This is a genomic window from Pseudomonas sp. PICF6 (assembly GCF_009831705.1).
GTDB classification, from domain to species: Bacteria; Pseudomonadota; Gammaproteobacteria; order Pseudomonadales; family Pseudomonadaceae; genus Aquipseudomonas; species Aquipseudomonas rhizophila.
Window position 1 is genome coordinate 456,662 of the sequence record NZ_WUUD01000016.1, and the last position, 108,366, is coordinate 565,027.

Here is a 108,366-nt window from a genome sequence, read left to right on the forward strand (position 1 = left end):
TGGTTGCCTCTGGCCTTCGGCCTGGACTGGAACCGTCCGCCACGGCAGATGAACGGCACCAGCTTCTTTTACGGCCACAGCTCGCAATGGCGCCACGAGAAGATGAGCATGCACGACGTGCTGTCGCCTCTGGCGGATAAGTCGCAGTTCCCTGAGCATGCCCTGGACTACAACATCCGCGCCGAACGCGCCGGCTGGTTGCCCAGCGCGCCACAATTGAACACCAACCCGCTGAACATTTGCCGCGATGCTGCCGCCGCCGGCATGGACCCGAAAGACTACGTGGTCAAGTCCTGGCAGGACGGCAGCCTGCGGTTTGCCTGCGAACAACCCGACAGCCCGGAAAACTTCCCGCGCAACATGTTCATCTGGCGCTCCAACCTGCTGGGCTCCTCGGGCAAAGGCCACGAGTACATGCTCAAGTACCTGCTGGGCACCAAGAACGGCGTGATGAACGAAGACATCGGCTTTGGTGGCGAATCCAAGCCGACCGAGGCTGAATGGGTCGACAACGGTGCCATCGGCAAACTGGACCTGGTGACCACCCTGGACTTCCGCATGTCCTCGACCTGCGTGTATTCCGACATCGTCTTGCCGACCGCGACCTGGTACGAAAAAGACGACATGAACACCTCGGACATGCACCCGTTCATTCACCCGCTGTCAGCGGCTATCGACCCGGCCTGGGAGTCGCGTTCGGACTGGGAAATCTACAAGGGCATCGCCAAGGCGTTCTCCGCCATGTCGGTCGGGCACCTGGGTGTCGAGAAAGACCTGGTCACCGTGCCGTTGATGCATGACAGCATCGGTGAACTGGCCCAGCCGTTTGGCGGCACTGACTGGAAAAGCGCCGGCGTGGCGCCGCAACCGGGCAAGAACGCACCGAACCTGCAAGTGGTGGAGCGCGATTACCCCAACATCTACAAGCAGTTCACCTCCCTGGGCCCGATGCTGGAGAAACTCGGCAATGGCGGCAAGGGCATCAACTGGAACACCGACGATGAAGTGAAATTCCTCGGTGAGCTCAATCACCATGAGGTCGACGCCGGTATCAGCCAGGGTCGGCCGAAGATCGACAGCGCCATTGATGCGGCCGAAGTGATTCTGTCCCTGGCCCCGGAAACCAACGGCCAGGTGGCCGTCAAGGCCTGGGCGGCCCTGTCGAAATTCACCGGCATCGATCACAGCCACCTGGCGCTGTCCAAGGCCCACGAGGCGATTCGCTTCCGCGACATCCAGGCGCAGCCGCGCAAGATCATTTCCAGCCCGACCTGGTCCGGCCTGGAAGACGATCACGTCAGCTACAACGCCGGCTACACCAACGTTCACGAAGCGATTCCATGGCGCACCATCACCGGCCGCCAGCAGTTTTACCAGGATCACCCGTGGATGCAGGCGTTCGGCGAGCAACTGATGAGTTATCGGCCGCCGGTCAACACCCGCACCATCGAAGGCGTGAAGGGCAAGCGCAGCAATGGCGAGACCGAAATCGTCCTGAACTGGATCACCCCGCACCAGAAGTGGGGCATCCACAGCACCTACAGCGACAACTTGCTGATGCTCACCTTGAGCCGCGGCGGGCCGATCGTCTGGCTCTCGGAAATCGACGCCAAGCGCGCCGGTATCGAGGACAACGACTGGATTGAATGCTTCAACGTCAACGGTGCGCTGACCGCCCGTGCGGTGGTCAGCCAGCGGGTCAAGGAAGGCATGGTGATGATGTACCACGCCCAGGAACGGATCGTGAACGTGCCCGGCTCGGAAACCACCAAGACCCGTGGCGGCCACCACAACTCGGTGACCCGCGTGGTGCTCAAGCCCACTCATATGATCGGTGGCTACGCGCAACAGGCCTACGGTTTCAACTATTACGGCACGGTCGGTTGCAACCGCGACGAGTTCGTCGTGGTGCGCAAGATGTCCAAGGTCGATTGGCTCGACGGTTCCAGTGGCGATGATCTGCCGCGTCCACTGCCAACCGATATCGAGGAGAACTGAGATGAAAATTCGCTCACAAATCGGCATGGTCCTGAACCTGGACAAATGCATCGGCTGTCACACCTGCTCGATTACCTGCAAGAACGTCTGGACCAGCCGCGAAGGCATGGAATACGCCTGGTTCAACAACGTCGAATCCAAGCCTGGCATCGGTTACCCCAAAGAGTGGGAAAACCAGGACAAGTGGAAGGGCGGCTGGATCCGTAACGCCGACGGTTCGATCAACCCACGCATCGGCGGCAAGTTCCGCGTGCTGGCGAACATCTTCGCCAACCCGGACTTGCCGAGCCTGGACGATTACTACGAACCGTTCGACTTCGACTACCAGCACCTGCACACCGCGCCTTTGGGCGAGCATCAGCCCACCGCACGGCCGCGCTCTCTGGTGTCCGGCAAGCGCATGGAGAAAATCGAGTGGGGCCCTAACTGGGAGGAGATCCTTGGCACCGAGTTTGCCAAGCGGCGCAAGGACAAGAACTTCGACCAGATCCAGGCGGACATTTACGGCGAGTACGAAAACACCTTCATGATGTACCTGCCGCGCCTGTGCGAGCACTGCCTGAACCCGGCGTGCGCGGCGTCCTGCCCGAGCGGGGCGATCTACAAGCGCGAGGAGGACGGCATCGTCCTGATTGACCAGGAGAAATGCCGCGGCTGGCGCATGTGCATCAGCGGCTGCCCGTACAAGAAAATCTATTTCAACTGGAAGAGCGGCAAATCGGAGAAATGCATTTTCTGCTACCCGCGCATCGAAGCCGGGATGCCGACGGTTTGCGCTGAAACCTGCGTCGGCCGCATCCGCTACCTCGGGGTGTTGCTGTACGACGCCGACCGCATCAGCGAAGTGGCGAGCACCGCCAACGAGCACGATCTGTATGAGAAGCAACTGGAGATCTTCCTCGACCCGAACGACCCGGCGGTGATTCGCCAGGCCCTGGCCGACGGCGTGCCGCAGTCGGTGATCGACTCGGCGCAACGCTCGCCGGTCTACAAAATGGCCGTGGACTGGAAACTCGCGCTGCCGTTGCACCCGGAATACCGCACCTTGCCAATGGTCTGGTACGTGCCGCCACTGTCGCCGATCCAGAACGCTGCGGCGGCCGGCACCGTGGGCATGAACGGGGTGATCCCGGACGTCGACAGCCTGCGCATTCCGCTGCGCTACCTGGCCAACATGCTCACCGCTGGCGATGAAAAACCGGTCAAGCGCGCCCTCAAGCGCCTGCTGGCGATGCGTGCCTACAAGCGTTCCGAACAGGTGGACGGCGTGCAGGACCTGCAAGTGCTGGCCGATGTCGGCCTGAGCGTGAACCAGGTGGAAGAGATGTACCGCTATCTGGCCATCGCCAACTACGAAGACCGTTTTGTCGTACCAAGCGCCCACCGCGAAGACGCCATGAGCGATGCGTTCGCCGAACGCTCCGGTTGTGGTTTCAGTTTCGGCAGCGGTTGCAGCGGCAGTACCGACACCAACATGTTCGGCGCCAAGAAGGCCAACCGCCGCGACGTCATCAAAACCGTGCAGTTGTGGGAGGAATGAACATGCGCATTCTCAAGGTGATTTCGTTGCTGCTCGATTATCCGACCGAAACCCTGGTGGCCGGTCGCGACGAGCTGGAGCAGGCGATTGTGCAGGCACGGGAAATCAGCCCGAAGCAGCGCGCTGCGCTGTTCGAGTTGCTGGAACTGATCTGTGGCCAGGACCTGATGGACGGCCAGGAGCACTACGGCGCGCTGTTCGGCCGTGGGCGCTCGCTGTCGCTGCTGCTGTTCGAACACGTCCATGGCGAGTCCCGCGACCGGGGCCAGGCCATGGTGGACATGATGGCCCAGTACGAAGAGGCCGGTTTTGCCATCGGCGTGAAGGAACTGCCCGATTACATCCCGCTGTACCTGGAGTTTCTCTCCACCCGCGAAGACATCGAGGCCCGCGAAGGACTGGCCGATGTGGCGCATCTGCTGGCCTTGCTGGCGGCGCGCCTGGAAGAGCGCGAGAGCGCCTACGCCAGTTGTTTCCGGGCCTTGCTGCAAATCGCCGGGGCCGAGCCCCAGGTGGCGGTGGCCGAGTTGCGTGAGCAGGTCAAGGCCGAGCCACGCGACGACTCCCTCGAAGCCCTGGACAGGATCTGGGAAGAGGAAGCGGTGGATTTCATGAAGGCCGAGCAGCAGGACCGTTGCAGTTCGCTGCCGAGTGCGCCGGGCAAGGCCCGGGACGAAAGCGCGGTGCCGTTGCATTGGGTGGATTTTCAGCATGAAGGACGGGCCGCTGCGCCCGCCGGGGAGGTGGGCAATGTCTAAATGGGATCTGTTGATGTTCGGGGTCTACCCCTATGTCGCCTTGGCGATTTGCCTGATCGGCAGTTGGGCGCGGTTTGACCTGTCCCAGTACACCTGGAAGGCCGGCTCCAGCCAGATGCTGAGCAACCGTGGCATGCGCGTGGCGAGCAATCTGTTCCATGTCGGTGTGTTGTTCGTCCTGGCCGGCCACTTTGTCGGCCTGCTGACGCCGGCGGCGATCTATCACCATGTGTTGAGCACTGAGAACAAACAGTTGCTGGCGATGGTGTCCGGCGGGTTCTTTGGGGTGCTGGGTCTGATCGGTCTGGTGATGCTGCTCAACCGGCGGCTGAGCGACCCGCGAGTGCGCGCCACGTCCAGCACGTCGGACATCCTGGTGTTGGTGGTGCTGCTGGTGCAACTGGTGCTGGGCTTGATGACCATTGTGGCGTCCACCGCCCATATGGACGGTTCGGTGATGGTGATGCTGGCCGACTGGGCACAGAACACTGTGCTGTTGCGTCCGGTGGAGGCGGCCGCGGCCATTGCGCCGGTGGGCTTGGTCTACAAGCTTCATGTGGTACTGGGCCTGACCCTGTTCGTGCTGTTCCCGTTCACCCGTCTCGTCCATATCGTCAGTGCGCCGGTCTGGTACCTGGGGCGTCGTTATCAAATCGTGCGGCAGAAGTTCTAAGGAGACGATCATGGCTAGTGGATGCGGATGTGGCGGCGGTAACGGGGGCAGCGGCGGCTGCGGTTCTTCAGCGAAAGCAGCGCCAGTGACCCCGCCGCTCAGCGATATCGAGCCGGCGGGCGCGGTGCAGTTCGAACCGGCCCAGGCCGGGCCGGTGCCAGGTGATGAAGCCCCGGCACAATTGATTGCCAGCAGTGAGCAGGAGTGGCCGATCATCAGCGTCAACGGGGTGTCGATCACCCCCCAGGCGATGGCCCAGGAGCTGCAGTATCACCCGGCTGAGAGCCGCGAGGATGCGGTCTACCAGGCGGCCCGGGCGTTGGTGATCCGGGAGTTGCTTCAGCAACGCATCGCCGAGCTGGGGCTGGCGTTGCAGGTGGGCGCCGGTGAAAACGAAGAGGAGGCGGCCACGCGGTTGTTGCTCGAGCGTGAGGTGCAGGTGCCGCAATGTGATGAGGCGACCTGCCTGCGCTACTACGAAAGCAATCGGGCGCGCTTTCACAGCGCCCCCTTGCTGGCGGTGCGGCACATTCTGCTCGAATGCGCACCGGACGACGCCGAAGCGCGCGACCAGGCTCACGGCCAGGCCGAAACCCTGCTGCAACGCCTGGACGAGTTCCCCGGTAGCTTTGCCGAACTGGCGTTGAACCACTCAGCCTGCCCGTCCAAGGCTCAGGGCGGCTCGCTGGGGCAGATCAGTAAGGGCCAGACCGTGCCCGAACTGGAGCGCCAGTTGTTTGCCTTGCCGGCGGGCCTGGTGGGCAAACCGCTGGAAAGCCGCTACGGCTGGCATGTGATCAGCATCGATCAGCGTGTCGAAGGCCAACCGTTGCCTTATGAGGCGGTGGCGACGGCGATTCGCACCCAGCTGCAACAAGGCGTGTGGCAGAAGGCGCTGGTGCAGTACCTGCAAACCCTGATCGGTGCGGCGGACATTCGCGGCATTCATCTTCAGGGCGCCGACTCGCCGCTGGTGCAGTGAGCACCGGCTCAATCAGGGGACAGACATGAACGCCGTGTTGCAGGACGGATTTGGGCGCCAGATCGACTATCTGCGGATGTCGGTGACCGATCGTTGTGATTTTCGCTGCGTGTATTGCATGGCGAAAAACATGACCTTCCTGCCGCGCCAGCAGGTGTTGACCCTGGAGGAACTGCACCGATTGGCGCGGTTGTTCGTGGGGCTGGGGGTCAAGAAAATCCGCCTGACCGGTGGCGAACCGCTGATCCGTCCGGGCATCGTCGGGTTGTGTCGCGACATCGCGGCATTGCCCGGCCTGCGGGAACTGGTGATGACCAGCAACGGTTCGCAGCTGGGGCGACTGGCCCGGCCGCTGGTCGATGCCGGGGTCAAGCGCATGAACATCAGCCTGGACAGCCTGGATGGCGAGCGCTTTCGGGCGATCACCCGTAACGGCGATCTGGATCAGGTGCTGGCGGGCATTGAAGCGGCGAAGGGCGCAGGGTTTGAGCGGATCAAGCTCAACTGCGTGGTAATGAAAGGGCGCAACTTCGATGAAGTCCCGGCGCTGGTGCAGTACGCCATCGAGCAACGCATCGACATCAGCTTCATCGAGGAAATGCCCTTGGGTGAGGTCGGGCGTTCCCGGGGCGAGTCGTTCTGCTCCAGCGATGAGGTCCGGGCGGTCATTGCCAATCATCACCGGTTGCTCGACAGCACCGAAAACAGCGGCGGCCCGGCGCGTTATGTGCGCCTGGAGCAGCACGCGCAGACCCGGATCGGTTTCATTTCCCCCAATACCCACAACTTTTGCGCCAGTTGCAACCGGGTGCGCATGACCGTTGAAGGGCGGTTGCTGCTGTGCCTGGGACAGGAAGATTCTCTGGACCTGCGCAGTTTGTTGCGGCGCTATCCGCTGGACGATCAACCGCTGATCCAGGCGGTACAACAGGCGCTGCGCGGCAAACCCCTGCGTCACGACTTCAACCCTGGCGGGGAAGTGCAGATTGTGCGGTTCATGAACATGAGTGGTGGGTGAGCCTCAGCGCAGATGTTGAATGGACCGCCGTTATCGCGAGCAGGCTCGCTCCCACAGGGATTTGTGGTGTACGCAGAAAGAGCAGACACCTGAAAACCCATGTGGGAGCGAGCCTGCTCGCGATGGGTTATACCGGTCGACATCTCAAGCGGCTGATCCACCCTCGATTCTTGATATCGATCAATTGCAACCCTCACTTTTGGTCGTACTCTCCACTGCATATTGTGTTTGAAGATTGTTAATTATCTATATGTAGTGTCTGGAGCCAAAATGCAGAGCACGTTGATCTCAGTAGGCTGTAACCGCTTGCACAAGCGCGATGGCAGTGTGGTTGCCTTCGACGCGGACAAGATCCGCCAGGCGCTGATCGCCGCCGGCAAGGCCACCGGCGAATACGCTGAGGGGGAGGCTGAAGGGTTGCTGGAAGCGGTGCTGACGCGATTGGAAGGACAGACGCGCTTGAGCGTCGAGCAGATCCAGGACCGTGTCGAGCGAGTACTGATGGACGCCGGTTTCTTTCTGGCCATGCGTGCCTATATCGTCTACCGCGAGCAACATGGACGCCTGCGCCGGGATCGTCGCACCCTGGTGGAAGTCGCCACCTCGATGAACGAATACCTGGACCGCGAAGACTGGCGCGTGCAGGCCAATGCCAACCAGGGTTACTCCCTCGGTGGGCTGATCCTCAACGTATCGGGCAAGGTCACCGCCAACTATTGGCTCGACGAGGTCTACAGCCAGGCCATCGGCCAAGCGCACCGCGAGGCCGACCTGCATATCCACGACCTGGACATGCTCGCCGGTTACTGCGCCGGCTGGTCGCTGCGCACGCTGCTGCACGAAGGCCTCAATGGGGTGCCGGGACGGGTTGAGGCCGGGCCGCCCAAACATTTGAGCAGCGCCTTGGGGCAGATGGTGAATTTCCTCGGCACGCTGCAAAACGAATGGGCCGGTGCCCAGGCGTTCAGCTCGTTCGACACCTACCTGGCGCCGTATGTGCGCAAGGACAGACTCAGCTATGACGAGGTCCGCCAGTCGTTGCAGGAGTTCATCTACAACCTCAACGTCCCGTCACGCTGGGGTACGCAAACACCTTTTACCAACCTTACGTTCGACTGGGTCTGCCCGGAGGATCTGCGCGAACAGATTCCGGTGATCGGTGGCGAGGAGATGCCGTTCGCCTACGGTGATCTGCAAGTGGAAATGGAATTGATCAATCGCGCCTACATCGAGGTGATGCAGGCCGGTGATGCAAAGGGCCGGGTGTTCACTTTCCCGATCCCGACCTACAACATCACCCATGACTTCCCGTGGGACAGCGAGAACGCCGACCGCTTGTTCGAGATGACCGCCCGCTACGGTCTGCCGTATTTCCAGAACTTCCTCAACTCGGACATGCAACCCAACCAGGTGCGCTCGATGTGCTGCCGCCTGCAACTGGATGTGCGCGAGTTGCTCAAGCGCGGAGGAGGCCTGTTCGGCTCGGCGGAACAGACCGGCTCACTAGGTGTGGTGACGATCAACTGCGCACGCCTGGGCTACCTGTACAAAGGCGATACCAGCGCATTGCTGCAACGCATCGATACGCTGATGGAACTGGCGAAGGAGAGCCTGGAGGTCAAGCGCAAGGTCATCCAGCACCACATGGACGCCGGGCTGTACCCGTACACCAAGCGCTACCTGGGCACCCTGCGTAATCACTTCTCCACCATCGGCGTGAACGGCCTGCACGAAATGCTGCGCAATTTCACCGATGACCAGCAAGGCCTGCATACCGAGCAAGGCCGGGCATTCGCCCTGAAACTGCTGGATCACGTGCGCGCCACGCTGCTGCGCTTTCAGGAAGAAACCGGCCACCTCTACAACCTGGAAGCCACCCCTGCCGAGGGCACCACCTACCGTTTCGCCAAGGAAGACCTCAAGCGTTACCCCGATATCTTGCAGGCCGGCAGCCCGATCGCCCCGTATTACACCAACTCGTCGCAGTTGCCGGTGGGCTTCACCGACGATCCGTTCGAAGCCTTGGAGCTGCAAGACGAACTGCAATGCAAATACACCGGCGGCACCGTGCTGCACCTGTACATGGCCGAGCAGATTTCCTCCACACAGGCCTGCAAGCAGCTGGTGCGCAAGGCCCTGGGACGCTTCCGGCTGCCGTACCTGACCATCACGCCGACGTTTTCCATCTGCCCGGTCCACGGCTACCTGGCCGGCGAACATGAGTTTTGCCCCAAATGCGACGAGGCCTTGCTGTTGCAACAGCAGTTGGCAGGCAGCGTTCACTGATCCGATCCATCGACCGCAAGGAGCTTCATCCATGAACGCATCACAATCTCTTCCGCAGGCACAGCGTCAACGTTGCGAAGTCTGGACCCGCGTGATGGGTTATCACCGTCCGGTGGCGGCCTTCAACCCAGGCAAACAGTCCGAGCATCGCGAACGGGTTCACTTCACTGAAAGCGCGGCCGGGCGTCCATGAGTCGAGCGCTACGGGTTGGGGGCATGGTGCCCCTGACCACCCTCGATTATCCGGGCCAACTGGCTTGCGTACTGTTTTGCCAGGGCTGCGCCTGGCGTTGTCGTTATTGCCACAACCCGCAACTGATCCCGCCGCGCGGCAGCGAAGAGGTGGATTGGTGTCGGGTGTTGGCATTTTTGCAACGTCGCCAGGATCTGCTTGACGCCGTGGTGTTCAGCGGTGGTGAGCCGACCCTGCAGGACGGCCTGGCGCCAGCCATGGAGCAAGTGCGGCAGATGGGTTTTCGCATCGGCCTGCACAGCGCCGGCATCAAACCGGCGGCCTTCGCCAAAGTGGTCGGGCAAGCCGACTGGGTTGGCTTCGACATCAAGGCCTTGCCCGAAGACGCCCTGGACGTGACTCGGGTTCATGGCAGCGGTGCCGCCAACTGGCGCAGCCTCGACTATCTGCTGGCCAGCGGCGTGGATTATGAATGCCGGACCACCGTGCATTGGCATTTGTTCGATCCCGAACGGTTGTTGACCCTGGCTCGCCGCCTGAGCGAGCAGGGCGTCACGCGTTTCGCTGTGCAACTGGTGCGCACGGCCCGGATGCTCGACCCCCATCTTTCCAGTGTTTCGGCACAGGCCTTGCAGCCGGAGTTGTGGGCCGCCATGCGCGAGTTGTTTCCCTCGTTCGTTTTACGCAGTTGACCGTCCCCGGGGATGAACGACCGACAGCGGTTCGGGATCGCCGGGCCGCTCTTTTTTATGGCTTTTTTTATGGTTTTCAAATGCGCTGCCAATCGGCAGGTAGTTGAACAGGGAGCATTTGATATGACCAGACTCACCACTGCCCACCGTATCGTGATCGGTTTTGCCATCGCTCCACTGGCGTTGATCGCCCTGGCGTTATACGCCTTGAACGACCTGGCCACGCTGCGCGACCAGGCGGTGCAAATCGTCAGACAGGATTGGCCGAAGATCGACCCGATCATGGTGATCGCCACGGGTGTGCGCGATAACGCCAGGAACACCCGGGACCTGTTGATCGACAAGAACAACGCGCAGGTCCAGCAATCGATCGACATGACCCGGCAACGTATTACCCAGGCCTTTACCACGCTGGAGCCGCTGTTCGACCAGCCGGAAGGCAAAGCGGCGTATGCGGCACTGAAGAAGCACCGTGAGGCGTACGTGGCCGCGTTCGTTCAGGTGCAGGCGTTGATTCGCCAGGGAGCCACGGACGACGCGATGACGCAACTCAAGCAGGGCGTGATGCCGGCCGAGCTTGAGGTCTACAAAAGCCTGGAAGGGCTGATGGCGATGCAGGGCCGGTTGTTTGTCGAGCGTGAACAGCTGGCCCAGGCGCGCTACAGCGACGCGCGGCGCAACATGCTGACACTGGTGCTGGCCTGCCTGGCCCTGGTCAGTACCGTTGCGGTCCTGGTGACCCGCAGCGTGACCCGTCCGCTGGGTGGCGAGCCCGATGATGCGGCGCGGGTGCTGAGCCAGATTGCCCAAGGCGACTTGACGATCCGCGTGCCGCTGGACGCCGGGAGTGCAAACGACAGCGTAATGAGCAACATGCATGACATGCAGCAGAGCCTCAACAGCATGGTCCGGCACATTGCGGCTTCGGTGGATCGGGTGGCCAGTTCCTCCGAAGAGCTGAGTGCGGTGAGCAGTCAGACCAACAGCACCCTGGAACTGCAAGGCCAGGAAATCGAACAGGCCGCGGCGGCCGTGAACCAGATGACGGCGGCGGTGGACGAAGTGGCGCGCAATGCGGTGAGTACCAGCGAAGCCTCGCGGATATCCGAGCAAACCGCCCAGCGCGGTCGTGAGCAGGTTCAGGAGACCGTTGCTTCGATCAGCGCATTGGCGCTGGGGGTGACGGACTCCTCGGGACGCATCCAGCAGTTGGCAGGCAGGGTCGAGCACATCAGTTCGGTGCTGGACGTGATCCGCGGCATTGCCGATCAAACCAATCTGCTGGCCTTGAACGCCGCCATTGAAGCAGCCCGCGCTGGCGATGCCGGGCGTGGTTTTGCCGTGGTGGCCGACGAAGTCCGGGCACTGGCCCATCGCACCCAGGATTCGACTCGGGAAATCGAGGAGATGATCGGCAACATCCGCCAGGACAGCGAGCACGCCGTGACCGCCATGCAAAGCAACAGCGAACTGGTGCAGACCACTTTGCAAGTGGCCCGCCGCTCCGGCGATGCCCTGGATGAAATCGCCCGTTCGATCTCGCAGATCAACGAGCGCAATCTGATGATCGCCAGCGCCACCGAAGAACAGGCGCTGGTAGCCCGGGAAGTGGACCGTAACCTGGTGGGTATTCGCAACCTGTCCGAACAGGTATTGCTCGGGGCCCGGCATACTGATACTGCCGGTCAGGACCTGGCGCAGATGGCCGGCTCACTGCATGAGACCGTGGCGCGGTTCAAGGTCTAGGCCAGCCCCGCGTCAGATGTTGTCAACCACACAAATCCACCGTGGGAGCAAAGCTTGCTCGCGAGGCGTCTGCACAGCCAACACCGCTCAAACTGACCCACCGCGATCGCGAGCAAGCTTTGCTCCCACAGGGTTTTGCGTCGTTCCAAGGTATCGTGAACGTTAGCGATCCGCTGTGGGAGCAACGCTTGCACTGCGTGTTCACCATCCCCAGAACTGCAACCACCAGCCATAACCCACCAGGCCATTGGCTAATACCAGGCAGGCCATTGCGAGGGGCCGGCGGGTTGCATGTTCCAGGCGCTTGTAGCCCAGCCACAGACTCCAGGCGATTGCCGCGACCAGCAGCGCGGCCCGAGCCGGTTGTACCCAGTAGAGCAACAACCCTTCATAGCGCAGCAGTTTGACGGTGGTGGCCGACAAGCCGAGGAACAACCCTGCACCGCCGAGGGGCGTCAGGGTGATGGCCAAGGGCCAATACTGTGCAGGATCGCCCGAGAGTCTTGCCGCCAGGCGCATCAACAGCAGCAGCGACGTGCCCAACAGCAAGGCACTCATGCCCAGATAAGCGACGATGCAAAAGCCATCGAGCCAACTGAAGCTGTCATTGAGCTGCGGATAGTGGGTCAGCAACCACCAAGGGGCGTTGTCTTGCAATGGCCAGAACAGCTCATGGGCGACCAGCCATTGGGCCAGGCTCTGCTTCATGGCAATGAACCAGGGGCTGACGGTCCACTGAAAAGCCCCCATGGCCAGGCCAATGACGCCGAACAACAACAAGCGCGCGTCCCAAGGCGAAAGGGTGGTTGCGCTCGAGTGAAGGATTTCCTCGTTACTGGAACGGGCTATCAGGCGTACCGCATCGCGCTGGCCGCTGCAGCGACCACAGGCGTGGCAATCGGCGGCACCGCGCATCCGGCGAATGTCCAGCAATGGCGCGCAGTTGGGAGGCGGTCGGCGCGGCGCGGGGTTTTCCAGCCAGCGTTGCTCGTCCACCTGGAAGTGCACCGGTGCCAGGCGAGCAAGCAGGGCGAAGACGCCACTGACTGGACACAGGTAGCGGCACCACACTCGCTTGCCTCGGGCGAACAGCAGGCCAACGATCACCGCTGCGACCGTCGAGCCCCCCAGGATCAACAGCGCCGCCTGGGCATAGTCATAGACGCTGATCAACTGCCCATAGATCGTGGTCAGGCAGAACGCCAGGGTCGGCCAGCCGGCCCAGCGCACCCCGCGTGGCACGCCCAGGCCTTTGCCATACTGGCTGGCCCATTCACTCAAGGCACCTTCAGGACACAGCACGCCACACCAGAGTCGACCGAACAGCACAATCGACAGCAACACGAAAGGCCACCAGATGCCCCAGAACATAAACTGCGCCAGCAGCGTGAGGTTGTCCAACAGCCGAGCCTGGCTGCTGGGCAATGGCAACAGCGCCGGCACCACCAGCAGCACCGCATAGAACAGCACCACCGCCCATTGCACGGCGCGAATGGTTGCGCCGTGGCGCCGCATGCCGTCGCCCAGACGTTGCAGCCAGAGGTTCAAGTCGGACATGGCAGCGTTTGCGCTTTGCGTGGCCGCAGCCAGCCGGCAACCCCCAGCCAGTAGCCGAGCCACACCAACAAGGTCATGGCACTGGGACTGGCTCGATAGCCGGTGAAATCCGCCAGGAAACCGCCCAGGCCATGGCCGTCATCCAATATCGCGCTGCTGTCCCAGAGCGCGTCGCCGATGCCTTGGTAGACCACTTCGGGCCAGTCCATCGCCAGCAACTGACCGCTGATCCGCTCAATGCCGTTGACCAGCAGCGCTGCCCCCAATAACAACAGAATGGTTTCGCTGATGGCAAAGAAACGCGGCCATGAGATGAACCGTCGACTGCCGTGCAGCAAGACGATGGTCAGCAGCGCCAGCAGCAGGCCGGCCACCGCGCCCACGGCGAACAAGCCCAGTGGCGCCCCTTGCAGACGCGCCCCGGCGCCATACAGGAAGACCACGGTTTCACTGCCTTCGCGGCTGACGGCCAGCAGCGCCAACACCATCAGCCCCCATCCACCCTGGCGGCTGAAACGATGGTCGGCGTGACGCGTCAGATCCTGTTTCAACGTCCCGGCGTTTCGGTGCATCCAACCGACCATTTGCACGATCAGCAGACTGGCGACCAGCGCCAACGCCGCCTGGAACCATTCATTGGCCGCGCCGCTCATGGCTTCGCCGGCCAACAGAATCAGACCGGCCAAGATGCCCGACAACAGCAAACCCAGCGCCACGCCAGCCCACACGAACTGCAACAAGCGACCGGCCTGTTGCTGCCGGCTGACCCAGGCCTGGAGTATGCCGATTACCAACAGCGCCTCGACGCTTTCGCGCCAGACAATAAACATGGATTGAGTCATGCAAACACCTCCTGTTCGCCGACTACTGGGCGAGGATGCCGCCCTCGGGCAGTTGCGGGTTGAATTCATCGAAAAACGGATAGTGCCCGGGGCGCAGCGGGTGAATGACGACAAACGTGGTAACGCCGGGCGACAGGACCTTTTCCACCCGCAGGGGCGTGCTCTCGAATTCCGCCGGACCCTGGCCGACGTTTTTCAGCACGATCTTGAAGCGCTGCCCGGCCGGTACTTCCAGCTGCGGCGGGGTGAAATGGCCGTCGCGCATGCTCAACTCGTAAGTAAGCAGTTGGGCATGGGCGATTGAAGGCAACAGCAAGCCGGCCAGCACCCACCCGGCCAGCTGTCGCGCTGTTCGGCTCGTTGAACGACGCATCTTCAATACCCGCCTTTTTTGCCAATCCCGGCGTAGACGAATTCGTAATGCAGTTCACAGCGCTCGAACCACGGTGCCACGCCGGTTTCCTTGTCGGTATGACGGCCGAGGGAGCCATGGCCGCCGGGCGGCAGGACAGTGAAGGTCAATTGGTATTTGCCGGGGCCCAGCAGCTTGACGTTGTCGCCATAGTGCGGCCCGTCATTGGCCACCATGGCGTGGAAGTCGCCCTTGAGCGGGGTGTCGTTGCCTTGTTTTTTCAGTTGGAACGACACGTTGAGGTAGGGCACGAAGCTGCCTTCCTGGAAACCTTGCTGGTTGTCGGCCGTGGCCCTGATATCGGCCTCCAGGTGAACGTCAGACTCGGCGGTTGGGCGCATCATGCCGGCCGGGGCCATTTCGATCGGTTGCAGGTACACCGCGCCGACCTCCAGGCCCGGGCACATTTGCGGTTCGCCAATGGGGTATTCCTTGGCCTGGGACAGAGGGGCGAGAAACAGCAGGGCGAGAGACAGCGGAGCGAGGGTACGCATGGGAAGACTTCCTGAGGACTAAGGGATGGCCGAGTCTAGGAAGCTTTGCTGCGAATAATAATGATTCTTGTCAATTTTCGAGGCATTTAACCCGCCAGGAACGCCGATACCGTCATGCCGGTGGTTCTTGATCGATATCAAGGGCACTTTGGCCCTGACACGCTAGGGTACAGGCACACCCATCGGCTATACGGGGGCGTCATGGCAAAGCCTTTTCCAATCAGTCCGAAACATCCCGAGCGCATTTGCTGGGGCTGCGACCGTTATTGCCCGGCCAGTGCCCTGGCGTGTGGCAACGGTGCGGATCGAACCATGCACCCGGCCGAAATGATCGGGGAGGATTGGTACCTGCATGGTGATTGGGGGGTGGAGTTGGTGGACATTAGCGCCAAGGTCATCGATCCAAGCACCACTCACCCGAAGGAATGAAGTGAACCTGTGGCGAGGGGATTTATCCCCGCTGGGCTGCGCAGCGGCCTTAAGATTTGCGGTCGCTGCGCAACCGAGCGGGGATAAATCCCCTCGCCACATTAACGCCCATTTTCCCGGACAGTGGATCACAACTTCGGCAACTGCCCGATCCGCCCCATCATCTCGGTCACGATCTGCAGGTCCAGAAGAAACTGCTCGACCGTCTTGAACTCGTTGTCGTTATGCCCGGTGTACTTGACGTCGGGCATGGCCAGGCCGAACTGCACGCCGTTGGGCAAGTCATGAACCGAGGTGGCGCCAGCGGAGGTGCCGTACTTGTGCTCCATGCCGAGGTTTTCGCTGGCCACGGCCAACAGTGCCTTGACCCATTCACCGTCCGGGTTGCGATACATCGGCTCATCGATTGAATAATCGAACGCCACGGCGACCTCCGTCTTCTTGCTCCAGGCGGCCAGTTTGTCGGTGATTTCAGCCTTGATCGCTTCCGTCGGCTTGCCCACCGGCACGCGCAGATTGACGGCCAGCTTGAAGGCTTTGTCATCCATGCCGACATACGTCAGGGAAGCGGTCAGCGGCCCCATGAAGGCGTCGGAAAAGCCAATCCCCAGTTTGCTTCCCAGGTAGTCCAGGCCCCAGTTGTCGGCGGCATAGCGGGCGGCATCGGTGATGTGGTTGTGCTTGAGCGCAACCTTGCCCTCGAGGCTGTTGATGAAGTCCAGCATCCTCGCCACCGGGTTGACCCCGGACTCTGGTTCTGAGGAATGGGCGGAGACGCCTGTGAAGGTCAGTTTGACGTCCTTACCGACGACCGCGGTGGTCACCTGGAAGTCGCCGCCATTGCCCTTGGCATACGCGGAAGCGGCTTTTTGCAGCGTCGCGGCCAGTTCAGCAGGCTGATCGCCCACGAAGGTAGCGACCGATGTGGACGGAATCTGATTGGTGGCCAGGCCACCGGTCATCGCCGTGATCTCAGCGCCTTTGCCCTGGGCCGCACGCCGGGCGAAGTTGGCCATGACGGTGCCATAGCCTTTTTCGGCAATCACCACCGGGTAGCCGCCATCCAGCGCCAGGTTGTAGTTGGGGGTTGGGTTGCGCTCGAAGTAATAGGGGATGGCGTCGCCGGTGGTTTCCTCGGTGGTGTCTACCAGCAGTTTGAAATTCCTCGCCAGCGGCAGGTTTTCTTCCTTGATGATCTTCATGGCGTACAGCGCCACGACAATGCCGTTCTTATCATCTTCGGTGCCCCGCCCGTACATGCGGTCGCCCACCAGGGTGACCTTGAACGGATCCAGACGAGTGCCGTCTTTCAATACCCAGTTTTCCGGGGTCACCGGCACGACGTCGGCATGGGCGTGAATGCCCACGACTTCGTCGCCACTGCCATGCAGTGAAATCTCGTAGACGCGGTTGTCGATGTTGCGAAAGTCCAGGTTGAAGGCTAGGGCAAGGCGCTTGATCTTGTCCGCGATCTTGAGGAACTCGGGGTTCTCGTGCTGGGCAACACCGTCCTTGCGAAAGGTCGGGATCGCCACCAGTTCGCGCAGGGTTTCGGTAGCGGCGTTGCCGTATTTCACCCGTGCATAGAGGCCGAGCAGACGATGAATTTCGTTCTGCTGCTCAGCCGTAAGGGGTTTGTTGTCGAGGAACGTGCTGATGGCCGGGCCGAGCTTGGCGGTTTCGGCCAACTCACTCCTGGCCACATTTCCCAGGAACTGCCTGAAGTCGGTGACGGAGGTGTCAGCGAGGGTTTTGACGAGGGACGAACTCTGTTGCGCAGTGATGTTGGCCAAGGCGGGTGGGGTGATCGACGCCAGGCTGGACAGCAGCAAGGTGCTCACGGCCAGGTGCTTGAGGGATAAGTTCATTGGTAGAGGCATTCCTTTGCAGACGGTGGGAAAGAAGTGACTGATTGATGGAACACTCACTTACAACCTAGCACCGAGAAGGACCTGCCGGGAGTTTTGTAATCAACATTAATGCATGCCGATCCATTGCTATCGCGAGCAGGCTCGCTCCCACAAGGGATTAGGGGTGGTCACACGATCTTGTGTCCACTTTGCAATCCCTGTGGGAGCGAGCCTGCTCGCGATAGCTTAATGCGGCGCGCGAGGGATCGTCTTGAGCAGGTCTTCCGGGCTGATGTGACCGACGATGGGCTCCGCGCTGCTGCCCGGCAGCGGCAGGTCGAGGATGTGCCCCTTGATCTTGCCGACCACATGCATCTCGCAGGGTTTGCAGTCGAACTTCAGCGTCAGCACCTCGTCACCATGGATCAACTGCATCGGCGCAACCTTGGTGCGCACGCCGGTGACGCCCTTGGCCTGCTTGGGACAGAGGTTGAACGAGAAACGCAGACAGTGCTTGGTGATCATCACCGGCACTTCACCGGTTTCTTCGTGGGCTTCGAACGCCGCATCGATCAGTTTCACACCGTGGCGATGATAAAAATCCCGGGCCTTCTGGTTGTAGACGTTGGCCAGGAACGACAGGTGCGACTCCGGGTACACCGGCGGAGGATTGGTCTCGGCCTTGCGCCCCCCTCGGGGATGGGCCTCGACACGGGCGGTGGTCAGGGCTTCGATGACTTCGCGGCGCACTGCCTTGAGCTGCGAGTTGGGAATGAAATACGCCTGGGGCGCATCCAGCTCGATGGCGGTGGCGTGGTACTCGGTGGTGCCCAGTTGGCCGAGCAGGTCGTGCAGTTGCTCCAGCGCCTGCTCCGGCTTGTTCGCCAGGCCGAATGGCCCGTCCAGGCTGACGCTGGCGCTGACGCCTTCCTCGCTGGTAGCAGTCAGCTCCAGGCGCTCTTCACGCAGGCGTGCGACCCAGGCAACGCCCACCCGGCGCTCGGCGGAGGTCTTGAGCAGCGCTTGCTGCCAGTTGTGGTCCAGGTTACGACTCAGCGGGTGGTTGGGGCGTAATGTGTGCAACCCTGCCGGCATTTCGTTGGGCTCGACGCGGTAGCGGTAACGCTTCTGGCCGTCTTCCTCGAATTCGCCCTTGGGCTCGGCGATGTTGGCGCGAAAACCCACCACTTCACGCTTGACCAGCACGTTGAGGCCATCGCCGTTGGACAGCGGATCAAAGGTCACGACTTGCAGGTCGCGCTTGCCGACTTTTTCCACCACGCCCACCGGCACGCCGGTAAAGGTCGGGGAATCGAAGGCGCCGATGTCGATCTTGCGCTCGCTGACGAAGTAGTCGGTGCTGCCGCGGTGGAACGTCTTCTCCGGGTCGGGCAGGAAGAAGTGCGCGGTGCGACCGCTGGAGGCGCGGGCCAGGTCCGAACGGTCTTCGAGGACATCGTCCAGGCGCTGGCGGTAGTAGGCGGTGATGTTCTTCACATAGCCCATGTCCTTGTAGCGTCCTTCGATCTTGAACGAACGCACACCGGCTTCGACCAGGGCGCGGATGTTGGCGCTCTGGTTGTTGTCCTTCATCGACAGCAGGTGCTTCTCATAGGCAACCACCCGGCCCTGATCATCCTTGAGGGTGTAGGGCAGGCGACAGGCCTGGGAGCAATCACCACGGTTGGCGCTGCGGCCGTTCTGGGCGTGGGAGATATTGCATTGGCCGGAAAACGCCACGCACAGCGCGCCGTGGATAAAGAACTCGATGGCCGCGTCGGTTTCGTCGGCGATGGCGCGGATTTCCTGCAGGTTCAACTCCCGCGCCAGTACCAGTTGGGAGAAACCGGCCTGATCAAGGAACTTTGCCCGTGCCAGGGTACGGATGTCGGTCTGGGTGCTGGCGTGCAGTTCGATCGGCGGGATGTCCAGTTCCATCACCCCTAGATCCTGGACGATCAAGGCATCGACACCCGCATCGTACAACTGGTGGATCAACTGGCGGGCCGGCTCCAGTTCGTTGTCATGCAGGATGGTGTTGATCGTGGTGAACACCCGGGCGTGGTAGCGATGGGCGAACTCCACCAACCGGGCGATATCACTCACCTCGTTACAGGCGTTGTGACGCGCGCCGAAACTCGGGCCACCGATGTACACGGCGTCAGCGCCATGCAGGATGGCCTCGCGGGCGATGGTCACGTCGCGGGCGGGGCTGAGCAATTCCAGATGATGTTTGGGCAAGGACATTTGTTTTTAGTCAGGCTGATCACGGTCGAAGCGCGCATTGTAGCCGCCAGGCGCCCGGCCGGCACCTGTGGACTTGGATTTGCGCGATATGACCGATATGCGGCTTCGCCCCGTGGGTCATCCCGGCGAAGCATCAGGGCTGCACCAGCGGTTTCTCCCGGTGTTTTTTGCCAGATACAAGAACGCATCAGCGGCCTTGATCAGCATGGCCGGGGTCACGTCCTCGGTGCTTGGCCGGCAGGTGGTGATGCCCGCGCTGGCGGTGACCAGGCCCAAGGGATGGTCGCCGTGTTCGATGTTCAGCGCCCTGATGGACTCCAGAATCTCTTGTGCGATCGTGGCGGCCCCCGCGCTGTGGGTGTCGGGCAGCAAAATGGTGAATTCTTCACCCCCGTAGCGCACCGCCAGGTCGCCGGGCCGTTTGATCGCTTGCTGGATCGCCCCCGCGATCGCGCGCAGACAGTCGTCCCCGGCAGCATGGCCGTATTTGTCGTTGTAGCGTTTGAAGTAATCGACATCAAGCATGATCAAGGCCAAGGAGGCGTGCTGACGCCTGGCCCGGCGAATCTCATCGGCCAATGCAATGTCCAGCCGTCTGCGGTTGCCCAAACCGGTCAGGCTGTCGGTCAGTGCCATGTCCCGCATGGTTTGGTGGGCGCTGCGAATCTGTTTCTCCATGGTCATTCTGTAGCGCAACTGGCTCAACACGATCAGCCCAAAGCCGACGAGTATCACGATCAGGAATATCAGTACGAAGCCGGTCTTGAGCAGATCGTGACGCCAGGGGGTGATGATCGATTCGCGAGACAATCCGGCCTCGACCACCAGCGGATAAGTGGTCAAGGCTCGGTAGCCATAAATGCGTTCAGTGCCGTCGACGACGGCCCTGGCCTCGGCGACGCCCTGATTGGAGTTGGGCAAGTGGTCACGGAAGATCACGCTATTGACCAGGCTCTTGCCGACCACCGAGGCGACGAAGGGCCGCCGGACCAGAATCGTGCCATCTCGCAGGGCCAGGACCAGGGCTCCCTTGTCGTCGATCTTGAAGTCGCCGTAGTAGTCCACGAAATAGCTGACCTTGACCGTTCCCAGCAACACACCGGCGAACGAGCCGTCAGGATTGTTCAAGCGGCGGGAGATGGGGATGATCAGGTCATTGGTGGATCGGCTCCTGATCACTTCGCCGATCCGCACGCTTCGGTCCTCGTGGGTGCGGTGATACTGGAAGTAGTCGCGGTCGGCATTGTTCGCCGAGTCTGGCGTTGTTTGCTTGTCTGTCACTATCCACTGCCCGTCGGGGCCGTAGATAAACAAACCGTGCAACTGCGGCATGATGGCCGACTGTTGCACCAGCAGTTTATGGATGCGCGGGATGTCGATGTTCTGCAGGCCATCGCCTTCCACTCGCTCGCTGAGTGCTGCGGTCACCACGTCCACTTGCCGGATGGTGTCTTCGGCGTGCTGGGCCGTCGCTCGCGCCAGGTTTGTCACCGAATCGCGGGCCGAGGCAAAGGCAGAGCGATAGTCACGCCATGTTCTCCAGCCTTCAACGGCCAGGAACACCATCACCACCACCAGCATGAAAGTGATGGTGAGCCGCAGGGCAGCTCCGGCCCGCGCTACCTGAGGGGGAAAGGATTCGTCAGCACTTTCTTTCTTTAGCTGCGGCCGTTCACGTCCGAGCATTAACATTTCCTTCTACAGCAGCGCGACTGCGCATTATTAGGGCGCAGGCTACCTTATCCGATAACAGGACGTTAGCTGAAGGATTCGAGGCAGGCACAGATCGCCAAAGCACGGGTGGATATAAAAGGCCATAACTCGCAAATCCACTCAAAAAAGCTGTACAAACCATACTTCATGTACAACTATTGAGCGACCTTCGGCAATCCAGTGATGTTTTTTCAATGGCAAGGTCGTTTGCGTTCAAGAAAAGCCTGAGCCGGTTCATGGCCTGCGTTTTGGTGCTTTACGCCAGCCAAGCTCTGTGCGACTGGCGCACGGTACTGCCTGACGCCCGTCTGGTGGGGCAAGCCGATTATTCCTGGTACGGGTTCGATCTCTACCAGGCCAGGTTATGGAGTGCGACCTTGCAACCCAGCCTGGAAACGCCGCTGGCACTTGAGCTGAATTACCGCCGCACGATCAGCAAGCAAACCTTGGTGCAAGCGAGCATCGAGGAGATGCGCCGAATCGCGGGTAAATCCCTGGACCCAGTACAGCTCGACAGCTGGAGCGATGACATGCGGCGGTCCTTCGTCGACGTCAGGCCAGGCAGTCAAATCACCGGGCTTTACCTGCCCGGCAAGGGTTGCCGCTTTTATGTCGACGGGCGCTTGACCCATGAAGTCGCCGACTCATCGTTCGCTCGAAGTTTCTTCGCCATCTGGCTCGATCCCCGCACCCGGCATCCGGAGTTGCGGCAACAGCTGCTGGGGCTCAATAACGCGCGCGTAGGGGGGCAAACACCATGACTCGGCTAATGGTTGGACTGCTTTTAATGATGAGTTTGACCAGTTGCGGGAACGTGAATGTCGATCGTTATGCCGACCAGCAACCGCAGCTGGATCTGGTGCGCTTCTTCAGTCAGCCAATCAAGGCCTGGGGCATCTATCAAAAACGTTCCGGCGAGGTCATCAAGCGTTTCGAGGTTGAGATATTGAGTCACCGTGAAGGTGAACAGCTGATTCTCGATGAGCGCTTTCTCTACAGTGATGGCAGCCGACAACGGCGCGTATGGACGCTGACCCCCGATGGCCCGGGGCTCTGGCGCGGTCGCGCCGACGATGTGATCGGCGAGGCGCGGGGAGAGGTGGCCGGCAACGCGCTGCGCTGGCGCTATCGATTGAACCTGCCAGTAGACGGATCGACTTACGAAGTGACTTTTGACGACTGGATGTACTTGATGGACGAAGACACGATGATCAACCGCTCGAGCATGAGCAAGTTTGGCGTCGAGTTGGGCCAGGTCACGCTGTTTTTCCGTCGTCAGGGCGGGGGCGCGCCATGAACCTGCAAACCCTGATCGAGCTGGCCATCGAAGGCCGGGTACACGAGCTGGAGTTATGGTCGCTGGAGGGCGGTATCTACGTGTTGCGTGCGCGACTGGACCGCGGGTTTCGTACGTTGCTCGACGACTCCGGACGAACATTGCATTTGCGATCCACCACCCATTTGCGTGAGTTGCTGCGTGACGCGCCGCGGTTACCCTGCATGTTGGTACAGCATGTCGTTCACGACGAAATGTGTGGCCAGCGCGAGGGGCCGATAGAGCCTTTGCGTGTGCCACTTTTTCTGGATGAACCTTGGTAATAATGTTCGCCTGGCGCGGGTTCTGACCTCAGTGGGGATCAGCCAGGCGCAACGCCAACGGCAGCCAGAGTGCCCACAGGGGCGCCAACACCAGAGCGGTTCCCACGATGCCAAGCGGCAGCGCAACGCCGGCCAGTGGAGCGCCTGCGCAATAGGCCAGCGGACCGCCGACCATGCCCACCAACGCACCGCGCCAAACAGGCTGTATGGCCCAGGCCAGGCTGTGCCGCAAGCTTGTGGCAAACACCAGCCAGAGCAGCGCAAGCCAGAGGGGCAGGGCGGTCTGAGCGAATCCGAACAGACCCAGCACACCCAGGCTCCAGTCCAGCACCATGCCGCACAGCCCCACGCGCATCACTGCACGCAACTCGGCCCGGGGCTGTGGACAGAAGCTCAGGTGAGCCAGCAATCCTGCCGCCACAGCCAGGAGCCACCAGGCATTCTGTGCGCCCAGTACACAACCCCACCAGCCCAACTGGACCCAGAGTGCGTTGACGATCAGGCCCGCGCGACTCATCAAGCCTCCCGCCGCTCCAGCAAAGAGAGCTGACGCGCCCCGGGAGCGGCAAAGAGCAGTTGCGCGACGCCGATGGCACGCTCCTGGAATCCGCCTTCGCAGTAACACAGGTAGAACTCCCACAGGCGTTGGAAGGTTTCGTCGTAACCCAGCTCCAGCAGCGCTTGGCGTGATTGCCGGAAGTTCTCGTGCCAGTGCTTCAGCGTGCGGGCGTAGTGCGCGCCGAAGTCTTCCAGGTGCAGCAGGTTGAGCGGTGTTTGACGGCTGGCGGTGTTTAGCAGAACGGACAACGATGGCAGCGCGCCGCCGGGAAAAATATGCCGCTGGATGAAGTCCACCGAGCGGCGTGCCTGCTCATAACGCTGGTCGCGAATGGTGATGGCTTGCAGCAACATCAGGCCGTCATCCTTGAGCAGAGCGCAGCAGCGTCGGAAGTATTCGGGTAAATAGCGATGACCGACAGCTTCGATCATTTCGATCGAGACCAGCTTGTCGTAGCGCCCCTCCAGATCGCGATAGTCCTTGCACAGCACCTCAATGCGCTGCTGCAGACCCAGTGCCTCAACGCGCCGGCAGGTATGGGCGTACTGCTCGTGCGACAACGTTGTGGTGGTCACCTTGCAGCCATATTGGCTGGCAGCATAAATCGCCAGGCTGCCCCAGCCGGTGCCGATTTCCAGTAGGTGGTCGCCGGGGCGCAGGTCGAGCTTGCGACAGATGCGTTCGAGCTTGTTGAGCTGGGCTTCTTCCAGGCTTTGTTCGGGGCTTTCGAACATGGCGGCCGAGTACATCATGGTGGGATCGAGCAAACGCTCGAACAAGTCATTGCCCAAGTCGTAATGGGCAATGATGTTGCGCCGAGAGCCGCGCCGGCTGTTACGGTTGAGCCAGTGCAGCCAACGCAGCACCGGGCGGCCGAGGCGAGCCAGACCACTGTCCATCGCATCGAGCACGTCCAGGTTGGCGACGAACACGCGGGTCACCGCCGTCAGGTCGTTGCTGCGCCAGTACCCCTGGATATAGGCCTCACCGGCGCCGATCGAACCGTTACTGGCGAGCATGCCCCAGACGGCGTCGTCAAGAATTTCGACTTCGGCCTGCAGAGCACTGGCCGGATCGCCGAAGTTTAGCGATTCCCCATCGAGCAGCAGGCGCAAGTGGCCTTGGCGCAGGTGTCGTAATTGGCCGAGAACGACTTGCTTGAAGACGCCGCCGTTGAACAGGCGAAAGCTGCCGGCCTTAGTAACGCTCAGGGTGGGTTCGGGCATGGTCGGGGTCCTTGTGGGCGGTTTCGCCGACGCTCAGGCCGTTTTGGCTGGCCTGATGGTCGTGCAGGGGCGTGCGTTTGAAGAGCAGGCGCAGGGCCTGCCAGTAAATGGCGCTCAAGGTGCGCAGGCTCATCCACGGGAAGGCCAGGAAGTGACGACGCACAGCCGCGGCATCGAGAGGTTGGCGCTTGAGCGCAAGGTCGGCCTCGAACACCTTGCTGCCATCGCGCCAGTTCTCCATATGCACCCGGATATGTGAGTCCGCGATCAGAAAGCGCATGCGGTAGTCCATGTCCCGAGGCAGGAACGGTGATACATGGAACGCCTTGGCCACCCGGAACGCATGGGGTTCACCGGGGCTTACCGGCAACACATAGTGATAGCGCTCGCGCCATGGGGTGTTGCGGACCTCACAGAGAATGGCCGCCAGACGCCCATCGGTTTCGTGGCAGAAATAGAAACTCACCGGATTGAAAGACAGCCCCCAACTGCGCGGTTGGGTCAGCAGCTGGATTGCGCCTTGGGGCGCGGTGCCCAGGGCCTGGGCAAGCAATTCGCGCACCGCGTCGAGCAAGGGGACGCCCAGACGTGTGCGAGCGGGCAGGTAATCGCGCTCGCGCCAGCACAGCGGTGCCAAGGGCCACCCTCGCAGCAGGCGGGACAGGCCCAGCACCTGGCTTTGTTCGGCGAGGTCCAGATAAAGCATGCCGATGGGGTATCGGAATCCATGGGCGCGGGGTGAATAGCGGCGATGGTCGATCCAGCCGCGGCACAGGCTGCTATTCAAAGGTATTCTCCAAAATGCCCGGCCACATCCAGCCCACTGACCACACCGTCTTCGTGGAAACCATTGGCCCAATAGGCGCCGCAGAAATAACTGTGCTGACGCCCTTGCAGATCACCCTGGCGAGCCTGGGCGGCGACGCCGGCGAGGCTGTATTGCGGATGCGCATACTCGAAGCGAGCCAGGACCTTGGCCGGATCCACCACGTCACTCTGATTGAGGCTCACGCAGAAGGTCACCGGGGCGTCCAGACCCTGGAGGATGTTCATGTTGTAGGTCAGCGCAGCAGGCGCTCGCACCGAACCACCCAGTCGGTAATTCCAACTCGCCCAGGCCTGGCGGCGCTGCGGCAAGACACCGGTGTCGGTATGCAGCAGTACTTCGTTGCTGGCGTAGGCCAGGGCACCGAGCACCTCACGCTCTGCTTTGCTTGGCGTTTCAAGCAGCGCCAGGGCCTGGTCGCTGTGGCAGGCAAACACCACTTTGTCGAAACGCTCAAGTCCCGCCGCGCTGAGTATGTTCACGCCTATCGCGTCGCGGCTCACGCGCTGCACCGGGCAGTTGAGCCGGATATGCTGGCGAAAGTGCGCGCATAACGGGTCGATATAACCCCGCGAGCCGCCCTCGATCACTCGCCATTGTGGGCGTCGGTTGACCGATAGCAGGCCGTGGTTATGGCAGAAGCGCACGAAGAACTGCAGCGGAAACTCCAGCATTCCGGCAGGCGACATCGACCAGATCGCCGAGCCCATGGGCACGATGTAGTGGTCGATGAACCGTTGTCCATAATTGTGGACATGCAGGTAATCGCCCAGCCGGGTGGTGCTGTCGATGCGCTGCGCCTTCAAGTCGGCCGTGGCCTGCCGGTTGAATCTGAGGATGTCCTGCAACATGCCCCAGAAGCTCGGCGACAGCAGGTTGCGTCGTCGGGCGAAAAGGCTGCGCAGGGTATGCCCCTTGTACTCTTGGCCAGTGGCCGGGTCATGCACCGAAAAGCTCATTTCAGTGGCACGGGAAGTCACGCCCAACTGGTCCAGCAAGCGGATGAAGTTCGGATAGGTCCAGTCGTTGTAGACAATGAAACCGGTATCTACGCCATAACGCTGGCCTTGCCATTCCACGTCCACGGTGTGGGTGTGGCCGCCGATCCGCTCGTCGGCTTCGAACAGGGTGATCTGGTGCTGGCGAGCCAGCAGGTACGCGCATGTCAGCCCCGATATGCCGCTGCCGATGATTGCGATGCGCATGTTTCAAGACTCCTGGGAAGAGCGTGCCAGACGCCGGCCAAGGGCCAGGCGCCAACGGGCGGGCAAGCGTCCGAGCGAACGCAGGACGAAGGTGAAAAACCATGGAAAAGCGATGTCCAGCGGTCGCGCGGGCAGGCGCTGGGTGATATGCCGCGCTGCGCGCTGGGCCGACCAGCGCATGGGCATCGGAAAGTCATTGCGGCGGGTCAGCGGGGTGTCGACGAAACCGGGGCTTACCAAGGTGACATCGATACCCTCGGCGGCCAGATCGATGCGCAACGACTCAAACAAATAACGCAGCGCCGCCTTGGACGCGCCATACGCGCCGGCACGCGGCAAAGCCAGCCAGGTCACTGCGCTGCACACCCCCACCAAATGCGGGCGTTGGCCTCTGCGCAGCAAGGGCAGGGCGGCTTCCAGGCAGTGGCTGGTGCCCAGCAGGTTGGTGGTCAATACCCGTTCGACCAGTCGCGTGTCGAAGTGCCCAGGCTCCAGGTATTCGCAGGTTCCGGCATTGAGAATCACCAGGTCCAGCGCCCCCCATCGAGCGTCGATGGTCCGGCAGATATCGGCCACTTGCGCTGGATCGGTCAGGTCTCCCGGCAGCACCAGGACCTGATCCTCATAGCGAGTCGCTAACGCTTGAAGGGGTGCGACCTGGCGCGCACTCAGCGCCAGACGGTGTCCTTGCTCAAGAAGCTGCGAGGCCAATGCTGCACCGATACCGCTACTGGCGCCGGTCAACCAGATGCGACTCATGCCAGCCTCCGCTTCAGCCAGCCGATCACCGAGCCAAACAGTGGAAGGTGCTCGTAGAGCAGGGCACCGGCGTCGAAGAAGTCCTGGTGCAGGTAGACCCGTTCGTTCCAGCGCAAATAACTGCAGCCTTGCAGGGAGATGAGTGCGCCTCCGGCCAGACGTGGGTGGCTGTAATGCAGCGTCCAGCGTAGATAGCCCTCGCCGGAGCCGACCTCATCAAAGCCATGAAAGTCGTAGCGCACCTGATCGACGTTGGCATACATCTGCGCGAAGTAGTTGCGCAGGGCAGGCAGGCCTTCGATCCGATGCAATGGGTCCTGGAACTTAATGTCAGCGCTGTAGAGGGTATCGAGCTCGGCCAGGTGACTGGCGTCCAGCTCGGCGAAGGCGCGGGCAAAACGCTGGAGGTAGGCAGACATGTCAGGCTCCGAATTATTGTACAGATAGTTATTCCTGTACAAGTTTTCGAAGCCTACTGCACGACTTGTACGTTTTAAAGTGTTTTGTATAGGTATTTGTAAATTTGTATAACTTTGCTGCTGAACGAGCCCGGTCATGATCGGGCTCGGCTGGTTCAGTGCAACGGCTGAATGTCAGTCAAGTGCGTTGCAGAAACCACGAATCGCTTCGCAGGCCTGGCGCAAAGACGCATCGTCCAGGGCGTAGGCGATACAGCAGTTTTTTCCTTGCCTGCAACAATAAAAACCCTCGTTTCGCAAATTCCCGCCTGCCGACAGAATCGCTTCGACACCTCTTGTCGATCGTCGCAAACGCAGAACTACAAAAAATCCAAACCCGAGGCGGCGTCATGCCGGCCTGAACCATCCCACTGCCGGAAGTGCACAGACATGCCCGTTGAGACCCTACAGATAGATACGCTTGTTATAGGCGCCGGCCAGGCCGGCGTGGCCATGAGTGAACATTTGAGCCGCCAGGGAGTGCCTCATCTTGTGGTGGAGCGCAACCGCATTGCCGAGGCCTGGCGCACCGCGCGTTGGGATTCGCTGGTGGCTAACGGCCCGGCCTGGCATGACCGCTTTCCGGGGCTGCAATTCCAGGGGCTCGACCCTGATGCCTTCGCCACCAAGGATCAAGTGGCCGATTACTTCCAAACCTATGCCAATACAATCAACGCACCGATCCGCACCGGTGTGGAAGTCAGGGAGGTACAGCGTAATGTCGGCCGCCCAGGCTTCAGCATTGAAACCAGCGAGGGCCCGATCGAGGCCATCCACGTGGTGGTCGCCACCGGGCCCTTTCAACGGCCGGTGATTCCACCTATCGCCGCGGATATGGCGCAAGTCACCCAGATGCACTCTGCCCAATACCGCAATCCCCGGCAGCTGGCCGAGGGCGCTGTGCTGGTGGTCGGGGCGGGCTCGTCGGGGGTACAGATCGCCGATGAGTTACAGCGCGCTGGCAAGCAGGTCTACCTCTCGGTGGGCGCCCATGATCGCCCGCCACGGGCCTATCGCAACCGGGATTTCTGCTGGTGGCTGGGTGTGCTCGGCGAGTGGGATGCGGAGGCCGTCCAGCCGGGCAGGGAGCATGTGACCATCGCCGTGAGCGGTGCCCGCGGCGGCTATACAGTGGACTTTCGCAGGCTGGCCCATGAGGGCATCACCCTGGTGGGCCTGACGAAGTCGTTCAACGGTAGCGTCGTGACGTTTGAACCCAACCTTGCCGAAAACATTGCCCGTGGCGATGAAAACTACCTGGCGCTGCTGGATGCCGCCGATGCCTACATTGCCCGCAACGGCCTGGACCTGCCGCCGGAGCCAGAAGCCCGCCGGCTGTTGCCTGACCCGCACTGCCTGACCCATCCGATCCTGGAACTGGATCTGGTGAACGCTGGGGTGACCACCGTGATCTGGGCCACCGGCTACTCGGTGGATTACAGCTGGCTGAAGGTCGACGCGCTGGACGCCAACGGCAAGCCACGGCACCAGCGGGGTGTTTCCAGCGAACCGGGTGTGTATTTCGTGGGTCTGCCCTGGCTGTCACGGCGCGGGTCGGCGTTCATCTGGGGCGTGTGGCACGACGCCCGGCATATCGCTGACCACATCGTGAAACAGCATACCTATCTCAACTATCGAGACGCTTCGCAGCGCCAGAACGACGACGTTCAAGCCCCGGCGCTCGATAGCGATTCGAACAGTTCGAAAACCAGCCTCATGGGAGTCCGTTGATGCCTACCCACACTCGCATCCGCATGTTCAACACCAAAGACACCTATCCCAACCAGACGCTGGACAACGACTTGTGCCAGGCCGTGCGCGCCGGCAATACCGTCTACGTGCGCGGTCAGGTTGGCACTGATTTCAACGGCCAGTTGGTAGGTCTGGGCGATCCGCGTGCCCAGGCTGAACAGGCCATGCGCAACGTCAAGCAATTGCTGGAAGAGGCCGGCAGCGACCTGAGCCACATCGTCAAGACCACCACTTACCTGATCGACCCGCGCTATCGCGAGCCGGTGTACCAGGAGGTGGGCAAATGGCTCAAAGGGGTGTTCCCGATTTCCACCGGGCTGGTGGTCAGCGCCCTCGGCCAGCCGCAATGGCTGATGGAAATCGACGTGATCGCAGTGATCCCCGAATAAGGAGAGTGGAGCATGACTTTTTCCATTGTCGGGCGCTGCGTCGAGACGGGCCAGTTGGGCATCGCCATCAGTTCCTCGAGCATTGCCGTCGGCGCCCGTTGCCCCTGGTTGCGGGCTGGTGTCGGCGCGGTGTCGAGCCAGAACATCACGCTGCCGGCCCTGGGGCCGCAGATCCTCGACGAACTGGCCGGCGGCCTGGCCGCCCAAGAGGCTGTCGACCGCGCCCTGGCGCGCAATGGCTACAGCCAGTACCGCCAGGTGGCGGTGGTGGATGCCCACGGGCGCACGGCGATTTTCAGCGGCAGCCACGCCTTGGGCACCCATCGCGCGCTGGCCGGTGAGCAATGCGTGGCGGCCGGCAATCTGCTGGCCAGTGTGGACGTGATCGACGCCATGGTTGCCGCATTCGAACACAGCGAAGGTTGCCTTGCCGCGCGCCTGCTGAGTGCGTTGCAGGCCGGGCAGAGCGCAGGTGGTGAAGCCGGAGCGGTGCATTCTGCGGCGCTGTCGGTGGTGGATGAACTCACCTGGCCGATCGTCGATTTGCGTGTCGACTGGGCCGAGGAAAACCCCATTGGTGAGCTGGAAAAACTGTGGCTGGCCTATCAACCGCAACTGCAGGACTACCTGACCCGCGCCCTCGATCCGACCCTGGCCCCCAGCTACGGAGTGCCGGGTGATGAGTGAGCTGCGCAGCCGCGCACTGCTCGCCAGCCTCGTCGGCTTTGCCACGGTCAGTCGCGAGTCGAACCTGGCGCTGATCGAGTTCGTGCGTGGCTACCTCCACGATCTGGGCGTGAGTTGCGAACTGATCTACAACCCCGAGCGGACCAAGGCCAACCTGCTGGCGAGCATCGGCCCAGCGGTGCCCGGTGGGGTCGTGCTGTCCGGTCATACCGATGTAGTGCCGGTGGACGGACAGCACTGGACGGTCGATCCGTTTTGCCTGAGCGAGGTCGGCGGCAAGCTGTACGGCCGGGGCACCGCCGACATGAAAGGCTATTTGGCTTCAGTGCTGGCGGCGGTGCCGATGTTCCTCGCCAGCCCGCTTCGCCGGCCCGTGCATCTGGCGTTCTCCTATGACGAAGAGGTCGGTTGCCTGGGCGTGCGCAGTCTGCTGCAAGTGCTGGCGCAACGCATTCCCCAGCCTGCGTTGTGCCTGATCGGCGAGCCCACCCAACTCCAACCGGTGTTGGGCCACAAGGGCAAGTTGGCGATGCGTTGCCATGTCAAAGGGGCGGCCTGTCATTCGGCCTATGCGCCCTACGGGGTGAACGCCATCGAGCAGGCAGTGCGCCTGATCGGTCGGTTGGGGGAGATCGGCGCGAATCTGGCCGAACCTTCACAGCACGATGCGCGCTTCGATCCGGCGTACTCCACGGTGCAGGTGGGCGTGATCCAGGGCGGTACCGCGTTGAACATCGTCCCGGCCGATTGCCGCTTCGATTTCGAAGTGCGCGCCTTGCCGGATTTCGCCCCAGAAGTCGTCGTCGAGCAATTGCGCGATTACGCCGAGCAGGCGTTGCTGCCGGCGATGCGGGCCGTGCAGGGCGACACCGCGATCCGGTTTGAACCACTGTCCGCCTACCCGGGCCTGGCAACCCGACCTGACAGCGCCGCTGCGCGTCTGGTGGCCGAGCTGTGCGGCAGTGATGCCTTCAGCACCGTGGCATTCGGCACCGAAGGCGGCCTGTTTGATCAGGCCGGAATCCCGGCGGTGGTCTGCGGCCCCGGCAGCATGGATCAGGGGCACAAAGCCGATGAATACGTGAGCGTTGAACAGATGGCGGCCTGCGACCGATTGATGGATCGCCTGGCGAGCCATCTCAGCGAACCCAACGACTTCTGAGACAAGGAATTTGCGGTGAACGATTTCAATGTTTGGAAAACCCGGGCCGCGCAACTGCGCCTGAAGGATAACGCCCTGATTGACGGTCTGCCTCGTGAGGCCGGCACTCTGGGCCGGATGATCATGGCCCCGGCGCTGGTAGCCAGCCATGCCGACATCAACGAACTGGTCGACAAGACCCGTATTGCTGTAGATCGCACCGCCCGCGCTTACGGTCGCCTCTGAGTCCCGTCGCCGGCTCGTGCGGGCGAGCCGGCCTTTCGAGGAACCGCTTCATGTCCAGATCCTTGCGTTGCAATATCGCGTGTGCCCTGGTGCTGCTGAGTAGCAGCGTTCTGGCCGCGCCACAGAGCCTCACCGTGATCTCCTTTGGTGGCGCCACCAAGCAGGCCCAGGACAAGGCCTACTTCCAACCCTTCAACGCCAGCGGTGCAGGAAGCATTGTCGCCGGCGAATACAATGGCGAGTTATCGAAGATCAAGGCCATGGTCGCGGCCGGCCACACCAGTTGGGATGTGGTCGAAGTCGAAAGCCCCGAGCTGTTGCGCGGTTGTGAGGAGGGCCTGTTCGAAAGGCTCGATTTGAGCGCCTTGGGTGATCCGGCGAATTTTGTGCCGGGAACACTCACCGAATGTGGCGTGGCCACGTATGTCTGGTCGATGGTCCTGGCCTATGACCAGAGCAAGTTGGCCAAGGCCCCCAAGTCCTGGGCGGATTTCTGGAACGTCACCGAATACCCGGGCAAGCGCGGGTTGCGCAAGGGGGCCAAGTACACCCTGGAAATTGCCTTGCTGGCCGACGGGGTCGAGGCGCAGGAGTTGTACAAGGTGCTCAACACCCCCGAAGGCGTGTCGCGGGCGTTCGCCAAGCTGGATCAGATCAAGCCGAACATCCAGTGGTGGGAGGCCGGTGCGCAACCGGCACAGTGGCTAGTGGCGGGGGACGTGGCGATGAGCGCTGCCTACAACGGTCGTATCGCTTCGGCGCAAAAGGAAGGCATGAAGCTGAGTATCGTCTGGCCGCAAAGCCTGTATGACCCGGAGTACTGGGCGGTGGTCAAGGGCACGCCGAACAAGGTCCTGGCCGAGCAATTCATTGCCTTTGCCAGCCAGCCGCAGGCGCAGAAGGTGTTCTCGGAAAACATCCCTTATGGGCCGGTGCATCGCAAGGCGCTGGCGTTGTTGCCTGGAACAGTCCAGGAGCAGTTGCCTACCGCCGAGGCCAACCTGGCCGAAGCCCGGGCCGTGGATGCCGAGTTCTGGGTTGACCATGGTGAGGAACTGGAGCAGCGCTTCAACGCCTGGGCCGCTCGCTAGTCACAACGTTCCATACGCCTTCAATGGCTGGCTCAGGCCAGCCATTGTTTGAACTGCTCTTTGCAGTAATCCACGAACAACTGCGCAGGTTTGGTCAAGTGCGCGCGCTTGAGCCATCCTGCCACCAGGGCCGAACCGGTGACGTCCTCGGCGATGTTGACGCACACCACTTGCTGCCCATCGTAGGTGCAGGTGGAATGTGGCCGGGTTACCAGCAGCGCAAAACCGAACGATTGCCCGACCATGCCGCGCACCATTTCGATCGAGGGTGAGCTGAAAACAATGTTCGGTGTCAGGCCCAACTCCTCGAATATGCTCACAAAATAGGTCCGGCTGGGTTGCACGTCCAACAGAATCATCGGCTCCAGCGCCAGATCGCGCAGGGACACCTGAGCCTGGCTGGCAAAGCGGTGCTCCGCCGGCAGCAGCGCGTAAGGTCGTTGCGGCGCCATCAGCGCCTCGGTCTCGATGGTGCCGTCGAGGTCGTGCTCATAAAAAATCGCCAGATCAAAACGGCCCCCCGTCAAACCTTGCACCAGTTCCTGTTGCTCGCCGTCCTGTAGACGGATCTCCACGCCGGGGTAACGCTGGCGAAAACCGGCGATCAATCGTGGCAAGTACAGGGGCGCGACAGTCTCGAAACAGCCAATGTCGATCTGACCGCTGACCACGTCGTTGTCGGCCAGCGCGTTCTGCTCGAACTCTCGCGCCATGCGCAGCAGTTCCTGGGCTTTGCGATAGAAGCGAGCGCCGCTGGGGGTTAGCGACACACCCTGGGCGTGGTGACGGATGAGCAACTGCACGCCGAAACTGTCTTCCAGCCCTTTGACGGCGGTCGCAATCGAGGGCTGGGCGATGTACAGCTTGCGGGAGGCTTCGGCGACGCTGCCACATTCGACGGTGGTGACGAAGTACTTCAGCTGACGCAAGGAATAGGACGCCACGGCACACCTCGATCCGGATGATTTTTGCCTACCTTACCTTGTGCACAGAGGGCAGTGGGCGGGCATTGCGACGGATTTTACTGGGCAGTGACAATATTCAGGCTGGCTTGGGGACGAGCGCCTGAAAAAAACGCCTGCCCAAGCATCATCGGCAGGCGTCTGGGAAAGACCGGCGCAGAAAGGAGGGACTGGCCGGGGTCGGAAACGGACTCAGGCCACCGGGATCAACGGGTCGGCGGCGGCCAGGGCGGTCGCGCGATCAGCCGCGGGCGGATAGATCCACACGGTGTTGATCTGGGTCTTGAGCTCCTTGGCTTCCTGCCCGACCAACTTGAGCTGGCGATCCCAACCCTCGGTATACACCGCGCCCCAGGCACCCAGGTCCAGACAGGTCACGTACTTGGGTTGGCTGTAGGCCATCGGCGCGACGCCCAACAAGTCGGCCGCGACGTTGTTGCCGGCATAGCGGCCCAGGGCGATGGCGTGCTGGCAGGACATGGCCGCGTAGTTACCCAGGGTATCGGTGGCGGCATAGGCCACGTCGCCGGTGGCAAATATGTCGGTCTGGCCCAGGACTTTCAGGTTGGCATCGACGTGCAGGCGACCCTGGCGATCGCGAATGCCGGGTATCTGTTGGGTCAACGGATTGGCGCGGAACCCCACGGTCCAGATCACAGTATGGGACTCGATACGCTGGCCGCTCGACAGGGTGACGCCACCGGCATCCACCGATTCGACCGAGTCGTTGACGATCCACTCGATACCCAGATGCTCGGACGCTTGGACAATGGACGGACGAATGCCGTCGCCCAACGCTGCGCCGATCTGCGACCCGCGATCCACCACGATGACCCGGATGTTAGCGTCTTCACCCAGGACCGCGCGCAGGCGTGCCGGCATTTCGGTGGCGGTTTCGATCCCGGTAAAGCCTCCGCCGGCCACCACCACGGTGTTGCGGGCCGGGCTGTCCGGAAGATTTTTCAGGGACTTGATATGGGCTTCGAGGCGGGTTGCCTGTTCGATTTCATCAACGTCGAAGGCATGCTCGATCATGCCTTCAAGGTCTGGGCGGACCAGTTGGCTGCCCGCCGCGAGCACCAGGCGGTCGTAGCCCAGGCTGCCCTCGGTGCCGAACACATCCACGTAGCCAACCTGTTTGTTGTCGACATCGATACGGCTCGCCGAACCTTGTACGAATTTCACGCCCACCGCGTCGAACAGGCCACCCAGTGGGGCGGCCATGGTGTGGACGTCCGGCTCATAGAAACGAGGACGGATGCGCAGCTCAGCCTGGGGGGCCAGGACGCTGATCTGCACGTCATTACGATCGTGTTGGTCCAGCAGCCGGGCGGCGCTCAATGCACTCCAGACCCCGCCGAAACCTGCGCCAACAACCAGAATATGTTGTTTCATGATGAGCTCCCGAAGACAAAATCGATACGTTGAATTGTTTAACTGTTTCAGCGTGACCGTGTCGCGAACTACTCCAAAAGCGCCTGGCTGCAATGAGTTGCCATCGAGCACATTCAATTTCAGTTCGCTGTAGGGAAGCTTATTGGCAGGGCCTGTGTTTAACACTTCTACATAAGGTCATCCGGCCTATGCCTGGGTAGGGGGGATCTATACAAAGGTATGAGGTCGCGACGATGGCGCGGCATCAGGAAGGCCGGCCAACTATCGATTCGATGCAGGCGATCAATTGAGCGCAGTCGAAGGGCTTCGGGAAAAACGCCACCGGCTCGGGCGCCCCGGCGCTGACGCGGGGTGGCACGCCAGGGTATCCGCTAATGAAAATGATCGGGATATGAATGCCCAGGGTCGACAGTCGATCGTACATCTGAATACCGGTCATGCCAGGCATTTGAATATCCGATATCAGGCACGCTGTGTTTTCAAGTTCACAAGAAGATAAAAAGTCCAAGGCGCCCGCGTATGTTGTAACCCGATATCCGTGGGAACGTAACAAGCCATCCAGTGCAATTCGAACTGACTCGTCATCATCAACAATTGAAATAGTTGCGGTATTGGACATGTCGATACCTGGGGTGATATCAGGTAGCCATAAAGGCGCCTGTATCACTGCAAGATACGCCGTCCAATAGTCCCGCCAAGTATACGTGTGTATGAACTTTCTACTGCTCGCCGCGCCATTCCAGCACCTGGGCCATGCGGACCAGATCGGCAAACGAGCCTGCGCACATTTTGCGCATGGCTTGGCCGCGGTGAATCTTGACCGTGATTTCGCTCAAGCCCAGTTCCCCGGCGATCTGCTTGTTCATCAGGCCTGACGCCGCCAGCGCCATGACCTGTTGCTCGCGCGGGGTCAATGTGGTGTAACGGTCAAGCACTTGCTGATGGCTGCGTTCGGCGTCGCGCCGCCGGCAGTCCTGTTGATGGGCGGCGGTCACGGCGTCGATCAGGTCTTGTTCGCGAAACGGCTTGGCGAGGAAATCCACGGCACCGGCCTTCATCGCCCGCACGGTCATGGCGATGTCACCGTGGCCGGTCATGAACACGATGGGCAGATGGACGTTGGCCGCGACCAGCGCCCGTTGGCACTCCAGGCCGCTGGTGCCTTGCAGCCGTACATCCAGAACCAGGCAACTGGGCAGGTCGGGCCTGGAATGGTTCATGAACTGTGCGACCGAATCGAACAGATGCACCTGCAGGCCGATGGAGCGCAGGAGGCTGCCGAGGGCTTCGCGCAGCGGTGCGTCGTCGTCAACGATATAAACGATGGGCTCGTTGCCGAGGACCGGTTTCGTGGGCTGCATGGCGTTCATTGCCCGCTCCCCGACACAGCGGTGCAAGTGAGCCGCGGCAGCGCGAACCTGAATGAGGTGCCTTGGCCGGCCTCGCTGGTCGCCCAGATCCTGCCGTCATGGAAGTCGATGATGGACCGGCAGATGGAAAGGCCCATGCCCAGACCGTTTTCCTTGGTGGTAAAAAACGCATTGAACAAGGACGGCAGGACCTCGGGGGCAATGCCGGTTCCGTGGTCAGTCACCTCCAGCAGCACTTCGTTATCCTCCATCCAGGTGCGTATGTGCAGGGTTCGTTCGTGTACCTTGACTGCGTCCATGGCGTGACAGGCATTGATGATCAGGTTGATGATCACTTGCTGCAGTTGCACCCGGTCTGCGCTGACCTGGCTGTCGGTCGCTGCCAGCTCCACCTTCGCCCGGACTTTATGATGAGCCAGTTGCTGCTGGACCAGGTTCAGGGTCTCGCGGACGATGTCGTCCAGCGGCTCGGGCTGGCGCACCGGGTCGCATTTGCGCGACAGCGCTCTGATACCGCTGATGACCTCGCTGGCGCGACAGCCGTTGGCGACGATTCGGTCGAGGCAATCCAGGGCTTCCCCGAGATCGGGCTCCGGACGTTTGAGCCAGCGGCGGCAGGCCTCGCCACTGCTGGTGATGGCCGTCAGTGGCTGATTGACCTCGTGGGCGATGGACGCGGCCATTTCCCCCAGGGAGGTCAAGCGCGTGACGTGGGCCAATTGGCTCTGGGCGCGGAACAATGCGTCTTCGGCCTGCTTGCTGGCAGTGACGTCCATGAGCGCGCCCAAGTACTGGAAACGGCCATGCTGGACGAGCAGGGGGCTGGCGATCATGTGGATGTGCTTGATGCGCCCATCAGGCATCAGCAGGCGCAGCTTGACCTCGATCTGCGGTTCACCAGCGGCGGCCTGTTGGAAAACCCCGCGTGCCAACTCCAGGTCTTCAGGGTGAGTGCGCGCCAGCATCATCGACACCGTCGGTGTCTTGCTGGGCGAGTACTCGAAAATCCGTGCCGACTCCTGCGACCAGGTCAACGCTTGGCGATCGCCGCGAAAGCCCACGCTGCCGGTCTGGCTCAGGCGCTGGGCGCCGATCAGGTAAGCCTCGTTGTGCCGCAGGCTGTCGGAAGCCTGCTTGCTGCGCAGCGCCAGGAACGCAATGGCGGACAATGCGGTCAGGCAGCGAAAGAAACCGGTGGTCGATTCCCAGCGGTGATAGCCGCCGTTGTACAAGAACATCGCGGTGAGCAAGCCCATGCACATCAGCGCGACGGTGATCACCAGATTGATGGAGAACAGGTTGGCCGCCATCAATAACAAGGTGATGTACAGCAAGGTCGGCGCAAGGTCGGAATGGGTCTCGGAGTTGATGATGACAATCCCGCAAGCCACCACCAGGCCTACCAGCCAGCCGAGGGCGTTGACCAGCGGATGGGTACTGATTCCCATCGACAGTCGCGGCCCCTTCTGGCATGGGGCGTATCGCAGGCTGTCATAGACGTTCTTGAGCATCGCGGAGGGTAGGGGCACGCTGGCAGACCTTTTGTGTTTACGTGGTCTCGCTCTGGGATGTCGGGGGACAGAGCATCGGTTCGTATCTTAGAAGCGCCGCTTGGGCTGAGGTAGGACATAAAACCCTGAAATTCCGCCAGGCCGTGCCAATACTTTATTTGTGGCGAGGAGATTTATCCCCGCTGGGCTGCGCAGCGGCCCCCAAACCAGGCAACTCGGTGTGCCAGGAAGATTGAGTTCACTGCTTTAGGGCTGCTGCGCAGCCCCAACGGGGATAAATCCCCTCGCCACAAAGGCAGTGTTTGCCACAGGGCTTGGTATATACCGAAGTATCGATGAAGCCGCCCAAAGGGTGGGTGGAGTGTCCCCACGTACAACAGACACTGGCTTGCCTCGGGGATTACGCTTTCAACACCTCGTCGCCGTAGGCCTTGATGGAGGGCGCAGGCGATGATCTTGTCCACTCCTGACTCAATGGCCTGGCGCCTGGGGCGACGACGATGATGAACAGAAATGACCTGCGTCGTGCTGACATCAATTTGCTGGTGGTCTTCGAAACCATGATGCACGAGCGAAACGTGACCCGCGTCAGCGAAAAGCTGTTCCTCGGCCAGCCAACGATCAGCAGTGCCCTGGCACGCCTGCGGTTGATGTTCGATGATCCCTTGTTCATCCGTTCGGGGCGGTTGATGGAGCCGACCTCCCGGGCGCGGGAAATCTTCTCCAATCTGTCACCGGCGCTGGACGGCATCGCCGCAGCCTTGAGCCGCTGCCAGGCGTTCGAGCCAGCCACCAGCGAGGCGACCTTCCATATCGGCCTTTGCGATGACGTCGAGTACGCACTGCTGCCGGAGTTGTTGCGGCGCCTGCGGATCGAGGCACCGGGCACCACCTTGGTGGTGCGCCGGGCCGATCAATGGCAGGTGTCCCAGCTGTTGGCCAGCGGCGAGATATCCCTGGGCATCAGCCCGACCCTGGAGCTGCCGGCCAATGCCCGGCGCAAGACGCTGCGGCCGATTCGACCGATGCTGCTGCGCGCCGATTCGCAGCCCGGCGAACTGACCCTGGATGAATTCTGCCGTCGGCCCCATGCCATCGTGTCGTCCATGGGCAATGTCATCGATGATTCGGACCGGGCGTTATGCCTGATGGGCCGACAGCGCCGGGTGGTGTTGACCGTGCCGCAGTTCAGCGCCTTGCCCATGCTGTTGGCCGGGAGCGACATGATTGCTATCGTGCCGGATTACGTTGCCCTGGCGATGGCCGTGGTGGCTGGTATGCGGGCTCAAGCGGCCCCGATCTGTTTGCCCCAGCACGAGCTTTCCATGGTCTGGCGCGGTGCTTCGCACAATGATCCGGGGGAGCGTTGGCTGCGCTCCCGTTGCAGCGCACTCCTGGCTGAGCAGGGCGACTCGCAGGCGCGATCCTGGAAAGTGGCCTGACAGGCCAGTAGCGCAAGTTTCGCGCTTAACGGGAAAACCGGCTGCGATACTCGCGGGGGGAAATCGACAGGTGACGCTGAAATGTGTGACGCATTCGTTCCTCGTCACCGAAACCGCAGGCGCGGGCGATCTGGTCGATGTTGCGCTGAGAGTCTTCCAGCATTCGCCGCGCCGCCTCAAGGCGGAACATCTCGATGGCTTTGGCCGGGGTGCGGCCGGTCTGGCGTTTGTAGACCCGGGCAAAATTGCGCGGGCTCATCCTGGCCTCGCGGGCCAGTCGCTCGACGGTGAGGTTGTTGTCGTCCAGATGTGCGCAAATCCACACGTGCAGTTCATCGAAGCCGGCGCTCTCCTGCATCTGCAATTGCAACAGTTGGCTGAACTGCGCCTGACCGCCGGGGCGTTTGAGAAACACCACCAGCTCACGGGCCACCTGCAGGGCCACGTCGCGACCGCAATCGGCTTCGACCAATGCCAGGGCCATGTCGATGCCCGCGCTGACACCGGCCGAGGTCCAGACGTTGTCCTGCTGGATGAAGATCGCATCAAGATCCACCTCAACCGACGGGAAACCACTCTTGAGCATCTCGCACATGGCCCAATGGGTGGCGGCCCGGCGTCCGTCCAGCAAGCCGGCCTGGGCCATGAGGAAAGTGCCGCTGCACACCGATGCGGTGCGCCTGGCCTGGACCGAGGCAATGCGCAGCCATTGCACCAGATCGACACAGTCGATCATCGCCTGCCGAATGTCCGGTGCGCCGGGGACAATCAGCGTATCGATGAGCGTCCCGTCGAGCTCCCGCAGGGCACGGGTATCCACGACCAGGCCTTCGGCGCTTTGCATCAATCCGCCTGCCAGACTGGCGGTGTGCATGGCGTAGCCGGGCAGGCCGCGTTCGGTCATGGCCTTGGTGGCGGCCCAGAACACTGTTTGGGCGCCGGTCAGGTCCAGCAAGCCCATCTGCGGATAGGCCAGGAATACCAGGGTGCGCGGTTGGGAAATGGACTCGGCGGCGAGGCCGACATCCAGGGTCATCTCGTTCATGATCGTTTCGCGCGGGGTGTTTGTCAGGGCCGGTGAAAGAGTCTATCCGTTTTCGGCACAATTGAACGAATGGCCTACCCAGCGGAATGGAACTTGCCTGAGCTTTGATCCATAAGCCCTGGAATCATCAAAGGTCGGGTCAATGAACAATGACAACATGGCGCAACCAGCGGTCTCGTCGGAGGGTCTGCCGATGCTGCCGATCAATCGGTTCCGCACCACAGACATCGACGAGCACGCCCGGAACATGGGCGGTTGGCAGGTTTGCTACGACCAGTTGACCCCCGGGCGCTTCGACGGCGAGTTGATCGAGTTCCGCTCGGAGTGGATGCAACTGGTGCGCGACCGCTCTAATCAGGCTCTGACCAAGCAAGGCACGGCCTGGGAGGGCGCCATCACCTTCAGCGTGCCGCTGAGTGCGGACGGGCCGGTCTTTTGTTCCGGGCACCCGATTGTCGAGCCCAGCCTGTTGGTCGCCCGTGGGCATAACCTGCCCGAGCTGCGCACGCCCCAACATCTGGATCTGCTCGGTGTCGCCATCGACGAGCAGGCGTTGGAGCATGTGCTGGAACGTCAAGGCAGCCGCTTTCGAATTACCGATCTTCCCAAGTGTTACCGTCTCGGCAACTCGACGCTGCCCGCCGAGCTTGCGGCGTTATTCGATGAGCTTGAAGGGGGCGAGCAGGGGCGTGACTCGTTGCTGGGTTACGAGTCGATTCGTCGTGGCCTGCGTGACACGGTGATGCTGCACATACTGGAACTGGTGGCACCGGACGAGGCGCCGCCGCTCAGCCCCACGGCGCGCAAGCGCATGGTCGACCGCGCCCGGGAGTAGCCTTGGCCCATGTCGATGAGCCGCTGTCGATCCTCGACCTGTGCAACCACATCGGGGCCAGCCGACGCAAACTGCAGTATTGCTTCCAGGAAACCCTGGGTATCAATCCGGTGGCCTATTTACGAGCGTTGCGCCTCAATGCCGTGCGCCGTGAACTGCGCAACGGGGATCAGGCCCTGGGCGTCCAGGAGGTGGCGGCACGCTGGGGCTTCTGGCACTTGAGCCGCTTTTCCAGCGATTATCGGGTGCTGTTCGGCGAGACACCTTCCCAAACCCTGCGTCGCACGCATCTGTGCTGAAAACGGATAACGGCTGACCGGCCGGCGCCCTAGGATGACCCCAACACCACAAGGGTTGGAGGGGCATTCGATGAATCAAAATAAAAAAGCAAACGCCTGGCGCTGTACTTGGTTGACCTTGGGGCTGATCGGTATGGGGGGCGCTGCCCATGGCACCGAAAACGGTGCGCCGACCACGGCGGTCGGAGTCTATGATTTCGGCGCGGGCATGATGCCGCCGGCCACGCCCTTTGGCACCGTCGGCCTGCGCACCGCGTTCTATTCGGCCAACGTGCAGAAGGACCGCCACGGCAAGTCCGTGGATAACGATTTCTCCCTGGATGTGCTGTCCATCGGCGTCGCCTATATGCGCATGACCGATTACACCGTGCTGGGCGCCAAATATGGCTTCGGCGCCGTGGTGCCGTTCTTCCAGATGGACGCTTCGGTACAGGTGCAGACGCCAATCGGTCCGCTGGACCTTGCGGCCGATCCGTTTCGCATGGCCGACATCCAGTTGTTGCCGCTGATCCTGCAGTGGACCCTATCGCCCAACCTGTTCGTCAACACCCAGTTCCAGATCCAGGCACCGACTGGCGACTATGACAAGAACCGGCTGATTTCACCGGGGCTCAACCACTGGACCTTTTCGCCGATCCTCAACGCCACTTACATCTCCGACAGCGGCTTCGAAGTGTCTTCCAGTTTCGAAGTCGACATCAACACACGCAACCCGGCCACTGATTACAAGAGCGGCGTCGAGTACCGCCACGAATTCGCGGTGGGCCAACACGTCGGGCCCTGGACGGTGGGCGTGGGCGGGTATTACTACCGCCAGTTCAGCGATGACGATGCGCCAGGGCTGCAATCGGGCAATCGCGCCCGGGTGATGGCCGTCGGGCCGGCGGTGAGCTACTTCAAGCCCGGGATGCCGCCGGTATGGCTGCACGTCTACAAGGAGTTCGACGCGCGTAACCGTGCCGAGGGCTACACCACGGCGCTGCGCATTTCTCACAGTTTCTAAAGGGGCTCCCATGAACCAATCAAGTTCCGTATCAACGGCCGCAGCCCCGTCACGCCAGGCCACGGGTCGGCGTGAAGGGCTGGTGCTGATGCTCGGCAGCAGCCTGACCATCATGGGCTCAGTGATGGTCGCACCCATCTTGCCCCGTTTGGGCGCCGAATTCGGTCCCATGGAGCCGCGAGCCGATCTGCTGGTGCCGCTGGCGATCACCGGGCCGGCCCTGACGATTGCCCTGTGCGCGCCGTTGGCCGGTTGGCTGGCGGACCGGGTCGGGCGCAAGGCGCTGCTGGTGATTGCCACGTTGCTCTACGCAGTGCTCGGCGCGCTGCCGGCGATGCTCGATAACCTGCCGGCGATTGTCGGCACCCGGCTGCTGTTCGGCTGCGCCGAAGCGGCGGTAATGACCTGTTGCGCGGCCCTCATTGCTGACTACTGGCACGGCGAAGAGCGCTTGCGCTACGTCAACCGGCAAGTGGTGACCATCGGCCTGGTGGGAGCGCTGTTTTTTGTGGTGGGTGGGGCGCTCGGGGAGCATTCGTGGCGCTCGCCGTTCCTTTTGTACCTGCTGCCATTGTTGCTGGTGCCCGCCATGATGAAGGTGCTGTGGGAGCCGTCGATGGCCAAGCGGCCAAGGGCCGAGCAGCAAGCGGACGAATCGGGTCCGGCCAAGGTCGCGGTACGGTCGCTGGTGATCGGTTACCTGATGATTCTGGGCGGCATGGTGCTGACCTTCATCGTGCCGATCCAGGCGCCGACGCTGTTGGTCAGCCTGGGCATCACCTCCAGCACGCTGATCGGCATGGCGGCAGGCTTGAGTCTGCTGGCGACCCTGGGCGGTTCGTTGATGTGGCCCTTGCTGCGCCGTCGCTTCGGCATTGCCGGTTGCAACGCGCTGTTGCTGAGTCTGATAGGGCTTGGGCTCTGGCTGCTGATGCGCGCCCAGAGCTACAACGCCGTGCTGGTGGCGGTCTTCATTCAGGGCCTGGGTTCCGGATTGCTGGTGCCCAACGTGATGGCTCCCGTGATGAATGCCTTGACTGCCAGCACCCGCGGCCGTGGCCTGGGTGGGTTCACCTCGTTTCTGTATATCGGCCAGTTCGTCAGTCCGCTGGTGGTGGCCTCTGTGGGCGCCTTCGCCAGCGATCTGCGCCAGTCGATCCAATGGCTGGCAGTCGCCAGTTTTGCCGCCGCGCTGCTGTGGATCGCTGTCGGTCTGCGTACTCGAGGCCATGGTCAGGCGACCACTCTCGGCTCCCGTCAATCGTCATGAAACAAGGAATCTGAAGCATGGGCATGCAAGACATCCACCACTTGATGGACAACGAAGACGCCAGCGCACTGGCCGAGTGGGTCAGGCGCGGCGAGATCCGCCCCGGCGAACTGCTGGAGGCGGCCATCGAACGTCTTGAACGGGTCGAACCGCAGCTCAACGCGGTGGCCGAGCGGTTATACGATTCGGCGCGGGAAGCGGCCGACACGCCTGAGGTCGGGCAAGGTCTGTTGGCGGGCGTGCCGACGTTGATCAAGGACCTGTTTTCGCCCGTTGCGGGGGCGGCAATGACCAACGGTTCACGCTCATTGGGGGATTTTCGCGCGGATTTCGAATCCGAAGTCGTCACCCGCTTGCGCCGTGCGGGCTGTCAGGTAATGGGCACCAGCACTTCACCGGAGTTCGGCACGTCGTACTCCACCGAATCTTTGCGGTTTGGCGCCACCCGAAACCCTTGGAGCACCCGGCATAGCGCCGGTGGTTCCAGCGGTGGCGCGGCAGCGCTGGTGGCGGCCCGGGTCGTGCCGTTCGCCCACGGCAACGATGGCGGCGGGTCGTTGCGCGTGCCGGCGTCATGCTGTGGCGTCTTCGGGTTCAAGCCAAGCCGTGGCCTGCTGCCGTCAGGGCCGATGATCGGCGAGGGGTGGGCGGGGATGGGCACGCCCCATGCGATCACCTTGTCGGTGCGCGACAGCGCCGCACTGTTGGACGCCACCGCCGGAATGGACCTGGGAGCGCCCTATGCCGCGCCGGTCCAGACGTTGCCCTATGTGACGGCGTTGCAGCGCGATCCGCAACCGTTGCGCATTGCCCTGGTGGAGCAACTCGGTCCCTGGCCAACATCGCCACAGAGCCTGAAGGCCGTAGGCGAGGCGGCGCGGTTGTGTGAGTCCCTCGGCCACCGTGTCGAACCAGTAAACCTGCCGGTGGTATTGCCGGAGTTTCTCGATCAGGTCTTCACCATCATCGGCGCAAGCACTCGCCACTACGTTGACCTGCTGGGACAGATGCGCGGGTTCGCGGTACAGGCCGAGGAGCTGGAGGTGCGCACCCGGATCATCCTGCGGGACAAGGGCAACGTCAGCGGCGCTCAGTACGCGGCTGCAGTGGAGTGGATTCATACCCTGGGTCGACAACTGGCGACGTTCATGCACGATTACGACCTGATCCTCACCCCGGTCCTGACCCGTGAACCGGTACCGATTGGCGAGCTGGACGTTGAGGACGTGTGCATGAGCCTCGATCAACTGCTGGAGCGTTACCACAGCTACTCGCCATTCACCGCGCTGTTCAATGCCAGCGGCCAGCCGGCGATGTCCGTGCCGTTGTCCTGGAGCAGCAACGGCCTGCCGATGGGCGCGCACTTCGCCGGTCGCTTTGGCGAAGAAAGCACCCTGCTGGCCCTGGCCGCGCAATTGGAACGCGCCCAGCCGTGGCGTGGCCGGGTGCCTGCGGTGAACGCCTGTCGTCGTTGAAGGCGGCGATGTCTCAATAAAGTGAAGCGGGCCGGTTCCAAGCACGGCACATCCAGCGTCGATGGAATGCCGATCTCGATGCCTGATCAGGCCCGCTTCCCACCACTCAGCCGTGCCCCTCCCGAAAACGCTGATCAAAATCCTCCGCCAACTGCGCCAGGGTGATGCTGCCCAAACGCTTGAGCAGCAACGCCTGAGCCTCATCGAACGCATCCGTCAGCGCCGCATTCACCGCTTGTTCCACCAGGCACTGCGGGTGATCGGTGGACAGGCCGATGGCAAAAATCGACGTGCTACCCAAGGCCTGATGGATGTCGAGCAGGGTCATCTCTGCCAGGGATTTGCTCAACGTCCAGCCGCCGCGATGGCCTTTCTCTGACGTGACATAGCCCTGTTCCTTGAGCAGCGCCATGGTCCGGCGCACCACCACTGGGTTGGTGCCGAGCATCTGCGCGATGGTGTCGGAGGTGGCGGATTGCTGGTGACGGTCCATGTGGATGAGTACATGAAGCATGCGGGACAGGCGCGTGTCGTTTCTCATGGTAACGGCGTTGTTCTATGGTTGAGACGGGGTGGAGTATCGCCTGTAATTGCAAAAGTTACGAGATCGTTGACAGGCGCTTTTCAAGAAACTTACGATGTGTCGAGACTTTAGCGGTCCTTCGAAACCACCCTTGGAGAGAGATCATGAGCTACGACGTCATCATTACAGGCGGCAGCTACGCGGGTATGTCGGCAGGACTTCAACTGGCACGGGCCCGGCGAAAGGTGCTGGTGATCGATGGGGGGCAACGCCGTAACCGGTTCGCCGCGACTTCCCACGGGTTTCTTGGCCAGGATGGCCGCGCACCCGCTGACATCGCCGAGGATGCCCGCGCCCAGCTCATGGCTTATCCGACGGTGGAGTGGGTGTCGGACACCGTGGTCCAGGCGCGCAAGGAGGAGGGCGGCTTCACCCTGGAAACTGCCCGTGGGCAACATTTCCAAGCCCAACGCCTGCTGCTGGCCACCGGAGTGGTCGATGATTTGCCGGCGGTGCAAGGCCTGGCTGAGCGCTGGGGCAAAAGCGTTTTCCACTGTCCTTACTGCCACGGCTATGAGTTGGACCAAGGGCCGATAGGCGTGCTGGCGACGTCGCCAATGTCGCTGCACCACGCCTTGATGCTTCCCGACTGGGGGCCGACGACGTTCTTCACCAATGGCGTATTCGAGCCCGATCCGGAGCAGCGGGCCAGCCTGGAACTACGTGGGGTGACGCTGTTAGCCGAACCGGTCGAACGCATTGAAGGCGAACGGGCGAATGTGGTCCTGGAAGGGGGGCGCGTGGTTGTCATTGATGGTCTGTTCGTCTTGCCCCGCACCCGCGTGGGCAGTTCGTTGGCTGCGTCTCTGGGGTGTGAGTTCGAGGACGGCCCGCTCGGTGCCTTCATCCACACTGACATGACCCGCGAAACCAGTGTGCCGGGAGTGTTTGCCTGTGGTGATGCGGCCATGCCGTTCGGCTCGGTGGCACTGTCGGTGGGCGATGGTGTGCGGGCGGGGTCGGGCGTGCACCGATCGTTGATCTTCGGCACACACTGAAAACCCGCTTCCCGCGCTGCCCCCTAAACCTGTACCGCCCCGGTCGCCACGGCGAAGGCGAGCATCACCAGGCTGACGCCCCAGGCCCAGAAAAAGGTGTAGGCCATGTGTTTGCGCAACTCGACGCCGGACAACGCCAGGGCCAGGTACACGCTGGGCACCACCGGGCTGATGGAGAAACCGGTGTTTTCACCGATCAGCATGGCCCGGGCCACCGCTTCCAGGGGAACGCCCGCGGCGGCGGCCACATCCCTGATCACCGGCAACAGGGCAAAGTAGTAGGCGTCCGGCGAAAAGATCATCCCCAGGGGAACGCCAAAGAATCCGACGATCACATGCAGGTACTGAGCGGATCCGCCAGGCAGAAAGTCGATCAGCGCCAAGGCCATGCCGTCGGACATTTTTGCTCCGGACAGCACACCCAGCAACACGGCGGCGGCCATCATCACCAGCACCATTTGCAGGGCATCGGATGCGTGGGCCTTGAGACGTTCGGCCTGGGCATCCAGGGACGGGAAGTTCAGCGGCAGGGCAATGCCCAATCCCACCATGAAACAGGCATAGAGCGGAAAGATACCGGTGAACAGGCAAGCCAGGATCGCGCCGGTCAGGGCCACGTTCAGCCAGTACCGCAGGTTGCGGGGCGAGAGGCCGAACTCGCGACCTTCGGTGGACAGACTGTCCAGATCGACGCTGGCGGCCGCTCCCAGTGACATTGGCCGGCGACGCTGGGCTCGCGAGCCCAGCACGGTGGCCACCAGCAACATGCAGACCAGCCCCACCAACTGCACCGGCAGCAAACCTAGCCAAAGTTCCGTGGCGTCCAGCCCGGAAACTGCGGCAGCCCGAGCGGTGGTGCCACCCCAAGGCACCATGTTGATGACCCCGGCGGTGGTGCCCACCAGGCACAACAGCATGGCCGGGCTCATGTTCAGACGCTTGTACAACGGCAACAGCGCCGGAATGGTCAGCAAAAATGTCGCGGCGCCCACCCCGTCCAGATGCACCACTGACGTCACCAGCACCGTGACCAGCGCCACAGCCAGCGGCTTGCCACCGGTACTGCGGATCAGCAGGTTGACCAGCGGGTCGAACAGCCCGCGATCACGCATGATCCCGAAGAACAGAATGGCAAACAGAAACAGCGCGGCGGTGGGCGCCACGGTGATCAGCCCGGCCTTGATGAACTCGCCGATCTGTCCGGGGTTGAAACCGGCCAGCAGGCAAGCGGCGACGGGGAGGGTGGTGAAGGCGACGACGGGGCTGATCCTGCGCAGCAATATCAGCCCGATGATGACCAGCATCATCAAAAAACCCAACGTTGTAATCATGGTGCAGCCTCTCTTTTTATTGTTGTCGACGGTACGGGCGCGTGAGTCCTTCAGCCCTGTGGTTGGGGCAGGCGCAGGGACAGCAGCAGATAACTCAAACTCTTGCCGTGGCGATCAAGGCCGCAACTGAGGTTTACGCCGCCTTCCAGGGCGTCTTCGAGGACGAAATTCAGCGCATGCAGGTTCGGCAGTTCATAGCGATGCACCTTGGCAGGCCGGCGCGTGGCGAATTGTTCGGCGACTCGTTCGCAGGTCAGTTCGCGCAGCAACCATGGGTAGTGCGCCGGATCGAGGGGGAATACCGCAATGCTGAGGATATTGCCTTTGTCTCCGGCACGAGCGTGGGCGAAGTCGGCGAGGGTGACCAGGTTCATCAGTACCACTCCAGGGTCGTGTGGATTTCGCTGCGCGGCAGCAGGAAGCTGCGGGTGGTGACGGCTTCAGCGAGGTGCCGGCGCACGCCGCCACCGCCGGCCGGACCGTTGGTGTATAGCGATTCCACCTCGGCCAACAGCGTCTGAACCATTGCCTGGTCGGTATGGGTCAGGCCGACGCGCACACGCACATCATCAAGGGCCGGCGCCAGGGCCAGTCGTTGTTGCAGATAGCGGCCACCGTGATCATTGAACAGACTGGCGACACCCGACAAATCGATCCAGGGCTGTACGCCTGGCGCCAATCGGTCAAAGCGTTGCAGCAGAATTTCCCGGGCCAGGGCGGCACGGGCCACGGCACCGGGGCCGGCATAGGAAATTTCCGCCTCGCCGAACCAGAGCCCACGCACACCGGCCAGGCCCTTGAGCGTATCGGGGCGCGGATGGCCCAGCAGGCCGCTGATCTCAACGCGGTCTTCACCCAGGTCCCGGACGCGGGCCTGCCCCAGGTCCAGCACCACGTCCGGGGTCAGGTAGCGGCGCGGATCATGCACCTCGTAAAGCAATTGTTCCTTGACCGTTTGCTCGCTGACGCGGCCCCCGCAGCCCTGGGTTTTGCCGATGATCAAACGTCCATCCTCATGGATTTCGGCAATGGGGCAACCGAGGTTCGCCGGGTCCGGGATCTCTTTGATCCCAGGGTGGGCAAAGTACCCGCCGGTGACCTGGGTGCAGCACTCCAGCAAATGCCCGGTCGCGGTGGCGATGGCCATTTTCTGCCAATCGTCGGCGGCCCAACCCAGCCCGTGGCGAATCGCGCCCACCGCCAGCGAAGGGTCGGCCACTCGCCCGCACAGCACGATACCGGCACCTTCTTGCAGCGCCGTATGAATGCCGTCGGCACCGGTGTAGACGTTGACCGAAACCACGTCTGCCGGGTCCACGGGCAGCCATTGCTTGAAGCGCGGTGTGGTTTCTTCCAGCAGGTCATCGCCCAGTACGCAGGCAATTTTCAAACTCGGATAGCGTCCTGCCAGTGTTGCTCGCAGGCGCTGCGCGGCGGCTCTGGGATTGGCTGCCCCCCCATTGGTAATGATGGGGATGCCGGCGTCGATACACACATCCAGCATCGGCTCGAGGAAATCGAACAGGCGAGAGGCGTATCCGGCTTGAGGATCGAGGCCCCTGCGCAGTTGCGCTTCGGCCAGCGTCCGTTCGGCCAGCAACTCCAGCATGATGTAGCGCTGGCCGTTTCGTTGCGCCAGGTCCTGGGCCAGGCGCAAGGCGGCGTCCGGGCGATCATTGGCAAAACCGGCGCCGCATCCGACGAGAATTGTTTTTGTCATGTCCGTTTCCACTGATGGGATGGCCCATAGTGGCGGCCATGGATTGTTCTGTGAATTTTAAAGGTAGAATCAATTGATCCATTATCTTTATAAGTGCGGCCATGAACGTTTCTTTCCGACAGCTTCGTGCCTTTATCCTGATCGCTGAAACCTCAAGCTTCACGCGCACCGCTGAACAGCTTCACCTGTCCCAGCCAGCGCTGAGCTACAGCATCCGCAAACTGGAGGAGACCATGGGTCTGCAGTTGCTGGCGCGTAACACCCGCAGTGTCGAGCTGACGCTGGCCGGCGAACACTTTCTGCCCCAGGCCAGGCGCATGCTCAGGGACATGGACGATGCCGTACGGGACGCCCGCGACACCCTCAGCCTGAGTCGTGGCTCCCTTCGCCTGGCGGCACTGCCCACGGCCGCCGCTTCGTTCCTGCCTGTGGTCATCGCTTCGTTCCAGCGCAAACACCCGGGTGTAAGGGTGAGCGTACTGGATGGTCGGGCCGGGGAGATCATGGGGTGGGTGCAGCGCGGTGAGGTGGACGCGGGTATTACCTCGTTACCCGACGACCTGTCCGGGCTGAGCTTCGTGCGCCTGTTGGATGACAATCTGGTGTTGCTGACCCACAAGGATCATCAGCGCGACAGTCTGGACGACTGGAAACGCAGGCCCTACATTGCCCTGACTCCCGACACGAGCATCCGGCCCTTGGCCGACGCAGCGTTGCGCTACCTGAATGTCGAGCCTGAGCCGGCCTGGGAGGTGGCGCACATGAGTACCGCCACTGCGCTTGTACGCGAAGGGTTGGGGTTTTCCCTGCTGCCGGCCAGTTGCACGGCGGTGTTCAATATTGGCGAGCAATGCGCGGTGATTGCCATCGACCAGCCCGGCAAGCGTTCGATCGGACTGTTGCAACGCAAGCCAGTGGCCCAGTCGCCGTCGTTGAGCCAGTTCATGCAGCATTTGCGGCAGACGCTGCGTCAGCAATGACAGTTCCATGCTCATCGCGAGCAGGCTCGCTCCCACAGTGTGTAGAACCCTTGTGGGAGCGAGCCTGCTCGCGATAGCGGGATTGCCGCCAGTGCCAAGCGATCTGATCAAACGCTATTGGGTGCCAAACATCGCTGTCCAATAAATCCCCGCATCGCTCTTCGGGTCCACCGCATAGCCGGCGCCCAGTTCCTTGAACTGCGGGTTCATCAGATTGGCGCAATGACCGGGGCTTGCCAGCCAGCCGTCCACCACTTTGAGGGCCGTATCCTGTCCGGCGGCGATGTTCTCACCGATCAATTGGCCGAGGTAACCGGCCAACTCGGCACGGTCGCCCGGCATGCGGCTGTCGCGATCCTTGTGGTCAAAGAAGTTGTTGTTGGCCATGGCCCGAGTGTGGTTCACGGCGGCCAGGGCCAACGTAGCGTTCCAGGCCAGCGGCGTCGTCGCCGTGAAGGCTTCGGTGCCGCAGCGGCGCGGTTGGGCACGAGCACTGTTGATCAGCTTCAGTAGCTTCTGACCTTCGGCTTGCCAGTCTCCCAGACGCGCCGACAATAGCGGGCGCGCCAACACGATGCGCCATTCGCGATCCAGGCGACTGACGCCGATGTCGACGAACTGTGGATCCAGCACCACCTGGCAGAAGCTTTCCTGCACGGCCTTCATCGCGGCTTGCGCGTCCCGTGGCCCGGACAGGCTGATGGCCTGTACGTTGACCATCGGGTAGGCCGTGCGGGCCAACGCCTGCTGCAGGTCACCAATGCCGTTGGCCGACAGGATCAGCCGCGAATCCATGGCCAGCGGCGGTAGCTCCAGAGAGGCCTGATCCGCACAACTTTGCGACTGACTGCGATAAAGGTTGATGGACTCGACCAGTTGCGTCTCTTCGGTGGCCAGGACACTGGTGGCGAAGGCCAGCCCCAACGACAGCCCGATAAGACGCATGACGGATGAAATGGCACGCATGTAAATCTCCCTTGAGCGGACGGCGCCTATGATGCGCAATTTTTGCCCGGCTGGGGCAACGGTATTCACGCTCTCTTGAAATCCCTTGCAACGGCACCGTTGGGTACCGTTTGGGACAATCCTCAAGTAGTGGGATCAATTTTCAGGCAAATAAGTCCATATCCGTCGATTCAAGGGCAAAACTTGCGAATTATCAGCTCATCCAGTTCCCGCCATCGACGTTATATGTCTGTGCTACCACATATTCGCTTTCCGCCGAGGCCAGGAATATCGCCATCCCCACCAGGTCCTGCGCGGTGCCCATCCGGCCATAGGGCACTTGCGCGCCGACCTGACGCTTTTTCTCTCCCAGAGGCAGGTTTTCATGATGGGCGAACAGCGCATCCACACCATCCCAGTGCTCACCCTCCACCACACCAGGGGCAATGGCGTTGACGTTGATTCGATGCTTGATCAAATCAAGGCCGGCCGACTGGGTCAGACTGATCACCGCAGCCTTGGTGGCGCAATACACCGCCACCAGGGCTTCTCCACGCCGGCCGGCCTGGCTGGCCATGTTGATGATTTTGCCGCCATGCCCCTGGCGGATCATCTGCCGGGCGGCGGCCTGCAGCGTGAACAGTGTGCCGGCGACATTGATGCAAAACAGCCGTTCGTAGCTTTGGCGCGTAATCTCCACGATAGGCGCCAGGTCGAAAAGCGCTGCGTTATTGACGAGGATATCGAGCTTGCCCGTCCGGGCCACGACCGCCTCGATGGCCTGGTCAATCGAAGCTTGTTCAGTGACGTCCATTTTGACCGCGTAGGCGCTGTCGCCCAGTTCGGCGGCGGTGGCTTGGGCGCTTCCAAGATCGATATCGGCAATCGCCACAGTAGCCCCTTCGTTGATATAGGCCTGGGCGAACGTCCTGCCAATACCACGGGCAGCACCGGTGACCAGGGCGCTTTTTCCTTCCAGTCGTTTCATGGGTTGTCCTGTCTCGAATGACAAAATAAACAGCAGGGGAGCGCGGCTCACCATCAATGACGTGCCGATTACAGCAGCGCCATTGGCGCCGGACAAACGCAGGAGGGATCATCGGCTGGTACTTTTTTTAACGCCGTGACGTGTCCCTTGGCCGGGTTAAAAAAGTATCGGTGGACGATCAGGTCAGGGCTGGTGAACCGGTGCGCGCCGAGCGTAAGGTGCTGCCTACAGCGATAGAGACGCGCGACATGCCTGATCACCCAACGCCCCTGTTCGAGCAGCCACCCGCCGAACTTGAAGTCATCCTGCCTGAGCCCGAGCACAGTTTTCGCTGGTATGAGCACGACTATCCGTATCCGCTGGCGCGCTGGAACCACCATCCCGAATTCGAGATCCATCTCATTCGTCGGGGCAGCGGTAAATTGCTGGCGGGCGATTATATTGGTCCATTCGGCCCCGGCCACGTGGCGATGATCGGCCCGGGCTTGCCCCACGATTGGATGGGCGACCTGGCCCCGGGCGAGTACCTGGCTGGAAGGGACGTGGTGCTGCAATTCGATGGCGCAACGCTGTTGAGCCTGCGCCGGACGCTACCTGAACTCGGGGATTTACAGCCGCTGTTCGAAAGGGCACGACGAGGTCTGGTCTTCAGCGGCGACACCGCGGTGAACGCCGCAAGGCTGTTGGAGAGCATCGGCCCGGCCCAGGGACTCGGGCGGCTGGCATTGTTTCTCCAACTGCTCAACACACTCAATCTCGCCCCGCAGGAGCAGGCCCAGTGCCTGGCCAGCCCTTGTTATGCACCCAGTCTGGATGCCCGCAGTTCCGAACGCATCCACAAGGCCTTCGAGTACCTGCAGACTGAACTCACGGGTGACCTGCGCCTGTCGGTGATTGCTCGGCAACTGGGCATGAGCGAGCCCGGTTTTTCGCGTTTCTTCAAACGCATCACCGGACACGGTTTCATTGACCTGATGCGCAAGCTCCGAGTCCAGCGAGCCTGCCGGTTGCTGTTGCACAGTGAAATGCCGGTGACCGATATCTGTTTTGAGGTGGGTTACAACAACCTGTCCAACTTCAATCGGCACTTTCGCATTGAGATGCACCAGACGCCCAGCGAGTATCGATCAGCTAGACCCTGAACTGCTTCAGCAACCCGTTCAATTGCTCACTCAGCGACTTGAGACGGGTACTCGCCAGGCTCGATTGTTCAGCCGCCAGGGCGGTGCTGTGGGAGAGGCCGGCGGCCTGGGTCACGTTCTGATTGATGTCTTCCACCACATGGGCCTGTTGCAGCGTGGCGCTGGCGATGGAGGCGTTCAGGCTGTTGAGATTGCGCAGGGCCTGACCGATGGCGTTGAGGCTGGCGCCGGCCAGCCCGGCTTGTTCAATGGTCAATTGCGAAGCACGGCTGCTGTCGCTGATGACTTTCACCGCCGCTTCGGAGTGGTTCTGCAAGCGTTCGATCATCGCCTGGATCTCGGCGGTGGACTTCTGCGTGCGCTGGGCCAGCAGCCGCACTTCATCGGCCACCACGGCAAAGCCCCGACCTTGTTCACCGGCGCGGGCCGCTTCGATCGCGGCGTTGAGGGCCAGCAGGTTGGTCTGCTCGGCAATGGAGCGGATCACCTCCAGCACACTGCCGATCTGGGTGCTTTCGCTGGCCAGGGTACGAATCACCTCGACCGCCTGATCAATGGTCTGGGACAGTCGGTCAATCTGCTGCAAGCTGCCATCGATATTCACCTGGCCCTGCTGGGCCTGGGATTCGGCGTCGCGCATTTCGCTGGCGGCGTGTTCGGCATTCTTGGCGACGTCTTGCACGCCGTAGGTCACTTCGTTGATCGCAGTCGCCACCAGTTCCATCTGTTGCGATTGTTGCTGGCTGCGCTCCTGGGCTTGGGCGGCGTCGTTACCCAGGTCGTTGGACGATTGCCCCAGGGCCCTGGCCGAGTCCTGCAACTGGCTGACTACTTCGCGCAGTTTGGCGGTAAAGGCATTGAAATGCCGGGCCAGTTGCGTCACTTCATCCTGGCCGTGGGTGTCGAGGGTGCGGGTCAGGTCGCTTTCACCGCTGGCAATGTTGGCCATGGCATTGACCGTTTCCTGCAACGGCCGAACGATGCTGCGCACGATCAGGGTCAGGAGCAGGCCCATGAGCAGGGTGATCGCCAGGCCGATCAGCGAAGCCTTGATCACTTGAGAGCGGAATTCGGCCTCCACGTCATCGACATACACGCCTGAACCGATGATCCAGCCCCACGGCTCGAACAGTTTGACGTAAGAGGTTTTCGCCACCGGCGCCTCGGCGCCCGGTTTCGGCCAGAGGTAATCCACCATCCCGGCGCCCTTGGCCTTGGCAATGGCGACCATCTCGTTGAACAGCGCAAAACCATTCGGGTCGCGAATCGCCGAGAGGTTCTGGCCTTCGAGTTTCGGGTTGGTCGGGTGCATGACCATCACAGGCGTCAGGTCATTGATCCAGAAGTAGTCACTCTGGTCATAGCGCAAGCCGCGCACCGCGCTAAGGGCCTGCTTCTGCGCAACCTCGCGAGTCAGGGTGCCAGCCGTTTCCAGACCATGGTAGTAGCTCAGCACACCGCTGGCAGTCTGGACCACATGCTGGGTTTTCTGCACCTTGGCCTGATACAGGTCGGTGTGGATCTGCTTAAGCATGAACGCGCCTAACGTGAACAACATCACGATGGACACGACCAAGATGAGCCACAAGCGTCGGCTGATCGACACACTGCGCAAGCTATTCATACGCTGTCACTCCGGTTTCTTATTCTTGTCATCTGCGGCCGCCTGAGTCTGGCGTCGGGCGGGTATGCCTTTGTGTCCTGAGTCATAACGCGGCAGCGTTATCAGGGCTTGTCTGATAGGATTTCGGCCCCGCGGCGCAAAACCTGAGCCTGTTCCGGTTTTTTCATTGGTTTTTTTGAGAAATCGCAGTCACCGTGCGCCTGCTGTTTACACCTGCATAACGCTTAAATTTTGATGAGACGTGCGCAAGCATAGTCTTTTGGGGGATGAATGGATTTGTGGACCGCCTTTCAGGCACTGATTCTTGGCGTGGTAGAAGGCTTGACGGAGTTTCTGCCGATCTCCAGTACGGGGCACCAGATCATTGTCGCGGACTTGCTCGAGTTCGGCGGCGAGCGCGCGATGGCGTTCAACATCATTATCCAGCTCGGGGCGATCCTGGCGGTGGTGTGGGAGTTTCGGCGCAAGATCTTCGACGTGGTACTGGGTTTGCGCACCCAGCCCAGCGCTCGTCGGTTTACGGCCAACCTGCTGATTGCCTTCATGCCCGCTGTGGTATTGGGCGTGTTGTTTGCAGACCTGATCCATGAATACCTGTTCAACCCGATCACGGTGGCCATGGCGTTGGTGCTGGGCGGTTTCGTGATGCTCTGGGCCGAGAAGCGCCAGCACACAGTGCACGCCGAAACGGTAGACGACATCACCTGGAAGGATGCACTGAAAGTCGGCTTCGCCCAGTGCCTTGCGATGATTCCCGGCACCTCCCGCTCAGGTTCGACCATCATCGGTGGCTTGCTGTTCGGGCTGTCGCGCAAGACCGCGACCGAGTTTTCATTCTTCCTGGCGATGCCAACCATGGTCGGCGCGGCGGTCTACTCCGGCTATAAATATCGCGAGCTGTTTGTGCCGGCGGATTTTCCGGTGTTCGCCATCGGCTTCGTCACGGCGTTCATTTTCGCCATGATCGCGGTCAGGGGCTTGTTGCTGTTCATCGCCAGCCACAGTTACGCCGTATTTGCCTGGTACCGGATCGCTTTCGGCCTGTTGATCCTGGCCACCTGGCAATTCGGTTGGGTGGACTGGACGGCGGCCCAGCCATGAGCCGTCCAGGCCGTGAGCCGGGCCCAGCCGTGCAGAGTTTGCGGCTCAAGCTCGTGGTATTTGCGCTGGTGTGCGCCTTGCCGCTGCTCGGATCACTTTTGCTCGGGTTGCGTGCGGAGTCCTGGGTGCCGCTGACGGCCTACGGGCTCGTCAGCGTGGTGGCGTTTCTGTTGTACTGGAGCGACAAGCGCAAGGCCCGCGCTGACGCCTGGCGCACCCCGGAAAACGTATTGCACGCCGTGGAGCTGGCCGGGGGCTGGCCCGGGGCGTTGTTGGCTCAGCAAGTGTTTCGCCACAAGACCCGCAAGGTGTCGTTTCAGGTGGTGTTCTGGTTCATCGTGTTGCTGCACCAGGTGTTCTGGATCGACCAGTTATTCCTGGGCAGTCATCTGCTGATGCTTTCTGAGCTTCACGACAGCAGCAAACCCACCTGGGTGCGCTTGGGCAGCTTGCTCACCACCAGTTGGTGGGAGCGCTGCAGCAGGCCACGCAGTTCATCGGCGCCCAGCGGGTAGGGCGTCTGCATGATGACCCACTGAGCCCGCGCCAGATAGGGCGCCGGGTGGATCCCCGGGCGGTCGCAATGCCCCAGGAACAGATCCTTGTCCACCTTGAACGCCAGTGATTCGCCCCGCAGGTTCTGCAGGGCGAACATCTTGTTGCCGGCAATGGAAAATACCCGCACGCCGCCCCATTTGTAGTCCTCCCTGGCGCCCGGCAAACCCAGGCAGAACTGCGCGACATCCTCTTCGCTCAAGCTCATATTTTTCTATCTCCACAGCCATCGAATGCTTCTACCAAGTGGTCGATCCACGCGCGCACCGCTGGCAACATGCCGCGTCGATGCGGATAGACTGCCTGCAGCCAGCCGTCCGGCAGCGACCACTCGGGCAACAATTCCACCAGTGTGCCGTCCTGCAGTTCCTCCTCGCAATACATGCTCGGCAACAAGGTGAAACCCAGGCCGGCGAGGGCGCAGGCGCGGCGCACAATGAAGTCGTCGATGCCCAGCCGGGCTTCCAGGGCCAGTTCGACGGGCTCTGCGTTGGCCTTGAGCAGGCGCAGATGGACCAGGCGATCGGCGTCCAGCGCCCCGAGTATCGGCAGTTTCTTGAGATCCTCCGGGGTATTGATCTGCCGTCCTGCGACGAACGCTGGGCTGGCGACCATGATCAGCCGCGCCTGACGCAGCCGTCGCGTCATCAGCAGCGGGTCTTCGTCCCCCAGATCGCGCACGCGCAATGCCACGTCGATGCCTTCGCTCACCAGGTCTACCCGCCGATTGACCAGCATCATTTCCAGCTGCACTTGAGGGAATTTTTCCAGAAAGCTGGCGATCACCCCGCCCAGCATCTGATGAGCCAAACCCACCGGACTGGAAACCCGCAGGCGCCCGCGCGGCTCAGTGGACATGCTCGCCACGGCTTCATCGGCCATCTCGGCTTCCAGCAGCATGGCTTGGCAATGGCGCAGATAACGCTCGCCAACGGCCGTGAGCTTCAACTGGCGGGTGGTACGTTGCAGCAGTCGGGCGCCAAGGCGCTCTTCCAGTTCAGCGATACGCCGTGACAGCCGCGACTTGGGAATACCCAACAGGCGTCCGGCCGCGGCGAAACCACCGGCTTCGACCACTTTGGCGAAGTAGTACAGATCATTGAGGTCTTGCATATCGAGTTCTATTGTCCTGTCAGTGGAACGAACTATCGCATTAATACTGACTTATCGGCTATTGGCTTCATCGATAGGATTGTTCTCAATTGATCGCTTGGTCGCGATCCTCACTTGGAGAGCACTCATATGAAACTGTTGCACATCGACTCGAGCATCCTGGGCGACAATTCCGCGTCCCGCCAACTGAGCCGTGACGTGGTTGAGGCCTGGAAAGCTGCCGAAGCGGACGTCGTCGTGACCTACCGCGACCTGGCGGCCGATGCCATCAGCCACTTTTCCGCCCAGACCCTGATCGCCGCCGGCACCAGCGCTGAACTGCGCGACGCTGCCCAGAAGCACGAGACTGATCTCAGTGCCTCGACCATGGCCGAATTCCTGGCGGCGGACGCGGTGGTCATCGCAGCGCCGATGTATAACTTCACCATTCCGACTCAACTCAAGGCCTGGATCGACCGTATCGCCGTGGCCGGCCAAACCTTCCGCTACACCGAAGCCGGCCCCGAAGGCCTGTGTGGTGGCAAGAAACTGGTGATCGTTTCCACCTCTGGTGGCCTGCATGCCGGCCAGCCAAGCGGCGTGGCGCATGAGGAGTATCTGAAGGTCATGTTCGGTTTCCTCGGCATTACCGACATCGAGTTCGTTCGCGCCGAGGGCCTGGCTTACGGTGACGAAATGCGCAGCAAAGCCATAAGCGAAGCCAAGCTGCAGATCAGCGAGCAATTCGCCGCAGCTTAAAGACCGCGCAAAAAAACACCAGGCCTGGGCGAACCGGCCTGGTGGGTTTGCACAAGGTCGATCAATAAGCGGCTGTTTCGGTACGGCGCCGCAGCAGTAAAGTCAGCCCCAGTCCGATGATCGACAGCAGTGCCGCACTGAAAAAGATCGAGGAATACCCCAGATTCAACGCCACCGCGCCCATCAAAGGGCCGGCAATCGCCAGCGCCAGATCGAAGAACACCGCATAGGCGCTCAGTCCTGCGCCACGGCTGGTATTCGGTACTTGTTTGATGGCTTCCACACCCAACGCCGGATACACCAGCGACAGCCCGAAACCGGCCAGCCCCGCGCCAATCAGCGCGAACGCGGTAGAAGGCGCCAGCCATAGCAACACCAGCCCCAGGGTTTCTATACACATACAGGCAATGGCCGTCCTGAAGCCTCCGAAGCGGGCGATGCTGGAAATGAACAACAAGCGCGACAGGATGAAACAGACGCCAAACACCGTCAGGCACCAGGCTGCACCCGTCCAGCCGCGACTGACATAAAACAACGTGATGAAGGTGGTGAGCGTACCGTAGCCGATCGACGCCAGGCACAGGCTCGTCCCGTACGGTGCAATACGCCCGAACACCGCCCAAAAGGGCAGGCGCTCGCCACGAATGACCGGCACCGATGGCTTGTTGCGTATCAACAGCAGCGCCGCGCCGGCCAGCAGCGACAAGGCGATCCCCAGGCTGACAAAGCCCAGCTCACTGACCATTACCACTCCCAGCGGCGCGCCGATGGCAATGGCCCCATAAGACGCGATGCCGTTCCATGAGATCGAGCGGGCCGTGTGTTCGACCCCCACCTGGCCCATGCACCAACTGATGGTGCCCACGCCAATCAGGCCCTGAGCCACCCCGAGCAGCAAACGCCCGGCGATCAGGATCAACAGGCTCAGCAGTGGAAAGCTTTGCAGCAGCGTCGAAAGCAACGTCAGCAAACCACTGAGGACGATCCCGTACAGCCCATAAACGATCGCCCGCTTGGTGCCGATACTGTCCGACAGCCGCCCGGCCATGGGCCGACTGAGCAGCGTCGCCAGATACTGGGAGCCGATGGTCAGCCCGGCCACCACGGCACTGAAGCCCAACTGTTCGTGGACATAGCCCGGCAACACGGCAATCGGCAGGCCGATGCAGAGAAAGGCGATGAAGGTATAGAAGACGATGGAGATGATCTGCCAGGTGATCGACAGGGAACTGGGGGTGGATGGGTGTGTTGGCATGAGGCTCGTTCGCGGGCAGCGGTAAGAGGGGCTCATCATGGCGCGCGGCGGGAATAAAAGAAAGCAGGCTAACGGTTTGCCCGGGTGGTGATGGTGCCGACGCTATCGCGAGCAGGCTCGCTCCCACACTGGCCGCAGGGCTTGGAAGAACATCGGTTCCTTGTGGGAGCGAGCCTGCTCGCGATGACGGTAGGTCGGCCAATACCAAGTCGACTGAAACGGCCAAATCGCAAGCAAGCTGTGCTCCCACAAGCTGTTCTACCTTGAAAACAAAAAGCCCCGTCACAACGGACAGGGCTTTTCACTTGCAGCTTGAAGCTTACAACTCAGCGCTGCTCTTAAATCAGCACACCCTGGCTGCGCAGGTAATCGTCATAGGTGCCGCTGAAGTCGATCACGCCATCGGCGCTCAACTCGATGATGCGGGTGGCCAGGGACGATACGAACTCACGGTCGTGGCTGACGAAGATCAGCGTGCCCGGGTAGTTTTCCAGCGCCAGGTTCAGCGCCTCGATGGATTCCATGTCCAAGTGGTTGGTCGGTTCGTCCATCACCAGCACGTTCGGCTTTTGCAGGATCAGCTTGCCGAACAGCATGCGACCCTGTTCACCACCGGAAATGACTTTGACCGACTTGAGGATCTCGTCGTTGGAAAACAGCATGCGGCCCAAGGTGCCACGAACCAGTTGTTCGCCGCCCTGGGTCCACTGGCCCATCCAGTCGAACAGGTTGACGTCGTCTTCGAAGTCGTGGGCGTGGTCCTGGGCGTAGTAACCCAGTTCCGCGGCGTCGGTCCATTTCACAGTACCGGCGTCCGGCTCCAGTTCATTGACCAGGGTGCGCAGCAACGTGGTCTTGCCGATGCCGTTCGGGCCAATGATCGCCACGCGCTCGCCGGCTTCGACGGTGAAGCTGAAGTCCTTGAACAACGGCTTGCCGTCAAACCCTTTGGCCATGCCTTCGACAATGACCGCCTGACGGTGCAGCTTCTTGGTCTGTTCGAAGCGAATGAACGGGCTGACACGGCTCGATGGCTTGACCTCGGCCAATTGGATCTTGTCGATCTGCTTGGCACGGGAGGTGGCTTGCTTGGCCTTCGAGGCGTTGGCCGAGAAGCGGCTGACGAACGATTGCAGTTCGGAAATCTGCGCTTTCTTCTTGGCGTTGTCCGACAGCAGTTGCTCGCGGGACTGGGTCGCCACGGTCATGTACTCGTCGTAGTTGCCCGGGAACAGGCGCAGCTCGCCGTAGTCCAGGTCCGCCATGTGGGTGCAGACACTGTTCAGGAAGTGACGGTCGTGGGAGATGATGATCATCAGGCTCGAACGCTGGGTCAGCACGTTTTCCAGCCAGCGGATGGTGTTGATATCCAGGTGGTTGGTCGGTTCGTCCAGCAGCAGCACTTCCGGGTCGGAGAACAACGCCTGGGCCAGCAGTACCCGCAGTTTCCAGCCGGGCGACACTTCGCTCATCGGGCCGAAATGCTGCTCGATGCCAATTCCCAGGCCCAGCAGCAGTTCACCGGCACGGGACTCGGCAGTGTAGCCGTCCATTTCGGCGAATTCGGTTTCCAGCTCGGCCACGGCCATGCCGTCTTCTTCGGTCATTTCCGGCAGCGAATAGATGCGGTCGCGCTCGGCCTTGACCTTCCACAACTCTTCGTGGCCCATGATCACGGTGTCGATCACGGTGAATTCTTCGTAGGCGAACTGGTCCTGGCGCAGTTTACCCAGGCGCACGTTCGGCTCAAGCATGACCTGGCCGCCGGACGGTTCGAGGTCGCCGCCGAGGATCTTCATGAAGGTCGACTTGCCGCAACCGTTGGCGCCAATCAGACCGTAGCGGTTACCCGCGCCGAACTTGACAGAGACGTTTTCGAACAGTGGCTTGGCGCCGAACTGCATCGTGATGTTAGCTGTAGAGATCAAAGGTTTATCCTGCGGAACATTCAGAGTAGCTAAGGGTGCGGCAGTACCTGTTCAGTACCTGTTTGCGCAGGTCCCGACCGCGCGAAAGCTTCGCGGTCGCAAGCGCAAGGGTCCATCCGGCATAAGAGGACAGCAGCATACGGAGCGCTTGACCCAAATAGACGTACGCCGAAGCCGGAATCCGGTATCGGCCAAAAAGGGGGCGCGTAATGTTTGGCGGCAATTGTACTGATCTGGCCGCGTTAACGATAGGGTGTAACCCAGGCAAGACAGTTTTTCACAACGCAGGGATAACCTTTGGTTACGAGTTGTGGCTAAATTGCCGTCTCACTTACGCCATTCCCCACGCTGTTCGGCTGTGCGGGAAGTGGCAGCCTGTCCACTTTTGATGTGTGCGGATACTGTGAAACTCATCATTGCCGCGATCTATCTTCTCTCTATCGGTTATGTGCACCTGCGCGGGCGCGTTCGGCACAAGCTCGGACGCCAGTTGAGCGACCATTCGTCCTTCCTCGCGCCGATCAACTGCCTGCTTTACCTGTGCTCGAAACTGCCCAACAAGCCTTTCCTGAACCCGGCGCAGTTTCCCGACCTGAGCCCGTTGCAGGCCCATTGGCAGGAGATCCGTGCCGAAGGCCTGAATTTGCTGCGAGCGGGGGAGATCAAGCGTTCCAACCAGTACGACGATGTGGGCTTCAATTCGTTCTTCAAGACCGGCTGGAAGCGTTTCTACCTGAAGTGGTACGCCGACAGTCATCCCTCGGCGATGAAACTGTGTCCGCGCACCACTGAACTGGTGCAGAGCATCGGTTCAATCAAGGCGGCGATGTTCGCCGAACTGCCACCGGGCTCCAAGCTGGTTCGTCATCGCGACCCGTATGCCGGGTCCTATCGGTATCACCTGGGCCTGGAAACGCCCAACGATGCCGGCTGCTACATCAATGTCGACGGTGAGCATTACCACTGGCGTGATGGCGAGGCGGTGATATTCGACGAGACGTTCATTCATTACGCCCAGAACACCACGCCTCACAATCGCATCATTCTCTTTTGCGACGTGGAACGCCCCATGAGATTTCGCTGGGCCAGTGCCTTCAACCGCTGGTTCAGCCGCACCGTGATGGCGGCCGCCGGAGCGCCCAATGACGCCGGAGACAAAACCGGCGGCCTGAACCGGGCGTTTTCCAGGCTTTACAGGATTCGCCTGCAAGGCAAGGCTCTGAAGAAGCGCAACCGCAAGCTGTATTACTTGCAGAAGTGGGCGTTCTTCGGCGGTCTGCTGGCGGTCTTCATCTGGATATGAGCGGGTGACTCTCCGTACCTGCGTCATTCCCCAGGTTTTTGCGCATCCAGTTGCTCCCACATCCTGGCCGTGATTCGCTGGCGATGGTTGTACCCCTCCCAAGGATCGGCGCCCAGGTTTCTGGCCCGTTCTAGGGCCGTATAGATGTCCCACTGCTGGGCGTTACGCAGACCGTCAAGCTCGGCCCGGGCAATCGGCACGGATACCGGCAGACCTGGCCGAGCGCGCACGGAATAGGCGCTGACGGTGCTGGCGCCCCGGGCGTTACGCAGGTAGTCGACAAATATCTTCCCGACACGATTCTTCGGCCCCATGGTCGCGGTGATCCGCTGCGGCATCTGCCGGGTCATGAACAGGGAGATGGCCTTGGCGAAAGCCTTGGTAATGTCCCAGCCTTCACTGCGCGCCAGCGGCACGATGACATGCATGCCTTTGCCTCCGCTGGTTTTGAGGAAGGCCTGCAAACCCAGTTCGTCGAGCACCGAGAGGGTCAGGCGAGTCGCCTCGATCATCGCGCTCCAGGGCAGCGACGGGTCGGGGTCCAGATCAAGAACGAACAGGTCCGGCGTCTCGATCCGATCATGCGTGGCGGCCCATGTGTGCAACTCCACCGTGCCCATTTGGGCCGCGCTGACCAGCGACTGCACACTGTCGATTTCCATCAGCGCGGCATGCCCGGGATCCAGTCGCGAATCCAGCTGTTTGATGTGGGGAATGTCCAGGCGATCGGCGTGTTTCTGAAAGAACTGCTCTTCGCCGATTCCCTCTGGCGCCCTGAGCAGGGCAACCGGGCGCTGCTTCAGGTGCGGCAGAATCCAGGGAGCGATGTCCTCGTAGTACTGCGCCAGTTCGACTTTCTGCACGCCGCTGACACTGTCGATGACGCGCTCAGGGTGGGAAATCTCCACCCCTGAGACCTGTACGCTACGGGCTTTGCCGCGAGGCGTGGTTTTGGCGGACAGGGGTTTTATCGGAACTGGCTGCTGACGCACAACCTTGCTTGCCGGTATGTCGTTCTGTAGATCCAGGAACACCGCCTGGCGCACCAGGCCGTCGCGGGTCCAATCAGCGAACTCGACTTCACAGACCTCGGTTGGCTCTACCCAATGCACGCCGCGGCTTTGCGCGCTGCTGACCGGTGCGACCAGTGGCGAATCGTCCCGCTCCAGGCTACAGAGTTGCTCGTGCAGTTGTTTGAGCCGGGCTTGTGCGAACCCTGTGCCGACACGGCCGGCATACATCAATCCCTCGGGCCCGTTGACCGCCAGCAACAGTGCACCGAAACCATTGCGCCGACCTTTGGGGCGGGTGAAGCCGACGATCACGAACGGCTGGCGCAGACGGCACTTGAGTTTGATCCAGTCGGCGCTGCGGCGCGACACATAGGGGCTGCCCAGGCGTTTGCCGATCACGCCATCGAGTGCGAGGGCGTTGGCACTTTCAAAAATGTCGTGCTGGTTGGCGGAAAACGACTCAGAGAAGCGCAGGCGCTTGCTGGCATTGTTCTTCAGCGCCTTCTTGAGGGCTGCCCGGCGTTTTTCAACCGGCGCCTGGCGCAGATCGACGCCATTTAAAAAAGGCGCATCAAACAGGACGTACACCAGGTCTACCGTGCGGCCAATCTCGAACGACTGTCGCAGGGCCACAAAGTCAGAGTGGCCGTCGTTATCGAGCGAAACGAGGCCGCCGTCGAGCCAGCTGTCACCCAGATTCAGCTCAGACAACGCATCGGCGTGCAATTGCAGTCGGTCGGTCCAGTCCTGTTGATTGCGGCTGAGCAATCGCACTTGACCCGCTTCAATGCGGGCCATCAGGCGATAGCCATCGAACTGGACTTCATAACGCCATTCACCGGCCGGGGGCTGCTCAACGGGGGTGGCGCGTTGCGGCAACAAGCGCTCGGGAAGGGCACTGCTACCGGTCTGGCTCTGCCGGGTGCGCTTGCGGCTGTGCTTGTGCTCCGGCTCGGCACCGGACAAACGGGCGTATTCACTCTCGGCCTTGGCCATGACGGATTCCCTTGTATTGCTGGCGCCCGGGGATTAGCCCCGGGAGGCCTTGGTGGCTTTTTTCGCGGGAGCGGACTTGCTGGTCTTTGCGGGCTTTGCAGCGGTTTTTCCGGCAGGCTTTTCTGGCGCCTTGCCCTTGCCGCCCAGGCTGCGTTTGAGCAGTTCGGTAAGGTCGATGACATCGGCGCTCTTGCGTTGCTCTTCACCCGGATCGGTTTCCACCGCCTCCAGGCGGCCTTCTTTGGCCTTTTTCTCCACCAGTTCCATGATCTTGTCTTCGAAGCTGTCCCGGTACTCTTGCGGTTCCCAATCGGCGCTCATGTCCTGCACCAGCCGCTTGGCCATTTCCAGCTCCCCCTTGGCCAGGGTTGGCTTGATGACTTCATCGCCCAGTTCCAGGATGTCGAGTTCGCGCACTTCGGCGGGCCAGCGCAGCATCACCAGCACCAGCGCAGACTCCAGCGGCATCAGCGCTGCCAGATGCTGGCGGGTATGCAGCACGACATGGGCCAGCGCCACCTTGTTGGTCTTGATCAGGGTTTCGCGCAGCAGGGCGTAGACCTTGCCGCCGCGTTTGTCTGGCGCCAGGAAGTAGGGCGTGTCGATGTTTTGCAGGGGAATTTTGTCGCTGTCGACGAAAGAAAAAATATCGATGGTCTGGGTGGACTTGGGGTGGGCGGAGCGAATCTCTTCTTCGCTGAGCAGAACGTACTGGCCTTTCTGGTATTGCACACCCTTGACGATATTTTCCTTGGTCACCTCCTTGCCGGTGACCTTGTTCACTCGCTTATAGCCAACCGGGTCCATGCTGCGCTTGTCCAGCCAGTCGAAATCCACCCCCTGGGAGGACGTGGCCGACACCAGCGCCACAGGAATGTGGACCAGTCCGAAGCTGATTGCGCCTTTCCAGATTGCCCGTGCCATGGAGGGGGTTCCTTGCCGATGAATGAGTCATTCAGGTGACCTTGCGGCGTTCGCAAAAGTTTCCATGGAGCGCCGGTTGACCCGCCCCGCATTGCCTTCGAGACGCTTGGTTACATCTTCGGACGGACATTTCCCTTAACAACGGCGAACCGGCGGCGTAGCGTGCTTTCGATATGCCTGAATCCAAGAGGTGCTCCGATGAACAGGCTGCTACTCACTCTCATGACGCTGTTGCTGACCACCGCCGCCCACTCGGCAACGCCCGACCGCGGGGCCATGGTCCTGGCCCAGAACCTGCCAGGTAACAACAATCCCTATAACAGCCCGATCCGCCGGGCCAATCCCAACAGCATGCAGGGCACCCGGCCCAACGTGCCGATGATCCATAACAACCCGACCGTTCCCGTTCCCCGGCGACCCACGCTGGAAAATGGCGGTATCGGCAACGGGTATCCCCGTTCCGGTCAGCCTGCCGGCTCGCCACGGCCTACCATCAAGCCCAATCCACCGCCGAGGGACACCTCAAACGACATTCGCTGAGTACCGAGCCCTGGCAGTCTTTATTCACACCACAGAAGGAAGTGTGCATGTTGCGTAAAACACTCCTGGCCGCATTCTGCGCCAGCGCTGTACTGACTCTCGCCACGCCGGCGTCTGCCGCGCAAAGCCGGCAACTCAAGAACGAGGAGGGCACGGTGGAGGTGACCACCGTGGTCAAGGGGCTCGAACACCCCTGGTCCGTAGCTTTCCTGCCTGATCAACAGGGCATGTTGGTGACAGAGCGAGCGGGCAACCTGCGTCGGGTCAGCCCGGATGGCCAGCTCTCGGCACCATTGAACGGCGTACCTGAGGTCTGGGCCAGAGGCCAGGGCGGTTTGCTGGACGTCGTGCTGTCGCCGGACTTCAAGCAGGACCGTACGGTCTACCTGTCTTACGCCGAAGCCGGCGATGACGGCAAGGCAGGCACCGCCGTGGGCCGTGGGCAATTGTCCGAAGACCTGCAGAGTCTGAAGAACTTCAATGTGATTTTCCGCCAGCAGCCCAAGCTTTCCACCGGGAACCACTTTGGGTCGCGCCTGGTGTTCGACCGGGACGGCTATCTGTTCATCACCCTGGGGGAAAACAACGAGCGGCCCACGGCCCAGGACCTGGACAAGCTCCAGGGCAAGATCGTGCGCATCTACCCCGACGGCAAGGTGCCGGACGATAACCCGTTTGTCGGTCAGGCAAACGTACGCCCCGAGATCTGGTCCTACGGCGTTCGCAACCCCCAAGGGGCGGCGCTCAATCCCTGGAACGGTACGTTGTGGGAGAACGAGCACGGTCCCAGGGGCGGCGATGAGCTGAATATCATCGAACGCAGCAAAAATTACGGCTGGCCGCTGGCGACTCACGGCATCAACTACTCTGGGGCGCCGATCCCGGAAGCCGGCGGCAAGACCGCCGAAGGCACGCTTGGCCCTTTTCATGTATGGGAAGTGTCACCCGGGCTGAGCGGCATGGCGTTCTATGACAGTGACCGCTTCAAGGCCTGGCAACACAGCGTGTTCATCGGTGCGCTGGTGTCCCGGAATCTGATCCGCCTGGAACTGGAGGGTGACAAGGTCGTGCACGAAGAACGCCTGCTGGGTGAGCTTGGCGAGCGCATCCGCGACGTGCGCCAGGGGCCGGATGGTTTCCTGTACGTGCTGACAGATGATGACGATGGGACGCTCTATAAAGTCGGGCTCAAGTGATTCGCAACAGTGCCCATTGACTTGCCAGCCAGCGGCAGGCTAATTTCCAGGCATGACCAGCACCGTATTGCGTAGCCAGCCAAGCATTATTACCGCCATTCCTTATTTGGCGGGCTAGCTGACGACTGCACCCAACCCGCCTCCGAGGCAGGTTTTTTCTTTCTGTCTCCGGAGTTTTGTCCAAACCAGGAGACCGCCATGCCTACCACCCGCCCCGAGCAAGCCCTGCTAGAACATTACGTCAAGAAGATTCTGGCCGCGCCGGTGTACGAACTGGCCATGCGCACGCCGTTGCAAGCGGCCACCGGACTGTCCGAAGCCTTGGGCAACCGGATCCTGCTCAAGCGTGAAGACCTGCAGCCGACTTTTTCTTTCAAGATCCGTGGCGCCTACAACAAACTGGTGCAACTGACCGCCGAGCAACGGGCTCGCGGTGTCATCACCGCTTCGGCGGGCAATCATGCCCAGGGCGTGGCGCTGGCCGCGCGGGAGCTGGGCATATCGGCCAGCATCGTCATGCCACTCACCACACCGCAGCTCAAGGTGCTGGGCGTGCGCAACCGGGGCGCCGAAGCAGTGCTGCACGGGGAGAGCTTTCCCTTTGCCTTGGAATACGCACTGGAGCTGGCCCGACAGACCGGACGAGAGTTCGTTTCGCCCTTCGATGATCCGGACGTGATCGCCGGGCAGGGCACCGTCGCCATGGAAATCCTGCGTCAACACCCAGGCAGCCTGGACGCGATTTTTGTCCCGGTCGGTGGCGGGGGGCTGATTGCCGGGGTCGCGGCCTACGTCAAGTACCTGCGCCCGGAGGTTCGCATTGTCGGGGTGGAGTCACAACATTCCGCCTGTCTCCAAGCGGCGCTGGCAGTCGGTGAACGGGTCAGTCTGGCAAGCGTGGGAACCTTTGCCGATGGCGTGGCTGTCGCACAAATAGGGGCCTACGGCTTCGACATCTGCCGTTTCTGCGTTGATGACGTGATCACCGTCACTGACGACCAATTGTGCGCAGCCATCCGAGACATCTATGACGATACCCGGTCGATAACCGAGCCCTCGGGCGCCTTGGCGGTCGCCGGCATCAAGCAGTACGTCGCCCAGACCGGCGCGCGAGGCCAAACACTGGTGGCAATCGATTCCGGCGCGAATATCAACTTCGATAGCCTGCGCCATGTGGCAGAGCGGGCTGGCGCCGAAGTCATTTGACGTTTTTTACGCGACGTCACACTTTTTTCGAAGCAGCCGACGGGTGCCCACTCACCCCTGCGCAATAGGGTCTAATCTAGCTTGCGACAGGATCACTGGCGATTGCAGTTTGCATGAGGAAAATCCCGCTTCCTTGCAATTTGCACGCGCGCTCTCACAGTCCTGGACGCTAAGTAGTTGATTTGGATCAATCGGGATTTTCTTTAAAGCAGGCATATTTTTTGCGGGATGATTAGGGAGTCGCTGCACGGGCTCATTAATTAGAAAACGCCAAGAACGAACGAACGGCACGGCATTCGTAGTCCCAGTCCGCAGGGAAGAACGGACGAAAATACCGCCGTCGTGAACATAAATTGGCCGCCTCAACAGGAGAGAGTCGCCATGTTTTTATCTGCCCTCGAAATGCGAAACATCATTGAAAGCAGCTTGCTGCCCAAGCGCTCGCAATGCACGTTGTCACCTGATTTGTCGATGACAATCAAGATCTATGACGATCATGAAACCGATCGTGTGGCATTGATCAAAACCGATATCGATGCCAATAAACTCAATGGCTGCCGGGCAATCAACGACCTGATCGCCGAGTTGCGCTCCGAACTCGACCAAAATCACCACACCGGTAATCACTTCCATCAGCAACACCGCATGACCGGGCGCTGATCACGGCCTTGTCTTCCCAGGAATCACCTCCGGGTTCGGTCATTGTCCGAACCCGGTGCCGTGCTTTTTCCCAAACAGCTCAATCCAATTGTTGCCGGTAAGGCAGATCCGGTCCGGTCCGGCCGCATGTCAGCGCAGCTGCGCGCATGGCAAAAGCGAGCATCTCGCTCACCTGCTCACGGGTCAGGGTATGCAGGCCTTCCACCGAATCCAGTTGGTGCTCGGTCAGCCAGGTAATCAACGCCGCCTGGAAGGTGTCCCCGGCGCCCACGGTATCGGCGATCTGCACCGAACATGCCGGCATTGACCAGGAACCGTGCTGGCGGCTGAATACCGTCGCGCCTTGACTGCCACGGGTAAGGAACACCAATTGGCAACGGTGCTCCATCCAACGCTCGATGATGGTCTGTGGCGGTTGGTCGGGATAAAGAAGACTCAGGTCTTCGTCGCTGACTTTGATCAAATCGGCATATTCGACCAGCGTTGCGATTCGCGAGCGCCACAGTTCGATGTCCGGTTGCGGGTTGAGTCGCACGTTCGGATCCAGGCTGACCAGGCGTTTACCGCTCTCGCGTCGCACCAAGGCCAGTAGGGTGTCGGCAATCGGCTGCACCACAAGAGAGAAGGAGCCGACATGCAGCCCCCGTACGTGCTCACCGAGCACCGGTAGGTGGTCCAGGCCTAGTTGCCGGTCCGCGCATCCTTCACCGCGAAAGCTATAGTGGGGCGAACCGTTGGCACCGACCGCCACCATTGCCAGGGTCGTAGGCGCGTCGAAGTCCAGTGCGTACTCGGTGCTGACACCTTCGGCAGCCAGGACCTGATGCAAGCGTCGGCCCAGGTAGTCCGTGGACAGCCCGCCAAACAGTGCCGATTCCACGCCCAGGCGTCGCAACCCGACTGCCACGTTGAACGGCGAGCCGCCCGCGATGGCTTTGAAGTTGACCTGCGACGCCGGACCGCCCATCTCGTTTTCGCTGAAAAAATCAAACAGTGCTTCACCACATACCAAATACATAGTTCTTTTATCTCAAAGGGTTGCGATACGTTCTTGATAGTTGGCATAAGCTTTTTGCGATGCTGCGACCTGCTCGGTAATGGGCCGGGTTTCGCTGGCTGGGTCGAGCTTGACACAGCGCTCGCACAGATCGGCCAGGCTTTGCTGTGAGCCTGAATGGCACCACGCCGCCTGAATCGCCGCACCCAGGGCGGCCGCTTCGCTCTGTTCAGTGCAAATGACCGTGGTATCCATGATGTCGGCGACGATCTGCCGCCAAACCGGGCTTTTCGAGCCCCCACCGATCAAGCGGATGCTCTGGGCCTCGAGCCCGTTGGCGCGCAGCAGGTCCAGGCCATAGCGCAAACCGAAGGTGGTGCCTTCGACCACCGCCCGGCACAGATTGGCCCGGGTCAGGTTGGTGGTGGTCAGACCGAAAAGGCTGCCGGTGGCATGGGGCAGGGCGGGAACCCGCTCGCCGTTGAGAAACGGCAGCATGCACACGCCTTCGGCGCCTATCGGGGCCCTTGCCACCAAGGCGTTGAAGGCGTCGATGTCCAGCTCCAGCAGCTCGCGCATGGCCCCGGTGGCGTTGGTCAGGTTCATGGTGCAGATCAGCGGCAGCCAGCCGCCGCTGGATGAGCAGAAGGTTGCCACCGACGGCTGCGGACTGACCGCAGGTTCGGCGGCATAGGCGTAGACCGTGCCGGAGGAGCCCAGGCTCATGGTGATCACGCCGGGCTGGATGTTGCCGGTGCCGATAGCGCCCATCATGTTGTCGCCACCCCCGCTGGCCACCAGCGCGTCAGGGTTGATGCCCAGGTGCGCGGCAACGGCCGGCAGGATCCGCCCGACCGGCTGATGGGCCTCGATCAGCTCCGGTAAAGCCGATTGCAGCCGGCCGCTGGGATCGATGTGCTCCAGCAACCGCGCGTCCCATTGACGGGTGCGTACGTTGAAATAGCCGGTGCCCGAGGCGTCGCCGTATTCGCTGCAATGGCGGCCGGTGAGCCAGTGATTGAGAAAGTCGTGGGGCAGCAGGATGCTGGCGATGCGTTCGAAAACCTGGGGATGCTGCTCCCGCGTCCAGAGCAGTTTGGAAACCGTGTAGCCCGGCGCGATCACCACGCCGAGGCGTGTGAGACTGCCGTCTTCACCCCCCAGGTAGGCCAAAAGCCGATCGTTTTCCGGCGTCGTCTCGGTGTCGCACCACAGCTTGGCCGGGCGCAAGACCTGGCCCTGGTCGTCAAGCAGCACCAAGCCGTGTTGCTGGCCGGACACGCCGATGCCGAGGATCGCCTGGCCATCGACCCCGGCGGCGGCCAGGGCTTGGTGAGTCGCCTGGGTGAATGCATCGAGCCATTGCTGGGTGTCTTGTTCACGGCGACCGTTGGCCCCGCTGATCATGCTGTGGGCAGCGGCACCCTGGCCGAGCACCTGGCCGCTGAGCGTATCCAGGATCAGTGCCTTGGTGCCTTGGGTGCCGCAGTCGATGCCCAGGAACAGTTGTTGGTTTGCCATAAAAACCCTCGGATCAAAGAACAAAACACAGAACTTGTGGCCAGGGAATACCTGTGGCGAGGGGATTTATCCCCGCTGGGCTGCGAAGCGGGCCCAATGTATCTGCGGCTTCGGTGTAGGCAGCACGTCTGGGGGCCGCTTCGCGACCCAACGGGGCGGTGCGACGTTTCGCTAAATCCCCTCGCCACAGAAGCGGATTGCGTGCGCAGTTTAGTCCGCGTCAGCCAACACTCGCTCAAGCGTCCGCGTGACCCCGTGTTCGCGCAAGCTGTTGCAGCACCACTCGAAGGCTGCCACGAACTCGGGCGAGTGGGGAATGGCCGTACCGAAAATCTCTTCGACCTCCAGCAGGCGCTGGGTCACCAACGCATCGTCGGCCACCAGCGCCTGGCAGAACGCCGCCCGCGGGTCCGGGATCGAATACGTCACGCCGTTCTCATCCACGCCCTTCAGGTACACGGCCCAGGCCGCCACCACCAGCGCCGCGCGACGGGTTTGGCCGCCGTCGGCAATCAAGCGGTTGATCGTCGGCACGGTGAATTTGGGAAACTTCGACGAGCCGTCCGAACACACCCGCTCCAACTGGTCGGCAATTGCCTGGTTGGAAAAACGCTCCACCAGCGTGTTCTTGTAGTCGGTCAGGTGGATCCCTGGCACGGGTGCCAGTTGCGGGGTCACGTCCAGGTCCATGTAGGCACGCATGTAACGCACGAACAGCGGGTCGTTCATGGTTTCGTGGACGAAGCGATAACCCTTGAGAAAACCCAGGTAGGTCAGCGCCAGGTGACTGCCGTTGAGCAACTTGATTTTCATTTCTTCATAGGGCGAGACGTCATCGGTGAACTGCACGCCGACCTTTTCCCAGGCCGGGCGACCGTTGACGAATTTGTCTTCCAGGACCCACTGCACGAAAGGCTCGCAGACCACCGGCCAGGCATCGTCGACCCCATGCTCGTCATGCAGTTGCAGCCGGTGGGCGACGCTGGTCATGGGCGTGATGCGGTCAACCATGGCGTTGGGGAAGCTCACGTGGCGATCGATCCATTGGCCCAGCTCGGCGTCGCGCAACGCGGCGAATGCCAGCAGCGCCTTGCGGGTCACGGCACCGTTGTGCGGCAGGTTATCGCAGGACATCAGGGTGAACGCCGGGGTGCCGGCGGCCCGGCGCCTGGCCAAGGCTGCGCAAAGGAAACCGAAGACGGTTTTCGGCTCGTCAGGATGGGCCAGATCGTGCTGGACCTGCGGCAGGTGGGCCATGAACTCGCCGTTACTGTCGTCGATGCAATAGCCGCCCTCGGTAATGGTCAGCGAGACGATGCGGATTTGCGGGTCGGCCAGTTTGTCGATCAGGGCCTGGGCGCCGTCTTCGGCCAGCAGCATGTCATTGATGGCTCCGATCACCCGGATTTCGGTGTCGTCGGTGTCCCCCAGCTCGTACAGGGTAAACAGGTAGTCCTGGCTGGCCAGGTCATCCCGGGCGCGGCGATCTTCGGCCCGCAAGCCCACGCCGCAGATGGCCCAGTCCAGGTCGGTGCCGGTGTTCATCAGCGCATCAGTGTAGTAAGCCTGGTGCGCGCGGTGGAAGCCGCCGACGCCGATGTGGGCGATGCCCTGGCTGATCTCGCTCAAGGAATAAGCGGGCAGGGCGACCTCAGGGCTGAGGTTGTGCAGGTTCTGTCGATTGAGTTTCATCACAAGTCTCGGTAATCAGGCGGCGATGCGCAGCGCACGGGTGACCGCCACGCCCTCGGCATCGAATAAGTGGCAGTGTTCAGCATCCAGGTGCAGGTTCAGTTGCTCACCGAAACGGCTCGCCAGGTCGCCGCGCACGCGCATGGTCAAGGCTTCACCGGAGGCGGTGACGACGTGACAGAAGGTGTCGCTGCCCAGACGTTCGCTGACATCGGCGGTGACTTGCAGCGTGCAATCGCCCGGTTGTGCCAGGTTCAAATGCTCCGGGCGAATCCCCAGGGTCACCGCGCCGCCGACGCTCAGGCTGGCCCCACTCAGGGGCAGGCTGATCCGGGTACCGGCGTCCAGCAGGACCTCACAACCCTGGTTCTCCAGCCGTGTGACTTTGCCTTTGAGAAAGCCCATTTTTGGCGTACCGAGGAACCCGGCGACAAACAGGTTGGCCGGCTGGTGATACAGCTCCAGCGGCGAGCCGATCTGTTCGACGCGCCCGCTGTTGAGCACCACCACCTTGTCGGCCAGGGTCATGGCTTCGACCTGATCGTGGGTGACGTAGATCATGGTCGCCTGCAGTTCCTTGTGCAGTCGCGCCAGTTCCAGGCGCATCTGCACGCGCAGGGCGGCGTCGAGGTTGGACAAGGGTTCATCGAACAGGAAGATTTTCGGGTTGCGCACGATGGCCCGGCCAATCGCCACACGCTGGCGCTGGCCGCCGGACAACTGCTTGGGCTTGCGTTCAAGCATCGGCCCCAATTCGAGGATGCGCGCCGCTTCGTTGACCTTTTTCTCGACCTCGGCCTTGGGCACGCCGGCCAGGTCCAGGGCGAAGGACATGTTCTTGCGCACACTCATGTGCGGGTAAAGCGCGTAGGTCTGGAACACCATCGCCAGGTCGCGCTTGGCCGGACTGACTTCGGTGATGTCCCGGCCGTCCAGCTCGATGGTGCCGTCGCTGACTTCTTCCAGGCCGGCGATCAACCGCAGCAGCGTGGACTTGCCACAACCCGACGGGCCGACAAAGACCACGAACTCACGGTCGTTCACTTCAAGGTCGATGCCCTTGATGATGGAGAAACCTTCGAAGCCTTTTTGCAGATTCTTGATTTTCAGGTTGGCCATGATGGTGGGCCTCCACTTCTGATTATTGTGTAGGGCGCGTTATTTCACGGCGCCGAAGGACAAACCGCGTACCAGCTGTTTCTGGCTGATCCAGCCGAAAATCAGGATCGGTGCGCAGGCCAGGGTCGAGACGGCCGACAACTTGGCCCAGAACAAGCCTTCGGGGCTGGAGTAGGACGCGATCAGGGCCGTCAGCGGCGCGGCTTTGGACGAGGTGAGGTTCAGCGACCAGAACGCCTCGTTCCAGCACAGGATCAGCGACAGCAGTACGGTGGAGGCCAGGCCACCCTTGGCGATGGGTAACAGGACACGAACCATTTCCTGCCACAGCGTGGCGCCATCTAGACGCGCGGCTTCAAGGATGTCGCGGGGAATGTCCTTGAAGTAGGTGTAAATCATCCAGACCACGATCGGCAGGTTGATCAGCGTGTAGATGATGATCAACGCAGTCCGCGTGTCCAGCAGGCCAAAGCTCTTGGCCAGCAGGTAGATCGGCATCAGCACGCCCACCGGTGGCAACATTTTGGTGGAGAGCATCCACAGCAACGTGCCCTTGGTGCGCTGGGTTTCATAGAACGCCATGGAGTAGGCCGCCGGCACCGCAATCAGCAGGCAAAGGGCGGTGGCGCTGAAGGAAATCACCACCGAGTTCCAGGCGAAGCTGAAGTAGTTGCTGCGCTCGTTGATGTGCAGGTAGTTCTCCAGCGTCGGCGTGAAGATGAACTGCGGCGGCGTGGCGAACGCGTCGATTTCGGTCTTGAAGCTGGTCAGCACCATCCAGAAGATCGGGAAGAAGATCAGGATCGCGATGGCCCAGGCCAGCGTCCCCAGCAGCAGGCTTTGCAGGCGACGGGATTGTTGAAGTGTCATGGCTGCGGCCTCAGTTCTTGTCGGTGAGGTTTTTGCCGATCATCCGGACCAGGATGATGGCGGCGATATTGGCAATCACCACGGCAATCAAGCCGCCGGCCGAAGCCATGCCGACGTCGAACTGCACCAGCGCCTGGTTGTAGATCAGGTAGGCGAGGTTGGTCGAGGCATAGCCGGGGCCGCCGTTGGTGGTGGTGAAAATCTCGGCGAACACCGACAGCAGGAAAATGGTTTCAATCATCAGCACCACCGCAATCGGGCGCGCCAGATGGGGCAGAGTCAGATGCCAGAAAATCGCGATGGGCCCCGCGCCATCCAGGCGGGCGGCTTCTTTCTGTTCCTGATCGAGGGACTGCATGGCCGTCATCAGGATCAGGATCGCGAAGGGCAACCATTGCCAGGACACAATGATGATGATCGACAGCAGCGGGTAGTGGGCCAACCAGTCCACCGGCTGTGCGCCGAACAGTTTCCACACCGAGGCGAGAATTCCCGAGACCGGGTGGAAAATCAGGTTCTTCCAGATCAGCGCGCCCACCGTGGGCATGATGAAGAACGGTGAAATCAGCAATACCCGCACGATGCCCCGGCCGAAAAATTCGCTGGCCTCCAGCAGCGCACTGATCAACACCCCGAACACGATGCTGATCAGCAACACGCTGCCCACCAGCAGCAGAGTGTTGGTCGCCCCGGGGACGAAGCCCGAATCGGTCAGGAAGTAAGTGAAATTCTCCAGCCCGACAAATTCGTTCTCGCCGGGGTAAAGCAGGTTGTAGCGGATCAGCGAGAAGTAGACGGTCATGCCCAGTGGCACGATCATCCACAGCAGCAGCAACCCCACCGAGGGGCTGACCAGAAACCAGCCTGGATTGGCCAAGCGGTTTTTGCGAACCGGTGGGGCAATCTCGCTGTGTGCTTTGGCGGTTGTCGTTGAACTATTCATGGCATTGAACCGATTTGTGCGGGCCTACAAAAATCCATTGTGGGAGCGAGCCTGCTCGCGATAGCGCAGGGTCAGGCAACATAGATGTTGAATGTGCCGGCCTCATCGCGAGCAGGCTCGCTCCCACATTGACGTCGGGGTTACTTGGGATAACCTGCGCGTTTCATCTCGCGTTCCGTGGTGGACTGCGCTGCGGTCAACGCCTGGTCCACGGTCTGCTGGCCGGTCAACGCGCCCGAAAAGAACTTGCCGACCTGGGTGCCGATGGCCTGGAACTCAGGAATGGTCACCAACTGGATACCGATATAAGGCACAGGCTTGAGAGTGGGGGCTTTCGGGTCAGCGACTTTCAACGACTCCAAGGTCACCTTGGCAAACGGCGCGGCCTTCATGTAGTCGTCGCTATAAGTCGACGTACGTGTGCCTGGCGGTACGTTGGCAACGCCATCGGTCTTGGCGACCAATTGGCTGTATTCCTTGGACGTCGCCCACATGGTAAAGACCTTGGCCGCTTCCTTGGCTTTGGAACTGGCGGGGATGGCCAGCGACCAGGAGTACATCCACGAGGTGCCTTTGTCAGTCGTTTCATGGGGGGCGAAGGTGAATCCGACGTGATCGGCCACCTTGCTTTGGGTCTTATCAGTGACGAACGAACCGGCGACGCTGGCATCGACCCAGATTGCACATTTGCCGCTGTTGAACAGCGCCAGGTTCTCGTTGAAACCGTTGCTGGAAGCGCCCGGCGGGCCGGATTTCTTCATGTTGTCGACGTAGAAGTTCAGGGCATTCTTCCACTCGGGGCCATTGAACTGCGGCTGCCACTTCTCATCGAACCAGCGCGCGCCAAAACCGTTGGCCAGGGTCGTGATCAGCGCCATGTTTTCGCCCCAACCAGCCTTGCCTCGCAGACACAGGCCATATTGCTCCTTGGTCTTGTCAGTGAGTTTTTCCGCGAACTCACCGATCTGGGTCCAGGTCGGGTGTTCGGGCATGGTCAGCCCGGCGTCCTTGAACAGGTCGGTGCGGTAGTAGGTGATCGAGCTTTCGGCATAGAACGGCAGGGCGTAGAGCGTGCCCTTGACCGATAGGCCTTCACGCACGGACGGAAAAATATCATCCAGGGCATAACTGGCCGGCAAATCCTTCATCGGCTCCAGCCAACCCTTGCCCCCCCAGAGTGCGGCTTCGTACATGCCGATGGTCAGCACGTCGAACTGCCCGCCCTGGGTGGCGATGTCGGTGGTCAAGCGCTGGCGCAGGACGTTTTCTTCGAGCACCACCCAATTGAGCTTGATGTCCGGGTGCTCAGCCTCGAAGGTCTTCGAGAGCTTTTGCATGCGGATCATATCGCTGTTGTTGACGGTGGCAATGGTGAGGGTCTGTGCGCCGAAACTGACGCTGCTGAGGGTCATGCAGGTGGAGACAAGCAGAGCTTTTACCGAAGGTTTCATCGCGCACTCCTTTTCCGCGCCCAAGGGCTGCGGAAGGACAGTTATTGTTTTTGTGTCTTCCGGATGAAGGGAAGAATGTGCGCTGATTACAGCCCTCAATCGCCGGCGAGACAAATCATCCGTCGCACTTGCGCTGATACTTTTTTGCACTGGATGGGATTTGGTCTGAGAAGGGGTTAGCTGTGGCGAGGGGATTTATCCCCGCTGTGTGGGAGCAAAGCTTGCCCGCGATGAGGATGACGCGGTCTTCCGGAGAACCGAGGCGCCTGCATCGCGAGCAAGCTTTGCTCCCACATAAATTCCCGCCACAAGGATAACCTGGGATTGTCAGCCCTGGTTCTGTTCGGTCAACCGCTGCACCGCCAGGCGCCGGTAATGGGAAGGGGTCATGCCCTTGAGCTGCTGAAAGCGCCGGTTGAAGTTGGATATGTTGTTGAAGCCCGATTCAAAACACACGTCCGTCACCGGTTTGTCGCCGTCGGCCAACAACTCGCAGGACTTGCTGATACGCAGGCGATTGACGAACTCGATGAAACAGCGGCCGGTGGCTTGTTTGAAGACGCGGCTGAAGTACGTCGGTTTCATGCCCAGATGTTCGGCCACTTCTTCCAGGGACAGTTCCCGTGCGTAATGGGCAAAGATGTAATCCACCGCGCGGTTGGTACGGTCAACGCTGTGCTCGTCCGCCGGTTGCGCAGCGGTGGCCCCGGAAAGCAACTGATAGTCATCGGTTGCGGCCAGCAGCTCCATCAGGATGAAAAAATGCCCCAGGCGGCTCATGCCTTGGGAATCGGCGATGCGCTGCATCAGGATCATGGCCTGGCGGATAGTGCGCTTGCAGCGAAATTCGATGCCGTACTGGGCGCGCTCCAGCAACGGCGCGACGGTCTTGAGCTCGGCAAACACCTGATGGCCGCTCTCGAACAGCTCGTCGGTAAAATTCACCAGCATGTCACGCTTGGGCACCACTTCGTCCTCGGCGACCTGGCTGATCCAGTTGTGGGGCAGGTTGGGGCCGGTGAGAAACAGCGATTGCGGGTAAAAGTTGCCGATATAGTCACCGATGAATACCTTGCCGGAGCTGGCGACGATCAGGTGCAACTCGTATTCCTTATGGAAATGCCAGCGCACCAGCGGGCACGGGAAACCGTGCTGGCGATAGATGATGGACAGCCCGTTATGGTCGTCCATCAGCTCATAGGAAGGGTCGGTGACTCTTGCAGTTCGGGTCATGGCCTGGCGCTTTTATTGTTATTGCCGCTGGATAATGCCCCCTTCGCCGCACGGGTGCTACCCCGTAACGCTTCCCGCCTGACTGTTGCGGTTCTTCTCCTCAATCCACTGGGACATGTATTGAGTGCTCTTGTGCTGGTGATGACGCAACATGCTGCCGGTGAAGTTATCCCGGCGCCGTTGCTCAAGGTCGGCGCGACAGGCTTCGAGGCAATCAATCAGCGCCTGGGCGTGGACCTGTCGGCGGTAACGGTCCGCCAGCAGCGCCAGGCCGTTATCCCGGGCGCGGGTCCAAAGGCTCTGCTCGCGGTACAACTGCACAGCGGCGTGGGCGATATCTTCGGCGCTTTGGGCAATCGCTCCGGGCCAGGGCATTTCACCGTGCATGGCTTCTGCGCCGATGGGTGTGGTGACATTGGGTGTGCCGCACAGCATGGCATCGATCAGCTTGCCCTTGATGCCGGCACCGAAACGCAACGGCGCCAGACAGACACGCGCCGCCGACATGACCTGCAGCGCGTCTTCGGCCCAGTTCATGATGTGAAACCCTTGGGCCGGGTTGTGCAGCGTCGCAGCCTTGGGCGGGGTGTAGGCGCCATACAGGTGCAGTTGCGCATCAGGCAGCTGTTGGCGGATCAATGGCCAAATGGCGTTTTTCATCCAGAGCACGGCGTCCCAGTTCGGCGCGTGGCGGAAATTGCCGATGCTGAGGAAATGCGCCCGGTCTTCGAACGGCACGCGTGCTTCGCTCGGCAGGTCCAGCATCAGTGGGCACCAATGCAAGAGGTTGCGGGGCAGTTTGAAGTGCTCTACCAGCAACTCGATCTCGACTTCGGACACCATCAGGCTCAGGTCGCACCGGTACAGGGCGGCGATTTCCCGCTTGGCCAGGTCGGTGCCGGCCATCAACTCGAACGCTTGAGGCAGGTCCTGCGCAAACAGATCGCTGAAATCCTGGGAAACGTCATCCTTCTTCAACCGATCCTTGAGCCGCTGATGCCGGGCGTGGCGCAGGCTTTGCAAATCGGACGTCTCCAGCACCCGAAGGGCGCCGGGGCAGTGTTTCTCGACCCGCCAGCCGAACTGTTCTTCCATCATGAACTGGTCGAACAACACGATATCCGGGGCCAGTTCAGCGATGAATGTATCGAAACTGCTGCTGTTGAGCTCGATCGGCACTTCGCCGATCCCCAGCGCGATCAGGTCGGCACGGTTCTCGCCAGGGCCCGCGGGACTGCTGAAGGTGATGTCCCAGCCTTGCCCAAGGAAGGCTTCGAGGATCTGCATGACGTGCCCGCTGGCAGCCGATGAACGCGGCTCGGGCCAGACATAGCCGATAACCAGGACCTTGGTGGCGGTGGGTTGACGCATGAGCGGGTGCTTCCTTGGAACGAATCGACGTGGGCGCTATCAGCGCGGGGCGCCGATAGTGACCAACAATTGCGTCAGGCTCAAGAAAGAATGCCGTTGACCTTGTCGCGCAACTGATCGATGGAAAAAGGCTTGCCAATCACCGCCATGCCTTCCGGCACATCGATGCTTTCGGCGTAACCGCTGGCAAACAGAATGGGTAACTGAGGCCGAGCCGATCGGGCCTGCTTGGCCAGCTCGCGACCGTCCATCACCGGCAGGCCGACATCGGTCATCATCAGGGCGATGGGCTGCGCATCGTTACGCAGATACGCCAAGGCCTGTTCGCAGCCGTCCGCTTCCAGTACCTGGTATTCCAGCTCTTCCAGCACGTCGACAATCAACATACGTACGATGTCGTCGTCTTCGACTACCAGAATGGTCGGCTGGGTATCAGGAGCGGGGTTGTGCATGGTAGACATTCTCAGGGGATTGGGTTGGGGAGGTGTGCCAAAAAACGGCCTTATGCATGAGTAAGTAGCGAGGGGGCACAAGTTCCCTGGGTTGTACAAGAAAGGATCTATAGTACAAGAGCTGACAAGGATCGTCGCTTCCTCAGGCTTTTCGTGGAGTTTGCGCCTTTGCCCCGTCAGAATGTGGATCCAACCGGTATTTTTCGGCAAACTCCACGGTTTTCAACTGTCCACCAAGGCTTATTCCATGACTCCTTCGTCTTCGGTTGACGAGCAAAGTTTTCGCAAGCTCCTGAGCCGCAATATCAGCCTGCCACTGGGCATGGGCGCCCTCAGCGCGGTGTTTTTCATTGTGCTGATCACCTATCTGCTGTCGGTGATCCAATGGGTCGGGCATACCGATCGGGTGATCAATAATGCCAATGAAGCGCTCAAGCTGAGCGTGGATCTGGAAACCGGCATGCGCGGCTACCTCCTGACGGGCGACGAGCATTTCCTCGACCCCTATGAAGTGGCCAAACCGCGCATTGCCGTCGCCCTGGAGACATTGTTGGAATTGACAGCCGACAACCCGATCCAGACCGACCGCCTGCATAAAGTGCAAGCGCTCCAGGTGGAGTGGGCCAACTACGCGCAAAGCATGATCGACCTGCAACGCAGCAGTGGCGATTACCGGGGAGCGGTGAAGGCCGGGCGTGGCAAGCGCTTGACCGATGAAATACGCAAGACCTACGAGGATATCGTCGAATCCGAGCAGCAGCTGCGTGCCGAACGCAACGACCAGGTGCGCACCACCACCCTCTGGAGCATCGCTCTGTACCTGTTGTTCGTGGCCGCCGTCAGCGGCTTGCTGGCCTATGTCGGGCGCCGGGATCTGTTGGGGCTGTCCAACAATTACAGCGCCAGCCTGAAGGTCCAGCAGCAGAGTGCTTTGCATCTGGAAAAACAGGCCTGGCTGCGCAATGGCCAGACGCTACTGGCCGAGCAGGTTCTGGGGCAACTGACGTTGAACCTGCTGGGACGCAACATCCTGCAGTTCTGTGCCCAATACATGGGCGCTGTAGTGGCCGCACTGTATGCGCGGGAAGAAAGCGGCCTGCTCAGGCGCGTCGCCACCTACGGCATGTCCCGAGAGGATGAAGAGCAAAAGCAACAGGTGATCGTTGTCGGCGAAGGCATCGCTGGCCAGGCGGTCCAACAGGCGCGACTCATCCGCCTGGATGACGTGCCCGACGACTACCTGAAAGTCAGTTCGGGGTTGGGCCAGGGTTTGCCCAACAGCGTACTGGTCATGCCCACCAGTGACGATGACCGGATCAACGGCGTTGTCGAACTGGGCTTCCTGCGACCTGTGACCGATCGCGATATCGAACTGCTGGAACTGGTGGCCGGCAATATTGGCACCTCCATCGAAGCGGCCCGTTACCGGCAGCGTTTGCAGGAAGTCCTCGCCGAAACCCAGCAACTGAACGAAGAGCTGCAAGTTCAGCAGGAAGAACTCCGGACCGCCAACGAAGAGCTGGAAGAGCAGTCACGCATCCTCAAGGAGTCCCAGGCGCATCTGGAAGCCCAACAACAGGAACTGGAGCAGACCAACGAGCAACTGGCTGAACAACGCGACGCCATGGACCAGAAGAACAGCGAGCTGAACCTGGCGCAGATCCAGTTGCAGGAACGCGCCGAAGAGTTGCAGCGTTCGAGCAAATACAAGTCCGAGTTCCTGGCGAACATGTCCCATGAACTGCGTACACCGCTCAACAGCTCACTGATCCTGTCCAAACTGCTGGCGGAGAATCCGCAGCAGAACCTCAACGAGGAACAGGTGAAATTTGCCGAGTCGATCTATTCCGCCGGTAACGATCTGCTGAACCTGATCAATGACATTCTCGACATTTCCAAGGTCGAGGCCGGGAAACTGGAAGTGCGTCCGGAGAACACCGGCGTGACGCGCCTGGTGGAAGGCTTGCGTGACATGTTCATGCCCCTGGCGACGGAAAAAGGCCTGAGCTTCGAGGTGCAACTGCTGCCCGACGCCCCGGCCATGCTGTATACCGACCGCCAGCGTCTGGAGCAGGTACTCAAGAACCTGCTGTCCAACGCCATCAAGTTCACCGAGAAAGGCACGGTATGCCTGACGGTGGCCGGCCAGGCCGGGGCGGGCATCGCGTTCATGGTGCGGGACTCAGGAATCGGCATCGCCGCCGATCAGCAACAAAGCATCTTTGAAGCCTTCCGCCAGGCCGATGGCACTACGAATCGCCGGTACGGCGGGACCGGTTTGGGCCTGTCGATTTCCCGCGACCTGGCCACCTTGCTCGGCGGCTCGATCTCTGTCTCCAGCGAGCCGGGGCAGGGCAGTGTGTTTACGCTGGTATTGCCAGAACGCTATGTCGAGTCGGGTGAGCCGCTGGTAGAACCGGGGATGTTCACTGCGACCACCACAATGGCGCCACCCGCGCCCCCTGAACCCGTCAGCGCACCGCTGATCGCCCAGGTCGATGTGCCCGTCGCCCCCTTCGCCGATGACCGCGACAAGGCACCGTTCAACACCCGCTGCATTCTGGTGATCGAAGACGAGTCCAGCTTTGCCCGGATCCTGTTCGACCTGGCCCACGAACTCGGTTACCAGTGCCTGGTGGCCCAAGGTGCCGATGAAGGCTTCGACCTGGCTTCGCAATTGAGCCCCGATGCAATCCTGCTGGACATGCGCCTGCCGGATCACTCCGGGCTGACGGTGTTGCAGCGGCTCAAGGAGCAACCTGGAACCCGGCACATCCCGGTACATGTGATTTCCGTCGAGGATCGCGTAGAAGCCGCGATGCACATGGGCGCCGTCGGCTATGCGGTCAAACCGACCTCTCGCGAAGAACTCAAGGAGGTATTCGCCCGCCTGGAAGCCAAGCTGACCCAGAAGGTCAAGCGGGTGCTGCTGGTGGAGGACGATGATTTGCAACGCGACAGTATCACCCGGCTGATCGGTGACGATGACATCGAGATCACCGCTGTCGGCCTGGCGCAGCAAGCCCTGGACCTGCTGCGAAGCAACGTCTACGACTGCATGATCATCGACCTGAAGCTGCCTGACATGCTGGGCAATGACCTGCTCAAGCGCATGTCCACCGAAGATATCTGCTCATTCCCGCCCGTGATTGTCTACACCGGACGCAACCTGACCCGCGATGAAGAAGCCGAACTGCGCAAGTATTCACGCTCGATCATCATCAAGGGCGCCCGTTCGCCGGAGCGGTTGCTGGACGAAGTGACACTTTTTCTGCACAAAGTCGAATCCCGGTTGTCCCATGAACGGCAGCGGATGCTCAGGACCGCCCGCAGCCGCGACAAGGTTTTCGAGGGCCGTAAAGTGCTGCTGGTGGACGATGATGTGCGCAACATTTTCGCCCTGACCAGTGCCCTGGAGGCCAAGGGGGCGATCGTCGTCATCGGCCGTAACGGCTATGAAGCGATCGAGCGTCTGAACGAAGTCGACGACATCGACCTGGTGCTGATGGATGTGATGATGCCGGAGATGGACGGTTTCGAGGCCACCGCGCTGATCCGCAAGGACCCGCGCTGGCGCAAGCTGCCCATCATTGCCGTGACGGCCAAGGCCATGAAGGATGATCAGGAGCGCTGCCTGGCGGCCGGTTCCAACGATTACCTGGCCAAGCCGATCGATCTGGATCGTCTGTTCTCGCTGATTCGCGTGTGGTTGCCGAATATGGAAAGAATTTAGTGGAACGTAACACTGACATTGAAATCCGTTTGTTGATCGACGCGATCTACCTCAAGTACAGCTACGATTTTCGGGACTATTCCGGCGCCTCCATCAAGCGTCGGGTCCAGCACGCGCTGAGCCAGTTCGAGTGCAAGACCATCTCGGCACTGCAGGAGCGCGTGTTGCACGACCCGGGCATGTTCATGCAACTGCTGCAACTGTTGACGATCCCTGTCAGTGAGATGTTTCGCGACCCGTCGCATTTCCTGGCGATCCGCGAAGAAGTGGTGCCGCTGCTCAAGACCTATCCTTCGATCAAGATCTGGATCGCCGGTTGCAGCACCGGGGAGGAGGTCTATTCCATGGCGATCCTGCTGCGCGAGGAAGGGCTGCTGGACCGCACGCTGATTTATGCCACCGACATCAATCCGCGGTCCCTGGAAAAAGCCAAGCAGGGCATTTTTTCGCTCGAGAACGTACGGGCCTACACCCAGAATTATCAGCGCGCGGGAGGGCGGCGGTCATTTGCCGATTACTACACCGCCGCCTACGATTACGCGATGTTCGACAAAACCCTGCGCGAGAACGTGACCTTTGCCGATCACAGCCTGGCGACTGATAGCGTATTCTCAGAAACTCAGTTAATTTCATGTCGTAACGTCTTGATATATTTTAACAAAAAGCTGCAAGATCGCGCGTTCGGATTGTTCCATGAGTCCCTCTGTCACCGAGGTTTCCTGGTACTGGGCAGTAAAGAGACACTGGATTTTTCGTCTTTCGGCAAGCAATTCGAGCCGTTGGTCAAACAGGAACGGATCTATCGCAAGTTATGAATCAGACGATGCACAGATCCAGATCGCCCATTCAAGCCATTGTCGTCGGTGCATCCGCCGGCGGCGTCGAAGCGCTGCTCAAAGTCTTCGGGCAACTGCCAAAGGGCTTCGGTGTCCCCATTCTGGTCGTGTTGCATCTGCCCGATGAGCGTGACAGCCAGATGGCCCAGGTCTTCGGCCATCGTCTGGCGATACCGGTGCAGGAAGCTCAGGACAAGCAGAACATTCAACCGGGCACTTTGTATGTAGCCACACCCGGCTATCACCTGTCGGTCGAGGCCGACCGCAGTCTTTCGTTGAGCCTGGAGGAACCGGTGCACCATTCGCGGCCGTCGATAGATGTGCTGTTCGAATCCGCCGCCGACGCCTTCGGTCCGAACCTGCTGGCGGTCGTGCTGACCGGCGCCAACAACGACGGTGCCCAGGGCCTGGCCAAGGTCCGGGAGCTGGGTGGAATCACGGTGGTCCAGGACCCCGGCGAAGCGCAGGTTTCGACCATGCCCGAAGCAGCACTTGCCCTGCAAGAGCCCGACCATATCCTCACTTTGCAAGGCATCGGCCAATTGTTGGCCGCTCTGGAATGAACCACATGCCAAGAGATATTCAAGCCAAACTGCTGATCGTCGACGATCTGCCAGAAAATCTGTTGGCCCTGGAAGCGCTGATCAAACTCGACGGCCGCCAGGTTTTCAAAGCGCTGTCGGCCGATGAGGCGCTGTCCTTGCTGCTGCAACACGACTTTGCCCTGGCCATCATCGATGTACAGATGCCGGGAATGAACGGCTTTGAACTGGCCGAGCTGATGCGCGGCACGGAGAAGACCCGTAGCATTCCTATCATCTTTGTCAGCGCCGCCGGCCGTGAGCGCAACTATGCCTTCACCGGCTATGAAAGTGGCGCGGTGGACTTCCTGCACAAGCCGCTGGACAACCACGCCGTCAAAAGCAAGGTCAATGTGTTCGTCGAGCTGTATCGCCAGAGAAAGGCGATGAAGGAGCAGGTCATTGCATTGCAGGAGAGCCGCCGCGAGCAGGAGGCCTTGTTGCAGCAGTTGCAGGCTACTCGCAGCGAGCTGGAACAGGCGGTTCGCATGCGTGATGACTTCATGTCGATCGTTGCCCACGAGGTCCGTACGCCTCTCAACGGCCTGATTCTCGAGACGCAACTGCGCAAGATGCACCTGGCCCGGGACAACGCCGCCGCCTTCAGCCTGGATAAGGTGCAAGCGATGGTTGAACGCGACGAGCGCCAGATCAAGAGCCTGATCCGGCTGATCGAGGACATGCTCGACGTGTCGCGGATTCGTACTGGCAAATTGTCCATTCGACCAAGCCGCTTCAACCTGACGACACTGGTTGAAAACCTGCTGCGCAACTTCCAGCCGCAGATCGCGGCGGCCGAATGCACATTGACGTGCTCGACCGAGCCGTCGGTGGAGGGACAATGGGATGAGTTTCGTATCGAACAAGTGGTGTCGAACCTGCTGACCAACGCCTTGCGCTACGGCGGGAAAAGCCCGATCGAGGTGCGCGTCTACAAAACGCCTGACCATGCTTGCGTCGAAGTCCAGGATCACGGTATCGGCATCAGCGAGGAAAACCAGCAGCGCATCTTCCAGCAGTTCGAGCGGGTGTCGTCCAAAGCAGTCGCATCCGGCCTGGGCCTGGGGCTATTCATCTCCGAGCAGATTGTGACCGCCCATGGCGGTACTATTACGGTCAATAGCCGCCTCAATGAAGGGGCGTTGTTTCGCGTCTGCCTGCCTTTGCAGAAAACGGTCCTGGCCAAAACCGTCGAACAGACGCAACCTCTGAGTGACCCTACGGTCGTATCAGCAGCTATTGATCGAACAAAGGCTTCTCATGAGTGAAGATGCGCAAGACGTTGTACTGATCGTCGAGGATGACCCGTCGATCCTGATGGTATTGTCGGCCTACCTGTCGGGCGAGGGGTATCGAGTGCTGCAGGCCGAAAACGGTGAGCAGGCGTTCGAGATCCTCGCCAGCAAGCCCCACCTGGATATGATGATCACCGACTTCCGCCTGCCCGGGGGTATCACCGGCGTGCAGATCGCTGAACCGGCGGTCCGGTTGCGACCCGACCTGAAAGTCATCTTTATCAGCGGTTATGCCCAGGAAGTGCGCGACACCGACAGCCCCATCACCCGCAAGGCGCCGATCCTGGGCAAACCGTTCGACCTGGATGTGTTGCAGGACATGATGCGGACGATGTTGTCCTAGGTCTGTAAAAGCAGGGTGCAGGGCGGGATTTTGTGGGAGCAGGCTTTGCTGCCACAAAATCCTTGATCACGGGCGCACGGTCGGCTGATATCCGGGCATTGCCTCAAACCTTGATCATCTCCCGCACCTTGGCCGTCAACAGGTCAAAAGTGAACGGTTTGGTGATCATCTGCATGCCCGGGTCCAGGAAGCCGCCGCGCACCGCTGCATGCTCAGCATAACCGGTGATGAACAGTACCCGCAGGTCCGGGCGGATCTGCCGGCCGATTTCCGCCAGTTGCCTGCCGTTCATGCCTGGCAGGCCCACGTCACTGATCAGCAGATCGATGCGCTGGCTTGACTGAAGGATCGGCACCGCGCCGTCAGCATCGGCTGCCTCGACGAAGGCATAACCCAGCTCGCTCAGTACGGCGCTGACCAGCACCCGCACCGCCGGGTCGTCCTCGACGATCAGCACGGTCTCACCGTCTTGTGCGTACGGGGCGTGTTGTGTATCGACCCGTGGTTCGTGAACCTCTTCACCGACGAAACGCGGCAGATAGAGGCTCAAGGTTGTGCCTTTGCCGACTTCACTGTCAATCGTCACGTGACCACGCGACTGCTTGCTGAACCCATAGATCATCGACAAGCCCAGCCCGGTGCCCTGGCCGATCGGCTTGGTGGTGAAAAACGGGTCGAACGCACGATTGATGACCGCTTCGGGCATTCCGCAACCGGAATCCTGCACACTCAGCACGACGTAATCGCCCGGCTCCAGGTTGGTATAAGCCTGGGTGAAGTCGGCATCCAGGTGTTGATTGAGCGTCTTGACCACCAGTTGCCCACCGTCGGGCATTGCGTCCCGAGCATTGAGTACCAGGTTGAGTAGGGCGCTTTCCAGTTGGTTTGGGTCGGCTTCGGCGATCCAGAGCTGGTCGTCCAGTTCCATGTCCAGCCGGATACTCTCGTTGAGGCTGCGCTGCAGCAGCTCGCCCATGGACAGCACCAGGGTGTTCATCTGCACCGCTTTTGAGTCCAGCGATTGGCGGCGGGAGAAGGCCAGCAAACGATGCGTCAGGCCGGCTGCGCGATTGGCCGATGTCACCCCCAGGTCGATCAGGCTGTCCAGATCCTCGGTGCGACCTCGGGCCAGGCGCCGGCGCAACAGTTCGAGGCTGCCGATGATCCCGGTGAGCATGTTGTTGAAGTCATGGGCGATCCCCCCCGTGAGTTGCCCGACCGCTTCCATTTTTTGCGACTGACGCAAGGCCTCTTCGTTGTGGCGCAGTTGGGCCGTGCGTTCTTCCACTTGTTGCTCAAGGGTCTCCAGGGTGGTTTGCAGGCGCAGCTCGCTGTTGCTCAGGTCGATCAGCCGGTCTCGGGCTTCATATTGCCTGCGCCGGCCCCGCAGGGCGGTGGTGACCACGCTGACCAGGGTTATCGGGTGAAAAGGGCGCTCGAGGAACGTTACGTTGCCCAACTGAGTGCCGATACGCGCCGCCGGGTTCTGTTCCGGCCCGCCGTGGTGGGTCAACAATACGATTGGCAAGTCTGACCAGGCCGGTTGCTCTTCGATATGCAACAACAGCGTTTCCAGCTCCGGCCCGACCAGGGCTTCGGAGGAAATCACCAACAGGCCGGCGCCGTGCTCCAGCTCTTCGCACAAGTGGCCCAAATGCTGGCAGATAAGGCCGCCGAAGCCGGCTTCGCGCAGGATCATCAGGGCGATCTGGCTGTCGCGCCCCAGCGGTGCGAGGATCAACGCCCGCTCCGACAGGGGCTCGACCAGCGTCACTGTTGATCATCCTTGAGCAACGGATTATCCGCTCCCATATAGTTCGGCACCCCACGCAATACCCCCTGGAATGCTTCCAGCGGCTCGCCGATGGTCATGCCCTCGCTGCTGATGCGGTATTCGCGAATAGTGGATTCATGGCTGCCGGTGCGTTTCTTGATGATGGAGATCGCTCGACGAACTTTGCCCAGCGCTTCGAAATAACGCAACAGAATCACCGTGTCGGCCAGGTAGGTAATGTCCACCGGGGCCTGCATATCGCCCACCAGACCGTGTTGCGCAACGGTCATGAAGGTCGCAGCGCCCCTGCGGTTCAGGTAGAGCAGCAGTTCATGTACGTGCAGCACCAAAGCGTTTTCTTCCGGCATGGCGGCCTGGTAGCCATTGATACTGTCGATCACGACCGTCTTGATGTTACCTTCATCGACGCAACGGCGTACCCGATGGGAGAACTCACCGGGAGACAGCTCAGCGGCGTCCACCTGCTCGATCACCAGGTTGCCGGTTCGTCTCAGCGCTTCCAGGTCGATACCGACGTTCCTCATGCGCTCGAACAGCAAGCCCAACTCTTCATCGAAGATGAACAGCGCGGCTTTTTCGCCACGCTGCACGGCAGCCGCAGCGAAAATCATCGAAATCAGCGACTTGCCGGTGCCGGCCGGACCCAGGATCAAAGTGCTGGAGCCTGTCTCGATGCCACCGCCCAGCAAGGCATCCACGCCATCGAGGCCGCTGGACAGTTGCTGGCGCAGGTATTGTCCACGGTGTTCGGCGGCCACCAGGCGTGGGAAGACATGAATGCCGTCGCCCATGATGGTGAAGTCGTGAAAGCCGCCACGGTATTTCTGCCCGCGATACTTGACCACCCGAATGCGTCGCCGCTCGGCGCCGTAATTGGGTGTCAGTTCTTCCAGGCGAATCACCCCATGGGCGACGCTGTGCACGGTCTTGTCCAGGGATTCGGTGGTCAGGTCATCAAGCAGCAGCACCGTGGCGTCGTAGCGCACAAAGTAATGCTTGATCGCCAGGATCTGCCGGCGATAGCGCAGTGAGCTTTGCGCCAGCAGGCGGATCTCCGACAGGCTGTCGAGCACCACCCGGGTCGGCTTGACCCGCTCGACCACCTCGAAAATCTGCCGGGTCGCTTCCCCCAGCTCCAGGTCCGAGGAGTACAGCAGGCTTTGCTGATGCTCGGCGTTGAGCAGGCTCTCAGGAGGGGTCAGCTCGAAGATATGCACGTTTTCGTCGATCGTCCAACCGTGGGACGCCGCGCCCTGGCGCAACTCACGCTCGGTTTCCGACAGGGTGATGTACAAGGAACGCTCGCCGGCCTGGGCACCGGCCAAGAGGAATTGCAACGCGACCGTGGTCTTGCCGGTCCCGGGTTCCCCTTCCAGCAGGAACACATGGCCGCGGGACAAGCCACCGGAAAGGATGTCATCCAGCCCTTCGATACCGGTGGCGGCTTTAGCGCTGATCAACTCGTTAGATGTAGACAAAAAAAGCCCTCTCATGACTAGGGAAGTGGGCAGCAGGCTGGAGTACGCCTGAAAATGAACTGCCTGAACACTTGACCTTTTGCCGTGATCACGGTTCCGCTTTCGTTGATAAAACGAGGTGTACTGCTCAATTTTCTGGCAGCGGGGAAACGCCTACAGGCCTTGCTGCAGCGCCGGATCATCGGGGTTGAGTTGCTCCAGTTGCGCCAACAGGATCTGCACATTCTGCAACTGCCCGGACTCCTTCCAGTAGTTGATCAGCAGCACCCGCGCCCTGCGATCAGCCGGGTAGCGCTGGACGATTTCCTGTAACTGTTTCTGCGCCGCTTCCAGTTCCTGTTCGGCATACAAGGTGGTTGCCAGGTCATAACGGTAATGTCGGTTTTCGGGCTCAAGCTCCACGGCTTTTGCCAAACCAAGCAGCGCGTACTCCGCCTGGCCATGGTGCAGCAGCCACAGACCCAATGCATGTTGCAGATAAGCCGACTCCGGCTGGTTTTTCAACTGTTGGGCAAGCAACTGACGTGCAGCGTCGGCCTGGCCCTGTTTGTCCAGCACGTCGATCTGCATGACCAGCGCTGGCAGGTTGTCCGGTTGCAGGCGCAGGACTTGTTCCAGCGCCAACTGAGCCTTTTTCAGTTCAGCGTTATGCAGATGCAGCCGGGCCAGCTGATAGTGGGACTCGGCGGTTGGTGGACCGTCTTCAAGCATCTGCTCCCACATACCGATGACAAGCTGCATAGGCCCGAAGTACAAACCAAGCTCATCCGGCGATAGGCCCAGCAACGCGTTCACTGCGGCGAAGCGGACGCTTGGGTCTTGATCTTCGAGCAACGGCCCCAGCAACAGGCTGCGTTGGCCGGTTGGCACCAGCCCGCTGATGCTGCCGATGGCCGCTCGACGCACATCCGGCGACTCGCTGTGCAGGTCCGCGTCCGCCAGTTTCAGGGCTTGGGGGCTTGGGTAGTTCGGTAGCTCGGCGTGCAGCCATACCCGGCGCTTGGGCGACAGGTCCGGGCGACCCAATTGCTGATAGAGCATCCGCGCCGCCCCTGGCTGCCCATTGCGTGCGTGCTCAAGGGCTTCACTGTAGCCACGCTTGATTGCCTCGGGAATTTGCGGCGTGGTGCTGCGTAGCCACATTGCGACTAGACCGATTACCAACAGGACGGACAGGCTGAGCAACAGATAGCGGCGAGGCGAGGGCATGCAGGTAGTCCATAACCAGGAAGCGTGAAATGCCGCAAGCTTCGGTCAGGTGCGGGCTTGAGTCAAACCTTGAAAGAATCTGCAGATAACCCGGTGGGAGCGAGCCTGCTCGCGATAGCGGTATATCAGTTGGCATTTGAGTTGACTGACCCAGCGCCATCGCGAGCAGGCTCGCTCCCACCGGGCGTTTGCAGCAGGCAAAAAAAGCCCCGCGTCCAACATGGGAGGCGGGGCGAAAATTTGGTTGGTTGCGGCCAACCAAAGGAGCTCGGTTGAATGAGGTCGGTCAGTTGCTGGCTACGGCTTCCGGTTGCCAGCCACCGCCTAGGGCCTTGTAGATCGCGACAATGCCGCGATACAGGTCCACTTCGGCCTGGGCCTGAGTGTCCTCGGCGGCCAGGCGCTCACGTTGGGCATCCAACAGGACGAGGAAATCCTCGGTGCCTTCGCGATAGCGGACTTCAGCCAGATCAGCGGCGGCTCGGCTCGATTCGCTCTGCCGGATCAGCGAAATCAGGCGTTGTTGGCGCTTGCCGTAGTCGCTGAAGGCATTTTCCGATTCCTCCAGGGCCAGCAGCACTTGCTGTTCGTAGGTCGCCAAGGCGCCGTCCGCCTCAGCGTCGGCACCGCGCAGACGCGCCCGCACACTGCCCAAATCGAAGGCAGCCCAGGTGATGCTTGGCCCCAGCGCCCAGGCATTGGCCGCCGATGAGCCGATCTGCGAACCGCGCCCGGCGGTAAAGCCCAGGAAACCGCTGAGGCTGACCCGTGGGAACAGATCGGCCTTGGCCACGCCAATGCGCGCGGTGGCGGCAGCGAGTTGGCGCTCGGCGCTGAGAATGTCCGGGCGACGTTGCAACAGTTCACCCGGATCGCCAATCGGCAGGGCCTTGGCGATGGCCGGAAGCTGTTTGGGACTCAGGTCCACACTCAGTTTGTCCGGGCGCTCACCCAGCAAGGTAGCGATGCGGTTGCGCTGGCGTACCTGTTCGGCCTGCAACTGCGGCACGCTGGCTTCGACCGAGGCCAGGCGCGCATCGGCACGGACCACGTCGAGCTGATCGCCGACGCCGGCATCACGCAGGCTTTCGGTTATCTTGCGCGACGCCTGCTGGTTCTCGAGGTTTGCCAGGGCGATTTTTTCCCGCAGTTGGGCGCCGCGCAGTTGACCGTAGGCGTCCACCAGTTCGGCGATCATTGTCACCTGCAACTGATAGAGATCGGCTTCGACCGCCTGCTGATCGGCATCGGTGGCTTCCAGGTTGCGCTGGATGCGTCCGAACAGATCCAGCTCCCAGGCCATGTCCAGGCCAAGGTCATAGCGTTCGGTGCTGACCCGGTCGGTGGTCTGCCCCGGAATCTGGCCTTTGCCCAGGTTGCTGCTGGCGCGGCTGGTGATGGTCGGCATGACGTCATTGCTGGCGTCGTCGCGTATCGCTCGGGCTGCTCGCAAACGGGCGAACGCCACGCGTAACTCGCGGTTGCCCTCCAGGGAACGGGTGACCAGTGCGTTGAGCGTCGGGTCTTCGAACTGCTGCCACCAGATCCCTTCGAAACGGGCACGGTCGAAATTCTTCTGGCCGGCGGCACCGTCGGTGGCGGTGGTGATGTTCGCCGCCTCCGTTTGCGGTGCCTTGTAGTCCGGGCCTACGGCGCAAGCACTCAAGGCCAGTACCAGCAGGCTCGGCACAAACACTTTCAAACTCATTGTTGCGCCTCCAGTTTCAACGCCCGGGCCGCTTTGCGGGCCTCGCTGCGCTCGACGAAGTTGCGGATCAGTACATAGAACACTGGCGTGAGCAGCAGACCGAAGAAGGTCACCCCGAGCATGCCCGAGAACACCGCGACACCCATGGCATGGCGCATTTCAGCACCTGCACCGCTGGAGAAGACCAACGGCACCACGCCCATGATGAACGCGAAGGAGGTCATCAGGATCGGCCGCAGACGCAGGCGGCAGGCCTCCAGCACCGCAGCCAGAGGGTTCATGCCCTCGAGCTGTTTATCCTTGGCGAACTCAACGATCAGAATGGCGTTCTTACAGGCAAGCCCCACCAGTACGATCAATCCGATCTGGGTAAAGATGTTGTTGTCGCCGCCGGAAAGAATTACCCCGGTAATGGCCGACAGCAGGGTCATCGGTACGATCAGGATCACCGCCAGCGGCAAGCTCCAGCTTTCGTACTGTGCCGCCAGCACCAGGAACGCCAGCAGCACACAGAGCGGGAACACGAACAGCGCGGTGTTGCCCGAGAGAATCTGCTGGTACGTCAGGTCGGTCCACTCGTAAGTCATGCCGTTGGGCAATTCGTCCTTGAGCAGTTTCTCGATGGCTTTTTCAGCCTGGCCGGAACTGTAGCCCGGGGCAGCGGCACCGTTGATTTCCGCAGTGATGAAGCCGTTGTAGTGCATTACGCGGTCAGGTCCCGAGGTGTCGCTGACCTTGATGAAGGTCGCCAGCGGGATCATCTCGCCACGGTTGTTGCGCACCTTGAGCTGGCCAATCTGGTCCGACTCCAGGCGGAACTGTTGCTCGGCCTGAACGTTGACCTGATAGGTGCGGCCAAAGCGGTTGAAGTCGTTGGCATACAGCGAGCCCAGGTAGATCTGCAGGGTGTCGAAGATGTCACTGACGGCCACGCCGTGGGTCTTGGCTTTTTCACGATCGATGGCGGCATCGACCTGCGGCACGTTCACCGTGTAGCTGGTGAACAGCCCGGCCAGTTCCGGCACGTTGTGGCTCTTGGTGATGATGTTCATGGTTTCTTTGTACAGCTCGTCGTAGCCCAGGTTGCCCCGGTCTTCGATTTGCAGACGGAAACCACCGATCGTGCCCAGGCCCTGTACCGGCGGCGGCGGGAAGATCGCCATGTAGGCTTCCTGGATTTCCGAGTACTGGCCGTTCAAGGCCCCGGCAATGGCCCCGGCAGACATGCTGGGGTCCTTGCGCTCGTCGAAGGGCTTGAGGGTGACGAACACGATGCCGGCGTTCGGACTATTGGTGAAGCCGTTGATCGACAGGCCAGGGAAGGCCACGGCGCTTTCGACGCCCGGCTGCTTGAGGGCCATGTCCGACATACGCTTGATCACGTCTTCGGTGCGATCCAGGCTCGCGGCATCCGGCAGTTGGGCAAAGGCCACCAGGTATTGCTTGTCCTGGCCGGGTACGAAACCGGTCGGGGTGTTGGAGAACCCGAAGAACGTCAGCACCATCAGGCCTGCGTACACCAGCAGGGCGATGCCGCTGCTGCGGATCACGCGGCCAACTGTGCCCACGTAGCTGTGACTGGCACGGTCGAAGAAGCGGTTGAACGGACGGAACAGCCAGCCACCGAATATCTTGTCCAGGAACCTGGAAAAACGGTCCTTGGGCGCGTCATGACTCTTGAGCAGCACTGCGGCCAGGGCTGGCGACAGGGTCAGGGAGTTGAATGCCGAGATCACCGTGGAAATGGCAATGGTCAAGGCGAACTGCTTATAGAACTGCCCAGTCAAGCCACTGATGAACGCCGCCGGTACGAATACCGCGCACAACACCAGTGCCGTGGCGATGATCGGCCCGGTCACTTCGCCCATGGCGCGTTTGGTGGCTTCCACCGGAGTCAGTCCCAAGCCGATGTTGCGTTCGACGTTCTCCACCACCACGATGGCGTCGTCCACCACGATACCGATCGCCAGTACCAGCCCGAACAGCGAGAGCGCGTTCAGCGAGAAGCCGAACAGATGCATCACGGCAAACGTACCGATCAGCGACACCGGCACGGCCACCAGCGGAATGATCGAGGCGCGCCAGGTCTGCAGGAACAGGATCACCACCAGTACCACGAGAATCAGCGCTTCGAAGAGGGTGTGAACCACCGCCTCGATGGAGCCGCGCACGAAGATCGTCGGGTCATAGACGATGCTGTAGTCCATTCCCGCCGGGAAGTTCTGCTTGAGTTCGTCCATCTTGGCGCGAACATCGTTGGAAATCTGGATGGCGTTGGAGCCGGGGCGCTGGAAGATCGGGATCGCCACCGCCGGCTGGTTGTCGAGCAATGAGCGCAGGGCGTATTGACTGGAGCCCAACTCCACTCGTGCGATGTCTTTGAGGCGGGTAATTTCACCGTCCTCGCCGGAACGGATAATGATGTTTTCGAACTCTTCCTCATTCACCAGGCGTCCCTGGGTGTTGATCGAGAGCTGGAATGCCTGGGCATTGGGTGCCGGAGGCGCGCCCAGGGCACCGGCGGCGACCTGACGGTTCTGTTCGCGGATGGCGGTGACCACGTCGGTGGCGGTCAGGTTACGCGAAGCAGTTTTGTTCGGGTCAAGCCAGACCCGCAGGGAATAGTCCCCCATGCCGAATAGCTGCACATCACCCACGCCGCCCAGACGCGCCAGCTCATCCTTGATGTTGAGCAGGGCATAGTTGGACAGGTAAAGCATGTCGTAGCGCTGGTCCGGCGAGGTCAAGTGCACAACCATGGTCAGGTCGGGCGATGCCTTGTCCACCGTGATGCCGATCCGGGTGACTTCTTCCGGCAACTTGGGTTCAGTCCGCGTGACGCGGTTCTGCACCTGCACCTGGGCGTTGTCCAGGTCGGTACCCAGCGCGAAGGTGATGGTCAGGGTGATCTTGCCATCGGCGGTGGATTGCGAGGACATGTACAGCATGTTCTCGACGCCGGTGATGGCTTGCTCCAGGGGCGCGGCTACGGTTTCGCCGATGACCTTGGGGTTGGCACCCGGGAAGTTGGCGCGCACGACCACAGTCGGCGGCACGACTTCCGGGTACTCGCTGATCGGCAACTGGAACAGTGAGATGGCGCCGGCGATCAGGATCAGCAGCGAAAGCACCGCTGCGAAGATCGGCCGCGAAATGAAGAACTGGGAAAATTTCATCTTGAGTTCAGTCCCTTAACCGCGTGGGGTCGCTGCGGCCAGTTTGCCTGCCGATCCGGAAGCAGCCTTGGCAGGCGCGACTTGGGGCAGGTTGCTGGCTTCGAGCGCTTTTCGTTGTTGTGCCAGGGCGGCAATGGTTTCTTCGCTGGCCATCGGCACGGTTTCAGGCGTGACTGGTGTACCGGGGCGAGCGCGTTGCAGGCCCTTGACGATGATGGTGTCGTCCTTGCTCAAGCCGTTGCGCACGATGCGCAGGCCTTCGATCTTCGGTCCCAGCTCGACAGCGCGGTAGGCCGGCTTATTGTCGGCGTCCATCACCAGCACGAATTTCTTGCCAAGGTCGGTGCCGACGGCTTCGTCGTTGATCAGCACGGCCGAGTAAGTGCCGCTGCCCACCAGTTTCAGCCGGGCATACAGCCCAGGGGTGTAGGCGCCATCCTTGTTGTCGAACACCGCGCGACCACGAATGGTACCGGTCTGTGGATTGACCTGGTTGTCGATGAAATTCATATGGCCCAGGTGCGGATTACCTTCCTCGTTGGACAGGCCCATGTAGACCGGAGTGGCCTGACCGCGCTGACCTTCGCGGGCGAGGCGGGTGTACTTGAGGAAGACGCGCTCGTCGGCATCGAAGTAGGCGTAGACCTTGTCGGTGGACACCACGCTGGTGAGCGGCGTGACATCGGCGGTCACCAGGTTGCCGGCGGTGATGTCCGCCCGGCTGACGCGACCGCTGATAGGCGAAGTGACCCGGGTGAAGCTCAGGTTCAGTTTGGCCAGGTCCAGTTGTGCCTGGATCGCCGCAGCGGCAGCGCGGGCTTCCTGGGCAGCACTGGTACGCGAATCTGCCAGCTCGGCGGAAATGGCATTGCTCAAGCGCAGGCGCTCGCCACGCTTGGCTTCGTTCTCGCTACGGGTAGCCGTCGCTCGGGCCTGGGACAACTGGGCTTCGAGGCGACGCACTTCAGCCTGGAAGGGACGCGGATCGATCTGGAACAACAGGTCGCCTTTCTTGACCAGAGCGCCTTCGGTGAACGCTACGCTATCGATCTGTCCTGAAACGCGGGGTCGGATCTCAACGGTTTCAGGTGCCTCGAGGCGCCCGGTGAATTCGTCCCACTCGTTGACCGGCTGCTCCAGCACCTTGGCCACACTGACTTTGGCCGCCGGCATGGAAGCCGCCGTATCTGGGGTCTTGCCGCATGCACTCATCACCAGCACCGCCATCAGTGCCAGGGGAAAGCGCAATTTTGAAAGTGAATATTCCATGGATAGCATCCGCCAAGAGTATTGAGATGGGCGGATGATGCGTGGGGAGGCGGTGAGGCACGAATCGAATGAAGCAAAGGTAACTATCATTCGGAATGATATAAGACATCGCCCAGCGCTCTAGCTGAGGGCTTTCGTTAGGCGGCTATCAATTGCGTTGATGTCCCTTCAGGTTGCCAGATGCACCGAATTACCTGCGTGAAGAACGCTACTGCGGCAGATAGCGGTCATGAATGCGCTGGATTTCGCCGCTGGCGCGAAGGCTTTCAACGGCCGCCCGCAGCTTCTTGACCATTTTCGGGGAGCACCGTTTGGAGCAGGCCAGATAGAGATCGGCACTGCTATTGACCGGGCTCATGAGCAGTTCGCGCTTGGACACCTTGGGCCAGATATACCGACTCTCAGGGACGCCGTTGAACCAAGCGTCGATACGTCCCATCAAGAGCATCTGGGCGGGGTTGTCGCCAATGACCAGCGGGTAGATCTGGTCGTCGCTGAACCCTTCGGTGCGCAGGATCTCCTGCTGCGCACTTCCCAGGCCGACGCCGATCTTGCGGTAGGTTTGCCGGGCTTCGGCGAAACTGCTCACTTGCCGGTCGAGGGTGAAGAAGGCGCGTTCCATGGGCATGACCGACGCGATCCAGGTAAAGCGATCCTCGCGTTCCGGCGTGCGCGACAGGGGCGCGATCAGGTGATTGCGCTGTTCGCTGACGTGCTTCTGTGAGCGGGCCCAAGGAAGGATATGGAACTGCACGGTATACCCGGCCTTGGTCATGGCCGCTACAGCAACATCGCCGACAATTCCGTGCCCCTTGGGGTCATCGACAAACGTCAGCGGCGGCGCGTCCAGAATGTGCAGTTCAATCGTCAAAGGTGCGGCGTAGGCGCTACAGACAATCAGCGTCGGCAGCACCAGGCATAGGCGCGAGAGTGCTTTGGTACGGCCTTCCAATACGCGTTTGATCCGGCTCATGATCGATACTTCAGGCATTGAAAGTGATGCGCCATTCCAAACCCACGGCGCCAGAAACATCATCCTGCGATGTTCACCACGGCTTTTTTATTATTGCCTATCAACGCTGTCGGCCTGACTGCGTGTATCTGAAGGTATAGATCATTCGGTCGACAAAAGCTTTTTTACTCTGAACCGGTCCTGGCTTGTTCGGCAATCAGTTGAGCCAAAGTCCGCACCGGTTCGGTGAGGCTTTGTCCCGACCGATGCACCAGTCCGATATCCCGATGGAAGGTGTGCTGACCAAGGTCCAGGGCTCTGACACCCGCAGGCCAGTCATGGGCCGATGTTTGCGGGACCAATGCCACTCCCACACCGTTTTCAACCAGCTTGATGATGGCCTCCAGTTCATCCAGTTCACACACCTCGCGCACGGTGAAATGCATTTGCCGCAGGAAACGATCCACCTGCCGGCCACCGAATGAAGCACGGTCATATCGAATGAATGGAAGGCTGGAAAGGAGTGTCGCCCAATCTTCCCCCGGCACTTCGCGGGCAACGATCAATCGATACGGCTCAAGTGTCAGGGTCGTCCAGCGCAGGTCGCTCTGAAGCGAGAAGGGCGGACGGATGATGGCCGCCATGTCGATTTCGCCAGCGTCCACCAGATTGACCAGCTCCATCGACAGCCCCGGCAGCACCCGAGTACGGCACTGAGGGCATTGCTGATGGAACCTGGCCAAAGCGTCCGGCAAATAGGAACGCTGAACGGACGCAATGGCGCCGATGTTCACCAGGACATTGGTCGCAAGTTCGGCGGTGCCACAGCCCAGGTTGTCGTAGAGGCGCAGCAACTCTTGTGCCTGCAAGAGCACTTGGTGCCCCTTGCGGTTGAGGTGCGCCGAGCGTCCTTTCCTGTCGAATATTTCGAAGCCAAGCTGCGCCTCCAGACGCTGGATTTGCGCGCTCACGGCGGCCTGTGTGAGGCCGATCCTGTTCCCGGCCGCAGCGAAAGTGCCTTCCCGTGCGATGGCGAGGAGCGTCTTGAGTTCTTTAATCATTCACAAATATTAATTGTGTTTCTAAGCAATATATATTGATTTTTCCGCCTGTAGCGCCGCTCTACGATGGCCTCACCCAAAAAGCACAAAAAAGGAGTCCTGATGAACCTCTCTCCCTTCCACTTGGCAATCCCGGTTTACGACCTCGCTGGCGCACGCACCTTTTATGGTGAAGTGTTTGGACTGCAAGAGGGGCGCTCCAGCGCCCACTGGGTCGATTTCAACTTTTACGGCCACCAGTTGGTGATCCATGAGCAGCCAAAAACCGCGGCTCAGGAAAGCGTTCACAGCAACCCGGTGGACGGCCATGACGTACCTGTTCCTCATTTCGGCATTATTTTGGGCTGGGAGGAATGGGAAGCACTGGCCGAACGCTTGAAATCCTTCGGTACCCAGTTTGTGATTGAACCCTACATTCGCTTCAAGGGGCAGGTGGGTGAGCAGGCGACGATGTTCCTGTTCGACCCTTGCGGGAACGCGCTTGAATTCAAGGCGTTCAAGGATATGAGCCAGTTGTTCGCAAAGTAGTCCAGCCAGAGGTGGGCAGGCGCAGAGGTGGGGCGACAAAGATGTAAGAACAGGCGATGGCGATCCTTTGAGGGTACCCTTCAGAACCGCACACACATGCCGATACAGCGCGCGTAGATCCTGATTGCGCAAGCGCTTCAGAGGGGGTCGCCCCCAATACTCAAGGCGTATGTGCGCCTGTACCCACTAGGTTTTCGCAGGTCTGCCCATCAGCGGGCCTCAGGTAAGAATCATGTCAGCCCACCCCAGGACCGAGCTGGAAGGTGCCCTTGCCCTATGCAAAGGCAGTTTTCTTTGCGTCGGTTTTTTCAGTTTTTTCGTCAATTTGCTGATGCTGGTTCCATCGTTCTACATGTTGCAGGTGTATGACCGTGCAGTAGGAAGCGCCAGCCAGTCGACTTTATTGATGCTCACGCTGATCATGTTGCTGTTGATGATCACGATGGGCGGCCTGGAGTGGGTTCGTTCGCGGATTATGGTACGAATCAGTACTCGCCTGGACACGCTGCTGGGCCAGCGTCTGTTCGACGCCAGTTTCAAGCGGGCACTCAACACCAACGGCATGAATGCCACCGCCCAGCCGTTGAGCGACCTGAACGCCTTGCGCCAGTTTCTGACCGGTAACGGCTTGTTTGCCTTTTTCGATGCTCCGTGGATTCCGATCTACCTGGCGGTGATGTTCATTTTTCATCCCTGGTACGGGTGGATGGGGGTCGTGAGTGCGGTGATGCTAGGGGCGTTGGCTTTCATCAACGAGAAGCTCACTCATGCACCGTTGCAGGCGGCCAACCGCGAGCAGATCGCGGCTACCACCTTCACTAACAAGAGCCTGCGCAATGCCGAAGTGGTCGAATCCATGGGCATGCTTGCAAGTCTGCGTCAGCACTGGAACGGGCAAATCCATAAGGTCCTGACCTTGCAAAGCCTGGCCAGCGACCGCGCCGCGACCATGATGGCGATGTCCAGGACGTTCCGCCAGATTGTTCAGTCGCTGATGTTGGGCCTGGGCGCCTACTTGACGATCAATCATGAGATTTCGCCCGGGCTGATGATTGCCGGCTCCATTTTACTGGGGCGCGCCCTGGCGCCTATCGATCAGTTGATCGGCGTCTGGAAAGGCTTTCTTGGCGCACGCTCGCAATATGCCCGATTACACGAGTTGCTGGTCAAGATCGCCGCCGAGCCTGAGCGCATGTCGTTGCCCGCACCTGAAGGGGCGATTCGCGTCGAGGGGCTTTCAGTGGGGTCCCCGGACAATCGCAAGCCGATTATTCGCGGCGTGGACTTCCAGGTGGCCGCTGGTGAAGTGGTGGGGATCATTGGTCCCAGCGGCGCAGGAAAGTCGACCCTGGCCAGGGCGTTGCTGGGGATCTGGCCAAACCTGGCCGGAACCGTGCGCCTGGACGGTGCAGACATCAGCCAATGGCGCCGGGACGAACTGGGCCAGTACATCGGCTATTTGCCCCAGGACATAGAACTGTTCGAGGGCAGCATCAGCCAGAATATCTCACGCTTCGGCCCGGTGAATGCGCCTGCAGTGGTCGCCGCCGCGCGCATGGCCGGTGTACATGACCTGGTGCTGCAACTGCCCGATGGCTACGACACCTTGATTGGCGCCAATGGCGGTGGACTCTCTGGCGGCCAGCGGCAACGCATCGGGCTGGCCCGCGCCTTGTACGGCGAGCCGCGTCTGGTGGTACTTGACGAGCCGAACTCCAATCTGGATGACGCTGGAGAAAAAATGCTCGCCGAAGCGCTGCAGAAACTGCGGCAGAATCGGGCCACGGTGTTTGTCATTACCCATCGTTCCGGGGTGTTGGCGCAGGTGGACAAACTGCTGGTTCTCAATCACGGCGAGCTGAGTCTGTTCGGGCCGCGCGACAAGGTCCTGGCACGGCTACAGGGCGCGACGCCGACGGCCCACCAGGCTGCCGCGGTTGAATCGTAGGGACGGATGAACAACGTTATGCAAGACACTAAGCACTCATCCGTCGATATGTCCGGGCTGCCAATCGATGACAAACCAGTACGGCGCATCGGCTACTTGATGCTGCTGGTCACCTTTGGCCTGTTTGGCGGCTGGGCTACCCTGGCTCCGCTCGACAGTGCTGCGCTCGCGCCGGGTGTGGTAACCGTCAAGAGCTATCGCAAGACCGTACAACATCTTGAGGGCGGCATTGTGCGCGAACTGCGCGTGCATGACGGTGACCTGGTGAAAGCCGGCGATGTGTTGTTGGTACTCGACAACACCCAGGCGCGTTCGGAAATGGAAGCCATGCGTAGCCAGTTGATCGCCGCGCTCGAACTCCAGGCCCGATTGGTGGCTGAACGTGATGCGCTGCCCGAGCCACCGCTCGTGCCTACGCTGGATCCCAATGATCCCCGAGTGCGCGAGGCTCGCGACAGTGAAGGGCGGATCTTCCAGACCCGACGGACCTCGTTGCTGGGCGAAATCGGCTTGCTGGAGAAGTCCATCGGACAAATCGAAGAACAGATCCGCGGATTCAAGGCCGTCATCGCCAGCAAACAGATGCTCGCCGTTTCCTATGAAGAAGAGATTGTCGACTTGCGTGCATTGCTCGCCGAAGGCTACGTGGACAAGCAGCGTCTGCGCGAGCAAGAGCGAAGTCTTTCTCGGCTGCAGGCCGAAATTGCTGAAAGCCGCTCCGAAAGCGCGCGAGCGCGGGTTCATATCGACGAGGCGCGGTTGAAGATACTGCAACTGAAAAAGACTTTTGCCACCGAGGTCGCAGGTCTGCTGGGCGATGCGCAGACCAAGGTCTATGAATTGCGCGAGCGGCTGGCCACCCTGCAGGACCGCGACCAACGCACCGATATCCTCGCGCCCGAGTCGGGAATGGTCATGGGTATGACCGTACACACGCTGGGCGCAGTGGTCAGTCCAGGCACTGCGCTGTTGGACATCGTCCCGGCCAACGAAGAACTGATTGTTGAAGCACAGCTGTCACCGATGGACATCGACCGTGTCGCACTGGGCAAACTGGCGGACATTCGCTTCAGTGCGTTCAAGAGCAGCACCACGCCAGTCATCGAAGGGCAACTGGTGCAGATATCAGCTGATCGCCTGATCAACAAGGACACCGGTGCCGCTTATTACCTGGCACGCGTGGCCCTGACCGACAAGGGGCGTCAGGCCCTGGGCGATCTCACTCTGGTACCGGGAATGCCGGTCGAAGTGCTGATTAATACGGGCGCGCGGACGCTGTTGCAGTATTTGATGCAGCCGGCCAGCAATGCGTTTGCCCGTTCGTTGATCGAGGATTGACATGAAGCTTCTGATCGCGATGAGTCTGGCCCTCGTGCCACTTGGCGCTCTCGCTGACGACAGCTCGGCGCTCCCTTACACAGATCTGTTGCAACTGCATCAGGAAGCCCAAGTGGCTGACCCGCGTATTTTACGGGCACAAGCGATGGTCCGTAGTGGTGAGGGCAGCGAGCGGGCGGCCTTTGGTCAACTGCTGCCACAGCTCAATGCCAGCGGCAGTGTTAACCGCAGTCGGCGCGACGACGATTTGAATCGTATCCAATACAACGGCAAACGCCTGGCGATGATGCTCAATCAGGTTATTTACGATCCGCAGGTCTGGCGCAGCTACCAAAAGTACATAGAGCTGGCCCGCCAGAGCGAGTACGAGTCCGATGACACTCAAGTGCAGGCCAGCATTGATTTGTCCGAGCGCTACTTCGCGGTTCTCGCGGCGGAGGACGAATTGGCCCTGGTACGCAGCGAGCTGGACGCGACCGAGCGCAACCTCAAACGGACCCACGCGCTGTATGCACGCAAAATGGCGATGGTGACTGATGTACTTGACCTTGAGGCGCGTGTGGATGCGCTCAGGGCGGATGAGATCGAAGCCAGCAATGAGGTCGAGGTGAGTCGTCAAGCCATGTCCGAACTGGTGGGGCGTGATATCCGTGAGCCGCTCAAACGCATGGCTGGCAATCCAGCCTTCAGTTTACCTGCGCAAGCGCAGGACCATTGGGTGCAGACGGCACTGGACAGTAACCCGGCACTGCTTGCCCGCGAGCACAGTATCCGCGCCGCCGAGGCCGCTATCGGTGAAGCCAGGGCGGGACATCTGCCACGGTTGGGGCTGAACTTGACCGCGCAACGCAGTGATATCGGCTATGAAGGCGCGTTGGCGCCTCGTTCGGACAATCTCGTCGCCTCTCTGGACTTGCAGGTGCCGCTCTATAGCGGCGGCTCCACCCGTGCCCGAGTATCAAGCTCCGAAAACGATAAGGAAGTCGCCGAGCAAGAGCTGGAAGCCTTGCGGCGTCAGGTCATCACGCAAACCCGAACGGCCTATCTTGGCGTGACAACCGGGCTCAGCCGAATCAAGGCAACACAACGCGCCTTGGAATCCGCCGAAAAATCACGGATAGGCACCGAGAAGGCCTTCGGATACGGCGTCAAGAATGCCGTCGATGTGCTGGACAGTATCAAGGAAGAGTTTCGCGCACGGCGCGACTTCAATCAGTCCCAATACAAGTTCGTGACCAGTTTGCTGGTGCTGCATCGCTGGAGCGGCAGATTGGGGGAGGAGGATATCCGCAGGGTCAACGAATGGCTCGTTGCACCGTCATCTCACTGAAGACAAAAATAGTGGCAAGATGATGTTAAATCCACTCATTCTAATGCAAAATATCCCTCTGTAATGGCCGCACCCAGGAAAGGCCACAGACTGCCCAAGGAAGCTTCACATGCCCCATCCCGTTGGTTACTCGTTTGTTTCGTCCGCAAAGCTGACCGGCAATGCGCAGGTCAATAGCTTGCTTTATGGCACCTATTGGATGGGCAACTCGTGGAGCACCGGCACGTTTACCACGCCCCTGACGTATAGCTTCGTCACGGCGGACTCACGTTTCGCCATCAATTACAGCAGTGATAGTGAATATGAGTCCATCTATCTCCTGACGTCAGCGCAGCAAAACGCCATCGTCAGCGCGCTCGGCACCTGGAGTTCGGTCGCCAACCTCAAATTCACACGGGTCAGCGAGTCCTCCACCAACGTCGGTGATCTGCGCTTCGGCGGCTATCTGGATATGGACGAAGACACCGCTGCCTGGGGCTATTTTCCCGCTCACACACCCAGTGCCGGTGATGTCTGGATCGGGCCAGTGACGAACGACCCGACTCCGGTCAAAGGTACGTACGACTATCTGACTTTTATGCATGAGATCGGCCATGCTCTGGGCCTCAAGCACCCGTTCTCGCAAAGCCTGTCAAACCCCACGGTACTGGCGCCTCAGTTCGATGATGTCCGCTATACCATCATGAGTTACGACAGTGCTTATTCCTATGAGCCAACCACGCCCATGCTGCTGGACATTGCCGCCATCCAGAGTCTCTATGGGGCCAACACTCAGTGGCAGACCGGCAACAACACATACAGTTGGGCGGCAGACCAATCGGTTTTCGAAACGATTTGGGACGCAGGCGGCAATGACACTATCGATGCCACCAATCAGCTCGCAGCGGTGCGCATCAATCTGAATGAAGGCCAGTTCAGCAAAATAGGGCAAGCGTTCATCGACCTAGACACCCAGGCGGCGTTCAACGACGGGCTGGCGATCGCCTATGGCGCAAAAATTGAAAACGCAGTCGGCTCGGCCAATGACGACACGCTCATTGGTAACGCACTAAACAACCTGCTGAATGGCCGTGCCGGCAAGGACTTGATGATCGGCGGGGCGGGTAACGATACTTACGTCGTCGACAACAGCGGTGACGTGGTTCAGGAAAGCAGTGCCCTCAATAGCGGAATCGACAGCGTTGTTTCATCAATCAACTACATTCTTGGCAGCAACCTTGAGAACCTGACACTGAGCGGCACCGGCAACCTCGACGGTACCGGCAACGCGCTGAACAACCGCATCACCGGTAACGCTGGCGCCAACACCCTTTCAGGAGGGGC

General features: G+C 60.9%; 93 protein-coding genes and 3 pseudogenes. 46 read left to right on the forward strand and 50 right to left on the reverse strand.

Annotated elements, in window-relative coordinates:
• The 10 genes from GSM73_RS27155 to GSM73_RS09865 form a co-directional block, all read left to right on the forward strand.
• Window positions 1–1,998: nitrate reductase subunit alpha (locus tag GSM73_RS27155; RefSeq protein ID WP_256676804.1), on the forward strand; the 1,998-nt coding region annotated here is incomplete at its 5' end.
• Between the two features lies 1 nt (window position 1,999).
• Window positions 2,000–3,538, forward strand: a complete 1,539-nt coding sequence (narH, locus tag GSM73_RS09825) for a nitrate reductase subunit beta (RefSeq protein WP_047229171.1) — start codon at window positions 2,000–2,002, stop codon at window positions 3,536–3,538.
• A 2-nt stretch (window positions 3,539–3,540) separates the two neighbouring features.
• A complete protein-coding gene (gene narJ / locus GSM73_RS09830) occupies window positions 3,541–4,296 on the forward strand; it encodes a nitrate reductase molybdenum cofactor assembly chaperone (protein WP_047229170.1) in 756 nt (251 codons plus the stop codon).
• Window positions 4,289–4,969: a respiratory nitrate reductase subunit gamma gene (gene narI, locus GSM73_RS09835; protein WP_047229169.1), complete on the forward strand. Its 681-nt coding sequence runs from the start codon at window positions 4,289–4,291 to the stop codon at window positions 4,967–4,969. Before narJ ends, narI begins: the two co-directional genes overlap by 8 nt.
• A 10-nt stretch (window positions 4,970–4,979) precedes the next feature.
• Window positions 4,980–5,951: a peptidylprolyl isomerase gene (locus GSM73_RS09840; protein ID WP_160892333.1), complete on the forward strand. Its 972-nt coding sequence runs from the start codon at window positions 4,980–4,982 to the stop codon at window positions 5,949–5,951.
• 25 nt (window positions 5,952–5,976) lie between these two features.
• Window positions 5,977–6,969, forward strand: coding sequence for a GTP 3',8-cyclase MoaA (gene moaA, locus GSM73_RS09845; protein ID WP_160892335.1), 993 nt, complete (start codon window positions 5,977–5,979; stop codon window positions 6,967–6,969).
• Between the two features lie 270 nt (window positions 6,970–7,239).
• A complete protein-coding gene (locus tag GSM73_RS09850) occupies window positions 7,240–9,255 on the forward strand; it encodes a ribonucleoside triphosphate reductase (RefSeq protein ID WP_047229166.1) in 2,016 nt (671 codons plus the stop codon).
• A 31-nt stretch (window positions 9,256–9,286) separates the two neighbouring features.
• Window positions 9,287–9,448: an anaerobic ribonucleoside-triphosphate reductase gene (gene nrdD / locus GSM73_RS09855; RefSeq protein WP_003182303.1), complete on the forward strand. Its 162-nt coding sequence runs from the start codon at window positions 9,287–9,289 to the stop codon at window positions 9,446–9,448.
• The gene (locus GSM73_RS09860; RefSeq protein ID WP_047229165.1) at window positions 9,445–10,140 is read left to right on the forward strand and encodes an anaerobic ribonucleoside-triphosphate reductase activating protein; all 696 of its coding nucleotides are present in this window, start codon (window positions 9,445–9,447) and stop codon (window positions 10,138–10,140) included. Before nrdD ends, GSM73_RS09860 begins: the two co-directional genes overlap by 4 nt.
• A 123-nt stretch (window positions 10,141–10,263) precedes the next feature.
• Window positions 10,264–11,886 carry a methyl-accepting chemotaxis protein gene (locus tag GSM73_RS09865; protein WP_076384523.1) on the forward strand — a complete coding sequence of 541 codons (1,623 nt, stop codon included), beginning with the start codon at window positions 10,264–10,266 and terminating at the stop codon, window positions 11,884–11,886.
• A gap of 201 nt (window positions 11,887–12,087) precedes the next feature.
• Here GSM73_RS09865 and GSM73_RS09870 read toward each other — a convergent pair whose 3' ends face one another.
• From GSM73_RS09870 to GSM73_RS09885, 4 genes are read right to left on the reverse strand one after another with little or no spacing between them, the layout of a single operon-like run.
• Window positions 12,088–13,443 carry a 4Fe-4S binding protein gene (locus GSM73_RS09870; protein WP_160892337.1) on the reverse strand — a complete coding sequence of 452 codons (1,356 nt, stop codon included), beginning with the start codon at window positions 13,441–13,443 and terminating at the stop codon, window positions 12,088–12,090.
• Window positions 13,431–14,285: an FTR1 family protein gene (locus GSM73_RS09875; protein ID WP_160892339.1), complete on the reverse strand. Its 855-nt coding sequence runs from the start codon at window positions 14,283–14,285 to the stop codon at window positions 13,431–13,433. The genes GSM73_RS09870 and GSM73_RS09875 overlap by 13 nt, the downstream gene beginning before the upstream one ends.
• Window positions 14,286–14,307: 22 nt before the next feature.
• Entirely contained in the window at window positions 14,308–14,658 is a 351-nt protein-coding gene (locus GSM73_RS09880) for a cupredoxin domain-containing protein (protein WP_160892341.1), read from the reverse strand.
• 2 nt (window positions 14,659–14,660) lie between these two features.
• A complete protein-coding gene (locus tag GSM73_RS09885) occupies window positions 14,661–15,191 on the reverse strand; it encodes an iron transporter (protein ID WP_047229160.1) in 531 nt (176 codons plus the stop codon).
• Between the two features lie 201 nt (window positions 15,192–15,392).
• Here GSM73_RS09885 and GSM73_RS09890 point away from each other — a divergent pair, with 201 nt between their 5' ends.
• Window positions 15,393–15,620, forward strand: coding sequence for a DUF3079 domain-containing protein (locus tag GSM73_RS09890; protein WP_047229159.1), 228 nt, complete (start codon window positions 15,393–15,395; stop codon window positions 15,618–15,620).
• Window positions 15,621–15,748: 128 nt separating this feature from the next.
• On the opposite strand, the gene GSM73_RS09895 is transcribed toward GSM73_RS09890, so the two are convergent.
• The 3 genes from GSM73_RS09895 to GSM73_RS09905 form a co-directional block, all read right to left on the reverse strand.
• Window positions 15,749–17,488 (reverse strand): dipeptidase, encoded by a 1,740-nt coding sequence (locus GSM73_RS09895; protein WP_139050015.1) that lies wholly within the window; start codon window positions 17,486–17,488, stop codon window positions 15,749–15,751.
• Between the two features lie 228 nt (window positions 17,489–17,716).
• Entirely contained in the window at window positions 17,717–19,717 is a 2,001-nt protein-coding gene (locus tag GSM73_RS09900; RefSeq protein ID WP_139050016.1) for a U32 family peptidase, read from the reverse strand.
• Window positions 19,718–19,834: 117 nt separating this feature from the next.
• The gene (locus GSM73_RS09905) at window positions 19,835–21,403 is read right to left on the reverse strand and encodes a sensor domain-containing diguanylate cyclase (protein ID WP_139050017.1); all 1,569 of its coding nucleotides are present in this window, start codon (window positions 21,401–21,403) and stop codon (window positions 19,835–19,837) included.
• 221 nt (window positions 21,404–21,624) lie between these two features.
• On the opposite strand from GSM73_RS09905, the gene GSM73_RS09910 reads away from it, so the two are divergent.
• From GSM73_RS09910 to GSM73_RS09920, 3 genes are read left to right on the forward strand one after another with little or no spacing between them, the layout of a single operon-like run.
• Window positions 21,625–22,191, forward strand: coding sequence for a chalcone isomerase family protein (locus tag GSM73_RS09910; protein WP_047229156.1), 567 nt, complete (start codon window positions 21,625–21,627; stop codon window positions 22,189–22,191).
• Window positions 22,188–22,727: a DUF3833 domain-containing protein gene (locus tag GSM73_RS09915; RefSeq protein WP_047229155.1), complete on the forward strand. Its 540-nt coding sequence runs from the start codon at window positions 22,188–22,190 to the stop codon at window positions 22,725–22,727. Before GSM73_RS09910 ends, GSM73_RS09915 begins: the two co-directional genes overlap by 4 nt.
• The gene (locus tag GSM73_RS09920; RefSeq protein WP_047229154.1) at window positions 22,724–23,029 is read left to right on the forward strand and encodes a DUF6482 family protein; all 306 of its coding nucleotides are present in this window, start codon (window positions 22,724–22,726) and stop codon (window positions 23,027–23,029) included. The genes GSM73_RS09915 and GSM73_RS09920 overlap by 4 nt, the downstream gene beginning before the upstream one ends.
• 28 nt (window positions 23,030–23,057) lie before the next feature.
• On the opposite strand, the gene GSM73_RS09925 is transcribed toward GSM73_RS09920, so the two are convergent.
• Genes GSM73_RS09925 through GSM73_RS09950 form a run of 6 tightly spaced genes read right to left on the reverse strand, consistent with a single transcriptional unit; the run spans window position 23,058 to window position 28,023 of the window.
• On the reverse strand, window positions 23,058–23,546 hold the full coding sequence (locus GSM73_RS09925; protein WP_160892343.1) for a DUF2878 domain-containing protein: 489 nt from the start codon (window positions 23,544–23,546) through the stop codon (window positions 23,058–23,060).
• Window positions 23,546–24,814 carry a cyclopropane-fatty-acyl-phospholipid synthase family protein gene (locus tag GSM73_RS09930; RefSeq protein WP_139050018.1) on the reverse strand — a complete coding sequence of 423 codons (1,269 nt, stop codon included), beginning with the start codon at window positions 24,812–24,814 and terminating at the stop codon, window positions 23,546–23,548. The genes GSM73_RS09925 and GSM73_RS09930 overlap by 1 nt, the downstream gene beginning before the upstream one ends.
• Complete coding sequence (locus GSM73_RS09935; RefSeq protein WP_160892345.1) at window positions 24,786–25,601, reverse strand: DUF1365 domain-containing protein; 816 nt, start codon at window positions 25,599–25,601, stop codon at window positions 24,786–24,788. The genes GSM73_RS09930 and GSM73_RS09935 overlap by 29 nt, the downstream gene beginning before the upstream one ends.
• Window positions 25,598–26,845 (reverse strand): NAD(P)/FAD-dependent oxidoreductase, encoded by a 1,248-nt coding sequence (locus GSM73_RS09940; RefSeq protein WP_160892347.1) that lies wholly within the window; start codon window positions 26,843–26,845, stop codon window positions 25,598–25,600. The genes GSM73_RS09935 and GSM73_RS09940 overlap by 4 nt, the downstream gene beginning before the upstream one ends.
• Before the next feature lie 3 nt (window positions 26,846–26,848).
• Complete coding sequence (locus GSM73_RS09945) at window positions 26,849–27,604, reverse strand: SDR family oxidoreductase (protein ID WP_047229150.1); 756 nt, start codon at window positions 27,602–27,604, stop codon at window positions 26,849–26,851.
• Entirely contained in the window at window positions 27,601–28,023 is a 423-nt protein-coding gene (locus GSM73_RS09950; protein WP_160892349.1) for a nuclear transport factor 2 family protein, read from the reverse strand. The genes GSM73_RS09945 and GSM73_RS09950 overlap by 4 nt, the downstream gene beginning before the upstream one ends.
• A gap of 429 nt (window positions 28,024–28,452) precedes the next feature.
• Here GSM73_RS09950 and GSM73_RS09955 point away from each other — a divergent pair, with 429 nt between their 5' ends.
• The 6 genes and pseudogenes from GSM73_RS09955 to GSM73_RS09975 all read left to right on the forward strand — a co-directional run bounded on the left by GSM73_RS09955 (window position 28,453) and on the right by GSM73_RS09975 (window position 33,368).
• Window positions 28,453–29,793 carry an NAD(P)/FAD-dependent oxidoreductase gene (locus tag GSM73_RS09955; protein ID WP_107322439.1) on the forward strand — a complete coding sequence of 447 codons (1,341 nt, stop codon included), beginning with the start codon at window positions 28,453–28,455 and terminating at the stop codon, window positions 29,791–29,793.
• On the forward strand, window positions 29,793–30,203 hold the full coding sequence (locus GSM73_RS09960) for a RidA family protein (RefSeq protein WP_003201555.1): 411 nt from the start codon (window positions 29,793–29,795) through the stop codon (window positions 30,201–30,203). Before GSM73_RS09955 ends, GSM73_RS09960 begins: the two co-directional genes overlap by 1 nt.
• A gap of 12 nt (window positions 30,204–30,215) precedes the next feature.
• Window positions 30,216–30,890, forward strand: a complete 675-nt coding sequence (locus GSM73_RS09965; RefSeq protein ID WP_047229147.1) for a DUF1028 domain-containing protein — start codon at window positions 30,216–30,218, stop codon at window positions 30,888–30,890.
• Complete coding sequence (argE, locus tag GSM73_RS09970; RefSeq protein WP_076384553.1) at window positions 30,883–32,052, forward strand: acetylornithine deacetylase; 1,170 nt, start codon at window positions 30,883–30,885, stop codon at window positions 32,050–32,052. The genes GSM73_RS09965 and argE overlap by 8 nt, the downstream gene beginning before the upstream one ends.
• A 102-nt stretch (window positions 32,053–32,154) precedes the next feature.
• Window positions 32,155–32,277 (forward strand): annotated as a pseudogene (locus GSM73_RS27160) (hypothetical protein); the annotation flags it as partial.
• Window positions 32,278–32,327: 50 nt separating this feature from the next.
• A complete protein-coding gene (locus GSM73_RS09975; RefSeq protein WP_160892351.1) occupies window positions 32,328–33,368 on the forward strand; it encodes an ABC transporter substrate-binding protein in 1,041 nt (346 codons plus the stop codon).
• 32 nt (window positions 33,369–33,400) lie between these two features.
• On the opposite strand, the gene GSM73_RS09980 is transcribed toward GSM73_RS09975, so the two are convergent.
• The 5 genes from GSM73_RS09980 to GSM73_RS10000 all read right to left on the reverse strand — a co-directional run bounded on the left by GSM73_RS09980 (window position 33,401) and on the right by GSM73_RS10000 (window position 38,543).
• Window positions 33,401–34,312: a LysR substrate-binding domain-containing protein gene (locus tag GSM73_RS09980; RefSeq protein ID WP_107322443.1), complete on the reverse strand. Its 912-nt coding sequence runs from the start codon at window positions 34,310–34,312 to the stop codon at window positions 33,401–33,403.
• 210 nt (window positions 34,313–34,522) lie between these two features.
• Window positions 34,523–35,725, reverse strand: coding sequence for an NAD(P)/FAD-dependent oxidoreductase (locus GSM73_RS09985; protein ID WP_047229143.1), 1,203 nt, complete (start codon window positions 35,723–35,725; stop codon window positions 34,523–34,525).
• 244 nt (window positions 35,726–35,969) lie between these two features.
• A complete protein-coding gene (locus GSM73_RS09990) occupies window positions 35,970–36,344 on the reverse strand; it encodes a response regulator transcription factor (protein ID WP_047229142.1) in 375 nt (124 codons plus the stop codon).
• Between the two features lie 100 nt (window positions 36,345–36,444).
• Window positions 36,445–37,095 (reverse strand): response regulator transcription factor, encoded by a 651-nt coding sequence (locus GSM73_RS09995; protein WP_047229141.1) that lies wholly within the window; start codon window positions 37,093–37,095, stop codon window positions 36,445–36,447.
• Window positions 37,092–38,543: an ATP-binding protein gene (locus tag GSM73_RS10000; protein WP_047229185.1), complete on the reverse strand. Its 1,452-nt coding sequence runs from the start codon at window positions 38,541–38,543 to the stop codon at window positions 37,092–37,094. Before GSM73_RS10000 ends, GSM73_RS09995 begins: the two co-directional genes overlap by 4 nt.
• Window positions 38,544–39,106: 563 nt before the next feature.
• On the opposite strand from GSM73_RS10000, the gene GSM73_RS10005 reads away from it, so the two are divergent.
• The gene (locus tag GSM73_RS10005; RefSeq protein WP_047229140.1) at window positions 39,107–40,048 is read left to right on the forward strand and encodes a LysR substrate-binding domain-containing protein; all 942 of its coding nucleotides are present in this window, start codon (window positions 39,107–39,109) and stop codon (window positions 40,046–40,048) included.
• A gap of 25 nt (window positions 40,049–40,073) precedes the next feature.
• Here the strand turns inward: GSM73_RS10005 and GSM73_RS10010 are convergent, their stop codons facing one another.
• Window positions 40,074–41,084, reverse strand: coding sequence for a GlxA family transcriptional regulator (locus GSM73_RS10010; protein WP_047229184.1), 1,011 nt, complete (start codon window positions 41,082–41,084; stop codon window positions 40,074–40,076).
• 151 nt (window positions 41,085–41,235) lie between these two features.
• Here GSM73_RS10010 and GSM73_RS10015 point away from each other — a divergent pair.
• The 4 genes and pseudogenes from GSM73_RS10015 to GSM73_RS10030 all read left to right on the forward strand — a co-directional run bounded on the left by GSM73_RS10015 (window position 41,236) and on the right by GSM73_RS10030 (window position 45,975).
• A pseudogene (locus GSM73_RS10015) lies at window positions 41,236–42,227 on the forward strand (helix-turn-helix domain-containing protein).
• Between the two features lie 70 nt (window positions 42,228–42,297).
• Entirely contained in the window at window positions 42,298–43,230 is a 933-nt protein-coding gene (locus tag GSM73_RS10020) for a transporter (protein ID WP_047229138.1), read from the forward strand.
• Window positions 43,231–43,240: 10 nt separating this feature from the next.
• Window positions 43,241–44,500 (forward strand): MFS transporter, encoded by a 1,260-nt coding sequence (locus tag GSM73_RS10025; RefSeq protein ID WP_139050027.1) that lies wholly within the window; start codon window positions 43,241–43,243, stop codon window positions 44,498–44,500.
• 17 nt (window positions 44,501–44,517) lie between these two features.
• Window positions 44,518–45,975 carry an amidase gene (locus GSM73_RS10030; protein WP_083714407.1) on the forward strand — a complete coding sequence of 486 codons (1,458 nt, stop codon included), beginning with the start codon at window positions 44,518–44,520 and terminating at the stop codon, window positions 45,973–45,975.
• 106 nt (window positions 45,976–46,081) lie between these two features.
• Here GSM73_RS10030 and GSM73_RS10035 read toward each other — a convergent pair whose 3' ends face one another.
• Entirely contained in the window at window positions 46,082–46,516 is a 435-nt protein-coding gene (locus GSM73_RS10035) for an Rrf2 family transcriptional regulator (protein WP_047229136.1), read from the reverse strand.
• Window positions 46,517–46,662: 146 nt separating this feature from the next.
• On the opposite strand from GSM73_RS10035, the gene GSM73_RS10040 reads away from it, so the two are divergent.
• Window positions 46,663–47,556, forward strand: a complete 894-nt coding sequence (locus GSM73_RS10040; protein ID WP_160892353.1) for an NAD(P)/FAD-dependent oxidoreductase — start codon at window positions 46,663–46,665, stop codon at window positions 47,554–47,556.
• A gap of 23 nt (window positions 47,557–47,579) precedes the next feature.
• Here GSM73_RS10040 and GSM73_RS10045 read toward each other — a convergent pair whose 3' ends face one another.
• The 3 genes from GSM73_RS10045 to GSM73_RS10055 are packed head-to-tail and all read right to left on the reverse strand — an operon-like array spanning window position 47,580 to window position 50,607.
• Window positions 47,580–48,887: a CitMHS family transporter gene (locus GSM73_RS10045; RefSeq protein ID WP_047229134.1), complete on the reverse strand. Its 1,308-nt coding sequence runs from the start codon at window positions 48,885–48,887 to the stop codon at window positions 47,580–47,582.
• 50 nt (window positions 48,888–48,937) lie between these two features.
• Window positions 48,938–49,261 (reverse strand): hypothetical protein, encoded by a 324-nt coding sequence (locus GSM73_RS10050; protein ID WP_171061361.1) that lies wholly within the window; start codon window positions 49,259–49,261, stop codon window positions 48,938–48,940.
• Window positions 49,261–50,607, reverse strand: coding sequence for an acyclic terpene utilization AtuA family protein (locus tag GSM73_RS10055; RefSeq protein WP_160892355.1), 1,347 nt, complete (start codon window positions 50,605–50,607; stop codon window positions 49,261–49,263). Before GSM73_RS10055 ends, GSM73_RS10050 begins: the two co-directional genes overlap by 1 nt.
• 101 nt (window positions 50,608–50,708) lie before the next feature.
• Between GSM73_RS10055 and GSM73_RS10060 the strand changes: the two genes are divergently transcribed.
• Entirely contained in the window at window positions 50,709–51,587 is an 879-nt protein-coding gene (locus GSM73_RS10060) for a LysR family transcriptional regulator (protein WP_047229131.1), read from the forward strand.
• 114 nt (window positions 51,588–51,701) lie between these two features.
• Here GSM73_RS10060 and GSM73_RS10065 read toward each other — a convergent pair whose 3' ends face one another.
• On the reverse strand, window positions 51,702–52,553 hold the full coding sequence (locus tag GSM73_RS10065) for a CAP domain-containing protein (protein ID WP_047229130.1): 852 nt from the start codon (window positions 52,551–52,553) through the stop codon (window positions 51,702–51,704).
• A gap of 193 nt (window positions 52,554–52,746) precedes the next feature.
• Window positions 52,747–53,520: an L-iditol 2-dehydrogenase gene (locus GSM73_RS10070; protein ID WP_047229129.1), complete on the reverse strand. Its 774-nt coding sequence runs from the start codon at window positions 53,518–53,520 to the stop codon at window positions 52,747–52,749.
• A 248-nt stretch (window positions 53,521–53,768) separates the two neighbouring features.
• Between GSM73_RS10070 and GSM73_RS10075 the strand changes: the two genes are divergently transcribed.
• Entirely contained in the window at window positions 53,769–54,662 is an 894-nt protein-coding gene (locus tag GSM73_RS10075) for an AraC family transcriptional regulator (protein WP_160892357.1), read from the forward strand.
• On the opposite strand, the gene GSM73_RS10080 is transcribed toward GSM73_RS10075, so the two are convergent.
• Window positions 54,652–56,286 (reverse strand): methyl-accepting chemotaxis protein, encoded by a 1,635-nt coding sequence (locus tag GSM73_RS10080; protein ID WP_047229127.1) that lies wholly within the window; start codon window positions 56,284–56,286, stop codon window positions 54,652–54,654. The genes GSM73_RS10075 and GSM73_RS10080 overlap by 11 nt on opposite strands.
• 270 nt (window positions 56,287–56,556) lie before the next feature.
• Here GSM73_RS10080 and GSM73_RS10085 point away from each other — a divergent pair, with 270 nt between their 5' ends.
• Window positions 56,557–57,387, forward strand: a complete 831-nt coding sequence (locus GSM73_RS10085) for an undecaprenyl-diphosphate phosphatase (protein ID WP_047229126.1) — start codon at window positions 56,557–56,559, stop codon at window positions 57,385–57,387.
• Window positions 57,384–57,788, forward strand: a pseudogene (locus tag GSM73_RS10090) (DUF1294 domain-containing protein); the annotation flags it as partial. The gene GSM73_RS10085 and the pseudogene GSM73_RS10090, both read left to right, overlap by 4 nt.
• Before the next feature lie 8 nt (window positions 57,789–57,796).
• Here the strand turns inward: GSM73_RS10090 and GSM73_RS10095 are convergent.
• Entirely contained in the window at window positions 57,797–58,150 is a 354-nt protein-coding gene (locus GSM73_RS10095) for an MmcQ/YjbR family DNA-binding protein (protein WP_047229124.1), read from the reverse strand.
• Entirely contained in the window at window positions 58,147–59,055 is a 909-nt protein-coding gene (locus tag GSM73_RS10100; protein WP_047229123.1) for a LysR substrate-binding domain-containing protein, read from the reverse strand. The genes GSM73_RS10095 and GSM73_RS10100 overlap by 4 nt, the downstream gene beginning before the upstream one ends.
• A 129-nt stretch (window positions 59,056–59,184) precedes the next feature.
• Between GSM73_RS10100 and GSM73_RS10105 the strand changes: the two genes are divergently transcribed.
• The gene (locus GSM73_RS10105; protein WP_047229122.1) at window positions 59,185–59,793 is read left to right on the forward strand and encodes an FMN-dependent NADH-azoreductase; all 609 of its coding nucleotides are present in this window, start codon (window positions 59,185–59,187) and stop codon (window positions 59,791–59,793) included.
• A gap of 61 nt (window positions 59,794–59,854) precedes the next feature.
• Here GSM73_RS10105 and GSM73_RS10110 read toward each other — a convergent pair whose 3' ends face one another.
• On the reverse strand, window positions 59,855–61,048 hold the full coding sequence (locus GSM73_RS10110) for an MFS transporter (RefSeq protein ID WP_047229121.1): 1,194 nt from the start codon (window positions 61,046–61,048) through the stop codon (window positions 59,855–59,857).
• A 338-nt stretch (window positions 61,049–61,386) separates the two neighbouring features.
• Entirely contained in the window at window positions 61,387–62,976 is a 1,590-nt protein-coding gene (locus GSM73_RS10115; protein WP_076384583.1) for an ABC-F family ATPase, read from the reverse strand.
• A 403-nt stretch (window positions 62,977–63,379) separates the two neighbouring features.
• Between GSM73_RS10115 and lpxO the strand changes: the two genes are divergently transcribed.
• Entirely contained in the window at window positions 63,380–64,279 is a 900-nt protein-coding gene (gene lpxO / locus GSM73_RS10120) for a lipid A hydroxylase LpxO (RefSeq protein WP_076386642.1), read from the forward strand.
• A gap of 23 nt (window positions 64,280–64,302) precedes the next feature.
• On the opposite strand, the gene ligD is transcribed toward lpxO, so the two are convergent.
• Entirely contained in the window at window positions 64,303–66,288 is a 1,986-nt protein-coding gene (gene ligD / locus GSM73_RS10125) for a DNA ligase D (RefSeq protein ID WP_160892359.1), read from the reverse strand.
• A 33-nt stretch (window positions 66,289–66,321) separates the two neighbouring features.
• Entirely contained in the window at window positions 66,322–67,212 is an 891-nt protein-coding gene (locus GSM73_RS10130; RefSeq protein ID WP_076384587.1) for a Ku protein, read from the reverse strand.
• A gap of 198 nt (window positions 67,213–67,410) precedes the next feature.
• Between GSM73_RS10130 and GSM73_RS10135 the strand changes: the two genes are divergently transcribed.
• From GSM73_RS10135 to GSM73_RS10150, 4 genes are all read left to right on the forward strand, one after another.
• Window positions 67,411–67,752: a hypothetical protein gene (locus GSM73_RS10135; protein ID WP_160892361.1), complete on the forward strand. Its 342-nt coding sequence runs from the start codon at window positions 67,411–67,413 to the stop codon at window positions 67,750–67,752.
• A gap of 47 nt (window positions 67,753–67,799) precedes the next feature.
• Window positions 67,800–68,948 carry a PQQ-dependent sugar dehydrogenase gene (locus GSM73_RS10140; protein ID WP_160892363.1) on the forward strand — a complete coding sequence of 383 codons (1,149 nt, stop codon included), beginning with the start codon at window positions 67,800–67,802 and terminating at the stop codon, window positions 68,946–68,948.
• A gap of 198 nt (window positions 68,949–69,146) precedes the next feature.
• On the forward strand, window positions 69,147–70,154 hold the full coding sequence (gene ilvA / locus GSM73_RS10145; RefSeq protein ID WP_076384591.1) for a threonine ammonia-lyase, biosynthetic: 1,008 nt from the start codon (window positions 69,147–69,149) through the stop codon (window positions 70,152–70,154).
• 381 nt (window positions 70,155–70,535) lie between these two features.
• Window positions 70,536–70,814, forward strand: a complete 279-nt coding sequence (locus GSM73_RS10150) for a DUF1652 domain-containing protein (RefSeq protein WP_047229116.1) — start codon at window positions 70,536–70,538, stop codon at window positions 70,812–70,814.
• Between the two features lie 79 nt (window positions 70,815–70,893).
• On the opposite strand, the gene GSM73_RS10155 is transcribed toward GSM73_RS10150, so the two are convergent.
• From GSM73_RS10155 to GSM73_RS10200, 10 genes are all read right to left on the reverse strand, one after another.
• Window positions 70,894–71,832, reverse strand: a complete 939-nt coding sequence (locus GSM73_RS10155; protein WP_047229115.1) for a carbohydrate kinase — start codon at window positions 71,830–71,832, stop codon at window positions 70,894–70,896.
• Between the two features lie 12 nt (window positions 71,833–71,844).
• On the reverse strand, window positions 71,845–73,332 hold the full coding sequence (gene xylB / locus GSM73_RS10160) for a xylulokinase (RefSeq protein ID WP_160892365.1): 1,488 nt from the start codon (window positions 73,330–73,332) through the stop codon (window positions 71,845–71,847).
• 210 nt (window positions 73,333–73,542) lie between these two features.
• Window positions 73,543–75,024 (reverse strand): mannitol dehydrogenase family protein, encoded by a 1,482-nt coding sequence (locus GSM73_RS10165; RefSeq protein ID WP_160892367.1) that lies wholly within the window; start codon window positions 75,022–75,024, stop codon window positions 73,543–73,545.
• 15 nt (window positions 75,025–75,039) lie between these two features.
• Window positions 75,040–76,143 (reverse strand): ABC transporter ATP-binding protein, encoded by a 1,104-nt coding sequence (locus GSM73_RS10170; RefSeq protein ID WP_047229112.1) that lies wholly within the window; start codon window positions 76,141–76,143, stop codon window positions 75,040–75,042.
• Window positions 76,144–76,182: 39 nt separating this feature from the next.
• Window positions 76,183–77,013, reverse strand: coding sequence for a carbohydrate ABC transporter permease (locus GSM73_RS10175; protein ID WP_047229111.1), 831 nt, complete (start codon window positions 77,011–77,013; stop codon window positions 76,183–76,185).
• A gap of 10 nt (window positions 77,014–77,023) precedes the next feature.
• The gene (locus tag GSM73_RS10180) at window positions 77,024–77,956 is read right to left on the reverse strand and encodes a carbohydrate ABC transporter permease (RefSeq protein ID WP_139050046.1); all 933 of its coding nucleotides are present in this window, start codon (window positions 77,954–77,956) and stop codon (window positions 77,024–77,026) included.
• Window positions 77,957–78,096: 140 nt separating this feature from the next.
• Entirely contained in the window at window positions 78,097–79,407 is a 1,311-nt protein-coding gene (locus GSM73_RS10185) for a sugar ABC transporter substrate-binding protein (protein WP_160892369.1), read from the reverse strand.
• Window positions 79,408–79,734: 327 nt separating this feature from the next.
• Entirely contained in the window at window positions 79,735–80,640 is a 906-nt protein-coding gene (locus tag GSM73_RS10190) for an AraC family transcriptional regulator (protein ID WP_160892371.1), read from the reverse strand.
• Window positions 80,641–80,697: 57 nt separating this feature from the next.
• Complete coding sequence (locus GSM73_RS10195; protein WP_160892390.1) at window positions 80,698–82,011, reverse strand: glycosyltransferase; 1,314 nt, start codon at window positions 82,009–82,011, stop codon at window positions 80,698–80,700.
• Window positions 82,012–82,091: 80 nt separating this feature from the next.
• Window positions 82,092–82,463 (reverse strand): response regulator, encoded by a 372-nt coding sequence (locus GSM73_RS10200; RefSeq protein ID WP_047229106.1) that lies wholly within the window; start codon window positions 82,461–82,463, stop codon window positions 82,092–82,094.
• 247 nt (window positions 82,464–82,710) lie between these two features.
• On the opposite strand from GSM73_RS10200, the gene GSM73_RS10205 reads away from it, so the two are divergent.
• Genes GSM73_RS10205 through GSM73_RS10225 form a run of 5 tightly spaced genes read left to right on the forward strand, consistent with a single transcriptional unit; the run spans window position 82,711 to window position 89,251 of the window.
• Window positions 82,711–86,196, forward strand: coding sequence for a response regulator (locus GSM73_RS10205; protein ID WP_160892392.1), 3,486 nt, complete (start codon window positions 82,711–82,713; stop codon window positions 86,194–86,196).
• A complete protein-coding gene (locus GSM73_RS10210; RefSeq protein ID WP_047229105.1) occupies window positions 86,196–87,011 on the forward strand; it encodes a protein-glutamate O-methyltransferase CheR in 816 nt (271 codons plus the stop codon). The genes GSM73_RS10205 and GSM73_RS10210 overlap by 1 nt, the downstream gene beginning before the upstream one ends.
• Window positions 87,008–87,595, forward strand: coding sequence for a chemotaxis protein CheB (locus GSM73_RS10215; RefSeq protein WP_047229104.1), 588 nt, complete (start codon window positions 87,008–87,010; stop codon window positions 87,593–87,595). Before GSM73_RS10210 ends, GSM73_RS10215 begins: the two co-directional genes overlap by 4 nt.
• Window positions 87,596–87,600: 5 nt before the next feature.
• Window positions 87,601–88,881, forward strand: a complete 1,281-nt coding sequence (locus GSM73_RS10220) for a hybrid sensor histidine kinase/response regulator (protein WP_047229103.1) — start codon at window positions 87,601–87,603, stop codon at window positions 88,879–88,881.
• Window positions 88,874–89,251: a response regulator gene (locus tag GSM73_RS10225; protein WP_047229102.1), complete on the forward strand. Its 378-nt coding sequence runs from the start codon at window positions 88,874–88,876 to the stop codon at window positions 89,249–89,251. Before GSM73_RS10220 ends, GSM73_RS10225 begins: the two co-directional genes overlap by 8 nt.
• Before the next feature lie 103 nt (window positions 89,252–89,354).
• Here the strand turns inward: GSM73_RS10225 and GSM73_RS10230 are convergent, their stop codons facing one another.
• The 8 genes from GSM73_RS10230 to GSM73_RS10265 form a co-directional block, all read right to left on the reverse strand.
• Window positions 89,355–91,025: a response regulator gene (locus GSM73_RS10230; protein WP_160892394.1), complete on the reverse strand. Its 1,671-nt coding sequence runs from the start codon at window positions 91,023–91,025 to the stop codon at window positions 89,355–89,357.
• Window positions 91,022–92,524 (reverse strand): ATPase domain-containing protein, encoded by a 1,503-nt coding sequence (locus tag GSM73_RS10235; RefSeq protein ID WP_160892396.1) that lies wholly within the window; start codon window positions 92,522–92,524, stop codon window positions 91,022–91,024. The genes GSM73_RS10230 and GSM73_RS10235 overlap by 4 nt, the downstream gene beginning before the upstream one ends.
• Window positions 92,525–92,677: 153 nt before the next feature.
• Entirely contained in the window at window positions 92,678–93,733 is a 1,056-nt protein-coding gene (locus tag GSM73_RS10240; protein ID WP_076384605.1) for a HEAT repeat domain-containing protein, read from the reverse strand.
• A gap of 286 nt (window positions 93,734–94,019) precedes the next feature.
• The gene (locus GSM73_RS10245; protein WP_047229098.1) at window positions 94,020–95,441 is read right to left on the reverse strand and encodes an efflux transporter outer membrane subunit; all 1,422 of its coding nucleotides are present in this window, start codon (window positions 95,439–95,441) and stop codon (window positions 94,020–94,022) included.
• On the reverse strand, window positions 95,438–98,617 hold the full coding sequence (locus GSM73_RS10250) for an efflux RND transporter permease subunit (RefSeq protein ID WP_047229097.1): 3,180 nt from the start codon (window positions 98,615–98,617) through the stop codon (window positions 95,438–95,440). The genes GSM73_RS10245 and GSM73_RS10250 overlap by 4 nt, the downstream gene beginning before the upstream one ends.
• A gap of 15 nt (window positions 98,618–98,632) precedes the next feature.
• Entirely contained in the window at window positions 98,633–99,886 is a 1,254-nt protein-coding gene (gene mexE / locus GSM73_RS10255) for a multidrug efflux RND transporter periplasmic adaptor subunit MexE (RefSeq protein WP_047229096.1), read from the reverse strand.
• Between the two features lie 208 nt (window positions 99,887–100,094).
• Entirely contained in the window at window positions 100,095–100,859 is a 765-nt protein-coding gene (locus tag GSM73_RS10260) for an ABC transporter substrate-binding protein (RefSeq protein WP_160892398.1), read from the reverse strand.
• A 164-nt stretch (window positions 100,860–101,023) separates the two neighbouring features.
• Window positions 101,024–101,899, reverse strand: a complete 876-nt coding sequence (locus GSM73_RS10265) for a LysR family transcriptional regulator (protein WP_160892400.1) — start codon at window positions 101,897–101,899, stop codon at window positions 101,024–101,026.
• 102 nt (window positions 101,900–102,001) lie between these two features.
• Here GSM73_RS10265 and GSM73_RS10270 point away from each other — a divergent pair, with 102 nt between their 5' ends.
• The 5 genes from GSM73_RS10270 to GSM73_RS10290 form a co-directional block, all read left to right on the forward strand.
• On the forward strand, window positions 102,002–102,427 hold the full coding sequence (locus GSM73_RS10270; protein ID WP_076384613.1) for a VOC family protein: 426 nt from the start codon (window positions 102,002–102,004) through the stop codon (window positions 102,425–102,427).
• Between the two features lie 232 nt (window positions 102,428–102,659).
• A complete protein-coding gene (locus tag GSM73_RS10275) occupies window positions 102,660–104,375 on the forward strand; it encodes a type I secretion system permease/ATPase (protein WP_047229093.1) in 1,716 nt (571 codons plus the stop codon).
• Window positions 104,376–104,393: 18 nt separating this feature from the next.
• Complete coding sequence (locus GSM73_RS10280; RefSeq protein ID WP_076384617.1) at window positions 104,394–105,713, forward strand: HlyD family type I secretion periplasmic adaptor subunit; 1,320 nt, start codon at window positions 104,394–104,396, stop codon at window positions 105,711–105,713.
• Window position 105,714: 1 nt separating this feature from the next.
• Window positions 105,715–107,043, forward strand: coding sequence for a TolC family outer membrane protein (locus GSM73_RS10285; protein WP_047229091.1), 1,329 nt, complete (start codon window positions 105,715–105,717; stop codon window positions 107,041–107,043).
• 109 nt (window positions 107,044–107,152) lie between these two features.
• On the forward strand, window positions 107,153–108,366 hold a 1,214-nt coding region (locus GSM73_RS10290), incomplete at its 3' end, for a M10 family metallopeptidase (protein ID WP_256676809.1).

Coding starts and splice junctions, on each gene's coding strand:
- GSM73_RS09890 (WP_047229159.1), top strand. CDS start 15,393: ATGGCAAAGCCTTTTCCAATCAGTCCGAAACATCCCGAGCGCATTTGC.
- GSM73_RS09990 (WP_047229142.1), bottom strand. CDS start 36,344: ATGTCCAATACCGCAACTATTTCAATTGTTGATGATGACGAGTCAGTT.
- mexE (WP_047229096.1), bottom strand. CDS start 99,886: ATGGAATATTCACTTTCAAAATTGCGCTTTCCCCTGGCACTGATGGCG.
- GSM73_RS10050 (WP_171061361.1), bottom strand. CDS start 49,261: ATGAACCTGGTCACCCTCGCCGACTTCGCCCACGCTCGTGCCGGAGAC.
- GSM73_RS10020 (WP_047229138.1), top strand. CDS start 42,298: ATGAATCAAAATAAAAAAGCAAACGCCTGGCGCTGTACTTGGTTGACC.
- GSM73_RS09985 (WP_047229143.1), bottom strand. CDS start 35,725: ATGAAACAACATATTCTGGTTGTTGGCGCAGGTTTCGGCGGGGTCTGG.
- GSM73_RS10085 (WP_047229126.1), top strand. CDS start 56,557: ATGGATTTGTGGACCGCCTTTCAGGCACTGATTCTTGGCGTGGTAGAA.
- GSM73_RS09885 (WP_047229160.1), bottom strand. CDS start 15,191: ATGCGTACCCTCGCTCCGCTGTCTCTCGCCCTGCTGTTTCTCGCCCCT.
- GSM73_RS10190 (WP_160892371.1), bottom strand. CDS start 80,640: ATGACCCGAACTGCAAGAGTCACCGACCCTTCCTATGAGCTGATGGAC.
- GSM73_RS10260 (WP_160892398.1), bottom strand. CDS start 100,859: ATGAGCCGGATCAAACGCGTATTGGAAGGCCGTACCAAAGCACTCTCG.
- GSM73_RS10280 (WP_076384617.1), top strand. CDS start 104,394: ATGCAAGACACTAAGCACTCATCCGTCGATATGTCCGGGCTGCCAATC.
- GSM73_RS10000 (WP_047229185.1), bottom strand. CDS start 38,543: ATGGGAATCAGTACCCATCCGCTGGTCAACGCCCTCGGCTGGCTGGTA.
- GSM73_RS10150 (WP_047229116.1), top strand. CDS start 70,536: ATGTTTTTATCTGCCCTCGAAATGCGAAACATCATTGAAAGCAGCTTG.
- GSM73_RS09865 (WP_076384523.1), top strand. CDS start 10,264: ATGACCAGACTCACCACTGCCCACCGTATCGTGATCGGTTTTGCCATC.
- GSM73_RS10135 (WP_160892361.1), top strand. CDS start 67,411: ATGAACAGGCTGCTACTCACTCTCATGACGCTGTTGCTGACCACCGCC.
- GSM73_RS09945 (WP_047229150.1), bottom strand. CDS start 27,604: ATGAGTCGCATCTGGTTGACCGGCGCCAGTAGCGGTATCGGTGCAGCA.
- GSM73_RS10225 (WP_047229102.1), top strand. CDS start 88,874: ATGAGTGAAGATGCGCAAGACGTTGTACTGATCGTCGAGGATGACCCG.
- GSM73_RS10215 (WP_047229104.1), top strand. CDS start 87,008: ATGAATCAGACGATGCACAGATCCAGATCGCCCATTCAAGCCATTGTC.
- GSM73_RS10155 (WP_047229115.1), bottom strand. CDS start 71,832: ATGTATTTGGTATGTGGTGAAGCACTGTTTGATTTTTTCAGCGAAAAC.
- GSM73_RS09965 (WP_047229147.1), top strand. CDS start 30,216: ATGACTTTTTCCATTGTCGGGCGCTGCGTCGAGACGGGCCAGTTGGGC.
- ilvA (WP_076384591.1), top strand. CDS start 69,147: ATGCCTACCACCCGCCCCGAGCAAGCCCTGCTAGAACATTACGTCAAG.
- GSM73_RS10170 (WP_047229112.1), bottom strand. CDS start 76,143: ATGGCCAACCTGAAAATCAAGAATCTGCAAAAAGGCTTCGAAGGTTTC.
- GSM73_RS10010 (WP_047229184.1), bottom strand. CDS start 41,084: ATGACCCTGGATGTCGGCCTCGCCGCCGAGTCCATTTCCCAACCGCGC.
- GSM73_RS10110 (WP_047229121.1), bottom strand. CDS start 61,048: ATGCCAACACACCCATCCACCCCCAGTTCCCTGTCGATCACCTGGCAG.
- GSM73_RS10200 (WP_047229106.1), bottom strand. CDS start 82,463: ATGCACAACCCCGCTCCTGATACCCAGCCGACCATTCTGGTAGTCGAA.
- GSM73_RS10285 (WP_047229091.1), top strand. CDS start 105,715: ATGAAGCTTCTGATCGCGATGAGTCTGGCCCTCGTGCCACTTGGCGCT.
- GSM73_RS09880 (WP_160892341.1), bottom strand. CDS start 14,658: ATGCGTCGTTCAACGAGCCGAACAGCGCGACAGCTGGCCGGGTGGGTG.
- GSM73_RS10220 (WP_047229103.1), top strand. CDS start 87,601: ATGCCAAGAGATATTCAAGCCAAACTGCTGATCGTCGACGATCTGCCA.
- GSM73_RS10055 (WP_160892355.1), bottom strand. CDS start 50,607: ATGACAAAAACAATTCTCGTCGGATGCGGCGCCGGTTTTGCCAATGAT.
- GSM73_RS10065 (WP_047229130.1), bottom strand. CDS start 52,553: ATGCGTGCCATTTCATCCGTCATGCGTCTTATCGGGCTGTCGTTGGGG.
- narH (WP_047229171.1), top strand. CDS start 2,000: ATGAAAATTCGCTCACAAATCGGCATGGTCCTGAACCTGGACAAATGC.
- GSM73_RS09995 (WP_047229141.1), bottom strand. CDS start 37,095: ATGAACGCCATGCAGCCCACGAAACCGGTCCTCGGCAACGAGCCCATC.
- GSM73_RS10045 (WP_047229134.1), bottom strand. CDS start 48,887: ATGATTACAACGTTGGGTTTTTTGATGATGCTGGTCATCATCGGGCTG.
- GSM73_RS09920 (WP_047229154.1), top strand. CDS start 22,724: ATGAACCTGCAAACCCTGATCGAGCTGGCCATCGAAGGCCGGGTACAC.
- narI (WP_047229169.1), top strand. CDS start 4,289: ATGTCTAAATGGGATCTGTTGATGTTCGGGGTCTACCCCTATGTCGCC.
- GSM73_RS10240 (WP_076384605.1), bottom strand. CDS start 93,733: ATGCCCTCGCCTCGCCGCTATCTGTTGCTCAGCCTGTCCGTCCTGTTG.
- GSM73_RS10025 (WP_139050027.1), top strand. CDS start 43,241: ATGAACCAATCAAGTTCCGTATCAACGGCCGCAGCCCCGTCACGCCAG.
- GSM73_RS10185 (WP_160892369.1), bottom strand. CDS start 79,407: ATGAAACCTTCGGTAAAAGCTCTGCTTGTCTCCACCTGCATGACCCTC.
- GSM73_RS09875 (WP_160892339.1), bottom strand. CDS start 14,285: ATGACTCAATCCATGTTTATTGTCTGGCGCGAAAGCGTCGAGGCGCTG.
- GSM73_RS10100 (WP_047229123.1), bottom strand. CDS start 59,055: ATGCAAGACCTCAATGATCTGTACTACTTCGCCAAAGTGGTCGAAGCC.
- narJ (WP_047229170.1), top strand. CDS start 3,541: ATGCGCATTCTCAAGGTGATTTCGTTGCTGCTCGATTATCCGACCGAA.
- GSM73_RS10175 (WP_047229111.1), bottom strand. CDS start 77,013: ATGACACTTCAACAATCCCGTCGCCTGCAAAGCCTGCTGCTGGGGACG.
- GSM73_RS09850 (WP_047229166.1), top strand. CDS start 7,240: ATGCAGAGCACGTTGATCTCAGTAGGCTGTAACCGCTTGCACAAGCGC.
- GSM73_RS10270 (WP_076384613.1), top strand. CDS start 102,002: ATGAACCTCTCTCCCTTCCACTTGGCAATCCCGGTTTACGACCTCGCT.
- GSM73_RS10075 (WP_160892357.1), top strand. CDS start 53,769: ATGCCTGATCACCCAACGCCCCTGTTCGAGCAGCCACCCGCCGAACTT.
- GSM73_RS09870 (WP_160892337.1), bottom strand. CDS start 13,443: ATGTCCGACTTGAACCTCTGGCTGCAACGTCTGGGCGACGGCATGCGG.
- GSM73_RS10130 (WP_076384587.1), bottom strand. CDS start 67,212: ATGGCACGGGCAATCTGGAAAGGCGCAATCAGCTTCGGACTGGTCCAC.
- GSM73_RS09905 (WP_139050017.1), bottom strand. CDS start 21,403: ATGCTCGGACGTGAACGGCCGCAGCTAAAGAAAGAAAGTGCTGACGAA.
- moaA (WP_160892335.1), top strand. CDS start 5,977: ATGAACGCCGTGTTGCAGGACGGATTTGGGCGCCAGATCGACTATCTG.
- GSM73_RS09940 (WP_160892347.1), bottom strand. CDS start 26,845: ATGCGCATCGCAATCATCGGCAGCGGCATATCGGGGCTGACATGCGCG.
- GSM73_RS09930 (WP_139050018.1), bottom strand. CDS start 24,814: ATGCCCGAACCCACCCTGAGCGTTACTAAGGCCGGCAGCTTTCGCCTG.
- GSM73_RS10205 (WP_160892392.1), top strand. CDS start 82,711: ATGACTCCTTCGTCTTCGGTTGACGAGCAAAGTTTTCGCAAGCTCCTG.
- GSM73_RS09975 (WP_160892351.1), top strand. CDS start 32,328: ATGTCCAGATCCTTGCGTTGCAATATCGCGTGTGCCCTGGTGCTGCTG.
- GSM73_RS10070 (WP_047229129.1), bottom strand. CDS start 53,520: ATGAAACGACTGGAAGGAAAAAGCGCCCTGGTCACCGGTGCTGCCCGT.
- GSM73_RS09925 (WP_160892343.1), bottom strand. CDS start 23,546: ATGAGTCGCGCGGGCCTGATCGTCAACGCACTCTGGGTCCAGTTGGGC.
- GSM73_RS09960 (WP_003201555.1), top strand. CDS start 29,793: ATGCCTACCCACACTCGCATCCGCATGTTCAACACCAAAGACACCTAT.
- GSM73_RS09915 (WP_047229155.1), top strand. CDS start 22,188: ATGACTCGGCTAATGGTTGGACTGCTTTTAATGATGAGTTTGACCAGT.
- nrdD (WP_003182303.1), top strand. CDS start 9,287: ATGAACGCATCACAATCTCTTCCGCAGGCACAGCGTCAACGTTGCGAA.
- GSM73_RS09910 (WP_047229156.1), top strand. CDS start 21,625: ATGGCAAGGTCGTTTGCGTTCAAGAAAAGCCTGAGCCGGTTCATGGCC.
- GSM73_RS10105 (WP_047229122.1), top strand. CDS start 59,185: ATGAAACTGTTGCACATCGACTCGAGCATCCTGGGCGACAATTCCGCG.
- GSM73_RS10275 (WP_047229093.1), top strand. CDS start 102,660: ATGTCAGCCCACCCCAGGACCGAGCTGGAAGGTGCCCTTGCCCTATGC.
- GSM73_RS10005 (WP_047229140.1), top strand. CDS start 39,107: ATGATGAACAGAAATGACCTGCGTCGTGCTGACATCAATTTGCTGGTG.
- GSM73_RS09955 (WP_107322439.1), top strand. CDS start 28,453: ATGCCCGTTGAGACCCTACAGATAGATACGCTTGTTATAGGCGCCGGC.
- GSM73_RS09950 (WP_160892349.1), bottom strand. CDS start 28,023: ATGTCTGCCTACCTCCAGCGTTTTGCCCGCGCCTTCGCCGAGCTGGAC.
- GSM73_RS10165 (WP_160892367.1), bottom strand. CDS start 75,024: ATGAAACTCAATCGACAGAACCTGCACAACCTCAGCCCTGAGGTCGCC.
- GSM73_RS09895 (WP_139050015.1), bottom strand. CDS start 17,488: ATGAACTTATCCCTCAAGCACCTGGCCGTGAGCACCTTGCTGCTGTCC.
- argE (WP_076384553.1), top strand. CDS start 30,883: ATGAGTGAGCTGCGCAGCCGCGCACTGCTCGCCAGCCTCGTCGGCTTT.
- GSM73_RS10250 (WP_047229097.1), bottom strand. CDS start 98,617: ATGAAATTTTCCCAGTTCTTCATTTCGCGGCCGATCTTCGCAGCGGTG.
- GSM73_RS10095 (WP_047229124.1), bottom strand. CDS start 58,150: ATGAGCTTGAGCGAAGAGGATGTCGCGCAGTTCTGCCTGGGTTTGCCG.
- GSM73_RS09900 (WP_139050016.1), bottom strand. CDS start 19,717: ATGTCCTTGCCCAAACATCATCTGGAATTGCTCAGCCCCGCCCGCGAC.
- GSM73_RS10245 (WP_047229098.1), bottom strand. CDS start 95,441: ATGAGTTTGAAAGTGTTTGTGCCGAGCCTGCTGGTACTGGCCTTGAGT.
- GSM73_RS10080 (WP_047229127.1), bottom strand. CDS start 56,286: ATGAATAGCTTGCGCAGTGTGTCGATCAGCCGACGCTTGTGGCTCATC.
- ligD (WP_160892359.1), bottom strand. CDS start 66,288: ATGGCCAAGGCCGAGAGTGAATACGCCCGTTTGTCCGGTGCCGAGCCG.
- GSM73_RS10060 (WP_047229131.1), top strand. CDS start 50,709: ATGAACGTTTCTTTCCGACAGCTTCGTGCCTTTATCCTGATCGCTGAA.
- GSM73_RS10180 (WP_139050046.1), bottom strand. CDS start 77,956: ATGAATAGTTCAACGACAACCGCCAAAGCACACAGCGAGATTGCCCCA.
- GSM73_RS10040 (WP_160892353.1), top strand. CDS start 46,663: ATGAGCTACGACGTCATCATTACAGGCGGCAGCTACGCGGGTATGTCG.
- GSM73_RS10035 (WP_047229136.1), bottom strand. CDS start 46,516: ATGAGAAACGACACGCGCCTGTCCCGCATGCTTCATGTACTCATCCAC.
- GSM73_RS10265 (WP_160892400.1), bottom strand. CDS start 101,899: ATGATTAAAGAACTCAAGACGCTCCTCGCCATCGCACGGGAAGGCACT.
- GSM73_RS10195 (WP_160892390.1), bottom strand. CDS start 82,011: ATGCGTCAACCCACCGCCACCAAGGTCCTGGTTATCGGCTATGTCTGG.
- GSM73_RS09840 (WP_160892333.1), top strand. CDS start 4,980: ATGGCTAGTGGATGCGGATGTGGCGGCGGTAACGGGGGCAGCGGCGGC.
- GSM73_RS09860 (WP_047229165.1), top strand. CDS start 9,445: ATGAGTCGAGCGCTACGGGTTGGGGGCATGGTGCCCCTGACCACCCTC.
- xylB (WP_160892365.1), bottom strand. CDS start 73,332: ATGGCAAACCAACAACTGTTCCTGGGCATCGACTGCGGCACCCAAGGC.
- GSM73_RS10140 (WP_160892363.1), top strand. CDS start 67,800: ATGTTGCGTAAAACACTCCTGGCCGCATTCTGCGCCAGCGCTGTACTG.
- GSM73_RS10030 (WP_083714407.1), top strand. CDS start 44,518: ATGGGCATGCAAGACATCCACCACTTGATGGACAACGAAGACGCCAGC.